Origin of the sequence: Duganella sp. 3397 (assembly GCF_031456625.1) — a bacterium.
Lineage (GTDB): Bacteria > Pseudomonadota > Gammaproteobacteria > Burkholderiales > Burkholderiaceae_D > Rugamonas > Rugamonas phyllosphaerae.
The window spans coordinates 229,800-345,142 of sequence record NZ_JAVDVB010000001.1; the positions used below are offsets into that span (position 1 = coordinate 229,800).

Consider the following 115,343-nt stretch of genomic DNA (forward strand, 5'->3'; position numbering starts at 1 on the left):
AGATCAAAACAAAAGCTACTCAATCTTTTTGAATGCGACGACTTTTCGTCACCTAGCCCAAGGAAAAATTCTTTAAAAGATTCTGATTTTTCAAAAAGCGACTCCGCTTTGATCTTCGAATTTTTTAACGACCCTCCAATACTTGCAGAATCTATGGAATGCGTATTTTTATTTATATTGAGTGGGATAGATTGACAAATATCTGCAGCTGGTATCCAGTTAAGCGCCAAATATGAAAATTGCCCGTACGGTATTGTTGTGGTGTTATCGCCATAGGGCGGTGATGTAAATAGCAGGTCGAATTTTTCTGGGACTTGATCCGAATTTAACGTAGTAACGTCTTGGAAATTTATGTCCAGGCTTCCAGAGTATTTACCCTGTGCATCAATGACGCCACTTTCCGAAAATAAGCGATTTTGCACTATCACTCTCGAAACGTTATCAGAAACAGTATTTTTAAATATTTCGATGGTGCTAGCCAGGTTAGAACTTTCTTCATCATTGGGCTTTATATGAAGCTTGTATGTAGATGTTCTTGAATTGCTGCACTGGCGAATGGTTTCAGCTAAACAAAGCCAATAGAACTGCCTCGTCCATAGATCCTCAACTTGTTTAATGGAACGGCAAATTCGAGACAGGCCAATTGACGTACTTTTAGAGAACCATTTTGCCATGCCGTCAAAGGACGCTTCGTAAGATCTGCCCGTATCAGCAGCTATTTGCGCCAATAGTGCGTCTGACCGCTGCTTCAAATCAAGAGTGGAAAATGGACCTGCTTTAACCTTGCAAGCCAGAATGGCCAAAGGATTAATGTCATAGCCGGCAAAGTCCAGCCCTTGTTCCATCACTTCGGTAAGCATTGTGCCGGCCCCCATGAACGGGTCCAAAACGCGGCGAACACCCGCGTGTTCTGCTCGGACAATTTCCAAAAGCTTTGATTGCATGGTTGGAATCATCATCGCTGGATAACGAATAAGGCCATGAAATCCTTGCCGCCTAGCGTCCTTTCGAAAGGACCAATAGTCACTTCGCCCCTCGGTGAGTTGCGTTATACGTTCTACCAAACGTTGGTCAGGTGACGTTTCCGCCCAGTTTGTTATCATTATCTGCAGTCACAATAAAATGGCAATATAGCTATGTCAGTATACGTATGAAATGAAAAAAGCGCCAGGCCTGCTTGCTCTGGATGTATATTATTTCTACTTAAAAATCAACCGTCTCGAGCTAAGTTGCCTCACTACTATCTGTGATCTCAAGTTCATCCATCCAAATTAATGACGAGGTCGGGATCAAACTGTGGATTTTCGGGATCTCCGTTGCGGTCCATATAGCCGCAGGGATTGCATACAACCCGACAACCATGGAGTTCGTAGTCTGACGATTCATGCATATGGCCGTGTACCCATAAGTTAGCTTTCGCCACCATATCATCAAGTCGTGATGCGTATGCAGCTGAAGTCTGTGCATCGCCAAATTTGTCGGCTACTGAGAGCATGGATGGCGCCATGTGGGTGATCACCACAGTCGCACCGTCGAACGGTTCGTCTAGCTTCTTTCTCAGCCACGACTTTTGGATCGAATGGAACTGAGCTGTATCCGCTGCCCGCAATTTTCGGTAGCCCTTTTTTGCAAGCCGAATCCGTTTGTAGTCAGTCATCACCGCCTCCGCCTCACGAATCGATGCTTGGCGCTCGTCATCTCCAAAAAGTCGAAAATCAGTCCACATGGTCGCGCCGAGGAAGCGAACGCGGCCAATGAATTGCTCGCCGCAGTTCAAGAAATGCACATTCCCGGCGGCTTCACACGCTTCTTGAATTTTCTCTTGCACGTCATCAAGATGGTGCCCGTAACCTTCATGATTCCCGTGTACATACATTACTGGCAAGCCCGGGAAGGTGCGCACAGCCCAGTCAACGGCTTTGTCACCGGTGTTAATATCACCTGCTAAGATAACCACGTCAGGGTGGCTCACACCAGGGTCAATTTGTGGCGCGTGCTCACGCCACAGTTCGTGATGCAGGTCGGATAGGACGAGGATGCGCATAATGAAACGTCGGCCATAACGTCTGGATTTGGGTACGTCTATCGTACCCGGAGTAGTGAAAGAGTCCAAACTACGAAGTGCATCTCAGTTGACGATTCTTGCATGGTTTCGCCTCGCTACGTGTCTTAGCAGCATTTAATGCATCCTTACGGTTTCGCATTTGCTCATTTTTCAGCCATCCCTTCAGGCAAATGTCACTCGCAAAATTTCCTTCAGGCAAGTAAAATCAAGTGCTTGTTAATCACTGAGAGGATGGAGATGCGAAGGAGAATCTATGGCGTTACCGAACAGTATTGGGCTGGCAAGGATCCGGAATTCAAGTTTTACTGGGGACTTACGCGGCAAGCGCTCGCTTGGTGCCTAGGCATATTCGTCATCACAAAAACTGGCAATATCTGGGCAGATGCGCTGGTCACACTACTAGCGGGCGGCATACCGCTGCTTATCACCGCTGGACAGCGCGATTTAAGCAAATACTCACGTCCGCTGCGGCGTCGTATCACCAAGTACAGCGTCGGGATTACATTGACTGCAGTAACGGCCCTGGGAATGGGTGTATACGTAGCACTAATGTACGGGCTATTTTCCGGTGTCGTGGCCACCCTGCCGCCCCTCGCCCTCAGCGCAGCCGCACCGTCATTTCAAGCCCTTGCAAATATTCCAACGTCACCTGAAGTGGCCTTTTTTCAAAAGGCGCACATCATAATGATTTGCGCGGTAGTTATCGGATCGCTTGCGGCAGCAAGTTTTAATGCCTTCCGAGGAATGCGGCTCGAAGAACTCATCCACTGGCTACCAAAGCGCGGACTCATCAAATACCTTGTCCGCAAAGAGCTCATTGCTACAGACATTACGACCTTCGTCGGCTTCGAGCTCAGCATTATCATGGCAAGCGTCATGTTTAGCTCGGGTGTCGTCATGCTCTTCCAGATTGCGGCTATGAGCCCTGCCGCTAGCTAACGACCTCCGGAGAGGCGGCATCGAGCGTAAGTTCCATATCCAGCGCGATGTCACCAGCGCCGTTTCGATGCCAGTTGCATACTGCTAATAGCAAGCGCGTCACGAGTTTAGAAGCGCGTTGATCCGCGCAAGCCAGAGTTCACAAGTCCCGTGATCGAAGGCTCGAAATTTGTAAAGCGGCTGGTGTACATTTCTTGTTTTGAAGACGATGACGTTTTGTGTTTTCTCGATTTGCCCATTGGCGGTCGTTTTGTTAACCCACTGATGTTCGCAACCAAGAATATCCTTCATATCGTACACTTCATACGACATCGCTTGCAAATCCATAAACGCAATTTTCTTGCCGACAGAATCAACAGCGAACAGCTGCCGAAATTCCATATCTACTCTAAATCCGTTGGCTTGCAAGTGCTTCTTGGCATCAGCAAAACTGCCTTTAGAACTGAGATGTCGACGAATGCCTTTGACGACCGCGATCACTACAAAGCCTCCGCAACCGATCAACAGCGCTTCTGACGAATCGCCAGTGATTTGCCAAGCCAGCAAGCCTGGCACTACAACGAAGACCGCCATGTCGAATAGGCCTAGAGTCTTCGAAAGCGGCCTCGTTGGGTACTGGCTCTTTTTTGGCGACATTCATTCTTCCTTCAATCAATCAGTGGCGGGGGCTCTGCTTGGAAGCAGGAATGGGTAGGCCTCTAGCATCCGGACTGGCTCCCATACCGGTGTTCGGGAGAGCATTTGCGAGTATCTGGTTCATCGTTGAATTTAGTTCCTCATTCAAAGCCCGCTGCTCGGCATCTGAAATTTCTACCCTGTGCGCGGCGAGTGCCTTCAGTCGATAAACATTTCTGTTTGCAGCCAGGGTCTGACGAAGTAGAACAATGTCAGTTTTTGCCAGCATGTTCGAATCCTCGACGCTGTCTATCCAGCCTTCTAGGCGCAATATCAAGCGATCCTGGATATCTAAAACGGCATGGGCTGGCCTGCTATGGCTATGTGCGAGCGTAGCTTTCAGATCGCTTTGCAGCTTAATGAACCGTTGAGAGAAAGCTGGCCTGGCAAGACCGAACAAATGAAAATTTTGCGAATTGATACTCATAGTGCGTGCAACTATAGAGCGTCGCCACATAAAGGTCAAATCCCTATTCTCGTAGCGTTCCTTCCCTGACTGACGCTATGGACTACGATCCGCTAAAATTGTTTGGACAACATCTCGTGGAGCTGCGAAAGGCACACGGCTGGTCTCAAGAACGCCTTGCCTTGGAAAGTGGCCTGGCTCGTTCATATGTGGGTGGGATAGAGCGTGGGCAGCGTAATATAGCGCTTGTGAACATTTGCACTTTGGCCGAGACCTTAGGGGTCGAGCCATCTGAAATGTTGAATTTCTTACGTACGTAGGGTAGCGCGATTGCTAACAACGGTGAGTTCGCGACCATTGGGTATTAGCATGACCGCCGCCTAATTGCATAGAAGACAATCGTGCCTTCGGGCACTGCGTCGCCCCTCAAACCCAGTATCAAAATAGGATTGGCAATGGATGACAACAATCTGGAGTCGTCTGAATTCATGCAGCGTTTGATGGAATTTCAGGTTCCTGTTTGCGTGAAAAACGCTGGAACGTACGAACAAAAAGGCACAGCGACACTTTTGCGCATTCTAGATGATTATTTTATCGTCACGGCGGCACACGTAACCCATTTACGACATCAATCAGCGGATAGATCGATTTATCTCTATAACCATCACTTGTATGAATTTATTCAAGTAACCGAAGATATTTTTGGCCATGACGACGCAACTGATGTTGCAAATGAATTCGATATTTCGATTATAAAAATAAATAAAGAAAATTATAAAGAAATTCCAGATGAGTCGTTCTTGCCTTTTCACATGTTTTTGCTTCCTAATACTTTATTAGAAAATCATGCTTATATTGCCTCTGGCTACCCCTCATCAAAAAATAGATCGTTTCCAAAATATAAGCATCGAGCTACTAGTTGTGTCCTGATTACAAAAGAAGCTTGCGGTGATGGACAACCTTTGGGTGAACTTATAAACCTCCACCTATCTTATGATGCAGCGGACGCTCCAGATCCATTCGGTATGAGTGGGGGAGCGATTTGGACGATCACCACAAATCTCGAAGTTAATCCCGCTCTTTCTGGAATATTGGTTTCTTATAATGAAAAAGAAAATCGCCTAACTGCTGTTAAAATAGATTATGTTATCGCTTTAATACAAGCATTTTTCCCAGGAACATTAGTAGATCATATTGACCTGCCTTTTTTCATTGTATTAAATGAACACGGAGGGAGCATTCATTTTCCCACGATTCCTGTGGTTGCCTAACGATGACCATGTGAAAATATTCGATGGTTCCAGAAAACTGCAACTTATCCCAGTACTTCTCGTAATAGGCTGGTGCAATTGCCGATCGTGAGTTTTTCCTCATTCGGCAAGTGAAGGTAATGTGACCCGGCCTTATGCAAGGTATCCCAAACTTCATCAAGATTTTTAGCGTTGGCTGGATACATCTTGATATAAAGAGGTGAGGCCTCGATAAACACTACGCTCAAGTGCACCTTACCGCGCCGCACTCCAAAGGCCGATGCCCGGCGAAGTCGCAGGATTTCCCCTTCCTCCGCGACAAAAAGTCGTATGTCAATTTCACCTTCCTCATCTGATAGCGCGGTAATCGGCACAGTCCATCCATCTTCATCGCTCTCGGTAAGAAGATCGATATCGAGCCCCTTAAGCGTCGATAGTGCCTCGACGGCCTCGCGCATAAATTGCGGGATACCGCCACGCTTATCTGGATCAGTATTGAGCAATATATCCAGACTCACGGGGCGAATTCGTTGCTCAGAACCTGACTCGCCGATAGCGGCTGACTCGACCGCCTGGCTGGTACCGCCACCGGCTCGTCCAGCTTCATCGCCGCTGGCCAGTATTTTGTCTTTCCAGACTGGCTTTTTCTGCAAATCTGGAAAGCGCGGCTCTAGATGAATCTGCATCGCCTTCGGCGACAGCCCGTTTGACGCGTCCCGCTCCACTATTGACTGATCAGACGCATCGTTGGCCGAGCTGCGGATGGCACCTTGGCTTTGGCGAGGGGGCGCAACGCCATTCGCGCGAGCAAAACCATTTTGCACTTTGTAGCGCAACGACCGGAAGGGGAATGGGTGAGAACAGGAACGAAGGCTATAGACGAGAAACGTCGCTTCCGCCTGATCACCAAAGCTCAACCATTTTCCGGCGGCCGCCAGGGTGGTCTTGCCTTCGAATGGAAAGAAGCCCTGTGGATAGATAGTCTGCCGGGCAACCGACGCCTTCAATGCTGACGTACCGACATGCATCGCAGCCCGCCATGCGACAGGGTCCAAATGCATCCTCCCAATATCTGCTGCGGAAGCACCCGATATTTTTTCGGCTAAACCGAGGAAGAGGCGCTTCGTACTTGAGTCGAACTGGGAATCGCCATATAGCGCTTTACGCTGCAATGGAGGTAGAAACAGCTTGGTGACCAACCCACTTGACGACCCAAAATAGAATCGGATCAGCTCGATGCATGGAATAATAAGCTGGCGGCCGTCTGGCAGCTCCACCATCACGCAATAGGAATGCGTGCAGTTCAAATGCCATGGGTGTTCCGACAGCGGCAACAGGAAGCCTTTGTCGTCCAAGTTCAACCCGGCCTTAACCAGATGAACGGTGTTGTCGTCAATCTGCAGGTCGACGAAGCGTTCGAGTTGGTAATCGGGACTCGCTTCTAATTTGCCGTCGCGCCAGATGTCGCCGATGCGTAGCAGCGGCAGGGTACCGGCCGAGACCCGTACCTTCCGTTGGAAGCGGGCCGGCGTTGTCGAATCAGGAGAGAGTAGGACGGAAGGATCCTGACGAAATTGGCGTCGAGGACCTTGGACAGATGAATAAGTAACGAGGGCTGCGTCCGGCGAAATAGACGGTTCGGGAAAGCCAGATCGCCGAACCAATCTATTCGCCAGGAATTTTCGCCCTTGGCCAGAGCGGAGATAGAAGGCAACTATTTGTTTATGAATGACTTTTTATGATTCAATACCGCTTAACCACCATAAATTGTCTCATTAACTTCTGAAATTGTCTCACCAACTTCTGCATTGTCTCACCAACTACTGATTACTCACAGCCGCCAGCACGTTATGCGCCTGCTCATCCGCGTGGTACGAGCTGCGCACCATGGCGCCCACGGCGGCGTGGCCGAAGCCCATTTTGTAGGCTTCCTGTTCGAACATCTTGAACACGTCCGGGTGCACGTAGCGGCGTACCGGCAGGTGGCTGTTCGATGGCGCCAGGTACTGGCCGATGGTCAGCATGTCGATGTCGTGCTCGCGCATGTCGCGCATCACTTGCAGGATTTCTTCGTCGGTCTCGCCCAGGCCCACCATCAGGCCGGACTTGGTCTTGACGTTCGGGTACAGGGCCTTGAAGTCCTTGAGCAGCTTGAGCGAGTGCATGTAGTCGGCGCCGGGACGCGCTTCCTTGTACAGGCGCGGCACGGTTTCCATGTTGTGGTTCATCACGTCGGGCAGGCCGTCGGCGAAAATCGCCAGCGCCTTGTCGAGGCGGCCGCGGAAGTCCGGCACCAGCACTTCGATTTGCGTCAGTGGCGACAAATCCTTGGTCTTGGTGATGCACTCGACGAAGTGGCCGGCGCCGCCGTCACGCAAGTCGTCGCGGTCGACCGAGGTGATCACCACGTAGTTCAGGCGCAGCTTGGCGATGGTGTTGGCCAGGTTCATCGGCTCGTTGACGTCAAGCGGATCGGGACGGCCGTGGCCCACGTCGCAGAACGGGCAGCGGCGGGTGCACTTGTCGCCCATGATCATGAAGGTGGCCGTGCCCTTGCCGAAGCATTCGCCGATGTTGGGGCAGCTCGCTTCTTCGCAGACGGTGACCAGCTTGTTCTCGCGCAGGATGTCCTTGATCTCGTAGAAGCGGCTCGATGCCGAGGCGCCCTTGACGCGGATCCACTCCGGCTTTTTCAGCCGTTCCACCTGCTCGACCGGCACGATCTTGATCGGGATGCGCGACGTCTTGCTGGCGCCTTTTTGCTTTTCGCTCGGGTTGTAAGCGGGAGTGCTGGAGGTGGTCTCAGTGGTCATTTGGCTGCATGCCCTCGCGGGCTGGATTGGTTATTCAGGTTGTACGGCTGGTTGCAGAACGGGCGCTTCGACTTCGATAGACAGCACCCGTACCAGTTCCTCGGCCAGTTGCTGCTGCACGTCGGCCAGTTGCGCCTGGGCGCCGACGGTGCGCATGTCGACGGTTTCGAGGCCGGCATAGCCGCATGGATTGATCCAGGAAAACGGCGCCAGGTCCATCGCCACGTTCAGTGACAGCCCGTGGTACGTGCAGCCGTTGCCGCGCACTTTCAAGCCCAGCGCGGCAATCTTGGCGCCGCGCCTGGGCCCGTCCGCCATGTAAATGCCGGGCGCGCCGTCAATACGCTCACCGACGAGATTATACGCCCCTAACACATTGATGATCGCCTGCTCGATTTTATGCACGAACTGGCGCGCATACAGCTTGCCGCCGGGCTTGTTGCGGCGCAGGTCCATCAGCAGGTAAATCACTACCTGGCCGGGGCCGTGGTAGGTCACTTCGCCGCCACGGTCGGTCTGCACCACGGGGATGGCGGCAGCGCCGGCCAGCAGGTGGCCACGGTCGGCGGCCAGGCCCAGGGTGAACACCGGTGCGTGTTCGACGATCCACAACTGGTCGCGCGTATCGGGCGTGCGGGCGTCGGTAAACGCGCGCATGGCGGCAAACGTGGTGTCGTAATCGGCAACGCCGAGGTGGCGGATCTCGGGAGTGGTGGGGGACGTCATGCCGCCATTATAAATCAGCCGGCGCGGCGGCATCCGGCCACGGCCGGGCCAGCACTCGGCCAACTTCGCTCATTGGTTAGTTTTATTCACATGGTAAACATTGCCGTATCGCCTGTAGGTGCGGTATATTCCGCTTTTCTTGCCAGTTTTATTCACAAAGTTATCCACAGACCCAGATGAGCGCCAGCCGCCGTTTGCCGAATTTTTCCGCCCTGCGCGCCTTCGAGGCGGCGGCCCGCCACGAGAATTTCTCGCGCGCGGCGGACGAGTTGCGTCTGACGCACGGGGCGATCAGCCACCAGGTACGGGCGCTGGAGGAAGACCTGGGCCGGCCACTGTTCGTGCGCCATGGAAGACAAGTGAAAATAACTCACGAGGCGCTGCAGTTCGCCCAGGTCCTGGGCAAGACCTTTGATGCCATCGGCGCCGCTGCCGACGCCCTGCGCCCTGCCGCTGGCGCCGTCGCCCCGTTGACCCTGGCTGCGCCAGCCTGGTTTGCCGCGCGCTGGCTGACGCCGCGGCTGGGCGGCTTTATCGAACTGCATCCCGAGATCGACCTGGTATTGCACACCAGGACTCCATTGGCGGACCTGGCGCGCGCCGGGGTGGATGCCGCCATCGTGTTCGACCTGGGCCGGCATCCGGGCATGGTGGTGGAACGCCTGATGGACGAGGTACGCTATCGCGTAGTGAGCGCACACTGTGCCGATAACGCTTTAGCGTCGGTGTCGGAAGCGTTGCAGGGAGGAGAGTTGCTGCGCGCCGTGCTGGCAGGCGAAGGCGAAGCGCTGATGCACCACGTGGTGGCGGCGCCGGAGCTTGCCGCTGGCCGGCTGGCCCGGCAGCCCGGTGCGGCACAAGCCTGTGCGGAGGCGTATTACCTGGTGTCGCCGCCGGGCGTGGCCGAGCGGCCGCAGGTGGCGGCGTTGCGGCGCTGGTTGCACGACGAGGTCGCCGCCTTCCAGCGCCAGCTGCTTACATGACGATCTTGACCATCGGGTGCGCCGACAGCTCGGAATAGAGCGCATCAAGCTGTTCGCGGCTGGTGGCGCGCACGGTCACGGTCAGGCCGGTGAAGTTGCCCTTGGACGAAGGACGCACTTCCATTTTGCCTTCGTGGAAATCCTGGTCGTGCTTTTGCACCACCAGCACGATGGTCGGCGCGAAGTCGATATGAGTCGGCCCCATCACCTTGATCGGAAAATCGCTCGGGTACTCGATGAGGGACTCGGTCGGTGGGATCGCTTGCATAATCATTCCAATCTATTAAGAAAAACCGGCGGACATCGACGTGACGCCGCCAGCCTGCATTGTAGCCAAAGTTGCCGGCTGCGAGGCCAGTGACCCATGTGGGGCCGCCGCGCGCAAAAAAAAGCCAGCCTTGTAGGCTGGCAAAAACTATTTTCCCGGGAATACTGAAAATAGTTGGGGCAAAGGGATGAGGCGATGCGCACTGCGAACCTGGCAACGGAGTTCGTTGTCATCGCAAGCTGCAATGACACGAATGTAATGAGTCCTGCGGCCGAACGCCACAGTCGTGCGACGAAATGCACTGTGAGCGGATTGAAACGCTGTTATGCGGATTAAGCGCCAACTACCGTTGATCCTGGCCCGGGCGTTCACGGTGTTCGCGCGGCTGTCGTTGCTCGGACCGTTGTTGCGGCTGCGCCTGCGGTGGCGCAGGGGGTGGCACGGCTTGGCGTGGCGGCTGGGCAGGCTGCGCCTGGGGCTGAGGCCGCTCTTGCGGCTGCTGACGCTCGGTATTCCAACGCGGACGTTCTTGCTGCTGTGGTCGATCTTGCTGTTGCGGTCGCTCCTGCTGTGGCTGAAAGCGTGGGCGTTCCGGCTGCGGCTGTTGTTGAGGCTGTTGTTGAGGCTGCTGCTGTTGCGCCTGCGGTTGCTGCTGCGAGCGGCCGTCCTGCCAACGCTGGCGCCGCTGATCGTCATCGCGCTGGCGCCGGTCATTGTCATCGCGCTGGCGGCGTTCGTTGTCGTCGCGCTGACGACGATCATTGTCGTCGCGCTGGAAGCGGTCGCGGGTATTGCCGATTTGCAACACCGGCGCCGGCATCAGGGCGCCATTGCCGGGACGGCCGCTGCCATTGGGGCGGGTATGGATTTCAATGCCCACGTCGCGCGGGTTGATGGTTTGCGCCGGCGCATCGGGGGCGCCGATCTGGTTCGGCGGCAGGGTACTGATCCGTTGCGGCTGGCCCTTGCCGGGCTGCCAGCCTTGCTGTTGCTGCGGCGGCTGCTGTTGCTGCGGCGGCTGCTGTTGCTGCGGCGGCTGCTGTGGCTGCTGGGGCTGCTGTGGCTGCTGCTGTTGCTGTGGCTGCTGCCCCAGCGCCGGATTGGTGGCAATCACGCGCCCCAGGCGGTGATCGTTGCGCGGCCCGTCATTGCGCGGGTTGTTATCGTAGCGTGGGTTGTCATTGCGAGGATTGTTATCGTTGCGCACCCAGCCGTTACGCGGGTCGTTATCGTTACGCACCCAGTCATTGCGCGGATTGCTGTCGTTGCGCGGCCCGTCGCCACGCGGGTTGTTGCCAATGCGGGGGTTGTTGTCGAAACGGTCCGGGCGGCCGTTGCCGTCGCGGTCCTGCCAGTTGCGGCTGGTTTCGATGCGGCCCGGGCCGGCGGGACGCGGCGGCGTGGCCGGCGTCACCAGGTTGGCCTGCTGTGGCCGCGGCACAAAATGGTCGCCGCGATTGACACGGATAATATTGCGTCCCTCGAACTGCGCGCGCGGCAGCACGGTCATGCCATTGCGATGGCTGTCCCAGCCGCCGTTGCGGCCATCGTCGTGACCGCCACGCGGCGTAAACGGCTTGCCCTTGTAGCTCCAGCTCAGGCGCTGCTCGTAGCCGGACGACACCCGGTAGCCCGGCACGAAGCGGTCGCGCGGCGTGAGCGGGTACCAGCCCAGGCCCGGTCCCTGGTTCGGATGGTTGACGCCGCCCACCCAGCCCACCAGCGCCGGCGCCCACACCGGGCGGCCGGACGGACGGCCCGGCGCCCAGTACCAGCGCTGGCGCACCGTCACCCAGCGGCCGTAGTGCGACGGCGCATAGCCCCAGGGTGCGTTATCGACCCAGGTCCACCCCCACGGCGCCAGCCAGGTCCAGCGTCCGTCGCGGTACGGCGCCCAGTCGGCGGCGACATTGCGCGGCGCCCACAAGGGACCGTATTCGACGTTTTCGGTCCAGCTGCCGTGGCGGTCAAGTTCTTCGTAGCCGGTCATGCCGGTGGAAACGTATTGAGTGGAGACCACGGCCTCGGCCTGGCGGTCGCGCTCGTCGGTCCAGACGTCGAAGCCATCGCGCCGCGCCACGGTCGTGCGCACGTCGGCGGCGGTGACATCCACCTGGCGGCCCGGGCTGACCGTCACCGAGGAACCGGCGCCATCGACGCGCGCAGTGCCGGCCAGCATGCTGATCTGGCTGGTGTCGGGCAGGCGCTCCACGTCCACCCGCAGCAGGCCCGGCTCGATCATGGTGATGCGCGCCTGCGGCGTGGTCAGTTCGAAGTCGCGCAGCAAGTCGGCATTGCGCACCCGGATGCTGACACTGCCGTAATTGAGGCGCAGGCGCAGCAGGTCGTCGTCGAGCTGGGTGATTTCGAGATCCGAGTCGGCGTCGAGCCGCACCGCCGTGGAGCCGAGACGAAACTCGGTACGGGCGCCGCTGGCGGTCACCAGGTGGCTGTTGGCGATGACTGGCCAGTTGAGGCTGGCGGCTACCGGTTCATCCTCGCCGCTCAGGGTGACCTGGCCCTGCACCGCCGAAATGCGTCCCACCGCCGCCGGCAGGTCGGATTGGGCCTGGGCCAGGGTGCTCCAGCCGGCCAGCACGGCCAGCACGACGGTGGGGATGAGGTTCATGGCGTCTCCGTTAGTATGGTGGATATAACGCGGCAACCGCCGGTTGGCCGACATCGGTTACAAATAATTTCAAGTTGCTGCAGCGCCGCGCTTCACAAAGAACAGCGCCGCGCCCACGCCCATCAGCAAGCCGCCAAACACGCGGTTCTGCTGCCTGACTGCGCGCGGGTCGCGGAAGAACCGCTGCATCGACGAAGCCAGGAAGGCGTAGCCATGCATCACCACCAGGTCGATCGCGCACATGGTAGCTGCCAGGATCAGCAATTGCGGGAGCAAGGGCGCGCCTTGCGTGATGAACTGGGGCAGGACCGCCACCATGAAGATGATGCCCTTGGGATTGGTGGCATTGGTCAGAAAGCCGGTCAGGAAGCGCTTGCGTGGCGACGGCACCACCACTTCGAGCTGCGCCTGCTGCGCGCCGATGGCCACCTTGGCGCGCCACTGCGACAGGCCCAGGTAGATCAGGTACAGGGCACCGACGGTCTTGACCACGTTGAACGCTACTTCGGACGCCATCAAGAGCGAACCGACGCCGGCGCCGGCGATGAAGAAAATCAGCAGCAGGCCGGTTTGCAGGCCCAGGATGGTGGTGCTGGCGCGGCGCAGCCCATACGACAGCCCGTGCGACATCGACAACACGGCGCCCGAGCCGGGCGAGACGGCAATAATGCAGGCGGCAACGAAAAATCCCAGCCAAACGGCAAAGCTCATGATGTGGTCCGATCCCTGATTGTCTCCGGCGCCAGCAAAATGCTGCGCGGTAACGCACATTGTAGCGGTGTCGCCATATCGTCGCCGGCTTGGCTTGGGTTAAACTTGCTGCTTCTATAATAAGGACTACCCATGACCACTTTCACCACCCGAGGGAGCCGCTAATGGCCGGTACCAGCCTGTTGGCCCTGCTCGACGATATCGCCACCATTCTCGACGACGTCACCGTGATGACCAAGGTCGCGGCCAAGAAAACCGCCGGCGTGCTCGGTGACGACCTGGCGCTCAATGCGCAGCAGGTGTCCGGCGTGCGCGCGGCCCGCGAACTTCCCGTGGTGTGGGCGGTGGCGGTCGGCTCGCTCAAGAACAAGGGAATCCTGGTGCCGGCGGCGCTGGCGATCAGCGCCTTTTTGCCGCAGGCGATCACGCCGCTGCTCATGATCGGCGGCCTGTACCTGTGCTTCGAGGGCTTCGAAAAAATCGCCCACAGCGTGCTGCACAAGGACGAAAAAGCCCAGCGCAAGCAGGAACTGGTGGCGGCCGTGGCCGATCCCGAGGCCGACCTGGTGGCGCTGGAAAAGGAAAAGATCAAGGGTGCCGTGCGCACCGACTTCATCCTGTCGGCCGAGATCATCGTCATCGCGCTCGGCAGCGTGGAAGGCAAGCCGTTCATGGAACAGGCACTGGTGGTGATCATGATCGCGCTGGTGATGACGGTGGGCGTGTACGGCCTGGTGGCCGGCATCGTCAAGATGGATGACGCCGGCCTGTACCTGAGCAAGCTGGGCAACGCCGTCGCGCGCGGATTTGGCCGCTTTCTGCTGGCTGCCGCGCCGGTGCTGATGAAATTCCTGTCGGTGGTCGGCACGGCCGCCATGTTCATGGTCGGCGGCGGCATCCTGGTGCACGGCATACCCGGCAGCCACGACGTGGTGCACCACGCGCAGGAAGTGATGGCCGACGTGCCCGCAGTCGGCCCGGTGCTGTCCTTCATCACGGAGTCCGTGATCGGCGCCGTGACCGGACTGGTGGCCGGTGCGCTGGCACTGGTGGTGGTGACCGTGGTGGGCAAGCTGTGGCACTCGACCAAAAAGCCCGCCTGACACGTTCAAAAAATCCGAATTCTGCCGGAACTTTCTGACCAGTAGCCACTCCAAGACCCACACCATCGGTTCGGGAGTGGCACATGGATGTTCGGCATTTACGGATGGCGCTGGACGCAGCGCGCATGACGATCTGGGATACGGCGATACACGACGGCACCGTCTATAACAGCACGGTCAGCTGGCAATGCAGTGGCCAGTGCCTGCTCGGTTTGCCTCCAGGCCGGCTGACGCAGCCATTCGTCGACTTCCTCAGCTACGTCCATCCCGATGACCGTGATGCCCTGGCCACCATCATGCAGGAAGCCGTGGATGCCGGCACCGGTTACGAAGTGGAATACCGCGTGGTCTGGGACGACGGCAGCCTGCACTGGCTGGCCGCCAAGGCCCACATGCAGTGCGACGCCCACGGCGCGCCCGTTGGCACCCTGGGCGTGGTGTGGGACATCACCGACCGCAAACTGGCCGAACAGGCCAGCGCGCGCGACCGCGAGATGGCAACAGTGACCTTGCGCGCCATCGGCGAGGGCGTGATTACCATCGACCCCCACGGCAAGACCGAATACCTGAACCGCACCGCCGAACAGCTGACCGGCTGGGGCAACGACGAGGCGCGCGGGCAGGACATCGCCATCACCCTGCACCTGACCAGCGAGGCCGGCGAACCCATCGCCGAACACGTGGCGCTCCGCTGCCTGCGCTTGCGCCAAACGGTGGCGCCGGCATCCGACAACCAGCTGGTCACGCGCGCAGGGCGCCGCATCGCGGTCGAGGAATCGGCGTCACCAATCTGGGCCGACAACGGCGCGCTGCTGGGCGTGGTGGTGGTGTTCCGCGACGTCAGCCACGAGCGCAAGCTCACGCGCCAGCTGTCGTGGAACGCCAGCCACGACACCCTCACCGGCCTGATCAACCGGCGCGAGTTCGAGGCGCGCATCGCCGAGGCGCTGCACAGCGCCAAGGAGGAAGGCCATGTGCACGCCATGCTGTACATGGACCTCGACCAGTTCAAGATCGTCAACGACACCTGCGGACACGCCGCCGGCGACCTGCTGCTGCAACTGCTGGCGCGCATGCTGCAAACGCAGATGCGCGACTCCGACGTGCTGGCGCGTCTCGGTGGCGACGAGCTCGGCGTACTGCTGCCGCGCTGCGCCATCGACCAGGCGCGCCTGATCGCCGAGGGCCTGCGCCAGTCGATCCGCAATTTCCGTTTCGTCTGGCAGGACCGCAGCTTCGAGCTCGGCGTATCGATCGGGATGGTCGAGGTCACGCGCCACAGCAAGTCGATGACGGAATTGCTGATGGCGGCCGACCAGGCCTGCTACCTGGCCAAGGAGCGCGGTCGCAACCGCGTGCACGTGTACCGCGAATCGGACCAGCGGCTGGCGCGCCGGCTCGGTGAGATGCAGTGGGTGTCACGCCTGAACGAGGCGTTCGAGCAGCAGTACTTCCGCCTGTACACGCAGCCGATCGTGGGGCTGGGCGAGCATGGCGCCAACCACCTGGAAGTGCTGATCCGCATCCAGCCGGCCAAGGGCGACCTGATCCTGCCCGGCGCCTTTATTCCGGCCGCCGAGCGCTACGACCTGATGAACGCCATCGACCGCTGGGTGATCCGCGCCGTGTGCCGCCATGCCGGTGAAAGCGCTTCTGCACCGGTCGAATACTCGATCAACCTGTCCGGCACCTCGCTGGCCGACGAGGGCTTGCACGACTACATCGTCGCGCAGTTCCGTGAATTTAACGTGGCGCCGCAGCACATCTGCTTCGAGATTACCGAAACGGCCGTGATCGCCAACCTGATCAAGGCGCAGGAATTCATGGGCAAGCTCAAGGCGCTCGGTTGCCGCTTTTCGCTCGACGACTTCGGCAGCGGGCTGTCGTCGTTCGCGTACCTGAAAGCGCTGCCGGTCGATTTCCTCAAGATCGACGGCGTGTTCATCCGTGACATTGCCACCAATTCCATCAACCGCGCCATGGTCAAGGCGATCAACGAGGTGGGCCACGTGATGGGCCTGCGCACCGTGGCCGAATACGTGGAAGATGACGCCACCCTGGACGTGGTGCGCGACCTGGGCGTGGACTACGCGCAAGGCTACGCGGTAGGCCCGTTGCGGCCCCTCGCCCCTTGATACAACATCGACAACCCTTCCTCGGCAAATTTTGATCTACATCAATAAAATTGGTTGACGGACTCCGTACACTGGCTGCATCTATTGCGATAAAGCAACAACAGCCGGAGAGTGTGATGCGCAACAACCAACCCGTCAGCAACCGCGAAGTGGACGTCCTGGACGACCAGGCCATCGTGTCCAAGACCGATCTGCATGGCAATATCGTCTACGTGAACCCGTATTTCACCGAAATCAGCGGCTACACCGAGGACGAGTTGATCGGCGCGCCGCAGAATATCCTGCGCCATCCCGACATGCCGGCCGAGGCGTTCGCCGACCTGTGGGCCTCGATCAAGGGCGGCACGCCCTGGACCGGCATCGTCAAGAACCGCTGCAAGAACGGCGACCACTACTGGGTGCGCGCCAACATCACGCCGATCCGCGAACATGGCAAGACCATCGGCTACATGTCGGTGCGTGTCAAAGCCGAGCGCCACCAGGTGGCCGAAGCCGAGGAAGCCTACCAGGCCATCCGCACCGGCGACGGCCACGGCATCCGCATCAAGAACGGTCAGCTGATCCGCCCCGGCCTGTTGCACCTGCTGGCGCGCCTGTCCCACGTCTCGCTGGGCATGCGCATCTGGCTCGCCACCAGCGTGGTCAATGTACTGCAACTGGGCGTGTGCGTGGCCGCGCTGATGGGCGACGAGGGCCACCGCTACGCCATCTTCGGCGCCACCTTCCTGGGCCTCTTGATCAACGTCTTCCTGTGGTACACCTTGCGGGCCTCGGTGCTGCTGCCGCTGCGGCAGGCGCTCGACGGCGCGCGCTCGATCGCCGCCGGCGACCTCACCGCGTCGTTCGAAACCCATGCCACCGACGAAGTAGGCCAGTTGCTGCGCGCGCTGCAGCAGATGAACAGCAACCTGATCGCCACCATCCGCGACGTGCGCGTCAACGTGGAGACCATGGCCGTGGCCACGCGCCAGATCGCCGCCGGCAACGCCGACCTGTCGGGCCGCACCGAGGCGCAGGCGGCCAGCCTGGAAGAGACCGCATCGTCGGTCGAACAATTCTCGGCCACCGTCAAGCAGAATGCCGACAACTCGGCGCAGGCCAACGAGCTGGCCGTGAGCGCCTCGCACGTGGCCGTGCAGGGTGGCGAGATCGTCGCCGACGTGATTGCCACCATGGATGAAATCAACACCTCGTCGCGCAAGATCGTCGACATCATCGGCCTGATCGAAGGCATCGCCTTCCAGACCAATATCCTGGCGCTGAACGCCGCCGTGGAAGCGGCCCGCGCCGGTGAACAGGGCCGCGGTTTTGCGGTGGTTGCCAGCGAAGTGCGCAACCTGGCCCAGCGCAGCGCCACCGCCGCCAAAGACATCAAGAACCTGATCGACGTCTCGGTCGGCAAGGTCAGCGCCGGCATGGTGCAGGTGGACCGCGCCGGCGCCACCATGAAGCAGGTGGTCACATCGGTACAGCAGGTGACCGCCATCATGCGCGAAATCTCGGTGGCCTCGCACGAGCAGAGCATCGGCGTGGACCAGGTCAATTCGGCCATCGCCCACATGGACCAGGTCACGCAGCAGAACGCCGCGCTGGTCGAGGAAGCGGCAGCGGCCACCGCCAGCCTGGCCGTGGAAGCGGGCGGCCTGACGCAGGCGGTGAGCCTGTTCAAGTTCGGCCGGGCGCCATCGCGGGCCAAGGGCGCCAATACAGTTCGTGCCGCCACCAGGGCTGAACCCCGCCGCCTGGCCGCCTGAGAGCGCAAGAGTCTGAAAGTCATATCATGCCTACCTCCAGCACCCCCGCGTCGGCCATCGACGCGGTCGAATTCGACGCCGCCATCATCGGCAAATTGAGCCAGTCCGGTCCGCGCTACACCTCGTACCCGACCGCTGACCGCTTCGTGCCCGATTTCGGCTACGGCCAGTTTTTGGAGGCGGTGGCGGGCCTGCGCCTGCGCCGCAGCCAGCGCCCGCTGTCGCTGTACATCCACGTGCCGTTCTGCGACACCATCTGCTACTACTGCGGCTGCAACAAGATCGTCACCAAGGACCACGGCAAGGCCGCCACCTACCTCGGCTACCTGAAGCAGGAACTCGACATGCAGGGCCGGCTGTTTGCCGGCATCGGCCAGGTCGAGCAGCTGCACTTCGGCGGCGGCACGCCCACCTACCTGAGCGACAGGCAAATGGGCGACCTGATGACTTACCTGCACGAGAATTTCGACTTCGCGCCGGACGCGCAGGGCGAATACTCGATCGAGATCGACCCGCGCACGGTCACGCCCGAACGCATCTTCTCGCTGCGCGCACAGGGTTTCAACCGGGTGAGCCTGGGTGTACAGGATTTCGATCCCGACGTGCAAAAGGCCGTCAACCGCATCCAGCCGGAGGCAGAAACCCGCGCCGTGATGGCGGCCGCGCGCGACGCTGGCTTTCGCTCGATCAGCATCGACCTGATTTACGGCCTGCCCAAGCAGACCATGGACACCATGGAGCGCACGCTCGACAAGGTCATCGACGCCAGCCCCGACCGCATTGCGCTGTACAACTACGCCCACCTGCCGCACCTGTTCAAGCCGCAGCGGCGCATCCTTGATGCCGACCTGCCCACCGCCGCCGTCAAGCTCGACTTGCTGGCGCTGTGCATCCGCCGCCTGTGCGCGGCGGGCTACGTGTACATCGGCATGGACCACTTCGCCAAGCCCGGCGACGAGCTGGCCGTGGCCCAGCGCCAGGGTCGCCTGCAGCGCAATTTCCAGGGCTACTCCACGCGCGCCGAAGCGGACCTGATCTCGTGCGGCGTCTCGGCCATCAGCGCCATCGGCGCCACCTACAGCCAGAACGAAAAGACGCTCGAGGCCTACTACGAAAAGCTCGATGCCGGCGTGCTGCCGATCACCCGCGGCATCAAGCTCGACAACGACGACCTGCTGCGCCGCATCGTGATCCAGAAGCTGATGTGCAACTTCGAACTGTCGCTGGCCTCGCTCGAGCAATCGTTCCCGATCACCTTCAGGAACTACTTCGCAGCGGAGCTGGAACAGTTGAAGGCATTTGCGCAGGATGGCCTGCTCACGGTCGACAGCGAGTGGATCAGCATCACGCCCAAGGGCCGCCTCCTGATACGCAACATCTGCATGGTGTTCGACCGCTACCTGGCCACGGCCAGGCTCGACAGCGCGCAACCGCTGCGCTACTCGAAAACCATCTGACCGCCATGGCCGTCCAGCTGCTTCCGGTATTGTTGGTGGGCCTGGCGGGCAGCATCCATTGCGTGGGCATGTGTGGCGGGATTGTGGGTGCGCTGTCGGCCAGCGCCAGCAGCAAGCCGTCGTCATCGGCATCGCCGCGTGCAGCGATCCCGATAGCTGCTGCCGGCGGTGCTGCTGCCTCCGCCCACTCGTCCACGGCAGCGCTGACACGCGTGCTGGCCTACAACACCGGCCGCATCGCCAGCTACATGCTGGCCGGCGCCATGGCTGGCGGGCTGGCTGGCGGCGCGCAAAGCCTGGCTGGCCTGGCCGGCATGCAGCTGGGCTTTTACTGGTTGGCCAACCTGATGCTGGTCGCCCTCGGGCTGCACCTGATGAACGCCTGGCGCGGCCTGGCATGGCTCGAACAAGGTGGCCGAGTGCTGTGGCAGCGCTTGCAACGGGCCATCGCGCCGCTGATGAAAACCCTGTTGCCAATCGAAAAACCGCAACAGGCGCTGGCACTCGGTGCGCTGTGGGGCTGGCTGCCGTGCGGCATGGTCTATAGCGTGCTGCTCACCGCCATGCTCAGCGGCGACGCCTTCGACGGCGCCATCGTGATGCTGGCGTTTGGCCTCGGTACGTTGCCGATGCTGGTCGGCCTCGGCCTGGTGGGCATGCGCGTGCAGCGGGCCATGCGCCGCCCGCTGGTGCGCATCGCCTGCGGCGTGGCGGTACTCGGTTTTGGCTTGCTGGGACTGCTGCGAGCCGGCAGCGGTGACGGCATTGTGCCGGAATGGATCTCTATCTTATGCCTGACACCCCATTGAAATCACGCGCCGCCGACGCAGCGGCCGGCTGTTACCACTGCGGTGAACCGGTGCCGGCCAGCGCCAGCTGGCCGGTGGACATCGACGGCGTTATCCACAGCATGTGCTGCCCCGGCTGCGCGGCGGTGGCGCAAACCATCGTCGATCTCGGGCAGGCATCGTACTACCGTGACCGCTCCGCGTTTGCCGCCAGCGCCAATAAAGCCGACAACGCCAATAACGCCGATCACGCCAGCCTGGCGCCGCCCGCGCTGCAACTCTACGACAACGCCGACCCGCGCTTCGCGCGTGACGAGTACACGCGTGAAGCGACGTTCGCGGTGGAAGGCATCCGCTGCGCGGCCTGCGTGTGGCTGATCGAACACCGGCTGGCGCGCCTGCCCGGCGTGGAAGCGGCCCAGCTCAACGTCGCCACCGAACGCCTTTACGTGCGCTGGCGCCAGGACAACTGCACACCCGGCGACATCCTGGCCGCGCTGCACGCGATCGGCTACGCCGCTTACCCGTACGACGCCGGCCGCCACCAGGTACAGCAGCGTCAGGCCGCACGCACGCTCGGTCGCCAGCTGTTCGTGGCCGGCCTGGCGATGATGCAGGTGATGATGTACGTGGCGCCGGCTTACATGTCCAACGGCGACGGCACGCTCGATCCGGCCATGGCCTCCTTGATGCAGTGGGCCAGCCTGCTGCTCACGATTCCGGCAGTGACCTACTCGGCGCTGCCGTTCTGGCGCGGCGCGCTGGCCAGCCTGCGCGCGCGCACCCTCGGGATGGACGTGCCGGTGGCGCTGGGCATCGGCGCCGCGTTTGGCGCCAGCGTCGTCGCCACCGTGCGCGGCACCGGCGCGGTATGGTTCGATTCGGTCACCATGTTCATCTTCCTGCTGCTGTGCAGCCGCTGGTACGAGCTGCGCGCGCGCCGCCGCGCCGGCGCAGCACTGGAACGGCTGCACCACGCGCTGCCGGCAGCGGCCACCTTGCTGGCGCACTATCCCGACAGCCGCGGCGCCACGCTGGTGCGCGCAGCCACCCTGCAAATCGATGACGTCATCATGATCAAGCCCGGCGAGGCGGTGGCGGCCGACTGCGTGGTGGTCGATGGCAGCACGTCGCTCGACCTGTCGCTGTTGTCCGGCGAGAGCGTCCCGGTGCCAAAGGAACTCGGCGAAGCCCTGCCCGGCGGCGCGATCAATGCCGGCGCCGTGGTGCTGGCGCGGGTAACACGGCGCGCCCAGGACAGCACCATGTCGAACCTGGTCAAGCTGATCGACCGCGCGGGACAGGGCAAGCCGCGCATCGCGCTGTGGGCCGACCGCGTGGCGGCATGGTTCGTGGCGGGGCTGCTGCTGTTTGCGCTGTGCGCGTTCGGCTGGTGGGCCTGGCACGACGGCAACCTGCTGCGCGCCTGGCCGATCGCCATTGCCGTGCTGGTGGTGTCTTGTCCCTGCGCGCTGTCGCTGGCCACGCCCACCGCGCTGGCAGCCGCCACCGACCGCCTGCTGCGCGGCGGCGTGCTGGTGACCGGCGCGCAAACGCTGGAAACGCTGCACCGCGCCACCCACGTCGTCTTCGACAAGACCGGCACCCTCACCCACGGCCGCCCGGTGCTGCAGGCGACGGTGCCGCTGGGCGCCATGCGCGCGAGCTTCTGCCTGCAGGTGGCCGCCGCGCTCGACGCCGGCAGCGCCCACCCGCTGGCGCGCGCCATCGTGGCCGCAGCCGTGGAGGCCGGCGGCGGCCGGCGCGAGGACTGGCCCCCGGACGCAATCCGCGAAGTGCCCGGTTGCGGCATCGAGGCGGTGCTGCACAACCGCCGGTACCGGCTCGGTAGCGCTGCATTCGTGGCAGGGATCGCGGGGATGGCGCTACTGCCGCCAAGCGCCGGCACTGCAGGCGCCGCAGCAATCACGCAGAGTACCGGACTCGCTCCTGCCCACGAGGTGGCGGACGGCGCCACGCCAGTGTATCTGGGCGCCGAAGGCCAGTGGCTCGCCTGCCTGCAACTGCACGACGGCCTGCGCGAGGATGCTCAAGCGACCGTGGACTACTTCCGCCGCGCCGGCAAGACGGTGGTGCTGCTCAGCGGCGACCATGACGTGCTGGCGCGCCGCGTCGGTGACCAGCTGGGCATCGGCATCACCGTGGGCGGCTACCTGCCCGAGGAAAAGCTGGCCTTCGTCAAACAATTGCAGATGAAGGGTGCGGTGGTCGCCATGGTGGGTGACGGCATCAACGACGCTGCCGTGTTGAGCGCGGCCGATGTCTCGTTCGCGATGGGTGAAGGCGCAGCGCTGGCGCAAGCCCATGCCGACGCGGTGCTGCTGTGTGGCCGGCTGGGCGCGGTGGTCGACAGCGCCCGGGTAGCCGCGCGCACCATGGGCGTGATCCGCCAGAACCTGGCCTGGGCCAGCGTGTACAACGTGGTGGCCATTCCAGCGGCGGCGCTGGGGCTGCTCAATCCGTGGCTGGCGGGCGTGGGCATGGCGGCCAGTTCGGCCGTGGTGGTGGCCAACGCACTGCGGCTGCGCCGCGTGGGCAGGGAGACCTGATGGAAGCGCTGCTGCTGCTCATTCCCCTGAGCGTGCTGCTGGTGTTCGTGGCGCTGTGGGTGTTCTTTCGCGCGTCCGACGACGGCCAGTTCGACGACCTCGTGGGGCCAGGCCTGCGCGTGCTGCAGGACGACGACCGGCCGCAGCACGCCAACAATGAAGATCAGAGCTCGGTGCGTAATTCGAACAGTTCCGGGAACAGCACCACGTCGAGCATCTTGCGCAAGTAATTGACGCCGTCGGTGCCGCCGGTGCCCATCTTGAAACCGATCACGCGCTGCACGGTGGTCACATGGCGGAAGCGCCACAGCCGGAAGGCGGTCTCCAGGTCCACCAGCTTTTCGGCCAGTTCGTACAGCGGCCAATACTCGCCGGTGTTCTGGTACACGGTGGTCCACGCGGCCTTGACCGAGTCGTCGGATTTCACCGGCTGGTCCCAAGGACCGGCCAGGCGCTGCGCGTCCACCGCCAGGCCGCTGCCCGCCATCACCATGATGGCCTGGTCGTAGATCGACGGCGCGTCCAGGGCACGCTTGAGTATCGCGTACGCCTCCGGCTTGTGCTGGTGCACTTGCAAGTGGGTGGCGTTCTTGTTCCCGAGCAGGAATTCGATTTCGCGGTACTGGTGCGACTGGAAGCCGGACGAGGCGCCCAGGTACGGGCGGATCGCCGTGTACTCGGGCGGCGTCATGGTCGAGAGCACATCCCAGGCGTGCACCAGCTGGTTCATGATGGCGGCCACGCGCGCCAGCATTTTCATCGCCGCCGGCAGCTGGCCGGCCGCGATGTTGTCGCGCGCGCCGTGCAGCTCGTGCAACATGAGCTTCATCCACAGCTCGCTGGTCTGGTGCTGGATGATGAACAGCAGCTCGTTGTGCTCGGGCGAGAGCGGGTGCTGGGCCGACAGGATGGTGTCGAGCGACAGGTAGTCGCCGTAGCTCATGTCCTTGGAAAAATCGAGCTGGGCGCCGTGGTAGTCGGCTGCGGGGGCACTGACACCATCGTGAGATACCGGGCATTTCATGATCGTCTCCGTGGGCTCAGGTCACTGCATCGCGCTTGGCATCGACCTGGTAGTCGCTGCGGTCGAGGATATCCTTCAAGACCATCACCGCGCGCCATACGTCCTGGTAGCTGGTGTACAGCGGCGTGAAACCGAAGCGCATCACCTGCGGCTCGCGGTAGTCGCCGATCACGCCGCGCGCGATCAGCGCCTGCATCACCGCGTAGCCGTGCGGGTGCATCACGCTCACCTGGCTGCCACGCTCGGCGTGCGCGCGCGGCGTGATCAGTTCGAGCGGGTGGCCGGCGCAGTGTTCTTCGAGCAGCGCGATGAACAGGTCAGACAGCGCCAGCGACTTGGCGCGCAATGCCGCCATCGCTACCTGGCCGAAGATCTCCAGGCCGCATTCCACCAGGGCCAGCGACACCACCGGCTGGGTGCCGCACAGCGCGCGGCCGATGCCGGCCACCGGCGCATAGGCCGGCTGCATGGCGAACGGCTGGCGATGGGTCCACCAGCCGGTGAGCGGCTGGGCAAACTGCGCATGGTGACGCTGCGGCACCCAGATGAAGGCCGGCGAACCGGGCCCGCCATTGAGGTACTTGTAGGTGCAGCCGACCGCGAAGTCGGCGTTGGCGGCGTTCAGCGCCACCGGCACTGCGCCGGCCGAATGGGCCAGGTCCCAGATCGCCAGCGCGCCGGCGGCGTGGATCTGCGCCGTGGTGGCGGTCATGTCGAACATGCGGCCGGTGCGGTAATTGACGTGGGTGAGCATGACCACCGCCACTTGCTGTCCGGCCTCGCCCGACAATGCGGCCGGCAGGTCGGACCAGGACTCCAGCAGTTTCAACTCGTAGCCGCGCTCGAGCCAGCCCAGCAGGCCTTCGGCCATGTAGATATCGCTGGGGAAGTTGTCGCGCTCGGTGATGATCACGCGCCGGCCGGCGCGCCCGGGATGGTCCGCCTGCATCTTGATGGCGGCGGCAAGCGCCTTGAACAGGTTGACCGACGTGGTATCGGTGACCACCACCTCGTCTGCAGCGGCGCCGACGATGGGCGCGAGCAAGTTGCCCAGGCGGCGCGGCAGGTCGTACCAGCCGGCCGTGTTCCAGCTGCGGATCAGGTCGTCGCCCCACTCGGCGGCGATCACCTGCTGCGCGCGCTGCAAGGAAGCCTTCGGACGCGCCCCCAGCGAATTGCCGTCGAGGTAAATCACGCCGTCGGGCAGCGCAAACTGGGCGCGTTGGTCGGCCAGCGGGTCGGCGGCGTCAAGCGCCAGGCAATCTTGTTCGGTGGTCATAGGAGTCCCGCAGGATGAGGTGGATGCGACATTTTAGAACAACGATGACGATTTTTTCGCGCAAAGAACCGCACTGAAAGCGCTGTTATTGATCTATTATTCGAAAATCACCATCAAAAACCGCAAAATATTTCAATGAACCTCGACCTGGTCGATCTTGCCATCCTGCGCGCCCTGCAACAGGATGGCCGCATCAGCAATACCCGGCTGGCCGAAACGGTGTTCCTGTCGCCGTCGGCCTGCCTGCGCCGCGTGGGCCTGCTGGAACAGGCCGGCATCATCCTCGGCTACACCGCCCGACTCAACGCCGAACTGCTGGGGCTGGACGTGGAAGCGTTCGTGATGGTCACCATGCGCCGTGATACCGACCAGTGGCACGAACAGTTCGTCGCTGCGCTGCCGCAGTGGGAAGAAGTGGTGGGCTCGTTCGTGGTCACCGGCGAGGCCAACTACATGCTGCGGGTGCGGGCGCGCAACCTCAAACACTATTCCGACTTCGTGATGGACAAGCTGTACAAGGTGCCGGGCGTGCTCGACATCCGCTCGCACATGGTGCTGCGCAACCTGGGCGAGTCGCCGGTACTGGGCGCCGGGTTGCTTCAGCAACACACTGTATGATCGCCGTACCAGCTTCGATCCCTGCCCTGCTCCCGCCAACCCAAGGAAAGCCGCACCTCCATGAACCATGACAACACGCTCAAGCGCGGCTTGAGCAACCGCCACATCCAGCTGATCGCCCTCGGCGGCGCGGTCGGTACCGGCCTGTTCCTGGGCGTGGCCCAGACCATCAAGCTGGCCGGCCCCTCGGTGATCCTCGGTTATGCGATCGCCGGCATCATGGCCTTCTTCATCATGCGCCAGCTGAGCGAGATGGTGGTGGACCAGCCGGTGGCCGGCTCCTTCAGCCACTTCGCCAATCGCTACTGGGGACCGTTTGCCGGTTTTGCGTCGGGCTGGAATTACTGGATCCTGTACGTGCTGGTCAGCATGGCCGAACTCACTGCGGTGGGCATGTACGTGCAGTTCTGGTGGCCGTCGGTGCCGCTGTGGGCGTCGGCACTCGGGTTCTTCCTGTTGATAAATGCGGTCAACCTGCTGCACGTCAAGCTGTTCGGCGAAATGGAGTTCTGGTTTGCCATCATCAAGGTGGCGGCGATTGTCGGCATGATCGTGTTCGGCGGCTATTTGCTCGTCAGCGGCACCGGCGGCCCGCAGGCCAGCATCACCAACCTGTGGGCGCTGGGCGGCTTCTTTCCGCACGGCGTGGGCGGCATGATCATGGCGATGGCCATCATCATGTTCTCGTTCGGCGGGCTCGAACTGGTGGGCATCACGGCGGCCGAAGCGGAGTCGCCGGAAAAAACCATCCCCAAGGCCACCAACCAGGTCGTGTACCGCATCCTGATCTTTTACGTGGGCGCGCTGGCGGTGCTGCTGTCGCTGTACCCGTGGAGCCAGGTGCAGCAAGGCGGCAGCCCGTTCGTGCTGATCTTCCAGGCGCTCGACAACGGCTGGGTGGCCTCGGCGCTGAACGTGGTGGTGCTCACAGCCGCGTTGTCGGTGTACAACAGCTGCGTGTACAGCAACAGCCGCATGCTGCTGGGCCTGGCGCTGCAGGGCCACGCACCGAAAACCCTGGCGCACGTGAACAATCGCGGCATCCCGGTGCACGCGCTGGGCGTGTCGGCAGCTGCCACTGCCCTGTGCGTGGTGGTCAACTACGTCATGCCGGGCAAGGCGTTTGGCATGTTGATGATGCTGGTGGTGGCAGCGCTGATGATCAACTGGGCGATGATCAGCATCACCCACCTGAAGTTCAGCCAGAGCAAGGCGCAGGCAGGCGAGACCACGCGCTTCCGCAGCTGGGGCCAGCCATGGACCAACTACCTGTGCCTGGCCTTCATGGCCGCCATCGTGGTCATCATGTACCTCACCCCCGACACCCGCATCGCGGTCTACATGATGCCGGCGTGGATCACAGTCCTCGCCATCTGCTACCACCTTCGGGGTCACCTTCGGGGTCAGTGCCGACATTCAGACACGAACTCAGCCGGATAGCGCTGAGGCCGTGTCCAAATGTCGGCACTGACCCTGAAGTGCATACGGGAAATTTTGATTCACATCAAGGATTTTTGAGTTCTGCACGCTTACCCTTCGGTCAATAGATTTGACGCAAACCGGGGAGAGCGTGTGTGGAACCAGCATTGAATTACAACTACAAGGTGGTCAAGCAATTCGCGGTCGCCACCGTCATCTGGGGCATCGTCGGCATGCTGGTGGGGGTGATCATCGCCGCCCAGCTGGCATGGCCGGCGCTGAATCTCGACATTCCATGGCTGACCTACGGCCGCCTGCGGCCCTTGCACACCAACGCGGTGATTTTTGCGTTCGGTATCTGCGGCCTGTTTGCCACGTCGTACTACGTGGTGCAGCGCACCTGCCAGGTGCGGCTGTTTTCCGATAAATTGGCGGCGTTTACGTTCTGGGGCTGGCAGGCAGTGATCGTGCTGGCAGTGGTCACGCTGCCGATGGGTTACACGCGCGGCAAGGAATACGCCGAGCTCGAATGGCCGATCACGATCCTGATCGCGCTGGTGTGGATCGCCTACGCGGTGGTGTTCTTCGGCACCCTCATCATCCGCAAGGTCAAGCACATCTACGTGGCCAACTGGTTCTTCGGCGCCTACATCCTGGCCGTGACCATCCTGCACGTGGTGCAGGGCGCCAGCATGCCTGCCAGCCTGACCAAGTCGTACTCGGCCTACACCGGCGTGCAGGACGCCATGATCCAGTGGTGGTATGGCCATAACGCGGTCGGCTTCATCCTCACCGCCGGCTACCTGGGCATGGTGTATTACTTCATCCCCAAGCAGGCCGAGCGTCCGGTGTACTCGTACCGGCTGTCGATCGTCCACTTCTGGGCGCTGATCTTCACCTACATGTGGGCCGGTCCCCACCACCTGCATTACACGGCCCTGCCCGACTGGACCCAGTCGGTGGGCATGGTGTTCTCGCTGGTGCTGCTGGCGCCCTCGTGGGGCGGCATGATCAACGGCATGATGACGTTATCGGGCGCCTGGCACAAGCTGCGCACCGACCCGATCCTCAAATTCATGATCGTCTCGCTGTCGTTCTACGGCATCGCCACCTTCGAGGGCCCGATGATGTCGATCAAGACCATCAACGCCCTCTCCCACTACACCGACTGGACCGTGGCGCACGTGCACGGCGGCGCGCTCGGCTGGGTCGGCTTCATCACCATGGGCTCGATCTACTACCTGATTCCGCGCCTGGTCGGCGAGCAAAAAATGTACAGCGTCAAGCTGATCGACCTGCACTTCTGGGTGGCCACCATCGGCGTGGTGCTGTACATCGCCGCGATGTGGATTGCCGGCGTGATGCAGGGCCTGATGTGGCGTGCGGTGAACCCCGACGGCACCCTCACCTACACCTTTGTCGAAGGCGTGAAAGCGACCTATCCGTACTACGCGGTGCGGGTGCTGGGCGGCTTCATGTACTTCAGCGGCATGTGCGTAATGGGCTACAACACCTGGATGACGTTACGCCATCGCGCCACCGTCACCGCCCCCATCCCTGCCCTGGCTGCAGCCCACTGACCCCGGAGTACCCATGAAATTCTCGCATGAATGGATCGAAAAAAATCCCTGGCTGCTGATCGCCCTGGTCACGCTGGTGATCAGCATCGGCGGCGCCGTGGAAATCGTGCCGCTGTTCTTCCAGAAGTCCACCACCGAGCCGGTGGCCGGCCTCAAGCCGTACAGCCCGCTGCGCCTGACCGGGCGCGACATCTACGTGCGCGAAGGCTGCTACAACTGCCACTCGCAGATGGTGCGGCCGCTGCGCGCCGAGACCGAGCGCTACGGCCATTACTCGGTCGCTGGCGAATTCGTCTATGACCGGCCGTTCCAGTGGGGCTCCAAGCGCACCGGGCCCGACCTGGCGCGCGTGGGCGGCCGCTACAGCGACGAGTGGCACCGCACCCACCTGGCCAATCCGCGCGACGTGGTGCCGGAATCGAATATGCCCAACTACCCGTGGCTGGCCAAGACCAAATTGGTGCCGCAGGACGTGGTGCCCAAGCTCCGCGCACTGCAACGGCTGGGCGATCCGTACACCGACGCCGACATCGCCGCCGCGCCGGAACAGCTCAAGGACAAGACCGAGGAAGACGCCCTGATCGCCTATCTGCAAGGCCTGGGCACATTAATCAAAGCAAGGAACTGACATGGCTATCGAGAACCTGTTTGACCAGGCCAGCAGCGTGATGACGGTGGTGTCGTTTGTCACCTTCATCGGCATCGTGTGGTGGGCCTATTTCCACCACAAGGAAACCGATTTTACCCAGGCAGCACAAGCGCCCTTCATGGACGATGAACTGCGCGACGAGGAGAGTGACCATGGCTGACTTTACCAGCGGCTTCTGGGATTACTACATCGCCGCCCTCACCCTGCTCGGCATTGTCGGTTGCGGTATCCTGCTGTGGGCGCAATCGAAGGCGCGGGTAGGCAAGCGCAGCGACGTCAATGTCGATACCACCGGCCACGTCTGGGACCAGGATTTGACCGAACTGAACACGCCGATGCCGCGCTGGTGGATGTGGCTGTTTTACATCACCATCGTCTTCGCGCTGGTGTACCTGGTGCTGTACCCGGGCCTGGGCAGCTACGCCGGCAAGCTGGGCTGGAGCTCCACCGGCAACTACAAGACCGAACTGAAACAGGCGGAGAAAGAATACGGTCCGCTGTTCGCCCAGTACCAGCAGCAGGATCTCAAGGCAGTGGCGGCCGATCCGAAAGCGCGCGCCATCGGTGAACGGCTGTTCCTCACGTACTGCGCCCAGTGCCACGGCTCCGATGCACGCGGCAACAAGGGCTTTCCCAACCTGGCCGACAAGGACTGGCTGTTCGGCGGCACGCCCGAGATCATCAAGCAGACCATCCTGCATGGCCGCGTGGGCGCCATGCCGCCGATGGGCGCAGCGGTGGGCAGCGAAAAAGATATCGAGAACGTCGCCCACTACGTGCTGAGCCTGTCCGGCTCGACGGCCGATCCGATCAAGGCGGTGTTCGGCAAAGGCAAATTCGGCGCCTGCATGGCCTGCCACGGCGCCGACGCCAAGGGCAACCAGGCCTTGGGCGCGCCGAACCTGACCGATAAAATCTGGCTGTTCGGCGGCAGCGCCGACACCATCATGGAGACCATCCGCCACGGCCGCAACGCCACCATGCCGGCGTTCGGCGACTTCCTCGGCGACGCCAAGGTGCACGTGCTGGCCGCGTACATCTGGAGCTTGTCCAATGATGTCAGTCAGCCCTTGCCTGCACCTGCCGCGCCAGCGGAACCGGCAAAATGAGTGCGCCCGAGACCCAGGTCGTCAAGATGTATGCGGCGCGCGAGGAAATCTACCCGCGCGAAACGTCGGGCCGCTACGCCCGCCTGCGCTGGCTGTTCGCCTGGCTGACGCAGTTGGCGTTCTACGGCACGCCGTGGCTGCAATGGAACGACCGCCAGGCGCTGCTGTTCGACCTGACCACGCGCAAGTTCTACATCTTCGGCATGGTCTTGTGGCCCCAGGATTTCATTTATCTGGCGGTGCTGCTGATCATCAGCGCCTACTTGCTGTTCCTGGCCACGGCCGTGGCCGGACGCGTGTGGTGCGGCTTCACCTGTCCGCAAACGGTGTATACCGAAATTTTTCTCTGGATCGAGCGCAAGATCGAGGGCAAGCGCAGCGCGCGCATGTTGCTCGACCGCCAGCCGTGGTCAGCCAACAAGCTCGGTAGAAAGACCGCCAAGCACCTGGCCTGGGGCGCGGTCGCCCTGTGGACCGGTTTTACCTTTGTCGGCTACTTCACGCCAATCCGCGATCTGATGGTCGAGGTGCAAACCTTCGACTTCGGACCGTGGGAATGGTTCTGGGTGCTGTTCTATGCGTTTGCCACCTACGGCAACGCCGGCTGGATGCGCGAACAGGTGTGCAAGTACATGTGCCCGTACGCCCGCTTCCAGAGCTCGATGTTCGACCGCGACACCCTGGTCATCACCTACGATGCCAAGCGCGGCGAGCCACGCGGCCCGCGCCACAAGCAGGCAGCCAATACCGGCGGCGCCTGCATCGACTGTTCGCTGTGCGTGCAGGTGTGCCCCACCGGCATCGACATCCGCAACGGCCTGCAATACGAGTGCATCGGCTGCGCCGCCTGCGTGGATGCGTGCAACGGCGTGATGGACAAGATCGATGCACCGCACGGCCTGATCCGCTACGCCACCGAACGCGCACTGGACGAACACCTGACGCCCACCGAGATCCGCCGCCGCACCTGGCGCCCCCGGGTGCGCATCTACACCGCCGTCCTGCTGCTGATCGTGACCGGCGCCAGTACCGCCCTGTACCTGCGCGTGCCCCTCAAGATGGACGTGATCCGCGACCGCGGCGCCATGGGCCGCGAAGTGGAAGACGGCATGATCGAAAACGTCTACCGGCTGCAGATCATGAATACCACCGAACGCGCCCATACGTACCGCATCAGCGTCGCCGGCATCGAGTCGCTGGCCCTGGTCACGCCAGATACGGTGCGGCTCGATGCGACCGAAACGCGCGGCGTGCCGATTCGCCTGCGCACCGCGCACGGCGCCGCCCAGCCGGGCTCGAACAGGATCGAAGTGGCGCTCACGGCTGTCGATGACCCGGCGCTGCACGTCAACGAAACTGCGGTCTTCATCGTCCCCCGCTAGGAGTATTCATATGCACCATCTACACAGCACCGTCACCCCGTGGTACCAGCAACGCTGGCCGTGGTTGCTGATGCTGGGCCCGGCCATCGTGGTGGCCGGCAGCGCGTTTACCGCTTACCTGGCGTTCTCCACGCCCGACCCGGTGGTGGTCGGCGACTATTACAAGCAGGGCAAGGCCATCAACCAGGACCTGACGCGCGACCGCGTGGCCAGCGCCATGGGCCTGTCGATGACGCTGACCTACGACGCCAGCCGCAGCGTGCTGTCGGGGCAAGTACAACGCTTGCACGGCGGCGGCATGACCGAGCCCATGCGGCTAAGACTTTCACACGCAACCTTGCCCGACAAGGACATCGAAGCGACGCTGCAACCCGATACGGCGGGCCGCTTCGAGGCGCCGCTGGCCATGCTCGAGCGCAGCCGCTGGGTGGTGCTGGTGGAAGGAGAAAAACGCGACTGGCGCCTGGCGGGCGCGTGGGTGTGGCCGAAGGAGCGTGGTGTAGCGCTGGTAGCCGATTAAGCAGCCGCTACCCCGCACAGCCAACCGGGGTCGGACCCCGTACGGGGTCCGACCCCATCGGTTCAGGGGGTGGGATCAACCGCAAGTCTGCGTACCGGCCGTAATCGCCTTGAGCGTGTGCGGCTCGAGCAGTTCGATCTCGCGGTTGCTCACCTTGACCAGCCCTTCCTTCTTGAACTTCGACAGCAGGCGGCTGATGCTCTCGATGGTCAGGCCCAGGTAGTTGCCGATTTCCTCGCGCGACATGCGCAGCTGGAAGGCGTTGGGCGAATAGCCGCGTGCTTCGTAGCGCGACGACAGGTTGACCAGGAAGGCGGCGAAGCGCTGCGTCGCCTGCATATTGCCCAATAAAAGCATCACGCTTTGTTCGCGCGTGATTTCCTGGCTCATCATGCGGTGGAAGTGGCGCAGCAGCGTGGGCATTTCGGCCAGCAGCTGCTGCAGGGTGGCGAACGGAATTTCGCACACTTCGCTGTCTTCCAGCGCCACCGCCGTGCAATGGTGCAGGTCGGTGCTGATGGCGTCCATGCCCAGCAGCTCGCCGGCCATCTGGAAGCCGGTGATCTGCTCGGCGCCTTCGCGGTTGACCTGGTAGGTCTTGAAGTGGCCGAGGCGGATCGCGTACAGGTTCTGGAACGGATCGCCTATGCGGAACAGAGTATTGCCGCGCGCGACCTTGCGGCGGCGGCCGATAATCTGGTCGAGCCGCTCCATGTCTTCGTTGCCCAGTCCCATGGGCAGGCACAGCTGGTGCATGCTGCACGTGGCGCAGCTGGCCTTGAGGATGTCGATTGTGGCGCCGGGCAGCACCAGCGACGGCAGGTCTTTGATCATGACCGACAGTGTAGACCATCTCCCATGCTTTTTGGTCGATGCCGCACCGGCGCCATCGGGTATTGCGGCGCATCCGCCACTTCCCCGCAGCTGGCCGATGCGCTAGACTCATCCTGGTTATTGCCGATTTCTTAACTTGAGCAGAGATAAAGACCATGAACCTCCGCCGTTGCGCCGTGTTGTACCTGGAACCCCGCGAAGAACTGGACATCGACTGGGCCGCGCTGTTTGCCGGTACCAGCACCCTGGCGGCCAGCACCCGCTGGCTGGCGCTGGCGCCGCACCTGGACCGCGAGATCGAGGTCGATGCGGCCGACCTGGCCGCGCTGGCCGCAGTCGGTTCATCGGTGTGGACCGCGCACGCGGACCTGGCGCAGCGCCATGGCGCGGCAGTGGTGGACCGGCTGCTCGCCCACGGCCTGCTGCTGGCCGAGGACGCGGCGCCCGATTCGGCGCCGGGCGCCCTGCGCGCACGCGACGACACCTTGCGCACGCTGCACTGGCGGCCGCTGGCGGCACTGGCGCATACCTTCTCGCGCTGGCACGACGTGCGCAGCGATACCGGCATGGAAGCGCCCAGTTTCGACGAGCTGCTCGAGCGCCACGGCAACCCGCCGCCGCCGGTGCAGCAGGTGGCAAGCATCGGCGCAGCGGTGGCGCTGCCGGCTCCCACCGGTTTCCTCGACGAGGTGCTGCTGCGCCGCTACACGGGCCGCAATTACGACACCAGCGCCAGCCTGCCGCTGGCGGTGGCGGCGCGCCTGTTGCAGCGCACGTTCGGCGCCCAGGAAGTGCGCCACATCGGCCCGCACGCCAACGTGCTGAAAAAGACCAGTCCGTCGGGCGGCGGCCTGCATCCGGTCGAAGCGTTCGTGCTGGTACAGCGGGTGGACGGCCTGGCGCCGGGCTTGTACCACTACCATCCGGTCGACAATACGCTGCAGCCGCTGCGCGCCACCACGCCGGACCAGGCGGCGGCGCTGGCGCTGCAAATGGTGGCGGACCAGTACTGGCTGGCCGGCGCGGCCATGCAGGTGGTGATGGTGGGCCGGGTGGAGCGCTCGTTCTGGAAGTACCGCAATCACCAGAAGGCGTACCGCGCCATGTCGCTCGACGCCGGCCACCTGTCGCAGACGTTTTACCTGCTGGCGACCGAAGCGGGCTTGCCGGCGTTTATCACCGCCGCCATCAACGACATCGATATCGAAACCATGCTGGAGCTCGACCACCTGCGCCACGCGGTGATCGCCGTGTGCGGCTGCGGCGTGGCCGCGAGCGGTGAGCGCGAGATGGTGGAACTGCGCTATGGAGAGACCGGCCTCGGCCAGGTGGCAGAGTAGCCGGTCAGGGTTGGATCAGGAGGCCAGGCGCGCCACCGAGACACCGGACAACATGAACAGCACCATGCCGTTCTCGCCGATCTGCTTGCTTGCCAAGGCGGCATGGTCGGCGGCGGCCGCATCCTTGGACGGCAGGCGGCGCGCGGCCGGCACCTTGGCCGGATCGAGTTCGATCCCGAGCGTGCCCAACGCGCGGATGGGGTCGTTCTGCATGCGGTCGCGGAAACCATCGTCGGTGGCCAGTTTGGCGAGCATGGTGTTGAGTTGATCGAAATTCTGTTTAATCATTGTGTACTCCCTCAGGGTGGATAAAAACAATGTGCTGCCAGGCTATGCTACGCCCAGCTTGGCGAATTCACAACGTCTTTAACGATCGTCAGGGTCCCCCGCGCGGGCCGCATCGAGCACCGTCGCCAGTGCCGTGCCGAATGCTGCCAGCGCAGGGGCGGCCTGGTCCGGGTCGCTGCGCAGTTGCTGCTCGAGGACGTCGCTGCAGCGGTGCAGTTGGCCCATCGACAGGTTGCCCGCCGCGCCCTTGACCTTGTGCACCAGCAGCGCGGCCTGCTCGATATTGCCGGCGCCGATGGCGGTGGCCAGTTGCGCCTGCGTGACAGCGAATTCCTCGACGAATTTTTCCAGCAGCACCGTGAGCAGGCGGCGGTTGCCGCCGAGGCGCGCCAGCGCGGCGCCGGTATCGATGCCGGGCGCGGCGGCCTGGTCATCAGCTTCCGGCGCGGCCTGCGTCCAGGTGAGGGCGGGCGTGGCCGGCGCCGCCAGCGCCGGCGCGGCGCGGCCGACGATCCAGCCGGCCAGCACCTCGAACAGCCGCTCCGGCTCGATCGGCTTGGTGATGTAGTCGTTCATGCCCATGGCCAGGCTGTTTTCGCGGAAACCGGGCACCGCGTGCGCGGTCATGGCGATCACCGGCAGGTGCGCGGCCGAATGGCGCGCGCGGATCAGCGCGGTCGCTTCGTAGCCATCCATTTCCGGCATCTGGATATCCATCAGCACCGCATCGTAGCGGCAGGCCTCGACCATGCGCACCGCCTCCATGCCGGTGCCGGCCAGGTCCACCTGCACGCCGCCGCCGAGCAAGACCTCGCGCGCGACCTGCTGGTTGATCTGGTTGTCGTCCACCACCAGCACGCGGGCGCCGGCCAGGCGCTGCGCCGCCGCCGACAGCACGCGCGGCGGCAACGGCGCCACCGCCGGTTCGTCGGCGGCCAGGCCCAGCGCCTGGGCGATGGTCAGCAGCATGCGGGCGCGGCTGACCGGCTTGGTCAGGCAGTGGCGGATGCCCAACTGGCCGGCTGCGCGCATGGCCGCCTCGCGCCCGTATTCGGTCGCCATGACCACGATCGCCGGCGCGCCGCCGGTCGTGGTCATGGCCGCCTGGCGCAAGCGCCGCACCGTGTCGGCGCCGTCGGCGGCCGGCATGTCCCAGTCGAGCAGCACCACGTCCACCGGCGCCGGCGCCAGGTACGCATCCACCGCTGCCGCCGCCGCTTCGGCGGTCGCAGCGGTCAACACCGGCAGGCCGGCGTGCGCCAGCTGCTGCGCGCACATGGTGCGTACCGCAGCGCTGTCATCGACCACCAGCACCTGCTTGCCAGCGAGCGCCGCCAGTAATTCCATCGTCGCGTCGGGCGCCGGCAGCGGCGGCAGGGCGACACTGAAATGGAAGCGGCTGCCTTGCTCGGGCGTACTGTCGACGCCGATCACGCCGCCCATGGCGCGCACCAGCTGCTGCGAGATCGCCAGGCCCAGCCCGGTGCCGCCGTACAGGCGCGTGGTGCTGCTGTCGGCCTGGCTGAAGGCGTGGAACAGGCGCCGCTGCTGCTCGGCGCTGATGCCCACGCCGCTGTCGATCACGGCGAACCGCAAGCGGTCAGCGTCCGGATCCGGGCCCGGCCCGGTCTCGCGCGTGACATGCAGCACGATCTCGCCGCGCGCGGTGAACTTGAGGGCGTTGCCCACCAGGTTGATCAGCACCTGGCCCAGGCGCAGCGGATCGCCATTGAGGCGCGCCGGCACATCCGGGTCGGCCCAGGCCACCAGCTCCAGGCCTTTTTCCGCCGCCCGCCACGAGAACAGGTCGGCGACCTGGTCGAGCACGTCGGCCAGGTCGAACGGCACGCTTTCCAGCGCCAGCTTGCCGGACTCGATCTTGGAGAAATCGAGCACGTCGTCGATGATGCCCAGCAGGTTCTTGCCGGCGCGGTCGATCTTGTGGAAGTAGTCGCGCGGCTTGGCCGGCAGGTCCAGGTGCGCACCGAGGCCGGCAAAGCCGAGGATGGCGTTCATCGGCGTACGGATCTCGTGGCTGATGTTGGCCAGGAAGTCGCTCTTGGCGCGGGTGGAGGCTTCGGCGTCGGCGCGCGCCTGCTGGATGGCGCGGATCGCGTCGGCCTTCTGGAAGGCCGAGATGAACGGCTCCTTGAGCGCCTTGAACATCTCCAGGTCGCCCCCGGCAAACGGGCGCTGCTGCTCGAACACCAGGTAGCCCTGCACCTCTTCGCCGCTGCAGATGCGCACCGCCAGCACCGTGCCGGCGCCGCTCAAGTACATTTCGGGCATGACCAGCTCGGCGCCATCGACCAGCAGCGCCCGGGTTTCGGCCAGTGTCATGGCCGCGTACGGCGGCACCACGCTGGCCTGCCAGCTGGCGTGCACCCGCAACCGCCCGTCACCGGGTTCGCGGATCAGCGCGCAGGCGCCGCTGACCTGGCCGATCGCGCTCGATTCGAGCAGGATCGCCTGCAGCAGCGCGTCGAAGTCGAGCTGGTCGTTGATCGACTTGACGATGGCGTGCACCCGCGCCAGGTGGCGGGTACGGGCATACACCTCGTGCTGCAACTGGAACTTGGCGTGCTCGAGCTGGCGGATACGCCAGCGGTACAGGCCCCAGCCCAGCAGCAGGATGCCCAGCGCCGCGCCCGAGCGCGCCCACCAGGTCTGGTACCAGGCCGGCAGGAAGCGCAGCGCCATGGTCAGCTCGTGCGGACTCCACACGCCTTCGCGGTTGCTGCCGCGCATGTGCAGGCGATAGGTGCCGGGCGCCACGTTGGCGTAGGTGGCGATGCGGTGGCTGGCGTCGGCTTCCACCCAGTCCTTGTCGTAGCCCTCGAGGCGGAACGCGTAGCGGTTGCGCGCGCTGGCGGAATAGTCGAGCGAGGCCACTTCGATGTTGACGTTGCGGGTGCCGGCCGGGATCTCCAGGCCACGGCCGTCCGCCGCCAGCAGCGGCGCCGCCGCCACCTGGCGGGCGTCGAGCTGCACCTTGCTCACCACCAATTGCGGCTGGTATTTCCAGCGCTGCGCCGGCGTCTGCCGCACCACCACGTACCCCCCCGAGGTGCCGAACACCGGCTCGCCCTGGGCGGTGCTGGCACCGGCACCGCCGAAATAGGACTGGAACACCAGGCCGTCGGCACGACCGAACAGCTGCACGCGCAAGGTCTCGGTATCGATCACGGCAATACCGTTGCCACCCGATGCCCACATGCGGCCGCTGGCGTCGAGGCCCAGCGAACTGGCGATCTTGCCGAACACGCCGGCGCCGACGGCGAGCCGCAGAAAGCGCGGCTTGCCGCCGGCGGTCCGACCGTCGAGGATGGCGACGCCGCCGCTGTTGGTGGCCACCCACAGGCGGCCGCGCCGATCGAACGCCAGCGCGTTGATCAGGCCCTGTGGCAAACCGTCGCTGCGATCCGGCTCCGCCAGGATCTGCTCGGCGCGGCCGGTGGCCGGATCGAAGCGATTCAGGCCGTTGCGGGTGCCCACCCACAGCATGCCGTCGGGCGCTTCCAGCAGGGTGGTAACGCGGCTGTCGGAAAGGGCGCCGGCGGCAGCCGGCCCCTGGCGGTAAGCCCTGACCGTGGTGGCGCGTGGATCGTAGCGCAGCAGGCCGCCTGGCGTGCCCAGCCATAAATCGCCGTCGCGCTGGAGAATGCTGCCGATGCGCGGCAACGGCTCGTGGTGCGGCAACGGCACCCGCCGCACCCGGCTGCCCTGGCCGCTGGTATGGTACAGCCCGGCGAGGGTACCGATCCACGCCTCGTTCGGTTCGGCTTCGGTCAGGGCCAGGATCAGGCTGCCGGGCAGGGCGGTGTCGGGCCGCAGCGGATCGGGCCGCAGGCCGGCGCGGCGGGTGGCGTCCGGCGCGATCAGATCGATGCCCTGGTCGGCCAGCGCCACCCACAGGCGTCCGCTCTGGTCGGTCATGAAGGCCGAGGCTGAAATCTCGGGCAGACCGACGCCGTCAAAAATGGTGCTGAAGGTGCGGTTGCGCGGGTCGTGGGTATCGACGCCGCGTTCGTTGGCTACCCATACCAGGCCGCTGCGGTCGCGCCACAGCGCCGCCACCCGGTCGCTGGCCAGGCTGACCGCGACCGCCGGCCGGTGGGTGATGCGGCGCTGGATGCCGGCGGCATCGAATTCGATCACGCCGTCGCCGTAGGTGCCGGCCCACCACTGGCCGGGCACGGTTTCGGTCAGCGACAGCACCATGGCCTGGCGCCGGCCCTGGTCCGCCAGCGACAGCAGGCGCGCGCCGGCGGTGGCGGCGTCGGTTGCGGCGAAACCCACGCCGCTGCGCAGGGTGCCGAACACCACGCCGCCTTGCGGGTTCTGGCTCAGCGACAGCACCGCGTCGCCCACGCCGGCGATATCGTCAACTTTGTCGATGCGGTTGCCAGCCACGGCGCGCCGCGCCAGCCCGGCATCGGAGCCGATCCAGAGCACGCCGTCGCGGTCGAGCAACAGCGCGCGGATCTGGTTGGCGCGCTGGCCGCCGGGCGCGGTGTCCGGGCGCCGGTGGTGATGCACCTGGCCGGCCGCATCGACGTAATCGAGCCCGGCGGCCGTGCCCACCCACAGGCCGCCGTCCCGGTCGCTGGCGATCGCATACACGGCCGGACTGGACAGGACGCCCGCCGCCACCCGCACGAAACGCTCGTTCTGCCGGTCATACCGGGCCAGGCCGTCGATACTGGTGCCCACCCACAGGCGACCCTGGCGGTCGACGTGCAGGGTCTGGATGAAGTCGCCGGGCAGCGAATGGGGGTCGTTGGCGTCGAAATAGAAGTTGCGCATCTGGTAGCCGTCCCAGCGCCCGAGCCCGGCCTGCGAGCCGAACCACATGAAGCCGTCGCCGTCCTGGGCCACGCTCATCACGACCGGGCTGGGAAAATCGCGCTCGGCCGGGGACAGGTGCTCGAACACCACCGGCGCCAGCGTGGACCAGCGGTCAGTGCCGGGCGCCGCGCGCAGTGGCACACTGGCCAGCCCGGCAAGCAGGACGGCGGTCGCAGTAGTAAGGAGGACGGTCGGGTTCACCACGAATCAATGCCAAAAGTACCGTAAGTTCCCCAACGCCAACGTGCACAGGGTAATGCATCGTAAAGCAAAGGCTGCGCTTGCGCCATTGCTAACCATGGATTGCAAGTCACGAGCGATTCAATTGCACGTGATTCGCAATCCTGTTGCCATTCTTGAATTTTGATAGGAAAATTCCTATCACTATCGGTTTTCTACGATGCAGCCCCGCACAAGGACGACATGAAGCCACTCGGGATCAAGGCGAAGGTTGCGCTGGCAACCAGTATCACCTCGATCATGATGATCGCCCTGGTAACCGTGGTTCAGGTGCAACGGGTCAAACAGGATTTTTCCCGTGTGCTGTTTACCCAGCAAACCGCGCTGGTGGGCCGCACCGCCGAGGAGCTCGACGACAAGCTGACGGCGCTGCTCGAGATCGTCGCTTTTTCCGCGCGCAAGCAGCCGCCCGGCCTGGTCAACTCGGCCGAGCGGCTGCGCGCCTATTACCAGGACCGCGCCATCCTCTCGCTGTTCGACGACCTGATCGTCTACAGCGCCGACGGCAAGGCCATTGCCGACCTGCCGGTCGTGCCCGGCCGGGCGGGCATGGATGTCACCGACCGCGCCTATTTCAGGCAGGTGATGACCACCCGCAAGCCGATGATTACCGAGCCGGTGCTGGGCAAGTACCAGCGCGAACCGATCGTGCAGATGATCGCCCCCGTGCTCGACGAGCGCGGCGAGGTGGTGTGCATCCTGTCCGGCGTGCTGCGGTTGTACAAGAACAACTTCCTGGGCCGCCTGCGCCACGCCACCGTCGGCTCCAGCGGCTATTACTTCGCCCTGACGCGCGGCGCCAGGCCGGTGTACGTGCTGCACCCGGACCCCAACCGCCTGCTGCAGCCGCGCGGCGGCCAACTCAACGGTGCGACCACGCTGGCGCTGGCCGACGGCTTCGAGGGCACGGTCGACAGCGTCGATACCGAGGGCCGCGAAGTACTCAACAGCTACAAGATGCTCAAGTCGGTGGACTGGGTGCTGGGCACGTCGCTGCCGGCCGACGAAGCCTACGAGGCATTCGACGGCGTGCTGGCGCGGCTGCTGCTGTGGGGCGGCCTGGCCTCGCTGCTGACGGCGCTGCTGATCGGCAGCCTGGCGGCGCACCTGCTGGCGCCGCTGGTCAGGCTGCGCAACGCCATCGGCGCGCTGCGCGGCTCCACCGCCGGGTTTGCGCCGCTGCCGGTCCACGCCAACGACGAGGTGGGCCAGCTGACCACCGCTTTCAACAACCTGATGCGCGAGCGGCAGGCCGCCGACACCCGCCTGCAAAGCGTACTCGAGTACGCACCGAATGCCATCCTGGTAGTCGGCATGGACGGCCGCATCGAAACCGCCAACCGCGAGTGCGAGCGCTGCTTCGGCTATCCGCGCGACCAGTTGCTGGGCCGCGAGATCGAGATGCTGGTGCCGGCGCCGCTGCGCGAGCGCCATGCCGGCCACCGCGAGCATTTTTTTGCCGAGCGGCTCAGCGCCGAGCCGGTGCGCATGGGGCGCGGCGCCGTGCTGCACGGCCTGCGCAGCGACGGCACCGAATTCCCGATCGAGATCAACCTGAGCGCGGTGCGCACCGACCAGGGCACCAAGGTGCTGGCGGTGATCTCGGACGTGACCGAGCCGCACCGCCTGCGGGTGGAAGCGGCGGCGCGCACCGAAGAACTGGAGCGCGAGCGCGACCGCGCCGAGGCCGCCAACCGGGCCAAGAGCGAATTCGTCGCCAACATGAGCCACGAGATCCGCACGCCGATGAACGCGGTGCTGGGCATGGTGTATTTGCTCGGCAACACCACGCTGACGCCGCAGCAGCGCAAGTACCTGAACATGGTGCGGGTGTCGGGCCAGTCGCTGCTGGGCATCCTCAACGACGTGCTCGACTACTCCAAGATCGAGGCGCGCCACATGGCGCTGGCGCCGGTCGAGTTCAACCTCGACGACACCATGAATTCGCTGGCCACCACCATGACCATGAACGCCGGCGACAAGGAAATCGAACTGGCCATCGCGGTCGATCCGGCCGTGCCGAGGCACCTGCGCGGCGACGCCTTGCGGCTGCAGCAAATCCTGGTCAACCTGGCCGGCAACGCCATCAAGTTTACCGCCGCCGGCGAGGTGGTGGTGTCGATCACGCTGGCCGAGTCCACCTCGCCGGACGTGGTGCGGCTGCACTTCGAAGTGCGCGACACCGGCATGGGCATGACCGCCCAGCAGCTGGGCCAGCTGTTCCACGCTTTTTCGCAGGGCGACCAGAGCATCACCCGGCGCTTCGGCGGCACCGGCCTGGGCCTGGCAATCACGCGCCGGCTGATCGAGCTGATGGGCGGCGAGATCGCGGTCAGCAGCACCGAGGGCCACGGTTCGCGCTTCTGGTTCGAATTGCCGTTCGAGGTGCTGCCGGAGCGCGGCGAAGCGCGGCGCCGGCCGGCGATTGGCGAGCTGCGCCTGCTGGTGGCCGACGACAGCGACACCAGCCGCACCCTGATCGCCCGGATCATCCGCGCCTGGGGCTGGCAGGCCGACGAAGTGGCCTCCGGCACCGAGGCGCTGGCCATGTTCCGCGCCAGCCTGGACGCCGGGCAGCCGTACGACGTGGTGCTGGCCGACTGGCACATGCCGGGCATGGACGGGCTGGCCACGGCCAAGGGCATCCGCGCGGCCGCGCCCGAGGGCGGCCAGCCGGTGGTGGTGATGGTCAACGCCTTTGCCCGCGACCGCCTGGAAGAAATTTCCGCCGCGCCCGAGGTGGACGTGGTGCTGGTCAAACCGATCACCAGCTCCAACCTGTTCGACGCGCTGCACGAGGCGCTGGTGACCAACGGCGAGACCGGCTTGCAGGTGGCGGCCGACCAGGACATCGAGGGCACGCTGGCCGGTTGCCGGCTGCTGCTGGTGGAAGACAACGTGGCCAACCAGGTGGTGGCTTGCGGTATGCTCGAGCTGGCCGGCGCGCTGGTCGACGTGGTGGACAACGGCCAGCAGGCGGTCGACCGCATGAGCACGCGCCAGGGCGAGTACGACGCGGTGCTGATGGACATGCAGATGCCGGTCATGGACGGCTTTACGGCCACCCGCATCCTGCGCCAGGAACTCAAGCTGACCTTGCCCATCGTGGCGATGACGGCCGGCGTGCTCGAAGCCGAGCGCGAGCGCAGCGTGACGGTGGGTGTGACCGCGTTCATTCCGAAACCGATCGAGGTCGAGCAAATGCTGGCGGTGCTGTTGCAGCATCTGCCTAAAAAATCGGCAGCCGCGCCCGTGCCGGCTCAGGGTCCCGCCCAGGTGCCGGCGCTGGTGCCGGTGCTGGTGCCGGCACCAGCGCCCGCCACCGCGCGGCTGGTGGCCGCCCCAAAGGTAGTCACGACAGATACGGCCGCCAGCGAAGCCGATGTCTTCAACGTGGACAAGCTGATGCGGGTGATGGGCAAGGACGCCAAAGGCAGGGCGGTAATGCTCAAGATGGTGCGCGGCGCCATCGAAGGCGGCATGGGGCCGGCCGACGAGGCAGGCCAGGCGATCGCCGCCGGGCGCCTGCCCGATGCCGCCCGCCAGTTCCACACCCTGCGCGGCGCGGTAGGAGTACTGGGCGCGCGCCGCCTGATCCAGGCCACCAAGGACGCCGAGGACGCCATCGCCGGCGGCGACGCCGTGGCGATCGCCGCCGGCTACCAGGCCGTGCGCGCCGAACTGCAGGCGGCGCTGGACCAGGCCGGCGCCTGGCTCGCCCTGCAGCCGGAGTGACAGAGGGAAACTTCAACACATTTGCAGAAATACCACATGTAAACCGTACTGATAACAATTCGCATTTACGGATTGGGCGATCATCGTTACAATCTCACGGATTAGTCGAATAACAACCGGCAACGAGCCGTCCAACCTGTCCGAACGAGAGATACCGCAATGATCAAGAGCCGCAAGCACGCGCAGTCGCGTTTTAACCAACACATGAGCGCCGCGCTGGCCGCGATGCTGCTGCCGGTGGCCGCGCACGCCGCTGCCGCCGCCGACGAGCAGTCGCAAACCCCGCAAACCCTGTCCGAAGTCAAGGTACAGGGCGCCGCCGAAGAAACCTTCAAGGCCGACCGCGCGGTCTCGGCCAAGTACACCGAAAAACTGGTCGATACCGCCCAGACCATCACCGTGATCAAGAAGGAACTGATCGAGCAGCAAGGCGCGGTCTCGCTGACCGAAGCGCTGCGCAACACGCCCGGCGTGGGCGCGTTCTTCCTCGGTGAAAACGGCAACACCAACACCGGCGACGCCATCTTCATGCGCGGCTTCGACACTTCGGGCAGCATCTACGTCGATGGCGTGCGCGACGTCGGCTCGATCACCCGCGACATCTTCAACATCGAACAGATCGACGTGCTCAAGGGCCCGGCCGGCACCGACAACGGCCGCAGCGCCCCGACCGGTTCGATCAACCTGGTCAGCAAGCGCCCGCAACTGGAAGACGCCTACCTCGGCTCCGTTACCGTGGGCAGCGGCAAGCAAAAGCGTGCCACCGCCGATGTCAACCAGGTGATCAACGCCGACAGCGGCAGCGCCTTCCGCCTCAACGCCCTGGTGCAGGACAGCGGCAACCCGGCCCGCGACGTGGTCGAGAACAAGCGCTGGGCCGTGGCGCCGTCGCTGGCGTTCGGCCTGAACAGTCCTACCCGCTTCTACCTGAACTACCTGCACGTCAAGCAGGACAATATTCCCGATGGCGGCGTGCTGACCATCGGCCTGCCGGGCTACACCCCGCCCTACCTGGCGCCCGGCACCACGGCAACCACGATCGAAGCGGCCCGTCTTGACCGCATCCGCCTGACGCCGCTGGCCACTGCGCCGCGCGTCGATCCGAAGAACTTCTACGGCTCGGAAAAGGACCACGACAACGTCACCGCCGACCAGTTCACGGCGCGCCTGGAACACGACTTCGCCAACGGCGTCAAGCTGCAGAACACCACCCGTTACGGCAAGAACAAGCAGGACTACCTGCTGACCGCGTTCATGGCCACCTCCGCCAACCTGATCGTCACCGGCACGCCCGATACCTGGACCATGGTCCGCACCACCCTGACCTACAAGGACCAGATCAACAAGGTGCTGACCAACCAGACCACCCTCACCGGCGAATTCGATACCGGCGCGGTCAAGCACACGCTGGTGGCCGGCCTGGAATTCATCACCGAGAAGCAGACCAACTACACCATCGCCACCAACCCAGGCGCCACCATCACCCGCACCAGCATCTACAACCCGAACCCGGCCACGCCGCAAACCTTCACCTATGCCCGCACCGGCGCGCAAGCGGTGGGCAGCACCGACACCCAGGCCGTGTACCTGTTCGACACCGCCAAGTTCGGCGACTGGATCTTCAACGGCGGCGTCCGACTGGACCACTACAGCACCACCTATGACAGCGTCGCCATCCAGGCCGCAGTCACCGGCAACAATCCGCAGCTGATCCCGGTCGGCACCCGCATCGCCACCAATCTCAAGGTGGGCGACACGCTGGTCAACGGCAAGCTGTCGGCACTGTACAAGCTCACACCAGAGAGCAGCATCTACGCGCTGGCAGCGAGCTCGAAAGCGCCACCGGGCGGCACCAACTTCTCGCTGAGCGCGGCCGCCAACAGCGCCGCCAACCCGAACTATGATCCTCAGGAAACCACCAACTACGAGTTCGGCGGCAAGTGGGATCTGCTCAAGCAAAAACTGTCGCTGTCGGCGGCGGTGTACCGCACCACCGTGAAAAACGAAGTGGAGCAGGACGCCACCAGCGGCACCTACTTCCAGACCGGCGAGAAGCGCAACCAGGGCGTGGAACTGGGCGTGACCGGTGAGATCAGCCGTGGCTGGCTGGTGAGCGCAGGCTACACCCGCATGTCGGCCAAGGTCACCAACGGCCGCGCGGTGTCCGCCGACGGCGAAGTCTACCTGGCCTACACGCCGAAGCAGTCGTTCACTTCGTGGACCTCGTACACCCTGCCGTTCGGCCTGACCATCGGCGGCGGCGTGCGCTTCAACGACCAGCTGCGTCGCGGCACCGACGGCGCCGTCGGCACCCCGTCCCATATCGATTCGTACTGGGTGGCCGACGCCATGGCCAGCTACCCGCTCAGCAAGAACGTCGACCTGCGCCTGAACGTGTACAACATCGCCGACAAGGACTATGTTGCATCGATCAACAAGTCCGGTTACCGTTACACCCCGGGCCAGCCACTGTCGGGCAGTCTGACGGCCAATATCAAGTTCTAAGCATCATCGTCCAAGCATCGTCGATAGCTGCACCTGAGCCCCGCCGTCACCGGCGGGGCTTTTTTCATAGCAAGGAGTGATTCATGTTGTTGCATATCCCTGGCGTTTTGAACCGCGAACAGGTGGCGGCCCTGCGCGCCCGCCTCGACACCACCGACTGGGTCGATGGCCGCACCACGGTCGGCGCCCAGGGCGCCCAGGTCAAGCAGAACCGCCAGCTCGGCGAAACCTCGCCGCTGGCGCTCGAACTGGGCCAGGTGGTGCTGGCGGCGCTGGCCGCCAGCCCGGTGTTCTTCGCTGCCGCGCTGCCGCTGCGCACCATCGCGCCGCTGTTCAACAGCTATGCCGGTGGCGAGCACTACGGCGCCCACGTCGATGGCGCCATGCGCCGCATGCCAGCGACCGCTGCCGGTCCCGGTGCATGGGTGCGCACCGATGTCTCGAGCACGCTGTTTTTAAGCGATCCGGACGACTACGATGGCGGCGAGTTGATCGTTACCGACGTGTACGGCGAACACGAGGTCAAGCTGCCGGCCGGCGACCTGATCCTGTATCCATCGACCAGCATCCACCGGGTGGAGCCGGTCACGCGCGGCGCCCGCGTGTGCTCGTTCTTCTGGACCCAGAGCATGGTGCGCGACGATATGCGGCGCTCGATGTTGTTCGAGCTGGACCAGAACATCCAGAGCCTGCGCTCGCGCCTGGGCGACTGCCCGGAACTGGTGGGCCTGACCGGCCATTATCACAACCTGTTGCGCCAGTGGAGCGAAGCTTAACAGCCGGAAAATACAGCATCGGCCGACCGTTGTTTTACGGTCGCGTCAGCATTTTTTTGATGCAATAAAGACCATAAAAATAAAGAACGTTCATTACAATCGTCCCTACGGGCGGTTGGCATGCGATTGCATCGGCATCGGTGCACAGCCTCCCGCTTCAGGGAGGCAACCATGGCATGCAACCATCCGGCCGCACGACCGGCTTCACGCACTTCATCAACCCAATCCACCCAATCCACCCCGTTGAACCGGCTGCGTACCGTCCTGCGCCTGGTGCCCCTGGTCTGCGCGGCCTGGTGCGGCAATGCGCTGGCAGTCGACGTCCTGTTCCAGGGGCCGCCCGGCAGCAGCGGCGTCAACGGCGCCACGCCGGGCGCGCCCGGCACCGCCGGTGGCGCCGCGCCGCCCGCTTCCTACTTGTTGTTCGGCGCCGATCCGGTCAATCGCCTGGGGGTCGGTGGCGGCGCTGGCGGCAACGGTGGTAACGGCGCCAATGGCGCTACCGGCCAGACCGGTGGCGCGGCCGGGGCTGGCGGCGCCGGCGCCGCGTCTTCGGCCGAATTGTCGGTGGCGGCGCCTGCCACCGGCGCCAGCCTGGCAGTCACCGCCAACGGCGGCCTGGGCGGCAACGCCGGCCAGCCGGGTACCGGCGCCCAGACTGGCGCCGCTGCAGCGGGCGGCGTGGGCGGCACGGCGTTTGCCAACGGCGTACTCACCAGTTCCGGCAACGGCGCCGTACAGGGAACTGCGCAAGCCACCGGTGGCCAGGGTGGACGCTCCACCGGCGTGCTCAATAGCGCGGCCGGCGGCGATGCGCTCAGCAACCTCACTGCGGTGGCGCTGGGCAGCGGCGCGGTCGGCGTGCGCTCGCTTGCCACCGGCGGCCAGGGCGCCGCCACCACCGCCGACGGCGCGGCCGGCGGCGCCGGCGGCAATGCCTCGGCCAATGCCGGCATCGGCAATCCCTATGCCACGCTATCCTCGTACAACCAGGACGTGCACGCGACCGGCGGCGCCGGCGGCCACGCCAATTTCGACATCGACAACGCGCCCTTCGCCTACGGCGGCCGCGGTGGTGACGCCACCGCCAGCAGTGGCGGCACCTTCAACACCCGCACCGGCACCCTGACGCTGGTGCAAAGCGCCACCGGGGGCGCTGGCGGCGATACCGTGTTCGGCTTTGCCGGACGCGGCGGCAACGCCATGTCCACCGTCACCAGCGGCCTCGGCGGCGCACTCGGCGCCAGCGTCGACAGCATTGCCACCGGCGGCATCGGCGGCAGCGGCGCGGGCAACCCGTTCACCGACCCGCTGTCGGGCACGCCGGGCGCGGGCGGCAATGCCGCCAGCACCATCTCGCTCACCGGCGCCGCGCCGGCGGCCGGCAGCTGGAACGCCGTGATCGCCGCCAACAGCACCGCGCTGGCGGGCGTGCCCGGTACCGGCGCCTTCTCCGGCGGGGGCGGCACCGCCGACGCCACCGTGACGGTGGCCGGCTACGGCCGCGTGACCGGCAACGCGCTCGCCACCGGCGGCTACGGCGGCGACCAGGGCGGCGCCGCCAACGCGCGCGCCACGGTCACTTCCAACTACAGCGCGGTCGCTGCCGCCACCGCCAACGGGGGCGGTGCCTTCTTCAACCCTGGCGCGCCGGCAACCGCGCGCGCCGACGCCACATCGGCCTGGCACGCCAGCGCGGATGCAGTCGCCATGTCCGGCAGCGGCCGCTTTGGCAATACCGAACCGGCATCGGCCATCGCCCAGGCCTCGGTCAACCGCGCAGCCAGCCGGCCACCACTGCCGCCTGCCTCGCTGCTGGCGCCGGAGGCGCGCGCGCACGCGCTGGCCAGTTTCCGCGGCGGCGACGTGCTGGCGCGCAGCAGCTACAGCGACGCCAGCCTGGGCGCCGTGGTGGTGGCCACCGCCAGCTCGGCACAGCCCGCCGAGTTCTACCAGCCCGAGGCTTACAGCGCTGCCAACGTGGGCGGCAACGCCTACGGCCCGTGGACGCCCGATGCCGCCACCGGCATGGTCGCCTCGTACGCCAGCGCGCTGCCCGATCCGGCCTCGCTGGCGCCGCTGATGGCGGCCTCGCCCAGCATTGCGGCGGCGTTCGACGGTGCACAGGTGCTGGGCGCAGGCACCATGGGGGCGATGTTCTTCCCGTTTACCGCCACGGCGCAATACAGCGTACCGTTTGCCGCCGGCAGCCATTTGCTGCTGGGCCTGGGGCTGCCGTATAACTCGGACTTCGACACCGCCAACTTTGAGTTTTCGGTCAGCAATGGCGCGACCGAACTGTACGCGGGCAGCTTCAACAACCCGGACCAGGCCGCACTGTTCTTCTCCGATAACGTGCTCGACCTGGGTGTATTCAACACCAGCACGCTCGATTTGCTGGTGCGCTTCTCGTTCAACGGTGGCATCTATGGCTTCAGCTATGTGCTGGGCGCTGGCAATGCGCTCACGCCGGTGCCGGAACCGGGTTCCTGGCTGATGCTGGTGCTGGGACTGGCGCTACTGGCCTGGCGCGGCGGCGCATTGCGACGGCTACCCGCGCGCGTTTGATCTGGCGCAAACGCCGGGCAGCGGGGTAGCCTGCAACACCCTGCTTGAAAATGCTTGCCACAAATCACGGCCCCATGACATGATCAATGTCAGACTTTTGCTTCCGGCTTCTCCGGAATGGGGCTGCAATGGATCGTGTGGTTGGCTTGTCCGCGCAACACCAGCGGCGCGCCCCGGCGCCGCGCCACACAACGCCCCCGATTACCGCTTGCATGCCGCTAGCTGTGCGCTGCAATAGCTGTACCAGCGGTCATTTCCTCTTCTTTTCCCCCTGCATGTCGTCGCCCTCAGGTTGGCAGGCATGCGCATATCCGTTTCAGGAGCGACTATGTTTGCAAACATGAAGGTAGCGGTACGTCTGGCGATCGGTTTCGGCGCGGTGGTCGTGTTGCTGCTGGTGCTGTCGGCGGTGAGCCTGACGCGCATGGCGGCCATGGACCATGACATGGACTTGCTGATGGAAGACCGCTATCCGAAGGTGATGATGGCCAACGAGGCCGCCACCCGCACCATCGACAACGGCCGCCAGGTACGCAGCATGATGCTGGCCACCAGCGACGCCGAGCGCGACAAGTACAAGGCAGTGGCCGAGGCCAACCGGGTCAAGGTGGCGGAAGCGTTGTCCAAACTCGACAAGCTGATCAACAGTGACAAGGGCCGTGCGCTGTACCAGGACATCGTGGAAAAGAGCAATGTGCTCAACCCGGCCTACAACCAGCTGTACGCGCTGATCAAGGAAGATCCCAAGCGCGCGCTCGATTACATGAAGGAAGAATTCCTGGTCGCCAATACTGCCTACCTGGGCGCGCTCGACAACCTGGTCAAACATCAGACTGCGGTGATGGACCAGGAGCGCGAGAACGCCAGCGACCACTTCGCCAGCACGCGCATGCTGGTGATCGCATTGTCGGTGGGCGCGGTATTGATCGCGGTGGCGCTGGCATGGGCCATCACGGCCAGCCTGGTGCGCAGCCTCGGCGGTGAGCCGGCCTATGCGGCGCAGGTATTGCAGCGCATTTCCGATGGCGACCTGTCGAGCGAGGTCGTCACCCGGCCCGGCGACAAGGGCAGCCTGCTGTTGACGGTCAAGCAGATGGTGGCCAAGCTCAAGCAGGTGATCGACGGCCAGCGCACCGTGGTGGAAGCGGCCAATCGTGGCAACTTTGGCGCCCGCGTCGAGCTGGCCGGTTTGCAGGGCTTCCAGCGTGACATGGGCGAAGGCTTGAACCAGCTGGCCACCACCACCGGCGCCAGTATCGACGACGTGGTGCGGGTGATGGGCGCCATGTCCGACGGCGACCTCACGCAAACCATCGACAAGCCGTACGAAGGCGCGTTCGGCGAACTGAAAAAATACGCCAACACCACCGTGGCCAAGCTGGCGCAGGTGGTGTCGGAAGTAAACGCCAACGCCGAAGGGCTGGCAGCCGCCTCGGAGCAAGTCAGTGCGACGGCCAACTCGCTGGCGCAGGCCGCCAGCGAACAGGCGGCGGGGGTGGAAGAGACCTCGGCCTCGGTGGAACAGATGACCGCGTCGGTGGCGCAAAATACCGACAACGCCAAGGTCACCGACGCCATGGCCAGCCGCGCAGCCGTTGAAGCGACCGAAGGGGGCGAGGCGGTGCGTTCGACGGTGTCGGCCATGAAGCAGATCGCCGCCAAGGTCCTGATCATCGACGACATCGCCTATCAGACCAATTTGCTGGCCTTGAACGCCGCCATCGAAGCGGCGCGCGCGGGCGAACACGGCAAGGGTTTTGCGGTGGTGGCGGCCGAGGTGCGCAAGCTGGCCGAGCGCAGCCAGGTCGCGGCCCAGGAAATCGGCGAAGTGGCCACCAGCAGCGTGGGCCTGGCCGAGCAGGCCGGCCAGATGCTGGGCGCGATGGTGCCCAATATCCGCAAGACGTCCGACCTGGTGCAGGAAATTACGTCGGCCTCCGAAGAGCAATCGGCCGGCCTGGCGCAAATCAATTCCGCCATCGCCCAGCTGAGCCAGACCACCCAGCAAAACGCCGCCGGCTCCGAACAACTGGCGTCCACCGCAGAACAGATGAGCAGCCAGGCCGAGGAGTTGCAGCAGGCGATGAGTTTCTTCCGAGTCGCCGGCAGCGTAAGAAGCCCCGGCGCCGCATCGGGCAATCACGGCGCCAGTCGACACCAGGCACGCCCGGCTGCGGCCGCACGCAACATCGCAGCGCCACGCCAGCAGGAGTTCGCCTCGACCGGGCCGGATGAATCGAAGTTCGTGCGGTACTAATTCAGCCCCCCACCTACCCGGATGGTTACACTTTAATAGCATAGACGTAGTCACAATTCCTGATTATAATTGCGAGTGATTATCATTTAGATTGCTCACCATTCAGGAGTTGTGATGTTCCACCGCGCAGGCAAACCATTTTCATCCATGCCAGCCATGCGCCCCGTGCGCCTGGCGGCCCGACTGGCACTGCTCTGCGCGAGCGCGGCCATCACGTTCCCGCTCGCCCACGCTGCCGATGCTGCCGACGCTGCCGATGCCGTGGCGCCAGCGCGTGCCGACAGCGACCGCGACGCGCTGCTGCCCACCGTGACCGTCACCGGTACCAGCGACCGTGTCACCACCGAGAACTCCGGCTCGTTCGGCAGCCGCAAGACGTCGATCGTCAAGGGCCTGGAATCGGTGCGCGAGATTCCGCAGCCGGTCACCGTGCTCACGCGCCAGTTCATCGAAGACCGCGCGCTGCTCAACCTGACCGACCTGATGCTGGCCACGCCCGGCATCGCGGTCGATTACACCGACAGCGAACGCATCACCTATCACTCGCGCGGCTACCAGATCGACGCCATGCAGATCGACGGCCTGACCATCACCCAGGGCGGCTCGGCCTTTGCCCAGCCCGATGCGGCCGTGCTCGACCGCGTGGAAGTGCTGCGCGGCGCGTCGGGCATGTTGCGCGGCTCGGGCAATCCGTCGGCCACCGTCAACCTGGTGCGCAAGCGCCCCACGCGCGACTTCCAGGCGTCCGCCACGGCAGTGCTGGGTTCGTGGGACCGGCGCCGCGTCGAAGGCGATATCGCGGGCGCCCTCAACGATGCCGGCACCGTGCGCGCGCGCCTGGTAGCGGTCAGGGAGAAGAAGGACTCGTTCCAGAAGGCGATGCAGGAAGACCGCCAGGTGCTGTACGGCGTGGTGGAAGCGGACCTGTCGTCCGACACCCTGCTCACGGCCAGCCTGCAGCGCACCGAGCTCGATGCCACCGGCGCGTGGGGCGGCATGCCGGCCAAGCTGGACGGCTCGTCGATGAACCTGCCGCGCGACACCTTTCTCGGCGCCTCGTGGAACCGCTGGAACCGCGCCAACGAGCAGGCATTCGTGGAACTCGAGCACCGCTTCGACAATGGCTGGAGCGCCAAGGCCAGCGCCGGCTACCTGCACCTGAAAATGGATCCGAACGGCTTCAAGCAGTCGTACATCGCCCGTCCCACCGGCAGCAAGGACGATTACCTGTTCGGCGTGACCACGTCGCAATACACGGGCGACGACAGCCAGCAGGACAATTACTCGCTCAGCGCCAACGGCCCGTTCACGCTGCTGGGCCGCCAGCACAAGCTGGTGGTGGGCGCGGAAACGCTGCGCACGCGCACGGTCGCCACGGCCGGGCTGGGCAACCAGTTCCCGCTCAATAACATCGACATCCGCAACTGGGATCCGTACAGCACCTACCCGGAAAACGACCTGGTCACGGTCAACACCTTGCAGCCGACCTTTGTCCAGCAGCAGGGCGTGTACGCCACCACCAGCCTGTCGCTGATGGACTCGCTCACGGCGCTGGCCGGCGCGCGCCTGAGCTGGTACGAGTACCGCGCCCCGGCGGCACCTGCCACCAGCTACAAGGTGGAGCGCCAGACCACGCCGTTCGTGGGCCTGGTGTACGACATCACGAAAAAGCTCAACGCCTACGTCAGTTACACCGAAATCTTCACGCCGCAGAACGTCAAGGACGTCAACAACAATATGCTCAAGCCGATCACCGGCGAAGACTACGAGGCGGGCCTGAAAGGCGAATTCTTCGGCGGCAAGCTCAACGCATCGGCTGGCATCTTCCGCATCAACAACGTCGGTCGCGCCGTGGAAGACTCGGCCGGACCGGCCACCTGCGCGCCGTCGAACCCGACGGGCCGCTGCCGTATTGCCGGCGGCAAGACCGAGAGCCAAGGCTGGGAAGCGGAGCTGTCGGGCGAGCTGATGCCCGGCTGGAGCATCCAGGGAGGCTACACCAACACCCGCACCAAGTACGTGGTCGATACCGCCGCCAACACCAACCAGCCGCTGCGCGCGATCGATCCGCGCCACCAGTTGCGCTTCTTCAGCAACTACCGCCTGGCTGGCCTGCTCAAGGGCTGGACCGTGGGCGGCGGCGCCAACATCCAGAGCGACGCCACCGTCACCGGCAGCGGTCTGTCCGCGCGCCAGGGTGGCTACTCGGTGCTCAACGCCATGGCCGGCTATCGCTTCAACGACCGCTACTCGGTGCAAATCAACGTCAACAATCTCGCCGACAAGACTTACTACAAGCGCTTTGCGCCGTCCGGCCTGGCCTATTACTACGGCGATCCGCGCAACGTGGTGGTGACCTTGCGCGCGGCGTTGTAAGCGCTGGCCTGGAACGCAGCGCCTGCCTGGCGCTGACGGCTGGCCGGGTTGCTCTATAATCGGGCCATGTTTTACTCCCTCGCCCGCCGCCGTCTGACGCTCTGGATCGCCATGCTGGCCATCCTGTTCAGTGCGCTCGCGCCGGCGGTATCGCCGGCACTGGCCGTCAACCGGGCCAGCGCCGGCTGGGCAGAAATCTGTACCGCTGCCGGCAGCAAGCTGGTCCAGCTCAGTGTCGAACAGCCCGGCGGCCAGCCGCAGCCGGCCTCCGATCCGCTTTCTCACCACCTGAAAAACTGCCCGTACTGCGCCGCCCACGCCGGCGGTCCGGCGCTGGCGCCACCGCCGGCCATCGTGTTTGCCGTGCTCGGTGGCCACGACGTCTTCCCGCTGCTGTTCTACACCGCCCCGAGTGTGCAGTTCGCGTGGTCATCGGCCGCCCCGCGCGGTCCACCCGCCCTCGTGTAGTGCTTCTTCGCGCATCCCGCCTGGCCGGGATGCTATGCCAGACTACACAGGAACAATCATGCACAAGGTAATTATGAAGCACGCGCTCGTCTGCGCGGCGCTGGGTTCGGCCGTCGCCACGGTACAGGCGCAGGAAGAGTCGACGCTCATGCTCGGCAAGATGGAACGAGTGGAAATCAGCGCCCAGCGCACCGGGCCGCTGTCGGCGCGCAACGTCCTCAGTTCGGTCGATGTGCTGGGACCGCAGCTGTTGCAAGACCAGCAGGTGCAGCACGCATGGGAATTGTTTGCGCGCGCACCGGGCGTGATGCTCACCCAATTTCGGCAAGGTAACGAATCGGGCAAGCTGTCGTTTCGCGGCTTTAACGGCGAGGGCGAGGTCAACGCGGTCAAGCTACTGATCGATGGCATTCCGGCCAACGACAACGCCGGCGGCATGCCGTTCCTCGACATGCTGTTCCCGCTCGAGATCACCGGCATCGAGATCGTGCGCGGCACCAACGACCCGCGCTACGGGTTGCACAATATCGCCGGCAACGCCAACGTCACCACGCGCAGCGGCGGCAACGAGGGGCGGGCGCGGATCAGCTATGGCAGCTTCGGCACGCGCGAGGTGCAGGTGGCGCAAGGCATCGAGCACGGCAACTGGTCGCAGAACTATTTTTTGGGCTATGCCGACTCGAACGGCTACCGCGATAATTCTGCGTTCAAAAAATACACGGTCAGCGGCAAGTGGTTCTACACCAGCGACGACGGCCGCACCCGCAGCGGCCTGTCGGTCCGCCACACCGAAGGCGACGGCGACGAGGCCGGCTACCTGGAGGCGCGCGATGCGCGCAGCCATCCGACCAGCGCCTACGACTACGCCAGGTCGACCGGTGGCAACCGCGCCATGACCCAGGCCAGCGTGCAACTCGACCACAAGGTCGATGGCGCCTGGTCGCTGGCGACCAGGGCCTATGTCAACACGGTGCGCGACCTGCGCTGGCTGCGCTACGCGGTGACGGCATCGCAGCAGGAGCGCATGATCGACGAGCGCCACGTGGGCCTGATCGCCAGCGCCACGTACCGGCCATCGGCGCTGCTGGCGCTGGAAACGGGCGTGAGCGCCGAGCACCAGAACGATCGCAGTCCGCGCTACAACACGGTGGACCAGGTGCGGGTGGCCACCACGCGCGACCAGCGCTTCCGCTTCGACACCTATGGCGCCTACGTGCAGGCCGTGTGGCAGCCACTGGCCGGCCTGAAGGTGATACCGGGTTACCGGGTCGATCAAGTGGATGGGTCGTTCAACGATCCGTCGAAGGGCGTGCGCTACGCCATCGAGGATTACGGCCTGATTCGCCAGCCCAAGCTCAGCGCCGTGTACGCGCTGGGCGAGGGCGCCAGCGTGTACGGCAACTGGGGCCGCACCTTCCAGGTGGGGGCAGGCGCGGCGGCCTATCGCAGCACGGCCGCTTCGCTGCGGCCATCGATCAACGAGGGTTGGGAGGGCGGGGTGAAGTTCGCCGCCAGCGAATGGCTCGATGGCCGGGTGGCGCTGTGGCGGCAGGATGCATCGGACGAGGTCAAGCGCCGGCTCAATGATCCGGCGGGCGGCTCCGACAACCTGGGCCGCACCCGGCGCCAGGGCGCCGACCTGCAACTGAACGCCCGCACCAGGGCCAGCGGCAACGCCTGGCTCAGCTACTCGCTGCAACGCTCGCGCATCATCGAACCCGACCCGGCGGCGCCAGCGACGCTGGGCAAGCAGATCGACCACGTGCCGCGCACCTTGTACTCGGCTGGTTACGACTGGCAGGTGGCTGCCGCGCTCAAGATGTCGGCATGGGCAAGCGGGCAGGGCGGCTACTTCCTCACCACGGCCAACACCGGCAACACCTGGGGCGCCTATACGCTGCTCAACCTGGGCGCGTCGTACCGCGTCTCGCCACAAGTGACAATTGACGTGCAAGTAAAAAACCTGGCCAACCGGTACTACGAATATGTCTGGCAAAACGACCAGACCCGCCATGCTCCGGGCGACGGCCGCGCCATCTATTTAGCGGCCGCTTTCACCTTGTAAAACCGTCAAAAATATCGCTGAAAATAAATGTTTTATATCGTTTATATAAAATAAATAGTTTATTTCGTATAAACAGTATGTATAAATATTTACGAGGCGTTTTTATGGCCGTTTTTGTTGTCAATTCATGTGGTGATTTTTCCGATCGCGGTGGTGAATTTATCGAGTTCTGCGGTGGTGGTGAACAGAGCTGGCGTCACGCGCAGGCAGGCGCCGCCTGCCGGTCCCTTGCGGGGCACCGTGAAGATGCCGTACTGGTCGATCAGGATCTTTTGCAGGGCGACGTTGTCTGTAAAACTTGTCTTGCCGGCCAGGCGCAGCGAGGTGACGGCGCCGCTCATGTCATCGGGGGCCAGGATCTGCACCTTGCTGTTGCCGCGCAGTTGCGCCACCCAGTGGTCGCGCAGGTGGCGCAGGCGGGCGCCCTTGTTGCGGGTGCCCATGGCGTCGTGCTGGCGCAGCGCATCGGGGATGGTCATCAGCGCGGCGGCGTTGACGGTGCCGGCCAGTACCCGCGCGCGGATGTCGGTGGGAGCGTAGTCGGCGTTGCCCAGGTGGACGCCGATCGCACTCATTCTCTCCTTGCGGATGTAAATGAAGCCCAGGCCCAGCGGCGCGCCGATCCATTTATGCAGGTTGCCGCCGACGAAGTCCGCCTGCAGGTCGGGCAGCTGGTAGTCGAGCTGCCCCCATGACTGCGCCACGTCCACGATCACATCGACGCCGCGCGCCTTGACCATCTTCACCAGTTCCGCCATCGGGTACACCAGGCCGGTGCGGTGGCTGATGTGGGTCAGCAGCAGCAACCGCGTGCGCGGGTGGGCCTTGAGCGCCTGCTCGTACGCGTCCAGCACGCCTTGGCGCGTGGCGGGCTCGGGGGTGGTCACCATGGCCACCGTGGCGCCACGGCGCGCGGCCAGATCGTTCATGGCGTACTGCATCGAATCGTAGTCGAGGTCGCCATACATGATGGTGTCGCCGGCCTTGAGCAGCTGGTAGTTGCTGATCAGGTTTTGCAGCGATTCGGTGGCGCCGCGCGTGAGCGCCACCTCGTCGGTGGGCACGCCCAGGTGCTGCGCCAGCGTGGCGCGGATGGCCTCGATACCCTGGCGGTCGAACTCGCGCCGCAGGAAGTACGAGTTGTCGCGGTTCAAATGGTCGATATGGCGCTTGAAGTCGTCCGCCACCGCGCGCGTCATGATGCCGTAGTAGGCGTTTTCCAGGTTGATGAAGTCGCCACTGACGTCGTAGTGCGACCGGATCTCGCGCCAGTACGCTTCGTCGCGCACCACTTGCGCGACCGGGCCGGCTGGCGCCTTGATGAACGGCGTCTGCGCCTGCGCGTGCAGCGCCGGCATTGCGCCAACGGTGCCGGCGGCAATCACGGAACCCTGGAGAAAGGTGCGGCGGCTGATGGTCATGGCGGTCCTTTAGGTGATGGATGATGGGTGATGAGCGAGGGACGATCAGCGCATTGTAGGCAAACGCGACCGCCGTGCTTGCTGCCCGACTTCGCAAGCTATAAACTGGGCTTATACCCTTAAGCTACCGTCGACCATGCTGCTCCGTGAAATCGAGATCTTCCGCGCCGTGATGACGGCCGGCTCCGCCAGCAAGGCGGCGCGCCTGCTCAACCTGACGCAGCCGGCCGTGAGCCTGTCGCTACGCAAGCTGGAAACCCATGCCGGTCTGGCGCTGTTCGAACGCGTACGGGGCAAGCTGGTGCCCACCCAGGAGGCGCATGCGCTGCTGGCCGAGGTGCATCGCTGTTTCGTGGGTTTGGATGCCATCGAACACCGGCTGCGCAGCCTGCGCCAGTTCGGTGTCAACCGCATCCGCATCGCCAGCCTGCCGGGCATGGGCGTGGGTTTCCTGCCGCGGGTGCTCAGCGAACTGCAACTAAGCGAGCGCAAGGTGACGGTGTCGTTGCAGATCATGTCGTCGCGCGACGTGCGCGCGCGCCTGCTGGCGGGTGAGGCCGATATCGGCCTGATGGCCGACGAGGTCAGTGCCGACGGCCTGGAGCACTCGGTGTTCGCCCGCTACAACGGCGTAGTGGCGCTGCCGTTGAAACACCCGCTAGCGCGCAAGAAGGTGATCCGCCCGGCCGACCTGGCGCGCTACCCGTTCTTGGCGCTCAATCCCGAGGACGGCGCCAGCGTGCGGCTCGACGCCATCTTTCGCGCCCACGGCGTCGTACCCGAAACGGTGGTCGAAACACCGTATACGATCAGCTTATGCGAGCTGGTACGCCACAACGTCGGCATTGCCATCGTCAACCCGGTCACCGCGCTCGATTACGCAGGCCGCGACATCGTGCTGCGGCGTTTTTCGGAAACCCTCGCATACGGCTGCCAGCTGGTCATGCCGGCCGGGCGGCCACTGACACCGTTCGCCCAGCAACTGCTGGCCACCATGCGCGCGCGGCTGGCGGCCGACCTGGCCGGGCTCGATGCGTCGCTGGACGGCTGAGCCTGGCTGCTGATGTAGTAAGAACTGTGTTTTAGGCAGCATTGCCCATGATCTGCCGGCCCGCATCGATGCCCCAGCTCACCAGCTGGCGGCCATGGCGCAGTTGGTCCGGCTCCCAGCGCGCCAGCGCGCCGTCGATGTCGGCGCCGCCGTGGGCGAGGGCCAGCGCCAGCGCGTGGGCATTGGCGGCAGCCTTGGCGGCGCCGCCGGCCGTGTGGGGGCGCGGGATGAAGGCGGCGTCGCCGATCAGCACCGTACGGCCGAACACCATGCGCGGGGTTTCCAGGTCGACAATGGTTTGCAGGAACGGCTGCGCGGTCGCCTCCACCAGCTGCCGCAAAGGCGGCGCCAGCATGGCGCGCGCGTCCGCCAGCAGGCCGTCGTGGTCCACCTGCTTGACCGCTCCCGGATGCAGCGAGTAGCGGCGGCGCCGGCCGCTGGTGTCGGTCATCAGGGCGTCGAGCGCAGCGCCGGCGGCGACGTTGCGGTACCACACCCAGTTCCAGCGCCGCGCGCCCTTGGCGACCGACTCGTCCTGGCCCGGCACCATGTACTCGAGCAGCTGGTGGCCCTGGCCCTGCTGGAACGTAAACACCTGTTCCAGCAGGCGGAACGCGGCGCCGTCGAGGGCGTGCTCGGGCACCAGGCCGCGCCACGCCACGTAGCCGGCATACGCGGGCACCGACTGCGGCAACAGTTGCGCCCGCACCGCCGAGGCAGGGCCGTCGGCGCCGACGAGCAGGTCGCCGGTGGCCAGGTGGCCGCTGGTGAAGTGGGCGGTGACCTGGCCGTCATGCTGCTCGAAGCGGTCGAGCTGCTGGCCCGCTTCGATGATGCCATCGGGCAGGGCCCGGCGCAGCAGCGCATACAGCTTGTTCCACGACGACTGCACCTGCGGCATATGGGCGCGCTGCAGCACGTCGCCGCTGGCGGTAAGGAAAATGCGGTCGCCCGACCGCACGCCGATGCTGGCGTCATGCTGCACACCGGCATAGTCGAAGGCGGCCGTCACGTCGGGCTGCAGGACGATGCCTCCCCCGCGCCCGCTCAAGGCGTGCGGCGAGCGCTCGAACACCTGCACCTGCCAGCCGGCGGCGCGCAGGCAGGTGGCGGCCAACAGGCCGGCCAGCGAGCCGCCGATGATCAGGGCGCGGCGGGGGGCGTTGTTGTCGGTCATGGCGGGGTCCTGACAGCGAGGTAAGAGATGATGCAATTTTGCGCCTGTTGCGGGCACCCGTAACGTCCCGGATGGGAGGGAAAACCACACATCAAAAATTCACGTGCCAATTTATATAAGTGCTTATATAATTGGCGTTATCGATGGTCAACCTAACCCCGGAGTCGCAATGGATATCGCCCACTACCCGCCCGCCACCACAGGCCTCACCCGTTTTACTGTCGTCCGCATCGTGCTTGCGCTGCTGGCGGTCTGCCTGCCGGTGGCGCTGGTGCTGATCGCCTCGAACCAGATTGCCGACAAGGCGCTGCGTGCGTACTGGCCGCCGCTGCTGGCCACCGCGCTCGGTGTCGCGGGCTACCTGTACTGCGTGCGCAAGCTGGAACAACGCGTGGCCTCGGAACTGGGCGGAGTGGCGTTCCGGCGCGAACTGGCCATGGGACTGGGCCTCGGTACCCTGCTGTTCCTGGCGGTGATGGCGCTGGCCGCCACCGGCGGCAGCCAGTGGCTGGGCTTCGGCGGCTGGGGCACGCTGCCCAAGTCGCTCACCGAGATGCTGTTCGTGGCGGTGATCGAGGAGATCGTGTTTCGCGGCGTACTGCTGCGCATCACCGAGCGCGCGGTGGGCAGCTGGGCGGCGCTGATCGTCTCGGCGCTGCTGTTCGGGCTGGCGCATGTGCCCAATGACGGTGTCACCGCGCTGGCCGTGATCAACACCGTGGTGGCCGGCCTGCTGTTTGGCGCTGCCTACCTGGCCACGCGCCGCCTGTGGCTCACCATCGGCATCCACTTTGCCTGGAACTTCGTCTCCAGCGGCGTGTTTTCGGTGCCCACGTCGGGCAATCCGGGGCACGGCCTGCTACAGTTGCAGTTCACCGGGCCGAAATGGCTCACCGGCGGCGCTTACGGCCTCGAGGCCTCGGCCGCCACCCTGGTCGTGCTGGCCGTTGCCACCGCGTGGCTGTTGCGCCAGGCCCGGCGCGCCCACCATCTTGCCCCGCGACGGGGCGGAAAGAACACCACATTGTGAAGCAGGGACTGGGAACACAATTGCGCCACCTGATCGAACTGCTCGACGGCGCGGTCGAGCAGTCTTACCTCGACGCGGGCCTGACCTACCGGCCGCGCTACACGCCGGTGATGAAAGCGCTGCTGCAACGCGAACCACTGACCATCGGCGAGATCGCCATCCAGGCCGGCATCACCCAGCCGGCCGCCACTCAGACCGTGGCGCTGATGGTCAAGGAAGGCTTGCTGACGGCTGCCGCCGGCAAGCTCGATGGCCGCCAGAAAGTGATCAAGCTCAGCAAGAATGGGCGCGCCCTGCTCGGGCAGATCCAGCAGTGCTGGCAGGCCACGGCGGCAGCGGCGGACAACCTCGACGCGCAATTGCCTTACCCGCTGTCCACCGCCCTCGCACAGGCCATCGCCGCACTGGAGCAGCAGCCGTTCGGCGCCCGCATCCGCGCCGCACGGGCTGCGCAGGCGGATAAATAGTCGAATAGTCGAATGCAGCAGCACGTCTCGCGTACACTCCCTGGCAACGCCGCCCGCTGCGGCTTGCCATGGGAGTCCACAGTGCCACCACCGATCACCAGCGTCGCTGCCGACGACACCGCGTTCTGGGACGCTATCCGCGCACAGTACGCGCCCTCGCCCGATTTCATCAACCTGGAAAACGGCTACTTCGGCATGCCCGCCAACCCGGTCCGCGCCGCCTTGCGCCGCTACCAGGACGAGGTCGATGCCGAGAACAGTTATTTCCTGCGCCAGCGCTGGCCGCAACGCCTGGCACAGGTACGCCAGGCGCTGGCAGCCTTCACCGGCGTCGATGCGGCGGAGCTGCTGATCACGCGCAGCGCCGTGGAGTCGCTCAACATCGTCTTGCAGGGCTACCCGTTCGCGCCCGGCGACGCGATCGTGTACGCCCACCACGACTACGACAGCGCGCTCGATATCGTCGCCGCCCTGGCGGCGCGGCGCGGCGTGGTGCCGCTGGTGGTCGACGCTCCGCGCGATCCCGTCAGCGACGCCGAGATCGTGGCGGCCTACGCGGCTGCCATCACGGCGCGCACGCGGGTGCTGCTGCTGACCCACATCGTGCACCGCACCGGCCAGATCATGCCGGTGGCGGCGATTGCGGCGATGGCGCGCGCACGCGGCATCGACGTGATCATCGACGCCGCCCATTCGCTGGCGCAGCTCGACTACCGGGTGCCGCAGCTGGGCGCGCAATTCGTCGTGTTCAACCTGCACAAGTGGGTGGGGGCGCCGCTGGGCACGGGACTGCTGTACGTCGCGCGCGAGCGCATCGCCGACCTCGCGCCGTTCTATGCGGACAGTACCCACGCCGCCGCCGATATCGACAAGCTCGGTCACTTCGGCGCGGTGCCGCCGGCGCCGATCATGGCGATCGAGGATGCGCTGGCCTTCCACGCCCGGATCGGCACGGCCAACAAGGAGGCGCGCCTGCGCTGGCTGGCGCGGCGCTGGATGGACGCGGTGCGCCACGTACCCGGCGTGCGCCTGTACACGCCCACCGATCCGGCGCGCCACTGTGCTCTCGGCGCGTTCGGCATCGAGGGGATGGCAGCGGCGGATGTGGCGCAGCGATTGATGGAAGAGCACCGGATATTTACCGTGGTGCGCCAGCTGGGGACGGAATCGATCGTGCGGGTGACGCCGCACCTGTACACGCGCGTGGAAGATGTCGATGCGCTGGCGGCGGCGATTGTCAGGCTGGCTGCGGCGCGGACATGACGCTCTGCCCGCTGTCGGCGCTGGCGTTGGCGCCGGCGAGCAGCATGGCCCGGAAATCTCCCACCAGCGGGCGCAGGTTGATGCGGTGCCAGGCCGCCCACAATGGCGTGCGGTAGCTGAACCACGGCAGCTCGCGCAGCACCACGCCCGGCGGCGCCTGGTGCCGCAAGCCCTGCTGCACCATGGCGATGCCCAGTCCCGCCCCCACCAGTCCCAGCGCCGTCAGCGGCTCGGTCGCCTCCATCCGTACGCGTGGAGTAAAACCAGCCCGCGCGCACTCGGCGATGAAGTTGTCGTGCTGGCGTGCGGTGTCCTTGTGGCGCACCAGGATCCAGTCTTGCGCCGCCAGGTCGGCTGGCGCCAGTGCCGGCAGCGCGGCCAGCGGGTGGCCGTCGGGCAGCGCCAGCAGCATCGGATCGCGACGTACCAGCGCACTATCGAGGTCGGCATCATCGGGCGCCGGCGGCTCGCATAACAGGGCAATATCGAGACTGCGCTGGCGCAGGCCCTCGATCTGCTCGGCCGAGTGCATGTTGTACAACGCCACGTGCACCTGCGGGCGTTCGCCGCGCAGCGTGCGCAGGCCGTCGGGCAGCACGCCGGCGTGCATGGCGTTGTCGATGTAGCCGATGCACAGCCCGCCCTCGTCGCCCCGGCCCAGGCGGCGCGCCATCGCTTCCAGGCGCGTGGCGTGGACCAGGAAGGCGCGCGTTTCGGTAAGAAACGTGCGGCCGTCGCGGGTAAGGCGAATGCGCTGTTGGCTGCGCTCGAACAGGGTCAGGCCGAGCTTTTCCTCGAGCTGGGCGATCTGCCGGCTCAGCGGCGATTGCGAAATGTGCAGGCGCTCGGCAGCGCGCCCCACGTGTTCTTCCTCGGCCACGGCGACGAAGTATTGCAGCTGGCGGATATCGAGCATGTCAGACCTGAAGGGACTTAAGATGTGCAAATTATGTCTTGGACGGTCTGTAAAAGTCAAACTACACTGGTCTCATTGATTCATCCACCAAGGAGAACCCCATGAGCATCCGTCAACACCTGCAAGGCAAACTCGGCTTCGGCACCGCTCCGCTGGGCAATATGTACCGCGACATTCCCCCGGCCGAGGCGATCGCCACCGTCGATGCGGCCTGGGACCAGGGCATCCGTTTTTTTGACACCGCGCCGCTGTACGGCGCCGGCCTGGCCGAGATCCGCCTGGGCGAAGCGCTGGCCCGCCGCCCGCGGGACGAATACGTGTTGAGCACCAAGGTCGGCCGCGTCATCCTCGACGAACTGGAAGACCCGGCAGCGCGCGACATGGGAGAAAAGGGGGGCTTGTTCGAATTCGGCCTGAAAAACAAGATCGTCAACGACTACAGCGCCGACGCCACGCTGCGCTCAATCGAGGCGAGCCTGCTGCGCCTCAAGACCGACCGCCTCGACATCGTCTGGGTGCACGACGTGGCGCAGGATTTCTTTGGCGACGAATGGCTGGCGCAATACGAAATCGCCCGCACCGGCGCCTTCCGCGTGCTGGACCGCCTGCGCAACGAAGGCGTGATCAAGGGCTGGGGGCTGGGCGTGAACCGCGTGGAGCCGCTCGAACTCACGCTCGACCTCGACGAACCGAAGCCGGACGCCTTCCTGCTGGCCGGCCGCTACACGCTGCTCGATCACGACCGCGCGCTGCAACGCCTGATGCCGGCCGCCGCCGCGCAACAGGTGGACATCGTGGTCGGCGGTCCGTACAGCTCGGGCATCCTGGCCGGCGGCACGCATTTCGAATACGCCAAGGCGCCGCCTGCCATCGTCGAGAAAGTGGCGCGCCTGACTGCGCTTGCCACTGAGCACGGCATCGGCATCAAGGCCGCCGCCTTGCAGTTCTCACTGGCCCACCCGGCGGTGGCCAGCGTAATCCCCGGCGCCAGCCGTCCCGAGCGGCTGCTGGAAGACCAGGCGGCGCTGCGCCAGGTGGTGCCGGCGGCGTTCTGGCAGGCTTTGCGGGAGCAGGGGCTGGTGTCGCCACACGCACCGCTGCCGGGCCAGTAAGTATCAATTGCGGCGCACCGTGCGAAAGCCGATGTGCGCCGCTGCCAGGTCGCGCTCCTGCGACTCGCGGGCCGAGGCGCGGTAACGCACGCAGTAATCGGGCGCGCACAGGAAGGAGCCGCCCTTGATCACCATCGCGGCGTTGGCGGGGCTGACGGGGTTGGCAGGGCGGCCGGCCGCCACGGCGGTGTCGCCATTGGCGTGCGGCTGACGGGGACCGGTATAGGGGTCCCGGGTCCACTCCCAGACATTGCCGATCATGTCGTGCAGGCCGAAGCCGTTGGGCGCGTAGCAGCCCACCGGGGCGACGCCGGCATGGCCGTCTGCGGCCACGTCGAGTTGCGGGAACGCGCCTTGCCAGTAGTTGGCGGCAGGCTTGCCTGCGGCGTCGGCGGGCGCCGTGTCGAGCTGCGCATCGCTGCGGCCGGCCTTGCCGGCGTACTCCCATTCGGCCTCGGTGGGCAGGTCGCGGCCCAGCCAGCGGGCGTAGGCCAGCGCGTCGGCCTGCGTGACCAGGGTGACCGGCAGATGGAAGCCGCTGGCGTTGACGTTTGCCGACGCGGCCGGTGCCGCCGATGCCGCCGATGCCATAGCAGATGCTGGCGCTGGCGATGACATTGAGGCAGAAGCTGGCGCTGATGTTGACGCCGATGCGCCAGCTTGCACCGTGCGCCATTGCGCGCCTTTTTCCAGCGTCCACCACGCGTACGGGCGTTGTTGCAACTCTTCTGCCGTGGGGACGTGGAACACCACGCCGGCGCCCTGGCGCTCCGCTTGCGTCACATAGCCGGTAGCGGCCACAAAGGCGGCGAACTGCGCTTGCGTCACTTCCGTGCGGTCGATCCAGAAGCCCGCAACGCGGGTGGCGCCGGCTTGCGCAGGCCGCTCGTCCGGGTAACCGTGCTCGCTGCCGAAGATAAAACTGCCGCCGTCCACGCGCACCATGCCGGCGTGCGGATCGCTGCCCCAGCCGGCGGGCAGACCGCTGTAGGCAGCGCACGCTGGTTCGCTGCCGAGCCTGCTCGTCGATGCCGCGGCCAGCGCGTGGCCGGCGCCGATGGCGTCACCTTGACTGGTGCCGGCACCATCAGCGGTGCTATTGCCGATACTGTTGCCGTTGCCCGTGCTGGCGCTGGCATGCCAGTCCCGCGCCAGCAGCACCGCCACGATCGCCAGCACCAGCAACACCAGGCGCCAGCCCCGCACGCGCAACGCCACGCCCATCAGTAATAACCCTGCGGCTTCAATGGTTCCACGCCGCCCACGCGCTGCATGAATTGCTGCCATTCCCCGACCATGGTGTTGGTCAGCGCCTGGTTTTGCGCGGCGACGTCGGTGGTCTCACCGCGATCGCGGGTCAGGTCGTACAGTTGCCAGCGGCCGTCGAGCGGACCCACCGGTGGTTCGTTCCACAGCGCCTTCCACTTGCCGTCGGCGCTGATCAGGTAGGCGCGGCCGTACGACTCGTGCCCCAGCGGCCCGGTGCGCACGCTGGCGGCGCCGCCTTCGAGCAGCGGCAGCAGCGACTTGCCGGTGACCGGATAGACATTGCGGCCGTTGTACACCACCTTGCCGCGGTTGCGATCGACGCCGGCCGCATCGACCGCCGGTGGCGCGGCCTGGGTAGGCGGCGTCACGCCGGCCAGCGCCAGGAAAGTGGCGGTGTTGTCGGTAACGTGGGTGAGCGCATTGAGGTTGGGCAGCCGCGCGCTCTGGCCCGGCAGGCGCACGATCAGCGGCGTGGCCACGCTGCCCTCGCCGGCATAGCCCTTGGTCAGGCGAAACGGCGTGGCGCTCACCTCGGCCCAGCGCAGGCCGTATTGCAGCCGGCGGGCGGCCTGGGCGCCGTTGTCGGTGCCCAGCGTGGCGTACACCGGTTCGGTGGCGTTGGCTTCGTCGGTGAGGCGGGGATCGGCGCCGCTGTCGATCGGCCAGCCCTCGGCGCCGTTATCGGACTGAAACATGATGTAGGTGTTGTCGTATTCGCCGATGTCCTTCAAATGCTGGATCAGCAGGCCGATGTTGTGGTCGAGGTTATCGACCATGCCGGCGTAGATTTCCATGTAGCGCGCCTGCGCCTTCTTTTCCAGCGCGGTGAGGCTGGTCCACTTCTTGTTGACCTTGCCGGGGCCGTAATCGGTATAGCCCTGCGCCATGCCGTTGTTGGCGTTGATGTACTTTGCAGTGGCCGTATTGAAGCCGGCCGTGGCCGGGCTGCGCGCGGTGGTGTCCGGCGCGCCCGCGTACGGGGTGAAGTCGGCGGGGATGATACCGAGCTGTTTCTGGCGGGCGATGCGCGCGTCGCGCACGGCCTCGTAGCCGGCATCGTACTTGCCCTTGTACTTCGACAGCCACGGCTCCGATACTTGCAGCGGCCAGTGCGGCGACGTGTAGGCGGCATAAGCGAAGAACGGCTTGCCGTCGGCCTTGTTGCGGTCGATGTAGGAGATCAGGCGTTTGGTATAAAAGTCGGTCGAATAGAACGGCTCACCGCCCACGCCGCCGGGCTGGCCCGGTTGGCCCGGCTGGACGAACTTGCCGTCTTCGGTGTAGTTGGTCGAGCCTTCGCGCTCGTGCGCATAGTGGTTGGCGGCGGCGCCCGCCAGCAGCGCGTAGCTGTGCTCGAAGCCCCACTGGTCGGGCGTCTTGCCGGCGGTGGTGACGGCGCCGCCGGCAATGGCGGAACCCAAGTGCCATTTGCCGGCCATATACGTGTGGTAGCCGGCGTCGCGCAGCAGCTGCACGAACGATAGCGAGCTCTCGTTGAGGAAGCCCTCGTAGCCGGGCAGGCCGCGCCGCTCGTCGTTGGGTGCGCCCATGTGGCCTTCGCCCACCAGGTGGTGGTCGGTGCCGGACACCAGCATCGCACGCGTGATGGCGCAGACGGTGCCGGTGTGATGGTTGGTGAGCAGGCGGCCTTGTTTGACCAGCGCGTCCAGGTTGGGCGTGTCGATCTCGCCGCCGAAGGCGCCGATGTCCGAATAGCCGAGGTCGTCGGCCATGATGTACAGGATGTTGGGTTTTTTGCCAGCCGCGCTTGGGGCTGCGGAGGACAAGGGTTCCTTGGCCGATTCGGCGCAGCCAGCGAGCATCACGGCGCTGGTGACGGAGACAGCGATCAGGGTTCGTTGCGCGGTGCGCAGCAGGCGGGCAGGGCGAGACATGGTATTCCTTGCGGACACGAGATCCGCAAAGAATAAATGTTATCGGCACGGCCAGGAACGAAGCATTTCGCGTTAGGTCATGCGATTTTTGAAACGACGATCAGTCCTTCAGATCGGCCGGCACCTTGCCGCCGTTTTCGGCCAGCTTGTTCATCACCTGGCGGTGCAGCCAGATGTTCATGGCGGCCGAGTCGCCGGTGTCGCCGCTGTAATGCAGCTCCTGCGCCAGGTCCTTGCGCGCCTGCAGGCTGCTGTCGAGGTCCAGCAGCTTCAGCAGGTCGACGATCGAGGTACGCCAGTTGAGCGGCTGCCCGGCTTGCTGCGCCTTGCCGTTGAGGATGGACGCCACGTCCACCTCGGACAGGTGCACGCTAGCGGGCGCTGCGGTGGTGTCTGCCGCAGGCACGTTCGATGCTGCAGGTGCGGCCGGCACTGCGGCCGGGTTGGCGGGCGCCGGCACCGTGGTGCCTTGCGGCGCCTGGGCGATGGCCGGGTGCGAGGCCGGGAAGATTTTGTGGAAGATGTTGCTCAGCATGCCCATGTGGGATCTCCTGTGGGGTGGGTCAAAAGATTGAGCATACGGGTTTGGGGCGGGGGGTCTGTGCGCGAGCTAACGGCGTCGGCACCGCGCTGCCGCGCTACGGCTATACTCGCACCCCATGAAAAAAACTTATAACGAGACCCCCACCCGCATCCTGCGCCGCCAGCAGCTCTCGCTGGTGCTGCTGGTCGTCTGCGGCGTGATCAACTACCTCGACCGCGCCACGCTGGCGGTCGCCAACGAATACATCCGCGCCGACCTGGGCCTGTCGCTGGGGCAGATGGGGCTGCTGCTGTCGGCGTTCTCGTGGAGCTACGCGCTGTGCCAGTTGCCGGTGGGCGCGCTGGTGGACAAGGTCGGGCCGCGCTGGCTGCTCGGCGGCGGCCTGGTGGTGTGGTCGCTGGCGCAGGCGGCCGGTGGATTTGCGGCCACGTTCGGCTACTTCGTGCTGGCGCGCATTGCGCTCGGCATTGGCGAGGCGCCGCAGTTTCCGGCAGCGGCGCGCGTGGTGAGCAACTGGTTCCCGGCGCGCGCGCGTGGCACGCCCACCGGCATCTACAACTCGGCCTCGCCGCTGGGCGTGGCGCTGGCGCCGCTGGTGCTCGCGCCATTGATCATTGCCACCAGCTGGCACTGGGCCTTCTTCATCACCGGCGCCATGGGCCTGGTGGCGGCCGTGGTGTGGGTGGCGCTGTACCGCGACCCGGTGCGCGCGGACATGACGGCCGAGGAAAAGGACTATCTCGAAGTGGAGGAGGTAAGCACTGCGGCGCCCAAGGCCGGCTTTGCCTCGTGGCTGGCGCTGTTCCGCTACCGCGTGACCTGGGGCATGATGCTCGGCTTCTTCGGCTCGGTGTACCTGAACTGGGTCTACCTGAGCTGGCTGCCCGGCTACCTGCGCACCGAGCGCCACATGGACCTGGCCTATGCGGGACTGGCAGCGTCGGTACCGTTCATGTGCGGCTTTGCCGGCGCACTGATCGCCGGCTGGGCGTCGGACCGGGTGGCGCGCGCGGCAGCGTCGCCGGTCACGGTCCGGCGCAACGCGGTGGTGGTGGCCACCCTGGGCATGGTGGTGTTTACCATTCCGGCGGCGCTGGTGGACAGCAATGTCGTCGCGGTGGCGTGCATCTCGATCGTGATTTTCCTGGCCAACGCCTCGTCGGCGTGCGCGTGGTCGCTGGCCACCGTGGCGGCGCCACCCAGCCGGGTGGCCTCGCTCGGTGCGCTGCAAAATTTCGGTGGGTTCCTCGGTGGTGCGCTGGCGCCTATCCTCACCGGCTACATCGCGCAAACCTGGTCGTTCGTGCCGGCGCTGCTTGCGGGGGCGGGGATTGCGTTCATGGGGGCGATGTCGTATTTGTTTTTGGTGACCAAGCCGATTCCGGAGTAATTACCCACGTCGGCCGGCAGCGGCTTCAGTTTTCACCCACCGACCGCAGCGTATGCACGGGTTGGCGCATGCGACTGGACCTCGGTGCGGCGACCGCTTACTGTGTGGGGACGCATGCGGTATGCGCGCAGACTCACCGGCGAGAGTTATTTCAGGCGTGTAAGCGTCGGCTTCGATTTGAAGGCGGTGAAATTCGGTCGAATGTTCGTCACTATTCCGTTCGTGGAGTCATAGTCGTACGGGATGTGAACGTCAATGCCCTCCCACCGGAAGTCCTTTGGGTTACGCGTGACGATGGGAATTTTGTAGGCGGCGGCGGTGGCTCCTATGATCGCGTCGGGCAAGTTGACTTTCGGGCCTGTGACCAGACTGCTACCGCGAATCTCGATGGCGTGCTCCATCACCATCTGGTCGATCTGGATGACCTGGAATTCTGCCAGCACCACGTCAAGAATCGGCGCCTCGTGCGGACGCAACTTCTGACCAGCGCGCAGCTCCATGTAGGTGATGGCGCTAATAGCGGGAAAATCGTAACTGGAAAGCTCAATGGTTGCCTGTTTGCAGCCACCGAGCATGTCGATAAAGATATTGGTATCGAAGAGGATCAATGCCATTCAGACCTCAGTTGTTCCTGGGCCTCAACACCATCTTTCGGTATATCGGTACGGTCTTTCCACAGCCCTTCAGCAGCCCGCAAGGCAAGAAAACGCCTTTCGCGGGCTGCAACCAAGGGGTCAGGAGAATTCAGCGTCGGCGCCGGTGCGATGGGTTCACAGTCGTCAGCGCCCACTTCTTTCATTAACGTGCTCATTGCACACCTCCTTACTCGATGCGGTCAATACGACCAGTTTAGCTTATTCGCTTCAGACTGTCGCGACATCGACAGACGTCAGACGCTGCGAACTGTGAAAGTTCAGACAGTGTAACCATCTGCACCACCGAGGTCTCGACCAGGCGACGAACTGTCGTCATCGGGTCATGGAATGCGACCAGGATGCCGCCAACGCGGCCCCACCCGCGAAGGGCGCCGTAGCTCGAGCCCAGTCTGCTCATGTACACTCGGCAAGTCCGCGTCGTGCCTGGCGCTCCCGTCGATCAGAATGGAATGTTATGAGACTGTCTTTTCCGTGCGCACTTGCCGTCGCCGCGCTGACCATCGGCTGCACCGCCATGGCCCGCGCCGCCCCGTCCGGACCGGAAGGCGCCGCGTCCATGGCCCCGGTTGCCGCTGCGTGCGAGACGGGCATTTTCCGGAAGGACGGCGCCAGCTTCATCGCCATCACCAGGAGCAACAAAGGATACGACTACAGCTTCAGCGACGGCACCGTCGGCAATGCCAACGATGCCAGTGCTGTGGTCGCATGCGGCGCGGGCGCGGTGCGGGTTCGGGGGCAGGAGAACTGGGCCAAGGTTGCCGTCGCCGAAACCAATACGGTGTTCGTATCGGATGGCGTGATGCTGGCTGGACGTTTGATGGCGCCGCCGGGTGCGGACGCGCACACACCCCTGGTCGTGATTGCACACGGTTCCGAAGAGGGCGGCTGGATAGACCGGGCGCGCGACCCGTATCAGATGGTGGGCCGGGGCATTGCTGTTTTCGTCTATGACAAGCGCGGCACCGGATTGTCCAAGGGCGCGTACACGCAGAATTTACCGCAATTGGGCAACGACCTGGTGGCGGCAGCGCAGGAAGCCAAGCGGCTGGCGCGAGACCAGTACGGCGGCTACGGCCGCTTCGGCCTGTTCGGCCTGAGCCAGGGAGGTTGGGTGGCGCCGCTGGCGGCGGTACGCGCCAAGGCAGAGTTCATCGGCATCGGCTATGGCCTGGCGGTCGATATCGCCGAGCAGGATGCCGCCCAGGTCAGCCTCGAGCTGCGCGAGCGCGGCTTGGGTGAGGACGTGGTCGCCAAGGGACGCATGCTGAGCGACACGACTGCCAGGCTGGTGAAATCGGGCTACAAGGATGGCCTCGATGAACTTGCGGCAGCGCAAGCCCGGTTCGGCAAGGAGCCCTGGTTTGCGCGCATCAAGGGCGGCTACACGGGCGTGGTGCTGGGGATGTCAGTCGACGATCTGCGCAACCGGGGGATACCGCACCTCGACAAACTGGGCGTGGACTGGTCGCTCGCACCGGTGCGGATCCTGGCCGGGATCGATGTTCCGCAACTGTGGGCGTTTGCCGGCGAAGACCGGCAGGCGCCGATTGCGCTGACCCTCGAGCGCCTGTCCGCATTGCGCAAACAGGGCAAAGACATCTCCATCTATATCTTCCCCGATACCGAACATGGCATGTGGAATTACGTCCAGGCGGCGGACCTGTCGCGCAAGCACACGCGCATCGCCGCCGGGTTCTACGATCTCATGGCCGATTGGGCGCGTGGTGGTGTCGAGGGGCGCTATGGCAAGGCCGAGCGCCGGTGAGTGGGGTAGCGCTTGCCGGGCATCAGGCTCGGATCGTGCTACTGCACGAATAACCGCCCGAGTACCCCGCCCGCTTACTCCACCGTCACCGACTTCGCCAGATTCCTCGGCTTGTCCACATCCGTCCCTCTTGCCAGCGCCGTGTGATACGCCAGCAGCTGCAGCGACACCACGTGCAGAATCGGCGACAGCAAACCGTAGTGCTCGGGCAAGCGGATCACGTGGACGCCTTCGCCCGGCGTGATGCGTGAATCGACGTCGGCGAACACGTACAGCTGGCCGCCACGGGCGCGCACTTCCTGCATATTCGATTTGAGTTTTTCGATCAGGGCATCGTTTGGCGCCACGGTGACCACCGGCATTTCCTCGGTCACCAGCGCCAGCGGGCCGTGTTTCAATTCACCGGCCGGATACGCTTCGGCGTGGATGTACGAAATCTCTTTCAGTTTCAACGCCCCTTCGAGCGCGATCGGGTAGTGCATGCCACGGCCCAGGAACAGGGCGTTTTCCTTGCGGGCGAAGTCTTCGGCCCAGGCCATGATCAAGGGTTCCAGCGCCAGCACCGAGGCGATTGCTACCGGCAGGTGGCGCATGGCTTTCAAGTGCTGCGCTTCCTGTTCGTCGGAGAGGCGGCCATTGACTTGCGCCAATGTGAGCGTAAGCAGGAACAGGCCGGCCAGCTGGGTGGTAAAGGCCTTGGTGGACGCCACGCCCACTTCCACGCCGGCGCGCGTGATGTAGGCCAGTTTGCATTCGCGCACCATGGCGCTGGTGGCCACGTTGCAAATGGTGAGCGTGTGTTCCATGCCCAGGCTGCGCGCGTGCTTGAGCGCGGCCAGGGTGTCGGCAGTTTCGCCGCTTTGCGAGATGGTCACCACCAGCGTGTTCGGGTGCGGCACGCTGTCGCGGTAGCGGTATTCGCTGGCGATTTCGACGTTGACCGGGATTTTGGCGACCGATTCGATCCAGTACTTGGCGGTCAGACCCGAGTAGTAGCTGGTGCCGCAGGCCAGGATCAGCACGCGGTCGATCTGCTTGAAGACGGCGTGGGCGCCGTCGCCGAACAGCTCGGGCATTACGGCCATCACGCCTTCCAGGGTGTCGCCGATCACGCGCGGCTGCTCGAAGATTTCCTTCTGCATGTAGTGGCGATACGGTCCCAGGTCGGCCGCGCCGGTGTGGGCGTGCACGGTCTTGACGTCGCGCTGGACCGGCTTGCCGTTGACGTCGACGATCCAGGTGCGGCCCAGTTGCAGGTCGACCACATCGCCCTCTTCGAGGTAGATGATCTGGTCGGTGGTGCCAGCCAGCGCCATGGCGTCGGACGCGACAAAATTCTCGCCCTGGCCCAGGCCCACGATCAGCGGCGAGCCCTGGCGCGCGGCCACCACGCGGTGCGGTTCTTCGCGAGCGAACACGGCAATGGCGTAGGCGCCGGTCAGGCGCTTGACGGCTTGTTGCACGGTTTCGAACAGGTCGCCGTTATAAAGGTGATCGACCAGGTGGGCGATCACTTCGGTATCGGTCTGGCTCTGGAACACGTAGCCGAGCGCGGTCAGTTCGGCGCGCAGCTCGTCGTGGTTTTCGATGATGCCGTTGTGGACCAGCGCAATGCGCGCGACGTCGGCCGATGGCGAAAAGTGCGGGTGGGCATTATGCGTGGCCGGTGCACCGTGGGTGGCCCAGCGCGTGTGGGCGATGCCGGTGAAGCCGTGCAGGTGGGTGTGCTCGATCTGCTGTTCCAGGTCGGCCACGCGCGACGTGCTGCGCGAGCGCTGCAACTGGCCATCGACGTGCAGCGCCACGCCGCAGGAATCGTAGCCACGGTATTCGAGGCGCTTCAATCCTTCGATCAGGATCGGGGTGATGTTACGTTGCGCTACCGCGCCGACGATGCCGCACATGGGGAACCTCTTCAATTAGGTGAGGGAATCATCCTAGAGGAGACTGGATGAAATATGCTTTCTCATTATGAGCTCAAACGAAATATTATTTCACGACCGTGATACCATGAAATATTATTTCATTTTATCGCCGTTAATTTTATGGATGACATCGATCGTCGCATTCTCACTGCCCTGCAACTTGATGCTGCACAGACCAATAGCGAGCTGGCGCAAGCGGTGCACGTGTCGCCGCCCACCTGTTTGCGGCGGGTCAAGCACCTGACCGACACCGGTGTCATCACGCGCCGGGTGGCGCTGGTCGATCCGGCCAAGATCGGCCCCAGCCTGACGGTGATCGTGGAAATCTCGCTAGACGTGCAGGCGGCCGAGCGCATGGCCGAGTTCGAAACCCTGGTGGCGACCGAGCCGGCGGTGCTGCAATGCTACCGGGTGGCACCGGGGCCCGATTTCGTGCTGATCGTGCAGGTGACCGACATGCCGGCCTACCACGCGCTGGCGCACCGCCTGTTTGCTGCGCACGCCAATGTGCGCAACGTGAAGGCGTATTTCTCGACGTTTCGCAGCAAGTTCGAGACCCGGGTGGCGGTGTAATCCACAGTTTTTGCACCGCTTATACAGAGGTTTTCCCCGGCTTTTCCAGCGGTTTTGCACCGGCTTATCCATGCGGTTATCCCCGTGGTTCTCACCAGCTTGTTGACAGGCTTGCCCACAGGGATATCCACAGGCTGATTAAAACCTTGCGGACAGCGCAAGCCGCACATTGCGCGGTTCGCCCCAGAACACGCTGTCGTAAAAGCCCACGTTGCGGTAGTACTTGCGGTCGGCAAGATTCGAGATGTTCAGTTGCACGCCCAGCTGGCGGTTGATCTCGTAAGACGCCATGGCATTCACCAGCGCGTAGCCGCCCTGGCTGATGCGCGCGTTGCGGTCGCCGGTGACCGGCTGGCCGTACCAGGTCACGCCGTAGGTGGCGCTTTGCGCAGTCACGCCACCGCCCACTTTCAAGCCCGGTAACACATCGTCGAGGCGATAGGCAGTGGACAGGCGCAGCAGGTGGCGCGGCTGGTTGGGCTCGGCGCGCGCGCCATCGACATCTTTGACACGCAGCAAGGTGTAGCCGGCGCTGACGTTCCACGACTTGCTCACCTGGCCCGCCACCTCGAATTCGATGCCGCGGGCGGTGATGCCGTCGCCATTGGCAGTGTAGGCGCTGTTGCCGTTGGGGAGCTTGAAGCCGGCGGGAACGGTCGTATCGAGCACCGCCAGGTTCTTCTTGAGCGTGCGGAACACGGCAGCCGAGGCATTGAGCCGCTGGTCGAAAAATTCACCTTTGATGCCAAGCTCGGCATTGGTGCCGGTCTCGGGATCGAGCAACTGGTTATTGCGGTCCCGGGCCGACTGCGGGCTGAACAGCGAGGTGTAGCTGGCATAGGCCGACAGTGCGTCGCTCAGGTCCAGCACCGCGCCCACGTAGGGCGTGAATTCTTTCTTGGTCTTGCGCAGGTTGTCGTAGCCGATCAGCCGGCCTGAAGTGTCCCATGCCCCTTCCTCGGTGCGATAGTTGCTCAGGCGACCGCCGAGTACCACGGTGAACGGATCGGCCAGGCTGAAGCGTCCCGCCAGGTAGGCGCCGCCCTGGCGTACCTCGGTTTCGGTGTGCGAGCCATCGGGCGTAAAGGTGGGCATGGGGATATTGCCGGTCCAGCTGCGGTAGTCGGGAATCTGCGGCGGGTACGCGATGGTCGGCGCGCCCCCCTGGCTGTGGCTCACCGAGCGTGAGCCATTCCAGCCGGCGATCAGCACGTGGCGCCGGCCCAGCAGGCTGAACGGACCGGTGGCGTACAGGTCGAGGTTGTCGTCGATATTCTTGCCTTCACCCCACACCCCGGTCCACAGGCGCATGCCGGTGCCGGTGGCGGGATCGGGATAGCCGGCGCCGCCGTAGGCGACGGTGGTGTGGTTGCGGCTGTCGGTGCGGGTATAGCCGAGGTGTACCTTCCAGCCGTTGCCGAAGCGGTGCTCGAGCGACGTGAACGCGCTTTGCTCGCGGTTGCGCCAGGTGCTCCACGGCGTGGACAGCGAAAAATTGCGCGGCAGGTTGGCCAGGCTGCCATCGGCGTTCCAGTAGGGCACCGCGCCCCACGTGGCGCCGGTGGGATTGTTGTGCTGGAAGGTGACGCCGGCGGTCAGCAGGGTGGCGGGGCCCAGGTCCGCTTCGACGATGGCCATGCCGACAGTTTTGCGCTCGTGGTACATATCGTAATACGAGTCGCGGTCCTGGTAGGCCATGGCGGTACGGCCGCGCACGCTGCCGTCGGCGTTCAATGGTGCGCTCACGTCGATTTCGGCCCGGCGGTCGTCCCAGCGGCCCAGCACCGCCCTGGCGCTGGCTTTCAAGGTGCGGCCCGGACGCTTGCGCACCAGGTTGATGGTGGCCGACGGGTCGCCGGTGCCACCCATCAGGCCGCTGGCGCCGCGCACCACCTCGATGCGGTCGTAGAGGATGGTGTCCTGCAGCGGCGCATTGCCGCCCATGGCCATGCCGTCGACCTGGATGTTGGTGATGGAAAAGCCGCGTGCATAAAAGCTGGTACGTTCGCTGTCCATCTGGCCGACCGTGATGCCCGGGGTCTGGGTCAGCACTTCGTCGAGGCGCACCGCGCCCAGGTCGTCGATCATGGCGCGCGTGACCACGCTGACCGACTGCGGCGTGTCGCGGATCGACATGTCCATGCGGGTGGCCGTGCGCATGGCGCCGGTCGTGTACGCATCGGAGCCATCGGTGACACTGCCGAGCGTGTCGCTCTTGACCGTCACCTGGCCCAGTTGCGCGGGCTGGTCGGCTGGGCCGGACTGGGCCGACGCTGCTTGCGCGACAGCAGCCGTGGCCATGATTACCGCCACGTGGATGGCGGTAGGGCGTAACGATAGGTACATAAGCTTCCTTGCGGTGGGGCACAAGCGTGCCCGGGCCTGGCTCGGATGTGAGCCTGGGCAATGGTTTTCAAAGGACTAGCTGGCGGCTTCGCGCGGAGGGAAGGGGCTTGCTGCGCAGCCGGCAAGGACGCCGGCGAAATGGAACAATACTTCGATGCGAATGATTCTCATTCTATCATCATAGCACTATAGTGAAAACAACAATCTGGCAGTTTTCCACCGCTTGTGCACGTGCTGTACCGGACTTCTCCACAAAGTTGCCCACAGGCCGCTACACGGTATACAATCAGGAAAGCGCGTTATTCATGGTTATCCCATGCTTATTCAATGGTTGTTCCGCAGTTTGCGCACAGGGTTATCCACAAATACCGGAAGTCACTCAAAACCTCAAAAGGTAATCGGCTCGATCTCTGTGGTTTTTCGATCGTACGCAGATATCCACCAGCTATGCACTGCTTGCGCACCAGCTGTTCACAGGGTTATCCACAATAGAGGGGAGGCGCGCCCGGGACCCGGCGCGCGTAGCGATCACTTCTTGATTTTTACCGGACGGGTCCAGTTTTCGATGGTCACCTGGCGCGCGCGCGAGACGGTCAGCTTGCCGGCCGGCGCGTCCTTGGTCAGCGTGGTGCCGGCGCCGATGGTGGCGCCCTGGCCCACGGTGACCGGCGCCACCAGCTGGCTGTCGCTGCCGACAAAGGCGTCGTCTTCGATCACGGTGCGGAACTTGTTGGCGCCGTCGTAGTTGCAGGTGATGACGCCGGCCCCGATGTTGACGCGCGAGCCGATGGTGGCGTCGCCGATATAGGCCAGGTGGTTGGCCTTGCTGTGCGCAGCCACCTGGCCGTTCTTGATTTCAACAAAGTTGCCGACGTGGACGTCTTCAGCGAGCACGGTACCGGGGCGCAGGCGTGCGTACGGGCCGATGATCGACACTTCGCCTACCACCGCTTCCTCGATATGGCAGAACGGCTTGATCCTGGCGCCGGCCAGGATGCGACTGTTGACGATCACGTTGTGGGCGCCGATGTGGACGCCGTCGGCGATTTCCACCTTGCCTTCGAACACGCAGCCGACGTCGATGGTCACATCGCGTCCGCAAACCAGTTCGCCACGCACGTCAATGCGCTGCGGGTCCATCACGGTGACGCCCTGCTCGAGCAGTCGGTTGGCGATATTGCGCTGGTGGATGCGTTCCAGTTCGGCCAGTTGCACCTTGCTGTTGACGCCCGCCACTTCCCACTGCGCCGCCGGCTGCGCCGACACCACCGGCACGCCATCGGCCACGGCCATGGCGACGATGTCGGTCAGGTAGTACTCGCCCTGGGCGTTGTCATTCTTCAGTTGTCCCAGCCACTTTTTCAGGTGCACCGTGGGCACCACCAGGATGCCGCTGTTAATCTCCTTGATCGCGAGTTCGGCCTCGTTGGCATCTTTTTGCTCGACGATGCGCACAATCTGGCCATGGTCACGGACGATGCGGCCGAGGCCGGTCGGGTCGTCCTGCACCACGGTCAGAATGCCCAGCTTGTCGTTGCCGGCCGCATCGATCAGCGCCTGCAGCGAGGCGGTGGTGGTCAACGGCACGTCGCCGTACAGGATCACGGTAGGGGTATTGTCGTCGAGCTCGGGCAGCGCTTGCATGACGGCGTGGCCGGTGCCCAGCTGCTGTTCCTGCTGCGCGGTGGAGACTGGGTGCGGCTGCTTTGCCAGCAGCTCCAGCACGGCTGCGCCGCCATGTCCATAAATCACGCATACTCTGGACGAAGCACCTGCGGTAGCCAGGCTGCGCGCCGTGTCGAGCACATGGGCGAGCAGCGGCTTTCCAGCCAGTGGATGCAACACTTTCGGCAAGGCCGACTGCATGCGCTTGCCCATACCGGCAGCCAAAATCACGACATTCATAAGTATCACTTAGAGAGAGTAAGTTAATGCAAAAGTCTAACATGCCCTCCAGCGCCAGCCAGACGCTGCGCCGCCTTTTCCTGATCACTGTCATCGGCCTGCTGGCCGCGTGCAGCTCGCTGCGCCTGGCTTACAACAACGGCGATACCTTGCTGTACTGGTGGCTCGACGGCTATGTCGATCTCAATTCCGACCAGAAGGACTGGGTCAAGAAAGATATCGACAAACTGTTCCAGTGGCACCGCAAGACCCAGCTCGAGGATTACATCCAGATCCTGCAAACGGGCCAGCGCCAGCTGGCGGGCAATCCCACCTCGGCCGACCTGCTCGGTGATTTTGATGAAATCAAGAAACGCACCCAGCGCCTGCTGCTGCAAGCCAAGCCCGAGCTGGCCGACCTGGCGCGCTCGCTGCAACCGGAACAGATCGACAAACTGGAAAAGAAATTCGCCTCCAACCTCGACGACTTCCGCAAGAAGAACATGAAGGGCGACCGCGAAGACCAGCAAAAATTCCGCTACAAGAAATCGATGGAACAGTTCGAGCTGTGGTTCGGCCGCTTTAGCACCGAGCAGGAAGTGCAGCTGCGCAAGGCATCGGATGCCCGCCCGCTCGACAACACGATCTGGCTCAACGAACGCCAGCGCCGCCAGAACGCCATCCTGACACTGGTGCGCAAGGTGCAAAAGGACAAGCTGAGCAAGGAAGCCACCATGGCCCTGATCGATACCCTGGTCAAGGACAGCTTCAACCGCCTCGACAATTCCGAGCACAAGGCGTTCTTTGACGCCTCCGAAAAAGGCACGGCCGAGCTGATCCTCACTGCGATCCGCATTGCCACGCCGCAGCAAAAAGCCCACGCGCAGCAGCGCATGCAGGGCTGGATCGGCGACTTCCAGAGCCTGGCCAAATAAGCGCCATGTTATGATGTGGCCTGTTGAATCAATGACTTAGAACAGCGCCACATGCCAAAAAAGCCCGTCAAATCTGCCGCCAAGCCGGCCAAAGTCCCGGTCCACGGTCCCCAGCACAGCAACCAGGTGCGCATCATCGGCGGCCAGTGGAAACGCACACCGCTGCCGGTACTCGCCGCCCAGGGCCTGCGGCCCACGCCCGATCGTGTACGCGAGACGGTCTTCAACTGGATCAACCACCAGCGCGACGCCAACTGGGCCGATGCCCAGGTACTCGACCTGTACGCCGGCAGCGGCGCGCTTGGTTTTGAAGCGGCCAGCCGTGGCGCGCAGTCGGTCACCATGGTGGACATGGCCACGCCAGTGGTGCGCCAGCTTGAAGACATCAAGGCCAAACTGAAGGCAGATAACGTCCAGATCCTGCGCGGCGATGCGCTGGTGGTGGCGCAATCGGCCGCCGCGCGCGGCCAGAAATACGATTTGATCTTCCTCGACCCGCCCTACCAGCAGGAATTCCTCGAGCGTAATTTGCCGCTGTGCGTGCGCCTGCTCAAGGAAGGCGGCCTGGTGTACGCAGAATCGGGCGCGGCGCTGGCCTGGCCCGACGGCGACATCCCGGACTGGATGGCCGGCTGGGAAGTGATCCGCGCCGACAAGGCGGGGATGGTGTTTTACCACCTGCTGCAGGCGACAGTGACTGCTAAAATTTAAGGCACTCGCGCTTTTCGGGCATAATGCACGTTCTATAATGGTGCAGTGCAGGGAGACACAATGGTAGTAGCTGTTTATCCGGGAACGTTCGATCCGCTGACCCGTGGTCACGAAGACCTGGTGCGCCGCGCTTCGGGCCTGTTCGACACGCTGGTCGTTGGCGTGGCCGACAGCAAGAACAAGAAACCGTTCTTTTCACTGGACGAACGCCTGGCCATTGCCAACGAAGTGCTCGGGCATTACCCGAACGTCAAGGTCGAGAGTTTTTCCGGCTTGTTGAAAGATTTTGTGCGCACGCACGATGCTCGCGTGATCGTGCGCGGCCTGCGCGCCGTGTCCGACTTCGAATACGAGTTCCAGATGGCGGGCATGAACCGCTACCTGCTGCCCGACGTCGAAACCCTGTTCCTGACGCCGTCCGACCAGTACCAGTTTATCTCCGGAACCATCGTGCGCGAGATCGCGGTGCTCGGTGGCGACGTCTCCAAGTTCGTGTTCCCCTCGGTTGACCGCTGGCTGCAGAAGAAAATCGCCGCCACCAAGATCGATTAAGAAAGAAGACCTGTCATGGCCTTAATGATTACCGACGACTGTATCAATTGCGACGTGTGCGAGCCCGAGTGCCCGAACGACGCAATCTACATGGGTCCGGAAATTTACGAAATCAATCCCGACAAGTGCACCGAATGCGTGGGGCACTTCAACGAGCCACAGTGCCAGCAGGTATGCCCGGTCAGCTGCATCCCGTTCAACCCCGAGTGGCGCGAGACGGAAGAGCAGTTGCGGGCAAAATTTGAGGGTTTGCAGGCGGCAAAGGCTTAAAGTTCAAGCCCGGCCCGCTTGGGCGCGAAGTACAGTCTGACCGCCAGCGCAGCAGCGCGCGCGCATCCCACCAGCAGCGGCTTGAACAGCAGCGCCAGCGCCGCAGTCACACCGATCCCCAGCGCCAGCAAGAGCGTGGCAACCAGCGAGAAACCGTGAATGAGGTCGATCAGAGTGGACATGATGGGGCGGGACATTTAGAATCAATGCCAATATAGTGCAGCGCAACATATGGCGCCAATTTAGTTCTCCGATAACAATTATGCGATTGGTGAATGGATTGGCGTATGATGGCTGCACGCCGTTCCCCTTTGTCGTTCCACCTCCCGACCCCGAGCCAACATGAGCTTTCTGACGCTGGACTTGAATTTGTTACGCGTCTTCGACGCCGTGATGACAGAACAAAATCTGACACGCGCGGCCGGCCACCTGGCCATGACCCAACCTGCGGTATCGAACGCCATCAAGCGCCTGCGCGAGAGCCTCGGCGACGAACTGCTGATTCGCACCGCCTACGGCGTAAAACCCACGCCGCGCGCCGAAGCGTTGTGGCCGTCCGTGCGTAGCGCCCTGGCCAGCCTGGAAGCGGCCGTGGCGCCCGAAACCTTCGACGTCTCGGCCGCCCACGCCACGTTCCGGCTGGCCATGGCCGATGCCACCGCCGCGATGTGGCTGCCGTCCCTGATGCGCTCGATCGAACGTGAAGCGCCCGGTGTCAACGTGCGCATGATGCCGCTGACCACGCGCGAACCACGGCCGATGCTGCTGCGTGGCGATATCGACCTGGCGGTGGGTTTTTTCCCGGGCGTGGCGGCGCAACTGTCGTACGAAACCGGCTCGCCGATCCGCCACGAGCGCCTGTACTCGGGCCAGTACGTGTGCGTGATGCGGCGCGAGCATCCGCTGGCCAAGGTCGAGCTCAACCTCGACAACTACTGCAAGGCCAACCATTTGCTGGTGAGTTTTTCGGGTCGCGCCCACGGCCTGGTCGATGAAGCGCTGGCGCAGTTGCAGCGCGAGCGCCGCATTTTGCTCACCGTCAACCAGTTCTTCACGGCCGGCCGCGTGGTGGCCAACTCGGACCTGATTACGGTATTGCCGCGCCACCTGATCGCGTCCACCGGCATGACCGATGCGCTGATCTGGAAAGAATTGCCGTTCCAGCTGCCGGCGGTCCACCTCGACATGCTGTGGCACGAACGCGATGCCCGCAGCCCGGCGCACAAGTGGCTGAGGTTGCACCTGGAGGGGATGAACCAGGGCGCGGCCAGGGCGGCGACTGCGGCCAAGAAGGATGCGGCTTGAGGACGCCATTCCACGAAGCAGACGTTCCATGGATCCCCGCGTGCGCGAGGATGACGTAGCATCCGCCTGCGACCGAAAAGTCGAAGTGGCTGAGGTTGCACCTGGAGGGGATGAACCAGGGCGCGGCCAGGGCGGCGACTGCGGCCAAGAAAGATGCGGCTTGAGGTCGCCATTCCACGAAGCAGACGTTCCATGGATCCCCGCGTGCGCGAGGATGACGTAGCATCCGCCTGCGACCGAAAAGTCGTCTTCCCCGCGAACGCGGGGATCCATGGACAATACGCCTAGCGCCAGCTCAGGCAGTACTCGACCGGTACCCGATCCTGAACCCACCCCAATGCTTGCCGTCCACATAAATCGGCGCCGACAAGTCATGCATCACTTCCCCCGTATCGCGCTTGTACGTCTGTAACAGGAACGGCCTGGTGTTCGCGCCGCAGCGCTTGCCGGTGCGGTCGCTGAAGATGCGCTTGGTGCGATTGTTGATGATGTCGACGTCGTAGTTCCCCGTCAGCGGCTGCGAGAATTTCTTGTTATGGGTCGGAAAATAACCATTGTTGTCCACCGCGCCAGCATAGGCCAGCTGCGGCATGGCAGCCAGCAAGCCTTCCTGCAACCCCGGCAACACGCGGTCGGTAAAATCGTCGAAGCGGGTCTTGTGCTTCGGTGGATCGGTGTTCGGAATGGCCGTGTAGGTGCGGTCGAACAGCGCCTCCCTGGTGATCTTGCCCGCCTTGATGGCCGCCTCGAAAATCTTTCCCACTTCGTGCGCGGCGGTTTGCGCGGCGGTGCGGATGGCGTCGTGCGAGGTTTCGATCGATGATTCGCCCAGTGCGCCGTTGATCAGCTCGGCCCGTTCGGCCAGGGCCATGGCCGAGCTGGCCGCGCGCGGCAACTCCTTCTCGGTCGATAGCAAACTGTCGCGGATACTGGCAATGGCAGCGGCGATATCGTCGGCAATGGTAACGTGCTCGCGCGACGCCCGGGCGATTTCGCCGATTTCCGCCTCCGACACGCCGGATGAACGCTCGATATTACCCAGCAGCCCATGCACGGTTTCCACGTTGCCGGCGGCCTCGCTGACCTTGGTGGCAAGCGCGTTCATGCCGGTGGCGGCGCGCTCGGCTTGCTGGTTGATCTCGCGCACCATGGTGCTGATCTCGTCGGTGGCTTCCTTGGTGCGCAGCGCCAGCTGGCGCACCTCGCTGGCGACCACGGCAAAGCCGCGCCCCTGTTCGCCGGCGCGCGCAGCCTCGATGGCGGCGTTCAGCGCCAGCAGGTTGGTGCGGGCGGAGATTTCACTGATCGCTTCGGTAAAACCGTAGATTTTGCGGGAATTGGTTTGCAGCTCGATCATCACGGCCGACGCCGCCTGCGCGTCGTGGCGCGCGGTGCGGATCCGTTGCAGGCCGGTGTCGGCCTCGGCGCGGCCGGTGACGGTTTCGCCGCGCACCTGGGTGGCGATTTTTGCGGCCCGTTCGGCATTGGCGGCAATGCGCTCGGTGGTGGCGGCGTTTTGCGCCGAGCTGTGGGCGATGCCGCCGGCGGTGCCGACGTCGAGCTCGATCTTCTTTTTCACCGAATCGACGAAGTACGAGGTTTCCGCCGCGCCAATCATGATGGCGTCGATTTCCTCGCCCACGGTGTGGGCGAACTGGCGCACGCCGCCGTCATCGCTGTGCTGGCGCGCGGCCAACCAGGCAATCGCGGCGCCGGCCAATGCGGCCGGGGCGGCCGTATAGACCAGCGCGGCACTGTCGCCGGCAACCATGTTGAACACGTACGCCAGGGCGGTACCGCCCACGGTCGCACCCAGTAACCACAATCCACGCTGCACCAACTTGTGTTGCAAATGACTCATGTCGTCCCCCGCTCGGTTCTGGCCACCGGGTGCGCTGCCAACGCTGAACGCTGGCGGCGTCCGGATTTATTTATTGGTAGTACTATTTTATGGGTAACTTGGTGGTATTCTTGACTTCTTCCATGACCGCATAGGTGTGGGTTTCGCGCACGCCTTTTTGCAGCAGGGTTTTTCCGAGGAACTCGCGGTACGCTGCCATGTCCTTGACGCGGGCTTTGACCAGGTAGTCGAAGCCGCCGGCAACCATGTGGCACTCGAGCACTTCGGGAATCACCTGCACGCTGTGCTTGAAGGCGTCGAACACTTCGGGCGTGGTGCGGTCGAGCACCACTTCGATGAAGACGAGCAGGGATACGTCGAGCAACTGCGGATTGAGTTGCGCGGTGTAGCCCATGATGTAGCCCGACTCGTGCAACTTGCGCACGCGCTCGAGGCAAGCGGCCGGCGACAGGTTCACCCGGGCAGCCAGCTCCACATTGCTGATGCGGCCATCGCTCTGCAACTCCATCAAGATTTTCTTGCTGATCTTGTCTAACATTTCAGGGGACTCCCAAATAAATATTATTTGGTTAAATTGTCGCACTAAAAACAATCTATTGCTAGTCCCCTGTAATACCAGAATTAATCCGAAAGAATACACTTTACAATCGAATCATCAGCAGTTCACCGATTCGATACCCAGAATCAACCATCTTCACGCCCTCAAGCTACCCGCTTGCAGGGCGTGTTTTTGTAAGTGGACTGCGTTCATTCATACTTGAAAGTATTTTCATGCACGCAGCAGAACCGACCGTTTTCACCCCTTTCGCAGCGCTCCAGGCGGAGATTCTGCGCGACCCGATTCCCCTGCGCGCCGCAGTGACGGCAGCCTACCGGCGCGATGAAATCACTGCCGTGCAGTGGCTGCTCGGCCAGGTCGCCAACCACGACGGCGCCAGCGTAGAACAAGCGCGCCAGCTGGCCCATAAACTGGTCAGCGCGGTGCGCCAGCAGCGCACCCGCGCGTCCGGCGTCGATGCCCTGATGCACGAGTTTTCGCTGTCGTCGGAAGAGGGGGTGGCGCTGATGTGCCTGGCTGAAGCGCTGTTGCGTATTCCCGACAATGCCACCGCCGACCGCCTGATTGCCGACAAAATCAGCAAGGGCGACTGGCGCAAGCATCTCGGCGAGTCGCCGTCGCTGTTCGTCAACGCGGCCACCTGGGGTTTGCTCATCACCGGCAAGCTGGTCTCGACCAACAGCGAAACCGGCCTCGGCTCGGCCCTGACCAAGCTGATCTCGAAAGGCGGCGAACCGTTGATCCGTAAAGGCGTCGATCTGGCCATGCGCATGCTGGGCAACCAGTTTGTTACCGGTCAGACCATCGGCGAGGCGATCAAGAATGGCCAGCCCAACGAGGCGCGCGGCTACCGCTATTCGTACGACATGCTGGGCGAGGCGGCGCTGACCGAGCAGGACGCCAAGAATTACTACGCCTCGTACGAGACCGCCATCCACGCGATCGGCAAGGCCTCGAACGGGCGCGGCATCCGCAACGGCCCCGGCATTTCGGTCAAACTGTCGGCGCTGCACCCGCGCTACAGCCGCGCCCAGCGCGACCGCGTGCTGGCCGAACTGCTGCCGCGCGTGCGCGCACTGGTGCTGCTGGCCAAGCAATACGACATCGGCCTCAATATCGATGCGGAAGAGGCCGATCGCCTGGAACTGTCGCTGGACCTGATGGAAGCGCTGGCCCACGATCCGGCGCTGGCCGGCTTCGAGGGCATCGGCTTCGTGGTGCAGGCGTATCAAAAACGCTGCCCGTTCGTGATCGACTACCTGGTGGACCTGGCCCACCGCAGCGGCCGCAAATTCATGGTGCGGCTGGTCAAAGGGGCGTACTGGGATGCGGAAATCAAGCGCGCCCAGGTCGATGGCATGCCCGGCTACCCGGTCTATACGCGCAAGGTGTACACCGACGTGTCGTACCTGGCATGCGCCCAGCGCCTGCTGGCCGCCACCGACGTGATCTACCCGCAGTTTGCCACCCACAACGCGCAAACACTGTCCACCATCTATACCTGGGCCAAGCGCGACGGCGTGACCGACTACGAATTCCAGTGCCTGCACGGCATGGGCGAGTCGCTGTACGACCAGGTGGTCGGCAAGGACAATCTCGACAAGCCGTGCCGCATCTACGCGCCGGTGGGCACCCACGAAACCCTGCTCGCTTACCTGGTGCGGCGCCTGCTGGAAAACGGCGCCAACTCGTCGTTCGTCAGCCAGATCGTCGATGAGGCGATTCCCGTCGAGGCCCTGATCAAGGATCCGGTCGCCCAGGCGCGCGAACAGGGTGGCTTGCCGCACCCGGCAATTGCTTTGCCGCTGGCCATGTTCGGCGCCGAGCGTCAAAACTCCGCCGGTTTCGACCTGGCCAACGAAGATGTGCTGCGCGAGATCGCCGCCGCGCTCGCAACCCCGCGCAGCTGGCACGCGATGCCGCTCTTGGCCGGTGGCGTCTCTGCCGGCCAGCCGATTCAGAACATCACCAACCCGGCCCAGCGCACGGATGTGGTGGGCCAGCTGGTGGAAGCGACCGCTGCCGACGTGGAATCGGCGCTGATCGGCGCCAGCCATTTCGCCATGGACTGGCAAACCACCGAGCCGGCCATGCGCGCGGCTGCGCTCAATCGCGCCGCCGAGCTATTCGAAGCGAACGCCATGGAACTGATGACCCTGGCCATCCGCGAAGCCGGCAAGTCCTTGCCGAACGCGATAGCCGAACTGCGCGAAGCGGTCGACTTCCTGCGTTACTACGCGGCTGAAGTGGCTGGCGCCACCAATTTGCTGGCGCTGGGCCCGGTCACCTGCATCAGCCCGTGGAACTTTCCGCTGGCGATTTTCACCGGCCAGGTCGCCGCCTCGCTGGCCGCCGGCAACGTGGTGCTGGCCAAGCCAGCAGAGCAGACCCCGCTGATTGCGTTCCGCGCGGTGGAGTTGCTGCACGAAGCGGGCATCCCGCGCGCCGCGCTGCAATTTTTGCCGGGCCGCGGCGAAGTGGTGGGCGCGGCATTGACTGCCGACGCGCGCGTAAAAGGTGTGATCTTTACCGGCTCGACCGAGGTGGCGCAGTTGATCAACCGCACGCTGGCCAAGCGCGCCGCTGCTGAACACTGCGACATTCCGCTGATCGCCGAGACCGGCGGCCAGAATGCCATGATCGTCGATTCGTCGGCCTTGCCCGAGCAAGTGGTGCAGGATGCGATTTCGTCGGCATTCGACAGCGCTGGCCAGCGCTGCTCGGCGCTGCGGGTGCTCTTCCTGCAGGAAGATATTGCCGAGAAAACCATCCACATGCTCAAGGGCGCGATGCAGGAGCTCAAGGTCGGCAGCCCGGACCGCCTGGTCACCGATATCGGACCGGTGATCGACGCCGAGGCGCAAGCGAACCTGCTGGCGCACATCAACAAACTGAAAAGCACGGCGGTCAACTACTTCTCGCTCGACTTGCCGTCGCACGTGATCACGGCAGGCACCTTCGTGCCGCCGACGGTGCTGGAAATCCGCTCGCTGGCCGAACTCACGCACGAAGTGTTCGGCCCGGTCTTGCACGTGATCCGCTACCGCCGCGCCGACCTGCCGAAACTCGTCGAGCAAATCAACGCGTCCGGCTTCGGTCTGACCCTGGGCGTGCATTCGCGCATCGATGAAACCATCGATTTCATCACGGCCAACGCCCATGTCGGCAATATTTATGTCAATCGCAACATCGTCGGCGCCGTGGTCGGAGTGCAGCCGTTCGGCGGCGAAGGCAAATCGGGCACCGGTCCCAAGGCTGGCGGCCCGCTGTACCTGAAACGCCTGCAGCGCAACGCGGTGGCGACCACCACCCACCAGCGCCAGCCAACGCCAGCGCTCGATGCCTTGACCGCCTGGGCCAACCTGCACGGCCAGCAGCGCCTGGCGGCACTTATCGAGCAATACAGCCGCACCAGCCTGCTGGGCACCCTGAGCACGCTGCCCGGTCCTACCGGCGAGCGCAATACCCTGGCGCTGCTGCCGCGCGGGTCAGTGCTGTGCGCAGCCAGTACCCAGCCGGCGCTGCTCAATCAACTGGCAGCGGTGCTGGCCACCGGTAACACGGCGCTGGTGATGCCTGAGGCGGCAAGCCTGTTGCCAACCGACCTGCCGGCGGCAGTGAAAGACCGCATAGTCCGCGCCGGCGACAGCGTCGACGGTCCATTCCAGGTGGCCCTCGTGGAATCGCAGCTGGCGGCGAGCCTGCATATGCGTTTGGCGGCCCGGGAAGGGGCCCTGGCGAGCCTGATCGATACCACTGCCGAGGATGGTATCCCCCTGTGGCGTTTGCTCGCTGAGCGGGCCCTGTGCGTCAATACCACGGCGGCAGGTGGCAATGCCAGCCTGATGACGCTGTCGGTGTAGTCCGGAACCTGTTGTAGACCCTTGGGGCCGGCGTTTGCCGGCCTTTTTTTTGCTTGCATAACCTGGATACCGGCCTGCACGGGTATGACGGTTTGCCTGCAACTTCCGTCCAATCAATTTTTACAGAAGTTCTCGATCACTTCGTGGGCATAGCGCGACGCCACCGTTTGAATGAAATGCAGGAAATCGACGGCCGCCTCGTCGTTGGCATTGTCGGAAATGGTGCGGATCACGGCGAACGGGATGCCCAGCTCGAAACACACTTGCGCCACTGCAGCGCCTTCCATCTCCACTGCCAGCAAGTCGGGCAGGGCGGTTTTCAGCGCGGTGATCTGTTGCAGGCGACCGATGAACTGGTCGCCGCTGGCAATCAGGCCACGATGCACGCGCGTGGTTTTGGCAGCCGCTGCCGCCAAACGCTCGGTCAGGGCCACGTCGGTGGCAAAGCGCGTCAGGCCCGTCAATGGCACCTCGAAACGGGGAAACAGCGGCGACGCATCCATGTCGTGCTGAACCAGGCTGTCAGCCACCACGATATCGCCCACATTCACCTGCGCATCGCCGCTGCCGGCAACGCCGGTGAAGACGATGTGGGTAACTCCAAACTTTTCCACAAGGATCGCCGCTGTCATGGCAGCGGCAACCTTGCCAATTCGCGACAGGACGCACACAGCGTCGATTTCCCACAGTGTCCCTGCCGTGTACTCACGCATGCCGTGAACGCGCGTGACGGGGCTCTCAAGGGCTTCCAGCAGCCCCTGCTGTTCTTCGGCCAGCGCACTAATGATGCCAAGACGCATGTTTTTTCCCTGTTTTTGGAGGTGTACAGGCGTGTTGCCTGTGGATTGCCACGCCCTTGTCCACAGCGCAGCGTTCAAAACGGTCGATTTTAAGGCGTTTTTTACGTGCAGAACGGACTTCAGACCATGAGCAGGCGCGTGGTTTACCCGGTTTGGGGTGGTTTTTGCGGTTTTTTGGCGTTGCCGTGGCTTTTGCTGTTTACGTTGTTTACAAAGAATTTATATAAAATAATAGTAGTAGTAAACGCGTTCAAAGCTGTGGATAAGTTCTGTATACGTTTACGAATCAGCTGTTTACAACTTTTACAAGCAGGCGCATAAGCGCTGTACCAGTTGCAGGACAATTTCTGCATAAAATGGCGGTGGTGGATCGAATCGGTGCTTACTCACATCGATCCTTGTGGATATCCAGAACGTTATCCACAGAAGCGTAGTACTGGTAGCGGTTTTTACCGTTTTCCTTGGCCCCGTACATGGCCTGGTCGGCGTTTTTCATGAGTGTTTCGATATCTTTGCCGTCTTGCGGGTACAAGGCGATGCCGATGCTGCTGGAAATGTTGGCAATCTGCTGGCCGTCACCGTCCAGGTCGAACGGCGTTCTCATCTGTTTGAGGATTTCTTTTGCCGTGCGGGTCACGTCCGGCGGATTGCGCAGCTCGCCTAGCAGGGCGATGAACTCGTCGCCGCCAAGCCTGGCCACCACGTCGGTGCCGCGCATCGATGCGGTCAGCCGTTCTGCCACTTGTTTGAGCAGCAGGTCGCCCTTGTCGTGGCCCATGGTGTCGTTGACCTCCTTGAAGTGGTCGAGATCGACGAACAATATCGCCATCGGCAGCCTGGCGCGGTCCGATTTTTTCATTTCCTGGCGCAAGCGCTCGTGGAACATGCGCCGGTTGGGCAGCCCGGTCAGGGTATCGAAGTTGGCCTGGCGCCAGATCCGTTCTTCCGATGCCTTTTTTTCGGTCACATCGCTGAGCAGCACAACGTAACGGAACGGGTGGCCGAAGTCGTCGTGGACGGTGTCGAACCGGATTTTTGCCAGGTACTCGGTGCCGTCCTGGTGCCGGTGCCACACTTCACCGTCCCACTGGCCCGTGTCGCGAATGGTTTTTGCCATCTTCGCAAAAAATTCGACCCCTTCGCGACCGGCGGTCAACTCATAGCTGCGGCGGCCGATCACTTGCTGCTCGGTATAGCCGCTCAGTATAGAAAACGCCGGATTGACGGTGAGGATGCGGCCACCGGCGTCGGTCACCATCATCGCTTCGCCGAGATTGTGGAACAGCAGCGCCGACAATTTCATCGATTCTTCGTTGGCGCGCAGCTTTTGCTCCATCTCGCGGCTCTCGACCAGCAGTGCGCGGATGCGCAACTCGCGTGCTTCCTGGCGTGCATGGGTGCGCAGCGAGAATATTCCACCGGCCGTCATCAGGAACAACAGGCAAACCAGGCCGGCGCCGGCCACCAGGTAGCTGCGGTCGCGCTGGCGTACCGCATCGGCGTCGCTGCTTCCGACCAGCATTATCAGCGGCAACTGCTCGAACACGCGGTAACTGTAAATACGGTGCAAGCCGTCAACGATGCCGACGGCTTTATAGGTACCTGAATTGCCGTTGCGCAGTTGCCGGAACAGTTCGCCGCCAGACAGGTCGCGTCCGAACGATTGCTCGAACAGCGGCGAGCGGGCAATCACCCGGCCGTCGCGGTAGAGCAGGGTGATCGACATATCGGCGGTAAATCGCGAATTGTCGAACAGTGCCACATAACGCCGCACGTCGAGCGGCGCCAGCAGTACCCCGATGAATTCGCCCTTGGCATTTTCCGCGCGGCGGCTGACAAAAAACAGCTTGGCGCCCGTGTATTTGCCGATCACCGGCGCACCGATGAACGGGCGGTTGCCGTAGCGGTTGTCGAGATGGGCCTTGAAGTAGTCGCGCTCGGCATAGTTGTGGCCCTCGATGTCGATATCGAGCGAGGTGGCAATCACGTTGCCCTTGGTATCGAGGAAAGAAAGCCAGTAATCGGCGTTGAAATTGGCTGCGCGAGCGGACAACAACTCGGAAACGGCAGCGCCATTTTGCGCGTTGGGCAGCACCTTGATGGCATTGGCAAAACCGATCATGGCCAGGTCCACCGATTGCAGCGCGTGCAACACATACGCTTCCATCGCTTTCGCGTAGTGATCGGTCTGGCTTCGCATGGCCTGCTCACGTTCGACATAGGACGTGCGAACCTGGGCGATGACCACCGTGATAGCGAGCGCAGCCGTTAAACACAGGCCAGTGAGCAAGCGACGGCGAAAGCGCAGGTAAGCAGGCGAGCGCGGTTGGGCAGGCAAGGATGACAATCGGTCTCCAAGGCGGTGGATGGCCAGCCGAGTATAACGCTGGCGCTGCTGTGGTTTACTCTAAAGATGTATATAAAGAATAGTAGTAGTTGTTTACGTGGACACTTTTCTGTGGATAAGTCCTTATTCTGGATTAAAATCAGGCGTTTACGCGCTGTAGAACCGGGCGCGTAAACTGTGTATGCGGACAGGCACTGTTTTTGGATAAAAAATGGCGTCCCCAGAAAATTTTTGTTTACACACAATTCACACCTGTGGATATCCATAAGGTTATCCACAGCGCAAAACACCCTCCAGTCATTCTCTTTTTTCCATACCGATTCGCGTGGAAAAACAGCCGTGCTCATCAAGAAACCCAATCAGCATAAGGGTGTCTGACTAGATCCAGATCAAACAATCCTCGTATTTATACCGTATTGTTGACCATTTTGTTACTGTGTATGATCTGAAAAAAAGGCAGTACCTTGCATAAAAATACAAGGAGACAGGATGTCAGGCTTTATTCTAGAAACACAGAATTTGACCAAGGAATTTCGCGGCTTCAAAGCCGTTTGCGACGTCAATCTTCGCGTACAGCGTGGCCACATCCACGCTCTCATCGGCCCCAACGGCGCCGGCAAAACCACCTGTTTTAATCTGCTCACCAAGTTTTTGGTCCCCACGTCCGGCCGCATCCTGTTCAACGACAAGGACATCACGGCGGCCAAGCCGGCGCACATTGCGCGCATGGGCGTGATCCGTTCGTTCCAGATTTCCGCCGTGTTTCCGCACCTGACGGTGCTGCAAAACGTGCGCATCGGCTTGCAGCGCCAGCTCGGCACCAGCTTCCATTTCTGGCAGAGCGAACGCAAGCTCGACGCCCTCAACGACCGTGCCATGGCGCTGCTGGCCGAGGTGGACCTGGCCAGTTTCGCCGACACCATTACGGTCGACATGCCTTACGGCCGCAAGCGCGCGCTGGAAATTGCCACCACCCTGGCCATGGAACCGGCGCTGATGCTGCTCGACGAACCCACCCAGGGCATGGGCCACGAAGACGTGCACCGGGTTACCGAGCTGATCAAAAAAGTCTCCACCGGGCGCACCATCCTGATGGTCGAACACAATATGAAAGTGGTGGCCGGCATCTGCGACCGCATCTCGGTGCTGCAGCGTGGCTGCATGCTGGCCGAAGGCACGTACGCCGACGTGTCGCGCAACCCGCAGGTAATGGAAGCGTATATGGGCACCGAGGCTGGCGCCGAAGGGGCCCATGCGCAGGAACTCGAAGGAGCGCACTGATGACAGCCGCGCTCGACATCAGCAACCTGCAAACCTGGTACGGCGAATCGCACATCCTGCACAACGTCAATCTGCGCGTACAGCCGGGCGAGGTGGTCACCTTGCTCGGCCGTAACGGCGCCGGCCGCACCACCACTCTGCGCGCCATCATGGGCCTGACCGGCGCGCGCAAGGGTTCGATCAAGGTCAATGGATCGGAGGCGATCGGCCTGCCCACCCACCAGATCGCCCACCTGGGCATCGGCTATTGCCCCGAGGAGCGCGGCATTTTCGCGTCGCTCTCCACCGAGGAAAACCTGCTGTTGCCGCCGCAACTCGCTGGCGGCAAGCAGGGCATGTCGGTGGCCGATATCTACGCCATGTTTCCCAACCTCGAAGAACGCAAGCATAGCCAGGGCACCCGGCTCTCGGGTGGCGAGCAGCAAATGCTGGCCGTGGCGCGCATCCTGCGCACCGGCGCCCGGCTGCTGCTGCTCGATGAAATCTCGGAAGGGCTGGCGCCCGTGATCGTGCAAGGCCTGGCGCGCATGATCAAGACCCTCAAGGCCAACGGTTACACCATCGTCATGGTGGAACAGAATTTCCGGTTTGCCGCGCCCCTGGCGGACCGGTTCTATGTGATGGAACACGGTCAGATCGTCGAGACCTTTGTTGCATCCGAACTCAGCGCCAAGATGCCAGTGTTGACGGAGCTTCTCGGCGTGTAGCGCATTTTTGTTCGAACTACCTCGGGAGACACCATGAAACGCAAAGCAATGATTGGCGCCTGTGCGCTATGCCTGTCCTATGGCGCGCAGGCGCAAATTTCAGGCGACACCATCAAGATCGGCATGATCACCGACATGTCCGGCCTCTACACCGACATCGACGGCGCCGGCGGCGCCGAAGCGATCAAGATGGCGATCGCCGATGCTGGCGCGGTCGTCGCCGGCAAGAAGGTCGAATTCATTTCGGCCGACCACCAGAACAAGGCTGACATTGCCGCCTCCAAGGCGCGCGAATGGTTCGACCAGCAGGGCGTGGACATGCTCATCGGCGGCACCAATTCCGGCGCCAGCCTGGCCATGGCCAAGGTGGCGGCGGAAAAGAAAAAAGTGTTTATTTCGATCGGCGCCGGCTCGGCCCGGCTCACCAACGAAGAGTGTACGCCGTACACCGTGCACTACGCCTACGACACCATTGCCCTGGCGCGCGGCACGGGTGGCGCCATCGTCAAGCAGGGCGGCAAGAACTGGTACTTCCTGACCGCCGATTACGCCTTCGGCCAGTCGCTGGAAAAAGACACGGCCGACGTGGTGAAATCGGCTGGCGGCAAGGTGATGGGCGCCGTTAAACACCCGCTGTCGGCGTCGGACTTTTCGTCGTTCCTGCTGCAGGCGCAAGCGTCGGGGGCGCAAATCCTGGGACTGGCCAACGCTGGCGGCGACGCCATCAACGCCATCAAGGCTGCCAACGAGTTCGGCATTACCAAGAAAATGAAGCTGGCCGGCCTGCTGATCTTCATCAACGACGTCCATTCGCTCGGGCTCAACCTCACCCAGGGCATGTACCTGACCGACGGCTGGTACTGGGACCAGAACGACGATACCCGGGCCTGGTCCAAGAAATATTTTGCCAAGATGAAGAAATCACCGTCGATGCTGCAGGCGGCCGATTATTCTGCTGCCGCCCAGTACCTGAAAGCGGTCAAGGCCACCGGTACCGACGATGCCGACAAGGTCATGGCCTGGCTCAAGGCCAACAAGGTCAACGACATGTTCGCCAAGAACGGCGTCATCCGTCCGGACGGGCGCATGGTCCACGATATGTATTTGATGGAAGTAAAAAAACCGTCTGAATCGAAATATCCGTGGGACTACTACAAGGTGGTGGCCACCATTCCTGGCGACCAGGCCTACGCCACCAAGGCGGAAACCAAGTGCAGTCTGTGGAAATGATGTAACGAGTACTGCCGGGGCAGGCCGCCAGGTCCCCCGGTTTTTTTACCCTCCCTCCCGACCCCCGCCTGGTGCGATACCCATGCAGCAGGCGATTTTAAGTTAGTGATCTCATGGAAATATTCGGCTACCCCTTGACCGTCTGGTTGAGCCAGCTAATGCTGGGACTCGTCAACGGTTCGTTCTACGCGATGCTGTCGCTGGGCCTGGCGGTGATCTTCGGCCTGCTCAACGTGATCAATTTTTCCCATGGCGCCCTGTACATGATGGGCGCCTTCGTGGCCTGGATGGGGATGACCTATTTTGGCCTCAGCTACTGGTGGATGTTGTTGCTGGCGCCCCTGGTGGTGGGCGCGTTCGGCGTGATCGTGGAAAAAACCATGCTGCGCTGGCTCTACAAGCTCGACCACCTGTACGGCCTGCTGCTCACCTTTGGCATCACCTTGCTGGTCGAAGGCCTGTTCCGTTCGTTCTACGGCGTCTCGGGCCAGCCGTTCCAGACGCCCGATGCGCTCGCTGGCGCCAGCGACCTCGGCTTCATGGTCATGCCGCACTACCGCGCCTGGGTGGTGGTCGCCTCCGTGGTGGTGTGCCTGGCCACCTGGTACGTGATCGAAAAGACCAAGCTCGGTTCGTACCTGCGCGCCGGCACTGAAAACCCCAAGCTGGTCGAAGCGTTCGGTGTCAATGTGCCGCTGATGGTCACGCTCACCTACGGCTTCGGTGTCGCTTTGGCGGGCTTTGCCGGGGTGCTGGCGGCGCCGATCATCCAGGTCCAGCCCCTGATGGGTCAGAACCTGATTATCGTCGTGTTCGCCGTTGTGGTGATCGGTGGCATGGGCTCGATCATGGGTTCGATTTTGACCGGCCTTGGGCTCGGCGTGATCGAGGGCCTGACCAAGGTGCTGTACCCGGAGTTTTCCTCGACGGTTGTGTTCCTGGTGATGATCGTGGTGCTGCTGCTGCGTCCCGCCGGCTTGTTTGGCAAAGAAAAATAAGAGGTCCTTCATGAACAAGAAACTCGGATATTCCCTGGCCTTAGCCGTCGCGCTGGCGGCGCCGTTTATCGGCTACCCGGTATTCCTGGCCAAGCTGCTGTGCTTTGCGCTGTTTGCCTGCGCCTTCAACCTGCTGATCGGCTTTACCGGCTTGCTGTCGTTCGGCCACGCGGCGTTCTTTGGCGGCGCCGGCTATGTGGTGGGCAACGCTCTTAAGGTGTGGGGCTGGCCGGTCGAGCTGAGCCTGGCGATGGGCCTGCTCACCGGCGCCGGCCTGGGCCTGGTGATGGGCGGCCTGGCAATTCGGCGCCAGGGCATTTACTTTTCCATGATCACGCTGGCGCTGGCGCAGATGGTGTTCTTTGTCGCCTTGCGCGCCGGCGGCTTTACCGGCGGCGAGGATGGCTTGCAGGGCGTTCCACGTGGCAGCTTGCTCGGCATGATCGATCTCGGCAGCGATCTCACGCTGTACTTCTTCGTGCTGGCGCTGGCGGTCGGCGCGTTTGCCCTGATCGTGCGCACGGTGCACTCGCCGTTCGGCCAGGTGCTGATGGCGATCAAGGAAAACGAGCCGCGCGCGGTCTCGCTCGGCTACGACGTGGACAAGTACAAGTTGCTGGCCTTTGTGCTGTCGGCCGCGCTGGCCGGCCTGGCCGGTGGCCTCAAGGTGCTGGTGCAGGGTTTCGAAACCCTGACCGACGTCCACTGGACCATGTCTGGCCTGGTAGTGCTGATGACCCTGGTGGGCGGCATGGGCACCCTGGCCGGCCCCATCCTTGGCGCGCTGATCATCATCATGCTCGAGAACAAGCTGGGCGACTGGGGCATCTACCTGTCGTCGGTCAGTGGCATCGAATGGTTCACCACGATCGGCGAGGCAGTGAACATGGTGGTGGGGCTGATCTTCATCATTTGCGTGCTGGCGTTCCGGCGCGGCATCATCGGCGAGTTCCTTGCCTGGACCCGAAAGAAGCCGGTCATCAAGACGACATGATCGTCATTTGACTGAAACATGATGCAGCACATACGCCGGGCGATCTGCCCGGCGTTTTCTATTCGGGCGGGTTAAGTTCTGGCAGCAGGGGCTGGAGAGAGCCTTTCCGTCCGTTATTGACTAACCTGGAGGATGAACATGAAAACCACGACACTTGTGACGGCCGTCTCCGCAGCCGTCGCCACCATGGCCCTGGCTGGCTGCGGCTCGCACGGTCACCACGATCACGGTGAACCGAATGAAGCGCCGCGCTACCTGCGCGATATCACCGTCGCCACCTACGATGGCGTCGCCGACGACTTGCTCACCGGCGGCCTGGGCACCTCGGGCTTGAGCGCCGCCGCGCCGGCGCCCGGTTACGCCGACCCGCTCAGTCCCACCCCGGCCGAGCTGCGCCGCAACGCCATCTATTTCAATTACCGGGCGATTGCCGACGTCAATCCCACCGCCGGCTACGGCCGCCTGTATGGCCCCAATGTGGATATCAACGGCGTACCGACCGCGGGCGAGGGCAAGATTGCCGGTACCGAGTATATCGCCTATGCCGACGACGGCAGCGGCAAGCAGAACGTCACGGTGATGGTGCAGATACCGGACAGTTTTGATGTCACCAATCCTTGCATCATCACCGGCGCCTCAAGCGGCTCGCGCGGCGTGTACGGCGCCATCGCCACCTCGGGCGAGTGGGGCTTGAAGCACAAATGCGCGGTGGCCTATACCGACAAGGGCACCGGTACCGGCCTGTACACGTTCGAGGACGACAGCGTGAACCTGCGCAATGGCGTGCGTGCGCCGCGCGCCACGGCCGGCATCAACGCCAATTTCTCGCCGTCCATCTCGGACGCCGAACGCGCCGCGTTTGCTGCCGCCTACCCGGGCCGCATCGCCTCCAAGCACGCGCACTCGCAACAGAATCCTGAAAAGGACTGGGGCATGCACGTGTTGCAATCGGTGGAGTTCGCGTTTTATGCGCTCAACGAAAAGTACGGCGAAGTGAGCAAGGATGGCAAGGGCCGCCGCGTGCGCTTCACGCCGCGCAACACCATCACCATCGGCTCGAGCATTTCCAACGGCGCCGCGGCGGCGCTGCTGGCGGCCGAGCAGGATCGCAAGGGCCTGATCACCGGCCTGGCGGTGAGTGAGCCGCAGATCCAGCCCAAGGACGCCACCAGCTATTCGGTACGGCAGAACGGCGCGCCGGTGACAGGGCAGGGCAAGCTGCTGATCGACTATTCCACTTATGCCGCGTTATACCAGCCGTGCATCGCCGCCACCGCAGCCACGGCCGCGCGCTGCACGGCGCTGGCCGCCAAGGGCTTGCTGGCCGGCGCCGACCTGGCGGCGCAGCAGCTCGATGCACGGGCGCGGCTGCGTGCCTATGGCTGGCTGCCGGAGTCCGATCCTTTGCAGGCGACGTACTCGCCGACCAATGTGCTGGTCGCTGTCACCTACAGCTTTGCCTACGGCCGCTTCGCCCCCACCGACAAGGTGTGCGGCTTTACCTTCGCCCCGGTCGATGCGGCGGGCTTGCCTGCCGTCTTCACGCCGGCGCAAAAGGCGGCCAGCTTCGCCACCCAGAACGGCATCATCGGCACGCCGATCTACGAGGACTCGGCCGGTGGCGCGCGGTCGTATGCGCTCGGTGTCTCGCCCAGCACCAACCTGGCCGATCAGTCGCTCGACGGTTTCCTGTGCCTGCGCGCGCTGGCCACCGGCATCGACCCGGTCAATGGCAATGCGTTGACCGGCGCCTTGGCCGAGCAGAGCCGACGGGTACGCCAGGGCGCAGCCGAGGTGGTTGCAAATGGCAAGTTGAACGGCAAGCCGGCAATCATCGTTCACGGCCGCAGCGACACCCTGATGGTGGTGAATTTTACGTCGCGCGCTTACCTGGGGTTGAACGCCGCAGCGGAAGGTTCGTCGAGCAAGCTGCGCTACATCGAAGTTACCAACGGCAACCATTTCGATGTGCTCACCACGCCGCTGCCGCAATACGTGATCCCGCTCAACGTGTACCTGTTCCGCGCGCTCGACGCGATGATGGCGCACTTGCGCAGCAATGCGCAGCTGCCGCCGTCGCAGGTGGTACGCACCACGACGCGGCCTGACAACACCGTGCCGCTGACGGAGGCGAACTTGCCGCCGTTCGTGGGTGCACCGGCGCCGGCCAACGCGATCACGGTGAGCGCTGCGACGGTGGATGTGCCGCAGTAAATCGGACGAGGCGGCAGCGATTCCTGCTGCCGCTTTTTACCTCATTGGCGTAGTCATCTATGCCGAATCGGCATCGCCTGCAAGTAGCGCAGGCGGCCGATTGTGATAGCGCTGGCGCTGCCTGCCTGTTGCGTCTTTGCTTCCCTCACCGGGGCCATGCCATCTCGGCATCAAGCTTGGGACCGGTTGTTCCGTACAATACAGCCTTGATCAATGGACAGACGGCGGCAGTAGTGGATTACTTGATTTTGGGTGTGGCCGCATTTGGCGCAGGACTGGTCGATGCGGTGGTGGGCGGGGGCGGGCTGATCCAGATGCCGGCGATTTTCTCGGTGTTCCCCAACACCGCGCCGGCCACCTTGATCGGCACCAATAAGCTGGCGTCGATCTTCGGCACCAGCGTGGCGGCAGTCAGTTACGCGCGGCGGGTTGCGGTAGCGTGGACCGTGGCTGCGCCGGCAGCGTTTGCGGCACTGATCTTCTCCTTCCTTGGCGCCTATACGGTAACCAAGGTATCGCCAGACTTTCTGCGCACTGCCTTGCCGGTGGTACTGCTGCTGGTGGCGATCTATACCTTTGCCAAGAAAGACCTGGGCTCGGTACACGCGCCGCTCCACACGGGCCGCAAGGAGCAAACGCTGGCGCTGATCATCGGTTCAGCCATCGGCTTTTATGATGGCTTCTTCGGCCCGGGCACCGGCAGCTTTTTGGTGTTCCTGTTTGTGCGTGTCTTCGGCTTTGACTTCCTCAGCGCGTCCGCCGTCAGCAAGATTGTCAACGTCGCCTGTAACTTTGCCGCCCTGGTGTGGTTTGGTTACAGCGGGCACTTGCTGTGGCAACTTGGCTTGATGATGGCGGTGTGCCAGATCGCCGGTTCGGTGATTGGCACCGGCTTGGCGATGAAACACGGCAGTGGCTTTGTGCGCAAATTGTTCCTGATCGTGGTGTCGGTGTTGATCGCCAAGACCGGTTACGACGCCTACCTCAGATGGTAAACATGACGTGATGTTTCACGTGGAACCAAAACCGTAGTAAAAAAGAAGGGCGCTGATCGACAGACCAGCGCTCTTTTTCATTGTTTCACGTGGAACAAAAGCAGAATATTTTTGCCTAAAAAAGTCGCAGCTGCAAAAAGACTCTATAATTTGACCTTACTCCCTCCGCTTTAAAAAATTCCATCATGTTATTTCCAACTTCATTCGACGTCATCGTTGTCGGCGGTGGTCACGCCGGCACCGAGGCCGCACTTGCTTCCGCCCGCATGGGGCAGAAGACTTTGCTCTTGACGCACAACATCGAGACACTGGGCCAGATGTCCTGCAACCCCTCTATCGGCGGTATCGGCAAAGGCCACCTGGTCAAGGAAGTCGATGCCATGGGCGGCGTCATGGCGATCGCTACCGACGAGTCGGGCATCCAGTTCCGCATTTTGAATTCCTCGAAAGGCCCGGCAGTACGCGCCACGCGCGCCCAGGCCGACCGCATCTTGTACAAGGCAGCGATCCGTTCTCGCCTGGAAAACCAGCCCAACCTGTGGCTGTTCCAACAGGCTGTCGATGATTTGATGGTGGAGGGCGACCGCGTGGTTGGCGCCGTCACCCAGATCGGCCTGAAGTTCTTGGCGCCTGCCGTGGTGCTCACCGCTGGTACTTTCCTCGACGGGAAGATCCACGTCGGCCTGCAAAATTACTCCGCTGGCCGCGCTGGCGACCCACCGGCGACCTCGCTGTCGGCCCGTCTGAAGGAACTGAAACTGCCGCAAGGCCGCCTGAAAACCGGCACGCCGCCACGCCTCGACGGCCGGTCGATCGACTTCGCGCAGATGGCCGAACAGCCGGGCGACCTCGATCCGGTGCCGGTGTTCTCCGTCATGGGCAACGCCGCCATGCACCCGCAGCAGTTGCCATGCTGGGTCACCCACACCAATAACCAAACGCACGACATCATCCGTGCCGGCCTCGATCGCAGTCCCATGTACACGGGCGTGATCGAAGGCGTGGGCCCGCGTTATTGCCCGTCGATCGAAGACAAGATTCACCGCTTCGCCTCGAAAGAATCGCACCAGATTTTCCTGGAACCGGAAGGCCTGACCACCCACGAATTCTATCCAAACGGCATCTCCACCAGCCTGCCGTTCGACGTGCAAATTGCCCTGGTGCGCTCGATGAGGGGACTGGAAAACGCCCACATCCTGCGTCCGGGCTACGCCATCGAATACGATTATTTCGACCCGCGCGGCCTGAAAGCGTCGCTGGAAACCAAGGCCGTCGCTGGCCTGTATTTCGCTGGCCAGATCAATGGCACTACCGGGTACGAAGAGGCCGCAGCCCAAGGCATGCTGGCCGGTATTAATGCCGCGCTGCAAACCAAGGGCCGTGAAGCGTGGACCCCGGCGCGTTCGGAAGCGTACCTGGGCGTGATGGTCGATGACCTGGTCACGCAAGGCGTGATGGAGCCGTACCGCATGTTTACCAGCCGCGCCGAGTACCGTTTGAGCCTGCGCGAAGATAACGCGGACATGCGCCTGACCGAAATCGGCCGCAAACTGGGCTGTGTTGGCGACGCGCAATGGGAGTCGTTCGACCGCAAACGCGAGGCTGTCGCTCTTGAACTCGAGCGCCTGCGTTCCACGTGGATCAATCCCCGCATCGTCGAAGCTGCCGAATCGGAGCGAGTGATTGGCCAGGCCATCGAGCGCGAATACTCGCTGGCCGACCTGCTGCGCCGTCCCGGCGTGGGCTACGACAAGCTGATGACACTGGCTGGCATTGATGGTCGTGACCTCGCTGGTCCGGGCGTCACCGACGACGCGGTGCGCGAACAGATCGAAATTCAGCTCAAATATTCGGGCTATATCGACCGCCAGACCAAGGAAGTCGAGCGCCACGAGCACTACGAAAACCTCAAATTGCCCGAGAGTTTCAACTACCTGGACATCACCGCGCTGTCGGTGGAAGTGCGCCAGAAGCTCCATGCCCAGCGTCCGGAAACCCTGGGCCAGGCCTCGCGCATCTCCGGTGTAACCCCGGCCGCGATCTCGCTGCTGCTGGTACACCTGAAAAAAGTAGGCTTCGGCGGCTTCCTCAACAAGGAGATGAAAGACGAGGTGGTGCAATGAAGGTGTTCGATCGCGCTGTCGTCGCTGACGTTTTACGCACCGGAATCGCCGGACTCGCGCTCGATTTGAGCGAAGTGCAGGTCGAAAAACTGCTCGACTACCTGGCTCTGCTCAACAAGTGGAACTCGGTGTACAACCTGACGTCGGTGCGCGATCCGCTGCAGATGGTCACGCTGCATTTGCTCGATTCCCTGGCAGCCGTTTCGGCGTTCGCAGGCGCCAAAAACGTGCTGGACGTAGGCGCGGGCGGTGGTTTGCCAGGCATGGTGCTGGCCATTAGCCGGCCCAACATGAAAGTGTCGATGATCGATACTGTGCACAAGAAAACCGCCTTCCTGAACCAGGTCAAAGCGGAGCTGGAACTGACCAACGTGACGGTGTACACCAAGCGCGTGGAGCAGCTGGAAGTGAAAACCAAGTTCGACGTGATTACCTCGCGCGCTTTTGCCGACCTGTCGGACTTTGTCAACTGGTCGGGGCATCTGCTGGAAGAGGGCGGCCAGTTCATCGCCTTGAAAGGCACGGCGCCAGCGGAAGAACGCGAACGACTGCCAGAGCCGTGGAAGGTGCAGAAACTGGAGCCTTTGCAGGTGCCGGGGCTGGAGGCGGAGCGTCATCTGGTGTTCATCAGATCAGAGCAAACCGAAACGGTATAAATCATTTAAACGAAATAAATGATTTATACGAAATAAACAGTATAAATCGTTTAAACGGTATAAATAATTAAAGAGAAAAGACGATAACAAATACATGGCGAAAATTTTCTGCGTAGCGAATCAGAAGGGCGGGGTGGGCAAGACCACCACCACCGTCAACCTGGCGGCCGGCCTGGCAAAGCTGAACCAGCGCGTGCTGCTGGTGGACCTGGACCCGCAGGGCAACGCCACCATGGGCGCAGGCATCAACAAGGCCGGCCTGGCCGCCTCCACCTACGAGGTGATGCTGGGCGAATCCGACGTGGCCACCGCGCGCCTGCGTTCGGAGGCAGGCAGGTTCGACGTGCTGCCATCGAACCGCGAACTCGCTGGCGCCGAGGTGGAGATGGTGGCGCTCGATAACCGCGAGCGGCGCCTCAAGTTGGCCTTGGCGGCAGTGGATCAGGACTACGATTTTATTTTGATCGACTGCCCGCCCGCACTGTCGATGTTGACCCTGAACGGCCTGTGCGCCGCCCACGGCGTGATCATCCCGATGCAGTGCGAGTACTACGCACTGGAAGGCTTGTCCGACCTGGTCAACACCATCAAGAAGGTGCACGCCAACCTGAACCAGGACTTGAAAATCATCGGCTTGCTGCGCGTGATGTTCGATCCGCGCATGACGCTGTCGCAGCAGGTGTCCGCCCAGCTCGAACAGCACTTCGGCGACAAGGTCTTCAAAACCATCATCCCGCGCAACGTGCGTCTGGCCGAAGCGCCGTCGTATGGCATGCCCGGCGTCGCGTTCGATCCATCGTCCAAGGGTGCGCAGGCGTATATCGCCTTTGGCGCCGAGATGGTCGAACGCATCAAGAAAATGTAACGCATTCTTCATACATATATATGGCAACCAAAAAACTCAAAGGCCTGGGGCGCGGCCTCGACGCGCTGCTCGGCGGCGACGACAAGGCGCCTGACGCCAACACGCCGTCCGAATTGCCGGTCACGCAAATGCAGGCCGGCAAATACCAGCCGCGCACGCGCATGGACGAGGGCGGCCTGCAGGAACTGGCCGCGTCGATCAAAACCCAGGGCATCATGCAACCGATCCTGGTGCGCCCGGTCGGCAGCGACCCGCTGACCGGCGCGGTCACCTACGAGATCATCGCCGGCGAACGGCGTTTCCGCGCGGCGCAACTGGCCGGGCTGGAAGTGTTGCCGGTGCTGGTGCGCAACGTCGACGACCAGGCCGCCGCCGCCATGGCGCTGATCGAGAACATGCAGCGCGAGGATCTCAATCCGCTGGAGGAAGCGCAAGGCATCCACCGCCTGATTACCGATTTCAGCTTTACCCACGAGCAGGCAGCGAACGCCGTCGGTCGGTCGCGCAGCGCCGTGTCCAATTTATTGCGCCTGATGAATCTGGCCAGCAGCGTGCAAACCATGCTGATGGCCGGCGATATCGACATGGGCCACGCGCGCGCGCTGCTGGCGGTCGATGCCGCCACGCAAATCAACCTGGCCAACACGGTCGTTGCCAAACGGCTATCGGTACGCGAAACCGAAAAGCTGGTGACGCGCACGCTGGAAGAACAGCAGGCGGCGCCGAGCGAAGCGCGCCAGAAGGAAAAATCCGGAGATATCACCAGGCTGGAAGAAGAACTATCGGACAAGCTGGCCACGCCGGTGGTGTTCAAGATGGGCAGCAAGGGGCGCGGCCAGATGATCATCGACTTTGCCGACCTCGACATTCTCGATGGTGTTTTGGCAAGACTGCGGGCGTAATTCACGGTATTGCCAGAAATTCGTCATCCTCGCGAAAGCGGGGATCCATGCTGAGCATCAACTCAGATAGTCTATGGAACCCCGCCTGCGCGGGGATGACGGATCTTGGCGGCAGTGTTGATTTTTGGGAATCAATTGCCCATTTTCCCCTTTTACCCCATCTGGCGCCAAAGTGGTGCAACGCGTTTGGAAATGTTTATAAAAGCGTCTCATTCACGCACTAAATGCTCTGGTGCGGTGCACCATGTTTGACGTGATACATGAAAGACACATATAATCACGCGTCTTTGAGTTTATCGGTGTTTTTTTGGAGCTCGCAGTGCGTAAAACGACGAGTGTTTCCAGGCCGATGTTTAAAGTCGTCGCCCTCCAGTTGGCCATCGCAACTGGGTTCGCCTTGCTCGCCTGGAACCTCGGTGGAGTACTCAAAGCATGGTCGGCCGCCTATGGCGGAGCAATCGCAGTCATCGGGAGCCTGGTGTACGCGATGATCGTCATGGGCGCAACGAATGATCCAAAAAAGACTTTCCGGACGCATTTTCGCGCGGAAATGGTCAAGTTTTCCGTCACTGCAGCGCTGTTTATTGTCGCGCTGGTGCTATTTTCATCGGCCGCTTGGTTATGGCTGATCTTGGGATTCGCGGTAGCAACCATGGCGTATTGGTTTGCACTGCTTGCAGTTTAATTAACAAAATCTGACGACATTATGACCACTGAACACGGGGGGCACTCAGCCCCGGCTAACGCCACAGAATACATCAAGCACCACTTGCAACATCTGCAAACCAGCGATGGCATGTTTAACCTGGACACGTTCTGGGTTTCGGCCATCCTGGGAGCGATTTTCCTCGGTGTCTTCTACATGGCTTCGCGCCGCGCCACCGCTGGTGTGCCGGGCAAGCTGCAAAACTTCGTCGAACTGGTCATGGAACTGGTCAACGACACTGTTAATAGCGCGTTCCACGCCAAAAGCGCGGTGATCGCACCATTGGCCATTACCATCTTCGTGTGGGTATGGCTGATGAACGCCATGGACTTCCTGCCGGTGGACCTGCTGCCGAAGGCACTGGAGTTCTTCGGCGTGTACAACCTGCGTGTGGTACCAACCGCCGATGCCAACCTGACCTTCGCGCTGTCGCTGTCGGTCCTGCTGTGCATCTTCGGTTTCTCGATCAAAGCCAAGGGCCTCGGCGGTTACGCCAAGGAACTGTTCACGGCGCCATTCCATGCAACCGGCTTTGCCGCCATTTTGCTGGCACCTGTCAACTTCCTGCTGCAAATGGTTGAACTGTTCGCCAAGCCAGTTTCGCTGGCCCTGCGACTGTTCGGCAATATGTATGCCGGTGAACTGATCTTCATCTTGATCGCGTTGTTGCCTTGGTGGGCGCAGTGGCTGTTGGGTGGTCCATGGGCAATCTTCCACATCTTGATTGTAACTTTGCAAGCTTTTGTGTTTATGGCGTTGACGGTTGTGTATCTGGCCCTTGCGGTTGAGAAGCACTAATCACCAACTTGATTCGTTTTATTTTTTAGTATCTTTCGTTTTTTAAATTAGGAGAAATATATGCAAGCTCTGATCGCACAAGTACAAGGCATGACCGTTCTGGCAGTCGCTATCATCATTGGCCTGGCCGCTATCGGCACCGCACTGGGCTTCGCCATTCTGGGCGGCAAATTCCTGGAAGCGTCGGCACGTCAACCAGAACTGATGCCACAACTGCAAACCAAGCTGTTCGTTATCGCTGGTCTGCTGGATGCGATCTCGATGATCGGCGTTGGTGTTGCTCTGCTGTTCACGTTCAACAACCCATTCCTGACCGCTGTTATCGCCGCCGCTGGCCAGTAATACTGCTCCAACCGGGGAAACTAATTAGGAGCAAGGTATGAACGTTAATATGTCGCTCATCGGCCAGATGATCACCTTCGCGGTGCTCGTATGGTTCTCGATGAAATTCGTATTCCCGGCGCTGAACACCGCGCTGGACGAGCGTGCCAAGCGTATCGCCGATGGTCTGGCAGCAGCCGACCAAGGCAAGGCTTCGATGGCAGTCGCTGAAAAGCGCGCTGCCGAAGCCCTGACCTCCGCCCGTGACGAAGCTGCCCAGCGCGTCGCGGACGCAGAAAAGCGTGCGCAACTGGTCGCAGAAGAAATCAAGACCAACGCCAAAGCTGAAGCCGACCGCATCATTGCGCAGGCCAAGGCAGAAGCCGATCAGCAAGTTACCCAAGCCCGCGAAGCACTGCGCGCCCAGGTAGCCGACCTGGCGGTCAAAGGCGCCGAGCAGATCCTGAAGCGCGAAGTCAACGCGTCGGCCCACGCCGACCTGCTGGCCCGCCTCGCGACTGAGCTGTAATCATGGCTGAACTCGCAACCGTCGCCCGTCCTTACGCGGAAGCCCTCTTCCGCGTAGCCCAAGCCGGCAACCTCGCGCAGTGGTCCGATCTGGTGTCCGAAATGGCCCAGATCGGCAGCAATGCCGATGTGCAGGACTATGCCCGCAATCCGAAAGTGTCGGAGAGCGAACTCGCCGCCACCATCGCGTCGCTGGTGAAATCGCCGATGACCGCAGAAGCGAACAACTTCCTCGGCATGGTGGTCGCCAATGGCCGCATCGAATTGCTGCCGGAAATCGGCGCCCAGTTCCAACTGCTCAAAAATGGTGCAGAAGGTGCTGCGGATGCTGACATCACGAGCGCGTTCGATCTGAGCGCCGCCCAGCTGTCCGATCTGGTCGCCACGCTGGAAAAGAAATTCAGCCGCAAGCTTAACCCGACTGTCACGGTCGACCCATCGTTGATCGGTGGTGTGCGCGTGGTAGTGGGCGACGAAGTGCTCGACACTTCGGTCCGCGCCAAGCTGCAACAGATGCACGTCGCGCTGGTTCAGTAAGAACCCGCTGGCTACGGCAGACCAAACATACCCTCGCGCAAGCGGAGAGAACTAAATTAGGAGTTAGCATGCAACTCAACCCATCTGAAATCAGCGAGCTGATCAAGAGCCGGATTCAAGGCATTGACAGCGGCGCTGAAGTGCGCAATCAAGGCACGGTGATTTCCGTAGCCGACGGTATCTGCCGCATCCACGGTCTGTCGGACGTAATGCAAGGCGAGATGCTGGAATTCCCGGGCAATACCTTCGGCCTGGCCATGAACCTGGAGCGCGACTCCGTCGGTTCCGTGATCCTGGGTGCTTACGAGCACATCTCGGAAGGCGACACGGTCAAGTGCACCGGCCGCATCCTGGAAGTACCAGTCGGTCCTGAACTGCGTGGCCGCGTGGTCAACGCCCTGGGCCAGCCGATCGACGGCAAAGGTCCTGTCGATGCGAAGATGACCTCGCCAATCGAAAAGATCGCACCGGGCGTTATCGCCCGCGAGTCCGTTTCGCAGCCGATGCAAACCGGCCTGAAATCGATCGACGCGATGGTACCAATTGGCCGTGGCCAGCGCGAGCTGATCATTGGCGACCGTCAAACCGGTAAGTCCGCCGTTGCGGTTGATGCGATCATCAACCAAAAAGGTCAGGGCATGACCTGTATCTACGTGGCGATCGGTCAAAAAGCGTCGACCATCAAGAATATCGTGCGTTCGCTGGAACAGCACGGCGCCATGGAATACACGATCGTCGTCGCGGCCACCGCGTCGGAATCGGCTGCCATGCAGTACATCTCGGCATACTCGGGTTGCACCATGGGCGAATACTTCCGCGACCGCGGTGAAGACGCCCTGATCGTGTACGATGACCTGTCGAAGCAAGCAGTTGCCTACCGCCAGATTTCGCTGTTGCTGCGCCGCCCACCAGGCCGCGAAGCGTACCCAGGCGACGTGTTCTACCTGCACTCGCGCCTGCTGGAACGCGCAGCCCGCGTGAACGCCGACTACGTGTCCGCTTTCACCAACGGCGCCGTGACTGGCAAGACCGGTTCGCTGACCGCACTGCCGATCATCGAAACCCAAGCTGGCGACGTTTCGGCCTTCGTGCCAACCAACGTGATTTCGATTACCGACGGTCAGATCTTCCTGGAAACTTCGCTGTTCAACTCCGGTATCCGTCCTGCGATTAACGCCGGTATTTCGGTGTCGCGCGTTGGTGGTGCTGCCCAGACCAAGGTCATCAAAAACCTGTCCGGCGGTATCCGTACCGACTTGGCCCAGTACCGTGAACTGGCTGCGTTCGCGCAGTTCGCGTCCGACCTGGACGAATCGACCCGCAAGCAGCTGGACCGTGGTGCCCGCGTCACCGAGCTGCTCAAGCAAGCTCAGTACTCGCCACTGTCGATCTCGCTGATGGCTGCCTCGCTGTTCGCTGTGAACAAGGGCTACCTGGACGACGTCGAAGTGAAGAAAGTACTGCCATTCGAAGCCGGCCTGCACGCTTACCTGAAGACCAAGCAAGCTGACCTGCTGTCGAAGATTGAATCGTCGAAGCAACTGGACAAAGACGGCGAAGCAACGCTGGCTGCCGCCATTGCCGACTTCAAGAAATCCGGCGCATTTTAAGGTGCTTGACGGCGCCGGGCTTGCCCCGGCGCCGTCCTCAGCGCAGAAGGAGTAAGGACTCATGGCAGTAGGCAAAGAGATACGTGGCAAGATCAAGAGCGTAGAAAATACGAAGAAGATCACGAAGGCGATGGAAATGGTTGCCGCATCGAAAATGCGCAAAGCGCAGGACCGTATGCGCGCCGCCCGTCCCTACAGTGAAAAGATTCGCAATATCGCCGCCAATCTGGCCGCCGCCAATCCGGAATACACGCACCCGTTCCTGGCTGAAGAGCAAAAGGAATCGGCCAAGAAAGTTGGCTTCATCATCGTTACCACCGACAAAGGTCTGTGCGGCGGTATGAACACCAACATCTTGCGCATGGTGACGCAGAAATCCCGCGAGCTGGAAACAGCTGGCAACAAGATTGCGGCAGTTGCCATCGGTAACAAAGGTTTGGGGTTTTTGAATCGCGTAGGCGTTCCTGTGGTCGCGCAAGTGACCCAGATCGGCGACACGCCGCACCTGGAAAAATTGATCGGACCTGTCAAGGTCATGCTCGAGAAATTCCAGAACGGTGAAGTCGACGCCGTGTACATCTGCTACACCAAGTTTATCAACACCATGAAGCAAGAGCCGGTCGTGCAGCAGTTGCTGCCACTGCCAGCTGCCACGAAACAGGCGGACGCAGGTAATCACAACTGGGATTACATCTACGAACCTGACGCGGCTGCGGTGATTGACGAACTGCTCGAGCGCTATGTAGAAGCGCTGGTGTACCAGTCGGTCGCGGAAAATCTGGCGTCCGAGCAATCGGCGCGCATGGTCGCGATGAAGGCCGCCAGCGACAACGCTGGTAGCGTCATCGGTGAACTGAAGCTGATCTATAACAAGACGCGTCAGGCTGCGATTACCAAAGAACTCTCCGAAATCGTCGCCGGTGCGGCAGCGGTTTAAACGAATTTAACTATATTTGAAGGAACGAACATGGCTGATGGCAAAATCGTTCAGTGTATCGGCGCTGTGGTGGACGTTGAGTTTCCACGCAATGCGATGCCCAAGGTATTCGATGCCTTGAAAATGGAAGGCTCCGAGCTGACCCTGGAAGTACAACAGCAGCTGGGCGACGGCGTCGTCCGTACCATTGCTCTGGGTACCTCCGACGGCCTGCGTCGCGGCATGATGATCCAGAACACCGGCAAACCAATCATGGTGCCAGTCGGTAAAGCAACCCTGGGTCGCATCATGGACGTGCTGGGCAACCCGATCGACGAATGCGGCCCGGTCGCTCACGACCAGATCGCTTCGATCCACCGCGCTCCTCCTGCCTACGACGAACTGTCGCCATCGCAGGATCTGCTGGAAACCGGCATCAAGGTGATCGACCTGGTGTGCCCGTTCGCCAAAGGCGGTAAAGTCGGTCTGTTCGGCGGTGCAGGTGTGGGCAAGACCGTGAACATGATGGAACTGATCAACAACATCGCCAAAGCGCACTCGGGTCTGTCCGTGTTCGCCGGTGTGGGTGAGCGTACCCGTGAAGGTAACGACTTCTACCACGAGATGGCCGACGCCAAAGTGGTCGATCTGGAAAATCCGGAGAACTCCAAGGTAGCGATGGTGTACGGTCAGATGAACGAACCACCAGGCAACCGTCTGCGCGTGGCGCTGACCGGTCTGACCATGGCCGAAGCGTTCCGTGACGAAGGCAAAGATGTTCTGTTCTTCGTGGACAACATCTACCGCTTCACCCTGGCCGGTACCGAAGTGTCGGCACTGCTGGGCCGTATGCCATCGGCAGTCGGCTATCAGCCTACTCTGGCCGAAGAGATGGGCCGCCTGCAAGAGCGCATCACCTCGACCAAGACCGGTTCGATCACCTCGATCCAGGCCGTGTACGTACCTGCCGATGACTTGACCGACCCGTCGCCAGCGACCACCTTCGGTCACCTCGATTCGACCGTCGTGCTGTCGCGTGACATCGCCTCGCTGGGTATCTACCCTGCAGTCGATCCACTGGACTCGACCTCGCGCCAGCTGGACCCGCTGGTTGTTGGCCAGGACCACTACGACACCGCGCGCGCTGTTCAGGGCACCCTGCAGCGCTACAAGGAACTGCGTGACATTATCGCGATTCTGGGCATGGACGAACTGGCACCGGAAGACAAGCTGCTGGTATCGCGCGCTCGCAAGATGCAGCGTTTCCTGTCGCAGCCGTTCCACGTTGCTGAAGTATTCACCGGCGCGCCTGGTAAATACGTTTCGCTGAAAGACACGATCAAGGGCTTCAAAATGATCGCGTCGGGCGAGCTCGACCACCTGCCGGAACAAGCGTTCTACATGGTAGGCACGATCGAAGAAGCTATCGAAAAAGCCAAGAAACTCAACTAATTGTTGAAAGAAACTCATGGCAAACACTATTCACGTTGACGTCGTTTCCGCCGAGGAGTTGATCTACTCGGGCGAAGCGGAATTCGTCGCGTTGCCGGGCGAACAGGGCGAGCTGGGTATCTACCCGAAGCACACGCCCCTGATCACCCGCATCCGCCCGGGCGCGGTGCGCATCAAGGTTCCTGGCCAAGTCGAAGAAGAGTTCGTCTTCGTGGCCGGCGGCCTGCTGGAAGTGCAGCCGAACGCCGTGACGGTGCTGGCCGATACCGCGATCCGCGGCGCCGACCTGGACGAAGCCAAAGCGGCAGCGGCCAAGAAGCGCGCCGAAGAAGCGCTGGCCAACAACAGCGCCGGCATCGACTACGCGAAAGCGCAAGCCGAACTGGCAGCAGCGATCGGCCAACTGGCCGCCATCGCCAAGCTGCGCGCCAAGCACTAAGCAACGCAACAGTAGTAAAGCAAAAGGCAGCTTCGGCTGCCTTTTTTTACGTGCCAGCATCGTGGCGACAACCATCACAGCTTGCGCTACACTTCCTGCATTGATCAAACTTTGAGCAGGTGGCTCATCATGACAATCGCAGAGCACAAGCCTTCGCCGCCCGAACCGGCCAAGGACCAGCCCCAATACCCCAATACCCCGATACGCCCGAAGGGCGCCGTGCGCGCCGCGCCGCTGCGCTGGCGAAAGCGGCGGGGATGTGGAAAGATCGCACCGATATTCCGAAAGATGGTCTGGAATATCAGCGTATGATGCGCGAAGAATGGCGCTAGTCCTCTTCGACAGCAACATTGTTATCGATTACCTTAACGGAATCGCTGAGGCGCACGACGAGCTGACTTATTGGGATGAGCCCGCTATAAGCGTCATCTCCTGGATGGAAGTTCGCGCCAATATCAAGCCGGACGAGGAAGATAAATTCGAGCTGCTGTTCAGTGAGGGCGGCTTCGAGATCATCCGTATCGATGACGCCATCATGACTGCCGCCGCCAGAATCCGCACCGAGGATTTGCGGAAAGGGCCAAAGATTGCCCTGATGGACGCCATCATCAAAGCCACTGCGCAAGTTCAAAAACTCCTCGTCATTACCCGCAATACCAAGGACTTCAAGGGTGCTGACGTTCGGGTGCCATACGAAATTGCAACGATAACCCTGACGCGTATCGTCAATGCCCTTGCACCGGCAGGGCCAGCTTCACCAGGCTCCAAACGGCGCTGAACTCACCTGAGAACCACTCAGGGCTTGCAGCTATTGCGGTAATGCGCCGGCGGCTTGCCCACCAGTTCCTCGAAATCCGACGTGAAATGGGCCTGGTCGTAGTAGCCAAGGTCCTGCGCCAAGGTGGCCAGATCGATGTCGTCGCCGTTGGCCAGCTGATCGGCGGCGTCGAGCAGGCGGTTGCGGCGGATGACCCACTTGGGCGTGGCGCCCACGACGTCGCGAAACAGCGCTTGCAAGGCGCGCACGCTGGTGTCCAGGCGCTCGGCCAGTTGCGCAACCTGGGTTATTTCGGGATGCTGCCTGATCAGTTCCATGGTCTTTGCAACCCGTTCAATGCGAGGGTCCAGCTGCGCCGGCAGCGCACGGCGGAAAATCGCGCTGGCGGCTGCGACCATGGCTGTGTCATCGCCGGCGTCGGCGGCGTCGAGCACACTGCACTCATCTTCCTCGTCATCACCGCCGAATACCGCCGAGACAGGCAATTGCTGGTTGGTGATGGTTTGCACTGCGCCCTTCAAAAAGCCGCGAAACGCACCTGGGCGAAAACGTGCGCCCAGCACGGCGCCCTTGCCGGTCAAGGTGTATTCAAAAGATCCGGTCATCACGCCGAACGTCGCGCTGCGACCGCGGTCAAACACCACCTGGATGCACGGTGAGGGCAGGGTGCGTTGTACGTGCACCACCTCGGGCGGCAAATCCCATGCGACCATCCAGTACCACTCGATGTACGGCGCCAGGTCGGGCGGGGCGGCGTAGCGCTCGAGGCGGAACCGCTGGCCTACGGCAGCCGGGTTGACCACGCCCTTGTAGCGGTCTTGCAGTGTCAGTGGCGTCATCGTCATCGTCATCGTTCGAGTCAGGTCTGCGCGTTTTTCCAAGACTGCCATCATAGCAGCCGTTATCGTCAGGTTTTCACCAGGAGATCATCATGGACCAACTGATTTTTCACCATTGCCCCAACACGCGTTCGACCGGCGTGCTGGCACTGCTCGAGGAGCTGCAAGCGCCGTACGAACTGCACCTCATGAACATGAAGCGCGGCGAAAACCGCGAGCCGGCCTACCTGGCGATCAACCCGATGGGCAAGGTGCCCGCCGTCGAGCACAACGGCGCGCTGGTGACCGAGCAGGTGGCGATCTATCTCTACCTGGCCGACCTGTTCCCGGCCGCCGGGCTGGCGCCGCCGATCGGTGATCCGCTGCGCGGCCCTTACCTGCGCTGGATGGCGTTCTACGGCAGCTGTTTCGAGCC

96 protein-coding genes (2 of these 96 cut by a window edge) are annotated in these 115,343 nt (G+C 63.2%); 64 read left to right on the forward strand and 32 right to left on the reverse strand.

What is annotated here, in order from left to right; translation table 11 throughout:
- Nucleotides 1-944 carry the 5' portion of a hypothetical protein gene (locus tag J2X54_RS01000; RefSeq protein WP_310176765.1) on the reverse strand. 247 nt of this gene lie to the left of the window's left edge, so only the first 944 of its 1,191 coding nucleotides appear in the window; it begins with the start codon at nt 942-944; its stop codon lies beyond the left edge, outside the window.
- 314 nt (nt 945-1,258) lie between these two features.
- A complete protein-coding gene (locus J2X54_RS01005; RefSeq protein ID WP_310176767.1) occupies nt 1,259-2,044 on the reverse strand; it encodes a metallophosphoesterase in 786 nt (261 codons plus the stop codon).
- A 138-nt stretch (nt 2,045-2,182) separates the two neighbouring features.
- On the opposite strand from J2X54_RS01005, the gene J2X54_RS01010 reads away from it, so the two are divergent.
- A complete protein-coding gene (locus tag J2X54_RS01010; RefSeq protein WP_310176769.1) occupies nt 2,183-3,004 on the forward strand; it encodes a hypothetical protein in 822 nt (273 codons plus the stop codon).
- A 99-nt stretch (nt 3,005-3,103) separates the two neighbouring features.
- Here J2X54_RS01010 and J2X54_RS01015 read toward each other — a convergent pair whose 3' ends face one another.
- Both J2X54_RS01015 and J2X54_RS01020 read right to left on the reverse strand, forming a co-directional pair.
- Complete coding sequence (locus J2X54_RS01015) at nt 3,104-3,640, reverse strand: hypothetical protein (RefSeq protein ID WP_310176772.1); 537 nt, start codon at nt 3,638-3,640, stop codon at nt 3,104-3,106.
- A gap of 19 nt (nt 3,641-3,659) precedes the next feature.
- Nucleotides 3,660-4,106: a hypothetical protein gene (locus J2X54_RS01020; RefSeq protein WP_310176774.1), complete on the reverse strand. Its 447-nt coding sequence runs from the start codon at nt 4,104-4,106 to the stop codon at nt 3,660-3,662.
- 77 nt (nt 4,107-4,183) lie between these two features.
- Here J2X54_RS01020 and J2X54_RS01025 point away from each other — a divergent pair, with 77 nt between their 5' ends.
- Nucleotides 4,184-4,405 (forward strand): helix-turn-helix transcriptional regulator, encoded by a 222-nt coding sequence (locus tag J2X54_RS01025; RefSeq protein ID WP_310176776.1) that lies wholly within the window; start codon nt 4,184-4,186, stop codon nt 4,403-4,405.
- Between the two features lie 135 nt (nt 4,406-4,540).
- On the forward strand, nt 4,541-5,356 hold the full coding sequence (locus J2X54_RS01030) for a hypothetical protein (RefSeq protein ID WP_310176779.1): 816 nt from the start codon (nt 4,541-4,543) through the stop codon (nt 5,354-5,356).
- Between the two features lie 44 nt (nt 5,357-5,400).
- Here the strand turns inward: J2X54_RS01030 and J2X54_RS01035 are convergent, their stop codons facing one another.
- The 3 genes from J2X54_RS01035 to lipB form a co-directional block, all read right to left on the reverse strand.
- Nucleotides 5,401-6,999: a hypothetical protein gene (locus tag J2X54_RS01035; protein ID WP_310176782.1), complete on the reverse strand. Its 1,599-nt coding sequence runs from the start codon at nt 6,997-6,999 to the stop codon at nt 5,401-5,403.
- A 156-nt stretch (nt 7,000-7,155) separates the two neighbouring features.
- Nucleotides 7,156-8,148: a lipoyl synthase gene (lipA, locus tag J2X54_RS01040; RefSeq protein WP_310176785.1), complete on the reverse strand. Its 993-nt coding sequence runs from the start codon at nt 8,146-8,148 to the stop codon at nt 7,156-7,158.
- A 30-nt stretch (nt 8,149-8,178) separates the two neighbouring features.
- Nucleotides 8,179-8,874, reverse strand: coding sequence for a lipoyl(octanoyl) transferase LipB (gene lipB, locus J2X54_RS01045; RefSeq protein ID WP_310176788.1), 696 nt, complete (start codon nt 8,872-8,874; stop codon nt 8,179-8,181).
- Nucleotides 8,875-9,050: 176 nt separating this feature from the next.
- On the opposite strand from lipB, the gene J2X54_RS01050 reads away from it, so the two are divergent.
- Complete coding sequence (locus J2X54_RS01050) at nt 9,051-9,857, forward strand: LysR substrate-binding domain-containing protein (protein WP_310176791.1); 807 nt, start codon at nt 9,051-9,053, stop codon at nt 9,855-9,857.
- Here the strand turns inward: J2X54_RS01050 and J2X54_RS01055 are convergent.
- The 3 genes from J2X54_RS01055 to J2X54_RS01065 all read right to left on the reverse strand — a co-directional run bounded on the left by J2X54_RS01055 (nt 9,850) and on the right by J2X54_RS01065 (nt 13,465).
- Nucleotides 9,850-10,125, reverse strand: coding sequence for a DUF493 family protein (locus tag J2X54_RS01055; protein ID WP_019924194.1), 276 nt, complete (start codon nt 10,123-10,125; stop codon nt 9,850-9,852). The two genes, J2X54_RS01050 and J2X54_RS01055, sit on opposite strands and share 8 nt — an antisense overlap.
- Before the next feature lie 343 nt (nt 10,126-10,468).
- Nucleotides 10,469-12,754 carry a DUF6600 domain-containing protein gene (locus tag J2X54_RS01060; RefSeq protein WP_310176795.1) on the reverse strand — a complete coding sequence of 762 codons (2,286 nt, stop codon included), beginning with the start codon at nt 12,752-12,754 and terminating at the stop codon, nt 10,469-10,471.
- 69 nt (nt 12,755-12,823) lie between these two features.
- Complete coding sequence (locus J2X54_RS01065) at nt 12,824-13,465, reverse strand: LysE family transporter (RefSeq protein ID WP_070247653.1); 642 nt, start codon at nt 13,463-13,465, stop codon at nt 12,824-12,826.
- Nucleotides 13,466-13,629: 164 nt separating this feature from the next.
- On the opposite strand from J2X54_RS01065, the gene J2X54_RS01070 reads away from it, so the two are divergent.
- The 7 genes from J2X54_RS01070 (at nt 13,630) to ccoS (ending at nt 23,502) form a co-directional block, all read left to right on the forward strand.
- Nucleotides 13,630-14,568 (forward strand): DUF808 domain-containing protein, encoded by a 939-nt coding sequence (locus J2X54_RS01070; protein ID WP_310176797.1) that lies wholly within the window; start codon nt 13,630-13,632, stop codon nt 14,566-14,568.
- Nucleotides 14,569-14,651: 83 nt separating this feature from the next.
- The gene (locus J2X54_RS01075) at nt 14,652-16,703 is read left to right on the forward strand and encodes an EAL domain-containing protein (protein ID WP_310176799.1); all 2,052 of its coding nucleotides are present in this window, start codon (nt 14,652-14,654) and stop codon (nt 16,701-16,703) included.
- 116 nt (nt 16,704-16,819) lie between these two features.
- Nucleotides 16,820-18,457, forward strand: a complete 1,638-nt coding sequence (locus J2X54_RS01080; RefSeq protein WP_310176801.1) for a methyl-accepting chemotaxis protein — start codon at nt 16,820-16,822, stop codon at nt 18,455-18,457.
- A 26-nt stretch (nt 18,458-18,483) separates the two neighbouring features.
- Nucleotides 18,484-19,914, forward strand: a complete 1,431-nt coding sequence (gene hemN / locus J2X54_RS01085; RefSeq protein WP_310176803.1) for an oxygen-independent coproporphyrinogen III oxidase — start codon at nt 18,484-18,486, stop codon at nt 19,912-19,914.
- Nucleotides 19,915-19,919: 5 nt separating this feature from the next.
- Nucleotides 19,920-20,723, forward strand: a complete 804-nt coding sequence (locus J2X54_RS01090) for a sulfite exporter TauE/SafE family protein (RefSeq protein ID WP_310176806.1) — start codon at nt 19,920-19,922, stop codon at nt 20,721-20,723.
- Nucleotides 20,705-23,272, forward strand: a complete 2,568-nt coding sequence (locus J2X54_RS01095; RefSeq protein ID WP_310176812.1) for a heavy metal translocating P-type ATPase — start codon at nt 20,705-20,707, stop codon at nt 23,270-23,272. Before J2X54_RS01090 ends, J2X54_RS01095 begins: the two co-directional genes overlap by 19 nt.
- Nucleotides 23,272-23,502 (forward strand): cbb3-type cytochrome oxidase assembly protein CcoS, encoded by a 231-nt coding sequence (gene ccoS, locus J2X54_RS01100; protein WP_070250271.1) that lies wholly within the window; start codon nt 23,272-23,274, stop codon nt 23,500-23,502. The genes J2X54_RS01095 and ccoS overlap by 1 nt, the downstream gene beginning before the upstream one ends.
- Here ccoS and kynA read toward each other — a convergent pair.
- Nucleotides 23,436-24,296 (reverse strand): tryptophan 2,3-dioxygenase, encoded by an 861-nt coding sequence (gene kynA, locus J2X54_RS01105; RefSeq protein ID WP_070250269.1) that lies wholly within the window; start codon nt 24,294-24,296, stop codon nt 23,436-23,438. The genes ccoS and kynA overlap by 67 nt on opposite strands.
- Nucleotides 24,297-24,312: 16 nt before the next feature.
- Nucleotides 24,313-25,575: a kynureninase gene (gene kynU, locus J2X54_RS01110; protein WP_310176818.1), complete on the reverse strand. Its 1,263-nt coding sequence runs from the start codon at nt 25,573-25,575 to the stop codon at nt 24,313-24,315.
- A gap of 135 nt (nt 25,576-25,710) precedes the next feature.
- On the opposite strand from kynU, the gene J2X54_RS01115 reads away from it, so the two are divergent.
- From J2X54_RS01115 to J2X54_RS01150, 8 genes are all read left to right on the forward strand, one after another.
- A complete protein-coding gene (locus J2X54_RS01115) occupies nt 25,711-26,193 on the forward strand; it encodes an Lrp/AsnC family transcriptional regulator (RefSeq protein ID WP_070250266.1) in 483 nt (160 codons plus the stop codon).
- A gap of 60 nt (nt 26,194-26,253) precedes the next feature.
- On the forward strand, nt 26,254-27,633 hold the full coding sequence (locus J2X54_RS01120) for an amino acid permease (protein ID WP_310176821.1): 1,380 nt from the start codon (nt 26,254-26,256) through the stop codon (nt 27,631-27,633).
- 134 nt (nt 27,634-27,767) lie between these two features.
- Nucleotides 27,768-29,192: a cytochrome-c oxidase, cbb3-type subunit I gene (gene ccoN, locus J2X54_RS01125; protein ID WP_310176824.1), complete on the forward strand. Its 1,425-nt coding sequence runs from the start codon at nt 27,768-27,770 to the stop codon at nt 29,190-29,192.
- 13 nt (nt 29,193-29,205) lie between these two features.
- Nucleotides 29,206-29,820, forward strand: coding sequence for a cytochrome-c oxidase, cbb3-type subunit II (ccoO, locus tag J2X54_RS01130; RefSeq protein WP_070250260.1), 615 nt, complete (start codon nt 29,206-29,208; stop codon nt 29,818-29,820).
- Between the two features lies 1 nt (nt 29,821).
- Nucleotides 29,822-30,001 carry a cbb3-type cytochrome c oxidase subunit 3 gene (locus J2X54_RS01135; protein WP_310176828.1) on the forward strand — a complete coding sequence of 60 codons (180 nt, stop codon included), beginning with the start codon at nt 29,822-29,824 and terminating at the stop codon, nt 29,999-30,001.
- Nucleotides 29,994-30,950: a cytochrome-c oxidase, cbb3-type subunit III gene (gene ccoP, locus J2X54_RS01140; RefSeq protein WP_310176830.1), complete on the forward strand. Its 957-nt coding sequence runs from the start codon at nt 29,994-29,996 to the stop codon at nt 30,948-30,950. The genes J2X54_RS01135 and ccoP overlap by 8 nt, the downstream gene beginning before the upstream one ends.
- Nucleotides 30,947-32,332, forward strand: a complete 1,386-nt coding sequence (gene ccoG, locus J2X54_RS01145) for a cytochrome c oxidase accessory protein CcoG (protein WP_310176833.1) — start codon at nt 30,947-30,949, stop codon at nt 32,330-32,332. The genes ccoP and ccoG overlap by 4 nt, the downstream gene beginning before the upstream one ends.
- Nucleotides 32,333-32,342: 10 nt before the next feature.
- On the forward strand, nt 32,343-32,852 hold the full coding sequence (locus J2X54_RS01150; protein ID WP_310176836.1) for a FixH family protein: 510 nt from the start codon (nt 32,343-32,345) through the stop codon (nt 32,850-32,852).
- 75 nt (nt 32,853-32,927) lie between these two features.
- Here the strand turns inward: J2X54_RS01150 and fnr are convergent, their stop codons facing one another.
- Nucleotides 32,928-33,686: a fumarate/nitrate reduction transcriptional regulator Fnr gene (fnr, locus tag J2X54_RS01155; RefSeq protein ID WP_070250250.1), complete on the reverse strand. Its 759-nt coding sequence runs from the start codon at nt 33,684-33,686 to the stop codon at nt 32,928-32,930.
- A 155-nt stretch (nt 33,687-33,841) separates the two neighbouring features.
- Between fnr and J2X54_RS01160 the strand changes: the two genes are divergently transcribed.
- On the forward strand, nt 33,842-35,026 hold the full coding sequence (locus tag J2X54_RS01160; protein ID WP_070250248.1) for a putative peptide maturation dehydrogenase: 1,185 nt from the start codon (nt 33,842-33,844) through the stop codon (nt 35,024-35,026).
- 15 nt (nt 35,027-35,041) lie between these two features.
- Here the strand turns inward: J2X54_RS01160 and J2X54_RS01165 are convergent, their stop codons facing one another.
- Entirely contained in the window at nt 35,042-35,314 is a 273-nt protein-coding gene (locus J2X54_RS01165) for an NHLP-related RiPP peptide (protein ID WP_310176842.1), read from the reverse strand.
- Nucleotides 35,315-35,392: 78 nt separating this feature from the next.
- Nucleotides 35,393-40,363, reverse strand: coding sequence for a response regulator (locus J2X54_RS01170; RefSeq protein ID WP_310176845.1), 4,971 nt, complete (start codon nt 40,361-40,363; stop codon nt 35,393-35,395).
- 222 nt (nt 40,364-40,585) lie between these two features.
- On the opposite strand from J2X54_RS01170, the gene J2X54_RS01175 reads away from it, so the two are divergent.
- The 8 genes from J2X54_RS01175 (at nt 40,586) to J2X54_RS01210 (ending at nt 57,152) form a co-directional block, all read left to right on the forward strand.
- On the forward strand, nt 40,586-44,137 hold the full coding sequence (locus J2X54_RS01175; protein WP_310176847.1) for a response regulator: 3,552 nt from the start codon (nt 40,586-40,588) through the stop codon (nt 44,135-44,137).
- A gap of 159 nt (nt 44,138-44,296) precedes the next feature.
- Nucleotides 44,297-46,642, forward strand: a complete 2,346-nt coding sequence (locus tag J2X54_RS01180; protein ID WP_310176849.1) for a catecholate siderophore receptor Fiu — start codon at nt 44,297-44,299, stop codon at nt 46,640-46,642.
- Between the two features lie 83 nt (nt 46,643-46,725).
- On the forward strand, nt 46,726-47,418 hold the full coding sequence (locus J2X54_RS01185; RefSeq protein WP_310176851.1) for a Fe2+-dependent dioxygenase: 693 nt from the start codon (nt 46,726-46,728) through the stop codon (nt 47,416-47,418).
- Nucleotides 47,419-47,589: 171 nt separating this feature from the next.
- Complete coding sequence (locus J2X54_RS01190; protein WP_310176853.1) at nt 47,590-49,986, forward strand: PEP-CTERM sorting domain-containing protein; 2,397 nt, start codon at nt 47,590-47,592, stop codon at nt 49,984-49,986.
- 328 nt (nt 49,987-50,314) lie between these two features.
- Entirely contained in the window at nt 50,315-52,243 is a 1,929-nt protein-coding gene (locus J2X54_RS01195) for a methyl-accepting chemotaxis protein (protein WP_310176855.1), read from the forward strand.
- A gap of 114 nt (nt 52,244-52,357) precedes the next feature.
- Nucleotides 52,358-54,619 (forward strand): TonB-dependent siderophore receptor, encoded by a 2,262-nt coding sequence (locus J2X54_RS01200; protein ID WP_310176857.1) that lies wholly within the window; start codon nt 52,358-52,360, stop codon nt 54,617-54,619.
- Nucleotides 54,620-54,685: 66 nt separating this feature from the next.
- Nucleotides 54,686-55,087, forward strand: coding sequence for a DUF2946 domain-containing protein (locus J2X54_RS01205; protein ID WP_310176859.1), 402 nt, complete (start codon nt 54,686-54,688; stop codon nt 55,085-55,087).
- A 58-nt stretch (nt 55,088-55,145) separates the two neighbouring features.
- On the forward strand, nt 55,146-57,152 hold the full coding sequence (locus tag J2X54_RS01210) for a TonB-dependent receptor domain-containing protein (protein WP_310176862.1): 2,007 nt from the start codon (nt 55,146-55,148) through the stop codon (nt 57,150-57,152).
- 125 nt (nt 57,153-57,277) lie between these two features.
- On the opposite strand, the gene J2X54_RS01215 is transcribed toward J2X54_RS01210, so the two are convergent.
- Nucleotides 57,278-58,573: an aminotransferase class V-fold PLP-dependent enzyme gene (locus tag J2X54_RS01215; protein ID WP_310176865.1), complete on the reverse strand. Its 1,296-nt coding sequence runs from the start codon at nt 58,571-58,573 to the stop codon at nt 57,278-57,280.
- Between the two features lie 136 nt (nt 58,574-58,709).
- Between J2X54_RS01215 and J2X54_RS01220 the strand changes: the two genes are divergently transcribed.
- Complete coding sequence (locus tag J2X54_RS01220) at nt 58,710-59,624, forward strand: LysR substrate-binding domain-containing protein (protein ID WP_310176868.1); 915 nt, start codon at nt 58,710-58,712, stop codon at nt 59,622-59,624.
- Between the two features lie 31 nt (nt 59,625-59,655).
- On the opposite strand, the gene J2X54_RS01225 is transcribed toward J2X54_RS01220, so the two are convergent.
- Entirely contained in the window at nt 59,656-60,801 is a 1,146-nt protein-coding gene (locus tag J2X54_RS01225; RefSeq protein ID WP_310176870.1) for an FAD binding domain-containing protein, read from the reverse strand.
- A 169-nt stretch (nt 60,802-60,970) separates the two neighbouring features.
- Here J2X54_RS01225 and J2X54_RS01230 point away from each other — a divergent pair, with 169 nt between their 5' ends.
- The 3 genes from J2X54_RS01230 to J2X54_RS01240 all read left to right on the forward strand — a co-directional run bounded on the left by J2X54_RS01230 (nt 60,971) and on the right by J2X54_RS01240 (nt 63,561).
- Complete coding sequence (locus J2X54_RS01230) at nt 60,971-61,831, forward strand: CPBP family intramembrane glutamic endopeptidase (protein ID WP_310176872.1); 861 nt, start codon at nt 60,971-60,973, stop codon at nt 61,829-61,831.
- 20 nt (nt 61,832-61,851) lie between these two features.
- On the forward strand, nt 61,852-62,298 hold the full coding sequence (locus tag J2X54_RS01235) for a MarR family transcriptional regulator (protein WP_310176873.1): 447 nt from the start codon (nt 61,852-61,854) through the stop codon (nt 62,296-62,298).
- Between the two features lie 81 nt (nt 62,299-62,379).
- On the forward strand, nt 62,380-63,561 hold the full coding sequence (locus J2X54_RS01240) for an aminotransferase class V-fold PLP-dependent enzyme (RefSeq protein WP_310176875.1): 1,182 nt from the start codon (nt 62,380-62,382) through the stop codon (nt 63,559-63,561).
- Here the strand turns inward: J2X54_RS01240 and J2X54_RS01245 are convergent.
- Complete coding sequence (locus tag J2X54_RS01245; RefSeq protein WP_310176877.1) at nt 63,536-64,477, reverse strand: LysR substrate-binding domain-containing protein; 942 nt, start codon at nt 64,475-64,477, stop codon at nt 63,536-63,538. The two genes, J2X54_RS01240 and J2X54_RS01245, sit on opposite strands and share 26 nt — an antisense overlap.
- Before the next feature lie 101 nt (nt 64,478-64,578).
- Here J2X54_RS01245 and J2X54_RS01250 point away from each other — a divergent pair, with 101 nt between their 5' ends.
- The gene (locus tag J2X54_RS01250) at nt 64,579-65,589 is read left to right on the forward strand and encodes an aldo/keto reductase (protein ID WP_310176879.1); all 1,011 of its coding nucleotides are present in this window, start codon (nt 64,579-64,581) and stop codon (nt 65,587-65,589) included.
- 3 nt (nt 65,590-65,592) lie between these two features.
- Here the strand turns inward: J2X54_RS01250 and J2X54_RS01255 are convergent, their stop codons facing one another.
- The 3 genes from J2X54_RS01255 to J2X54_RS01265 form a co-directional block, all read right to left on the reverse strand.
- Entirely contained in the window at nt 65,593-66,813 is a 1,221-nt protein-coding gene (locus J2X54_RS01255; RefSeq protein ID WP_310176881.1) for an SUMF1/EgtB/PvdO family nonheme iron enzyme, read from the reverse strand.
- The gene (locus tag J2X54_RS01260; protein ID WP_310176883.1) at nt 66,813-68,753 is read right to left on the reverse strand and encodes an arylsulfatase; all 1,941 of its coding nucleotides are present in this window, start codon (nt 68,751-68,753) and stop codon (nt 66,813-66,815) included. Before J2X54_RS01260 ends, J2X54_RS01255 begins: the two co-directional genes overlap by 1 nt.
- Before the next feature lie 100 nt (nt 68,754-68,853).
- Nucleotides 68,854-69,294 carry a DUF3597 domain-containing protein gene (locus J2X54_RS01265; protein ID WP_310176885.1) on the reverse strand — a complete coding sequence of 147 codons (441 nt, stop codon included), beginning with the start codon at nt 69,292-69,294 and terminating at the stop codon, nt 68,854-68,856.
- A 118-nt stretch (nt 69,295-69,412) separates the two neighbouring features.
- On the opposite strand from J2X54_RS01265, the gene J2X54_RS01270 reads away from it, so the two are divergent.
- Nucleotides 69,413-70,687 (forward strand): MFS transporter, encoded by a 1,275-nt coding sequence (locus J2X54_RS01270; RefSeq protein ID WP_310176888.1) that lies wholly within the window; start codon nt 69,413-69,415, stop codon nt 70,685-70,687.
- Between the two features lie 146 nt (nt 70,688-70,833).
- Here the strand turns inward: J2X54_RS01270 and J2X54_RS01275 are convergent, their stop codons facing one another.
- Together J2X54_RS01275 and J2X54_RS01280 are read right to left on the reverse strand one after the other, a co-directional pair.
- On the reverse strand, nt 70,834-71,301 hold the full coding sequence (locus J2X54_RS01275) for a PIN domain-containing protein (RefSeq protein ID WP_310176890.1): 468 nt from the start codon (nt 71,299-71,301) through the stop codon (nt 70,834-70,836).
- Nucleotides 71,292-71,498 (reverse strand): hypothetical protein, encoded by a 207-nt coding sequence (locus J2X54_RS01280; RefSeq protein WP_141749589.1) that lies wholly within the window; start codon nt 71,496-71,498, stop codon nt 71,292-71,294. The genes J2X54_RS01275 and J2X54_RS01280 overlap by 10 nt, the downstream gene beginning before the upstream one ends.
- Nucleotides 71,499-71,797: 299 nt before the next feature.
- Here J2X54_RS01280 and J2X54_RS01285 point away from each other — a divergent pair, with 299 nt between their 5' ends.
- The gene (locus J2X54_RS01285; protein ID WP_310176893.1) at nt 71,798-73,108 is read left to right on the forward strand and encodes a serine aminopeptidase domain-containing protein; all 1,311 of its coding nucleotides are present in this window, start codon (nt 71,798-71,800) and stop codon (nt 73,106-73,108) included.
- A 74-nt stretch (nt 73,109-73,182) separates the two neighbouring features.
- Here the strand turns inward: J2X54_RS01285 and glmS are convergent, their stop codons facing one another.
- The gene (gene glmS / locus J2X54_RS01290) at nt 73,183-75,012 is read right to left on the reverse strand and encodes a glutamine--fructose-6-phosphate transaminase (isomerizing) (RefSeq protein WP_019924073.1); all 1,830 of its coding nucleotides are present in this window, start codon (nt 75,010-75,012) and stop codon (nt 73,183-73,185) included.
- A 141-nt stretch (nt 75,013-75,153) separates the two neighbouring features.
- Between glmS and J2X54_RS01295 the strand changes: the two genes are divergently transcribed.
- Nucleotides 75,154-75,606, forward strand: coding sequence for an Lrp/AsnC family transcriptional regulator (locus J2X54_RS01295; RefSeq protein ID WP_310176896.1), 453 nt, complete (start codon nt 75,154-75,156; stop codon nt 75,604-75,606).
- 138 nt (nt 75,607-75,744) lie between these two features.
- On the opposite strand, the gene J2X54_RS01300 is transcribed toward J2X54_RS01295, so the two are convergent.
- Together J2X54_RS01300 and glmU are read right to left on the reverse strand one after the other, a co-directional pair.
- Nucleotides 75,745-77,952 (reverse strand): TonB-dependent siderophore receptor, encoded by a 2,208-nt coding sequence (locus J2X54_RS01300; protein WP_310176899.1) that lies wholly within the window; start codon nt 77,950-77,952, stop codon nt 75,745-75,747.
- Nucleotides 77,953-78,480: 528 nt separating this feature from the next.
- Nucleotides 78,481-79,857: a bifunctional UDP-N-acetylglucosamine diphosphorylase/glucosamine-1-phosphate N-acetyltransferase GlmU gene (gene glmU, locus J2X54_RS01305; RefSeq protein WP_310176901.1), complete on the reverse strand. Its 1,377-nt coding sequence runs from the start codon at nt 79,855-79,857 to the stop codon at nt 78,481-78,483.
- 26 nt (nt 79,858-79,883) lie between these two features.
- On the opposite strand from glmU, the gene J2X54_RS01310 reads away from it, so the two are divergent.
- From J2X54_RS01310 to J2X54_RS01325, 4 genes are read left to right on the forward strand one after another with little or no spacing between them, the layout of a single operon-like run.
- The gene (locus J2X54_RS01310) at nt 79,884-80,771 is read left to right on the forward strand and encodes a DUF6279 family lipoprotein (RefSeq protein ID WP_404990871.1); all 888 of its coding nucleotides are present in this window, start codon (nt 79,884-79,886) and stop codon (nt 80,769-80,771) included.
- A 51-nt stretch (nt 80,772-80,822) separates the two neighbouring features.
- Entirely contained in the window at nt 80,823-81,482 is a 660-nt protein-coding gene (gene rsmD, locus J2X54_RS01315; protein WP_310176903.1) for a 16S rRNA (guanine(966)-N(2))-methyltransferase RsmD, read from the forward strand.
- Nucleotides 81,483-81,542: 60 nt separating this feature from the next.
- Entirely contained in the window at nt 81,543-82,034 is a 492-nt protein-coding gene (gene coaD / locus J2X54_RS01320; protein WP_070249653.1) for a pantetheine-phosphate adenylyltransferase, read from the forward strand.
- Between the two features lie 15 nt (nt 82,035-82,049).
- On the forward strand, nt 82,050-82,304 hold the full coding sequence (locus tag J2X54_RS01325; RefSeq protein WP_310176909.1) for a YfhL family 4Fe-4S dicluster ferredoxin: 255 nt from the start codon (nt 82,050-82,052) through the stop codon (nt 82,302-82,304).
- On the opposite strand, the gene J2X54_RS01330 is transcribed toward J2X54_RS01325, so the two are convergent.
- Entirely contained in the window at nt 82,301-82,486 is a 186-nt protein-coding gene (locus J2X54_RS01330) for a hypothetical protein (RefSeq protein WP_070249655.1), read from the reverse strand. The genes J2X54_RS01325 and J2X54_RS01330 overlap by 4 nt on opposite strands.
- Before the next feature lie 160 nt (nt 82,487-82,646).
- On the opposite strand from J2X54_RS01330, the gene J2X54_RS01335 reads away from it, so the two are divergent.
- Entirely contained in the window at nt 82,647-83,609 is a 963-nt protein-coding gene (locus J2X54_RS01335) for a LysR family transcriptional regulator (RefSeq protein WP_019924063.1), read from the forward strand.
- A gap of 295 nt (nt 83,610-83,904) precedes the next feature.
- Here J2X54_RS01335 and J2X54_RS01340 read toward each other — a convergent pair whose 3' ends face one another.
- Nucleotides 83,905-85,470: a methyl-accepting chemotaxis protein gene (locus J2X54_RS01340; RefSeq protein ID WP_310176914.1), complete on the reverse strand. Its 1,566-nt coding sequence runs from the start codon at nt 85,468-85,470 to the stop codon at nt 83,905-83,907.
- An 82-nt stretch (nt 85,471-85,552) separates the two neighbouring features.
- Entirely contained in the window at nt 85,553-86,008 is a 456-nt protein-coding gene (locus J2X54_RS01345) for an Lrp/AsnC ligand binding domain-containing protein (RefSeq protein WP_008443393.1), read from the reverse strand.
- Between the two features lie 233 nt (nt 86,009-86,241).
- On the opposite strand from J2X54_RS01345, the gene putA reads away from it, so the two are divergent.
- On the forward strand, nt 86,242-89,892 hold the full coding sequence (putA, locus tag J2X54_RS01350) for a trifunctional transcriptional regulator/proline dehydrogenase/L-glutamate gamma-semialdehyde dehydrogenase (RefSeq protein ID WP_310176917.1): 3,651 nt from the start codon (nt 86,242-86,244) through the stop codon (nt 89,890-89,892).
- A gap of 113 nt (nt 89,893-90,005) precedes the next feature.
- Here the strand turns inward: putA and J2X54_RS01355 are convergent, their stop codons facing one another.
- On the reverse strand, nt 90,006-90,692 hold the full coding sequence (locus J2X54_RS01355; protein WP_070249658.1) for a 5'-methylthioadenosine/adenosylhomocysteine nucleosidase: 687 nt from the start codon (nt 90,690-90,692) through the stop codon (nt 90,006-90,008).
- 382 nt (nt 90,693-91,074) lie between these two features.
- Nucleotides 91,075-93,039, reverse strand: coding sequence for a diguanylate cyclase domain-containing protein (locus J2X54_RS01360; RefSeq protein WP_310176921.1), 1,965 nt, complete (start codon nt 93,037-93,039; stop codon nt 91,075-91,077).
- Nucleotides 93,040-93,528: 489 nt separating this feature from the next.
- On the opposite strand from J2X54_RS01360, the gene J2X54_RS01365 reads away from it, so the two are divergent.
- The 21 genes from J2X54_RS01365 to J2X54_RS01465 all read left to right on the forward strand — a co-directional run bounded on the left by J2X54_RS01365 (nt 93,529) and on the right by J2X54_RS01465 (nt 114,089).
- Nucleotides 93,529-94,320 (forward strand): ABC transporter ATP-binding protein, encoded by a 792-nt coding sequence (locus J2X54_RS01365; protein WP_310176925.1) that lies wholly within the window; start codon nt 93,529-93,531, stop codon nt 94,318-94,320.
- A complete protein-coding gene (locus tag J2X54_RS01370; protein ID WP_070249661.1) occupies nt 94,320-95,027 on the forward strand; it encodes an ABC transporter ATP-binding protein in 708 nt (235 codons plus the stop codon). Before J2X54_RS01365 ends, J2X54_RS01370 begins: the two co-directional genes overlap by 1 nt.
- 33 nt (nt 95,028-95,060) lie before the next feature.
- Entirely contained in the window at nt 95,061-96,257 is a 1,197-nt protein-coding gene (locus tag J2X54_RS01375) for an ABC transporter substrate-binding protein (protein WP_070249662.1), read from the forward strand.
- A gap of 113 nt (nt 96,258-96,370) precedes the next feature.
- A complete protein-coding gene (locus tag J2X54_RS01380; protein WP_310176931.1) occupies nt 96,371-97,255 on the forward strand; it encodes a branched-chain amino acid ABC transporter permease in 885 nt (294 codons plus the stop codon).
- A 10-nt stretch (nt 97,256-97,265) separates the two neighbouring features.
- The gene (locus tag J2X54_RS01385) at nt 97,266-98,249 is read left to right on the forward strand and encodes a branched-chain amino acid ABC transporter permease (RefSeq protein WP_310176933.1); all 984 of its coding nucleotides are present in this window, start codon (nt 97,266-97,268) and stop codon (nt 98,247-98,249) included.
- A gap of 138 nt (nt 98,250-98,387) precedes the next feature.
- Nucleotides 98,388-100,463 (forward strand): 3-hydroxybutyrate oligomer hydrolase family protein, encoded by a 2,076-nt coding sequence (locus tag J2X54_RS01390; protein ID WP_310176934.1) that lies wholly within the window; start codon nt 98,388-98,390, stop codon nt 100,461-100,463.
- Nucleotides 100,464-100,696: 233 nt separating this feature from the next.
- Nucleotides 100,697-101,458 carry a TSUP family transporter gene (locus tag J2X54_RS01395; RefSeq protein ID WP_056142647.1) on the forward strand — a complete coding sequence of 254 codons (762 nt, stop codon included), beginning with the start codon at nt 100,697-100,699 and terminating at the stop codon, nt 101,456-101,458.
- 185 nt (nt 101,459-101,643) lie between these two features.
- Entirely contained in the window at nt 101,644-103,581 is a 1,938-nt protein-coding gene (mnmG, locus tag J2X54_RS01400; protein WP_310176936.1) for a tRNA uridine-5-carboxymethylaminomethyl(34) synthesis enzyme MnmG, read from the forward strand.
- Nucleotides 103,578-104,237 (forward strand): 16S rRNA (guanine(527)-N(7))-methyltransferase RsmG, encoded by a 660-nt coding sequence (gene rsmG, locus J2X54_RS01405; protein ID WP_310176938.1) that lies wholly within the window; start codon nt 103,578-103,580, stop codon nt 104,235-104,237. Before mnmG ends, rsmG begins: the two co-directional genes overlap by 4 nt.
- A gap of 94 nt (nt 104,238-104,331) precedes the next feature.
- The gene (locus J2X54_RS01410; protein WP_310176941.1) at nt 104,332-105,102 is read left to right on the forward strand and encodes a ParA family protein; all 771 of its coding nucleotides are present in this window, start codon (nt 104,332-104,334) and stop codon (nt 105,100-105,102) included.
- 20 nt (nt 105,103-105,122) lie between these two features.
- A complete protein-coding gene (locus J2X54_RS01415) occupies nt 105,123-106,004 on the forward strand; it encodes a ParB/RepB/Spo0J family partition protein (protein WP_310176944.1) in 882 nt (293 codons plus the stop codon).
- Between the two features lie 319 nt (nt 106,005-106,323).
- Nucleotides 106,324-106,689 carry an ATP synthase subunit I gene (locus tag J2X54_RS01420; RefSeq protein ID WP_229255411.1) on the forward strand — a complete coding sequence of 122 codons (366 nt, stop codon included), beginning with the start codon at nt 106,324-106,326 and terminating at the stop codon, nt 106,687-106,689.
- 21 nt (nt 106,690-106,710) lie between these two features.
- The gene (atpB, locus tag J2X54_RS01425) at nt 106,711-107,508 is read left to right on the forward strand and encodes a F0F1 ATP synthase subunit A (RefSeq protein WP_026637683.1); all 798 of its coding nucleotides are present in this window, start codon (nt 106,711-106,713) and stop codon (nt 107,506-107,508) included.
- 72 nt (nt 107,509-107,580) lie between these two features.
- Complete coding sequence (atpE, locus tag J2X54_RS01430) at nt 107,581-107,850, forward strand: F0F1 ATP synthase subunit C (protein ID WP_371851800.1); 270 nt, start codon at nt 107,581-107,583, stop codon at nt 107,848-107,850.
- Nucleotides 107,851-107,887: 37 nt separating this feature from the next.
- Nucleotides 107,888-108,358 carry a F0F1 ATP synthase subunit B gene (locus J2X54_RS01435; RefSeq protein WP_026637682.1) on the forward strand — a complete coding sequence of 157 codons (471 nt, stop codon included), beginning with the start codon at nt 107,888-107,890 and terminating at the stop codon, nt 108,356-108,358.
- A gap of 2 nt (nt 108,359-108,360) precedes the next feature.
- Nucleotides 108,361-108,894 carry a F0F1 ATP synthase subunit delta gene (locus J2X54_RS01440; protein WP_070249670.1) on the forward strand — a complete coding sequence of 178 codons (534 nt, stop codon included), beginning with the start codon at nt 108,361-108,363 and terminating at the stop codon, nt 108,892-108,894.
- Nucleotides 108,895-108,962: 68 nt separating this feature from the next.
- Nucleotides 108,963-110,504, forward strand: coding sequence for a F0F1 ATP synthase subunit alpha (gene atpA / locus J2X54_RS01445; protein WP_070249671.1), 1,542 nt, complete (start codon nt 108,963-108,965; stop codon nt 110,502-110,504).
- 61 nt (nt 110,505-110,565) lie between these two features.
- Nucleotides 110,566-111,441 (forward strand): F0F1 ATP synthase subunit gamma, encoded by an 876-nt coding sequence (atpG, locus tag J2X54_RS01450; RefSeq protein WP_070249672.1) that lies wholly within the window; start codon nt 110,566-110,568, stop codon nt 111,439-111,441.
- A gap of 30 nt (nt 111,442-111,471) precedes the next feature.
- Nucleotides 111,472-112,872: a F0F1 ATP synthase subunit beta gene (gene atpD / locus J2X54_RS01455; protein WP_070249673.1), complete on the forward strand. Its 1,401-nt coding sequence runs from the start codon at nt 111,472-111,474 to the stop codon at nt 112,870-112,872.
- Between the two features lie 16 nt (nt 112,873-112,888).
- Complete coding sequence (locus J2X54_RS01460; protein ID WP_070249674.1) at nt 112,889-113,311, forward strand: F0F1 ATP synthase subunit epsilon; 423 nt, start codon at nt 112,889-112,891, stop codon at nt 113,309-113,311.
- A gap of 322 nt (nt 113,312-113,633) precedes the next feature.
- Nucleotides 113,634-114,089 (forward strand): type II toxin-antitoxin system VapC family toxin, encoded by a 456-nt coding sequence (locus J2X54_RS01465; RefSeq protein WP_310176961.1) that lies wholly within the window; start codon nt 113,634-113,636, stop codon nt 114,087-114,089.
- A 17-nt stretch (nt 114,090-114,106) separates the two neighbouring features.
- Here the strand turns inward: J2X54_RS01465 and J2X54_RS01470 are convergent, their stop codons facing one another.
- Nucleotides 114,107-114,928, reverse strand: coding sequence for a helix-turn-helix domain-containing protein (locus J2X54_RS01470; protein ID WP_310176962.1), 822 nt, complete (start codon nt 114,926-114,928; stop codon nt 114,107-114,109).
- Nucleotides 114,929-115,020: 92 nt separating this feature from the next.
- On the opposite strand from J2X54_RS01470, the gene J2X54_RS01475 reads away from it, so the two are divergent.
- Nucleotides 115,021-115,343 carry the 5' portion of a glutathione S-transferase gene (locus tag J2X54_RS01475; RefSeq protein ID WP_310176964.1) on the forward strand. 298 nt of this gene lie beyond the right edge of the window, so only the first 323 of its 621 coding nucleotides appear in the window; its start codon is at nt 115,021-115,023; its stop codon lies beyond the right edge, outside the window.

What these genes read in the sequence shown, in the direction of transcription:
- J2X54_RS01030 (WP_310176779.1), top strand. Translation starts at nt 4,541, where the DNA reads ATGGATGACAACAATCTGGAGTCGTCTGAATTCATGCAGCGTTTGATG.
- J2X54_RS01330 (WP_070249655.1), bottom strand. Translation starts at nt 82,486, where the DNA reads ATGTCCACTCTGATCGACCTCATTCACGGTTTCTCGCTGGTTGCCACG.
- ccoP (WP_310176830.1), top strand. Translation starts at nt 29,994, where the DNA reads ATGGCTGACTTTACCAGCGGCTTCTGGGATTACTACATCGCCGCCCTC.
- J2X54_RS01070 (WP_310176797.1), top strand. Translation starts at nt 13,630, where the DNA reads ATGGCCGGTACCAGCCTGTTGGCCCTGCTCGACGATATCGCCACCATT.
- J2X54_RS01205 (WP_310176859.1), top strand. Translation starts at nt 54,686, where the DNA reads ATGTTTTACTCCCTCGCCCGCCGCCGTCTGACGCTCTGGATCGCCATG.
- J2X54_RS01340 (WP_310176914.1), bottom strand. Translation starts at nt 85,470, where the DNA reads ATGAGTCATTTGCAACACAAGTTGGTGCAGCGTGGATTGTGGTTACTG.
- J2X54_RS01255 (WP_310176881.1), bottom strand. Translation starts at nt 66,813, where the DNA reads ATGGGCGTGGCGTTGCGCGTGCGGGGCTGGCGCCTGGTGTTGCTGGTG.
- glmU (WP_310176901.1), bottom strand. Translation starts at nt 79,857, where the DNA reads ATGAATGTCGTGATTTTGGCTGCCGGTATGGGCAAGCGCATGCAGTCG.
- J2X54_RS01275 (WP_310176890.1), bottom strand. Translation starts at nt 71,301, where the DNA reads ATGGCATTGATCCTCTTCGATACCAATATCTTTATCGACATGCTCGGT.
- J2X54_RS01310 (WP_404990871.1), top strand. Translation starts at nt 79,884, where the DNA reads ATGCAAAAGTCTAACATGCCCTCCAGCGCCAGCCAGACGCTGCGCCGC.
- J2X54_RS01280 (WP_141749589.1), bottom strand. Translation starts at nt 71,498, where the DNA reads ATGAGCACGTTAATGAAAGAAGTGGGCGCTGACGACTGTGAACCCATC.
- J2X54_RS01325 (WP_310176909.1), top strand. Translation starts at nt 82,050, where the DNA reads ATGGCCTTAATGATTACCGACGACTGTATCAATTGCGACGTGTGCGAG.
- rsmD (WP_310176903.1), top strand. Translation starts at nt 80,823, where the DNA reads ATGCCAAAAAAGCCCGTCAAATCTGCCGCCAAGCCGGCCAAAGTCCCG.
- kynU (WP_310176818.1), bottom strand. Translation starts at nt 25,575, where the DNA reads ATGACCACCGAACAAGATTGCCTGGCGCTTGACGCCGCCGACCCGCTG.
- J2X54_RS01345 (WP_008443393.1), bottom strand. Translation starts at nt 86,008, where the DNA reads ATGTTAGACAAGATCAGCAAGAAAATCTTGATGGAGTTGCAGAGCGAT.
- J2X54_RS01470 (WP_310176962.1), bottom strand. Translation starts at nt 114,928, where the DNA reads ATGACGCCACTGACACTGCAAGACCGCTACAAGGGCGTGGTCAACCCG.
- J2X54_RS01090 (WP_310176806.1), top strand. Translation starts at nt 19,920, where the DNA reads ATGGCCGTCCAGCTGCTTCCGGTATTGTTGGTGGGCCTGGCGGGCAGC.
- J2X54_RS01185 (WP_310176851.1), top strand. Translation starts at nt 46,726, where the DNA reads ATGTTGTTGCATATCCCTGGCGTTTTGAACCGCGAACAGGTGGCGGCC.
- J2X54_RS01390 (WP_310176934.1), top strand. Translation starts at nt 98,388, where the DNA reads ATGAAAACCACGACACTTGTGACGGCCGTCTCCGCAGCCGTCGCCACC.
- lipA (WP_310176785.1), bottom strand. Translation starts at nt 8,148, where the DNA reads ATGACCACTGAGACCACCTCCAGCACTCCCGCTTACAACCCGAGCGAA.
- J2X54_RS01270 (WP_310176888.1), top strand. Translation starts at nt 69,413, where the DNA reads ATGAAAAAAACTTATAACGAGACCCCCACCCGCATCCTGCGCCGCCAG.
- J2X54_RS01265 (WP_310176885.1), bottom strand. Translation starts at nt 69,294, where the DNA reads ATGGGCATGCTGAGCAACATCTTCCACAAAATCTTCCCGGCCTCGCAC.
- J2X54_RS01295 (WP_310176896.1), top strand. Translation starts at nt 75,154, where the DNA reads ATGGATGACATCGATCGTCGCATTCTCACTGCCCTGCAACTTGATGCT.
- J2X54_RS01415 (WP_310176944.1), top strand. Translation starts at nt 105,123, where the DNA reads ATGGCAACCAAAAAACTCAAAGGCCTGGGGCGCGGCCTCGACGCGCTG.
- glmS (WP_019924073.1), bottom strand. Translation starts at nt 75,012, where the DNA reads ATGTGCGGCATCGTCGGCGCGGTAGCGCAACGTAACATCACCCCGATC.
- J2X54_RS01135 (WP_310176828.1), top strand. Translation starts at nt 29,822, where the DNA reads ATGGCTATCGAGAACCTGTTTGACCAGGCCAGCAGCGTGATGACGGTG.
- J2X54_RS01150 (WP_310176836.1), top strand. Translation starts at nt 32,343, where the DNA reads ATGCACCATCTACACAGCACCGTCACCCCGTGGTACCAGCAACGCTGG.
- J2X54_RS01250 (WP_310176879.1), top strand. Translation starts at nt 64,579, where the DNA reads ATGAGCATCCGTCAACACCTGCAAGGCAAACTCGGCTTCGGCACCGCT.
- mnmG (WP_310176936.1), top strand. Translation starts at nt 101,644, where the DNA reads ATGTTATTTCCAACTTCATTCGACGTCATCGTTGTCGGCGGTGGTCAC.
- J2X54_RS01245 (WP_310176877.1), bottom strand. Translation starts at nt 64,477, where the DNA reads ATGCTCGATATCCGCCAGCTGCAATACTTCGTCGCCGTGGCCGAGGAA.
- J2X54_RS01050 (WP_310176791.1), top strand. Translation starts at nt 9,051, where the DNA reads ATGAGCGCCAGCCGCCGTTTGCCGAATTTTTCCGCCCTGCGCGCCTTC.
- atpD (WP_070249673.1), top strand. Translation starts at nt 111,472, where the DNA reads ATGGCTGATGGCAAAATCGTTCAGTGTATCGGCGCTGTGGTGGACGTT.
- J2X54_RS01215 (WP_310176865.1), bottom strand. Translation starts at nt 58,573, where the DNA reads ATGACCATCAGCCGCCGCACCTTTCTCCAGGGTTCCGTGATTGCCGCC.
- J2X54_RS01370 (WP_070249661.1), top strand. Translation starts at nt 94,320, where the DNA reads ATGACAGCCGCGCTCGACATCAGCAACCTGCAAACCTGGTACGGCGAA.
- atpA (WP_070249671.1), top strand. Translation starts at nt 108,963, where the DNA reads ATGCAACTCAACCCATCTGAAATCAGCGAGCTGATCAAGAGCCGGATT.
- J2X54_RS01365 (WP_310176925.1), top strand. Translation starts at nt 93,529, where the DNA reads ATGTCAGGCTTTATTCTAGAAACACAGAATTTGACCAAGGAATTTCGC.
- J2X54_RS01440 (WP_070249670.1), top strand. Translation starts at nt 108,361, where the DNA reads ATGGCTGAACTCGCAACCGTCGCCCGTCCTTACGCGGAAGCCCTCTTC.
- J2X54_RS01190 (WP_310176853.1), top strand. Translation starts at nt 47,590, where the DNA reads ATGGCATGCAACCATCCGGCCGCACGACCGGCTTCACGCACTTCATCA.
- J2X54_RS01230 (WP_310176872.1), top strand. Translation starts at nt 60,971, where the DNA reads ATGGATATCGCCCACTACCCGCCCGCCACCACAGGCCTCACCCGTTTT.
- kynA (WP_070250269.1), bottom strand. Translation starts at nt 24,296, where the DNA reads ATGAAATGCCCGGTATCTCACGATGGTGTCAGTGCCCCCGCAGCCGAC.
- rsmG (WP_310176938.1), top strand. Translation starts at nt 103,578, where the DNA reads ATGAAGGTGTTCGATCGCGCTGTCGTCGCTGACGTTTTACGCACCGGA.
- J2X54_RS01115 (WP_070250266.1), top strand. Translation starts at nt 25,711, where the DNA reads ATGAACCTCGACCTGGTCGATCTTGCCATCCTGCGCGCCCTGCAACAG.
- J2X54_RS01075 (WP_310176799.1), top strand. Translation starts at nt 14,652, where the DNA reads ATGGATGTTCGGCATTTACGGATGGCGCTGGACGCAGCGCGCATGACG.
- J2X54_RS01080 (WP_310176801.1), top strand. Translation starts at nt 16,820, where the DNA reads ATGCGCAACAACCAACCCGTCAGCAACCGCGAAGTGGACGTCCTGGAC.
- J2X54_RS01120 (WP_310176821.1), top strand. Translation starts at nt 26,254, where the DNA reads ATGAACCATGACAACACGCTCAAGCGCGGCTTGAGCAACCGCCACATC.
- lipB (WP_310176788.1), bottom strand. Translation starts at nt 8,874, where the DNA reads ATGACGTCCCCCACCACTCCCGAGATCCGCCACCTCGGCGTTGCCGAT.
- ccoO (WP_070250260.1), top strand. Translation starts at nt 29,206, where the DNA reads ATGAAATTCTCGCATGAATGGATCGAAAAAAATCCCTGGCTGCTGATC.
- J2X54_RS01355 (WP_070249658.1), bottom strand. Translation starts at nt 90,692, where the DNA reads ATGCGTCTTGGCATCATTAGTGCGCTGGCCGAAGAACAGCAGGGGCTG.
- J2X54_RS01095 (WP_310176812.1), top strand. Translation starts at nt 20,705, where the DNA reads ATGCCTGACACCCCATTGAAATCACGCGCCGCCGACGCAGCGGCCGGC.
- J2X54_RS01225 (WP_310176870.1), bottom strand. Translation starts at nt 60,801, where the DNA reads ATGACCGACAACAACGCCCCCCGCCGCGCCCTGATCATCGGCGGCTCG.
- J2X54_RS01160 (WP_070250248.1), top strand. Translation starts at nt 33,842, where the DNA reads ATGAACCTCCGCCGTTGCGCCGTGTTGTACCTGGAACCCCGCGAAGAA.
- J2X54_RS01175 (WP_310176847.1), top strand. Translation starts at nt 40,586, where the DNA reads ATGAAGCCACTCGGGATCAAGGCGAAGGTTGCGCTGGCAACCAGTATC.
- J2X54_RS01260 (WP_310176883.1), bottom strand. Translation starts at nt 68,753, where the DNA reads ATGTCTCGCCCTGCCCGCCTGCTGCGCACCGCGCAACGAACCCTGATC.
- coaD (WP_070249653.1), top strand. Translation starts at nt 81,543, where the DNA reads ATGGTAGTAGCTGTTTATCCGGGAACGTTCGATCCGCTGACCCGTGGT.
- J2X54_RS01055 (WP_019924194.1), bottom strand. Translation starts at nt 10,125, where the DNA reads ATGCAAGCGATCCCACCGACCGAGTCCCTCATCGAGTACCCGAGCGAT.
- J2X54_RS01180 (WP_310176849.1), top strand. Translation starts at nt 44,297, where the DNA reads ATGATCAAGAGCCGCAAGCACGCGCAGTCGCGTTTTAACCAACACATG.
- J2X54_RS01460 (WP_070249674.1), top strand. Translation starts at nt 112,889, where the DNA reads ATGGCAAACACTATTCACGTTGACGTCGTTTCCGCCGAGGAGTTGATC.
- J2X54_RS01020 (WP_310176774.1), bottom strand. Translation starts at nt 4,106, where the DNA reads ATGAGTATCAATTCGCAAAATTTTCATTTGTTCGGTCTTGCCAGGCCA.
- ccoS (WP_070250271.1), top strand. Translation starts at nt 23,272, where the DNA reads ATGGAAGCGCTGCTGCTGCTCATTCCCCTGAGCGTGCTGCTGGTGTTC.
- J2X54_RS01335 (WP_019924063.1), top strand. Translation starts at nt 82,647, where the DNA reads ATGAGCTTTCTGACGCTGGACTTGAATTTGTTACGCGTCTTCGACGCC.
- J2X54_RS01300 (WP_310176899.1), bottom strand. Translation starts at nt 77,952, where the DNA reads ATGTACCTATCGTTACGCCCTACCGCCATCCACGTGGCGGTAATCATG.
- J2X54_RS01005 (WP_310176767.1), bottom strand. Translation starts at nt 2,044, where the DNA reads ATGCGCATCCTCGTCCTATCCGACCTGCATCACGAACTGTGGCGTGAG.
- J2X54_RS01065 (WP_070247653.1), bottom strand. Translation starts at nt 13,465, where the DNA reads ATGAGCTTTGCCGTTTGGCTGGGATTTTTCGTTGCCGCCTGCATTATT.
- fnr (WP_070250250.1), bottom strand. Translation starts at nt 33,686, where the DNA reads ATGATCAAAGACCTGCCGTCGCTGGTGCTGCCCGGCGCCACAATCGAC.
- J2X54_RS01385 (WP_310176933.1), top strand. Translation starts at nt 97,266, where the DNA reads ATGAACAAGAAACTCGGATATTCCCTGGCCTTAGCCGTCGCGCTGGCG.
- J2X54_RS01435 (WP_026637682.1), top strand. Translation starts at nt 107,888, where the DNA reads ATGAACGTTAATATGTCGCTCATCGGCCAGATGATCACCTTCGCGGTG.
- J2X54_RS01195 (WP_310176855.1), top strand. Translation starts at nt 50,315, where the DNA reads ATGTTTGCAAACATGAAGGTAGCGGTACGTCTGGCGATCGGTTTCGGC.
- atpB (WP_026637683.1), top strand. Translation starts at nt 106,711, where the DNA reads ATGACCACTGAACACGGGGGGCACTCAGCCCCGGCTAACGCCACAGAA.
- J2X54_RS01200 (WP_310176857.1), top strand. Translation starts at nt 52,358, where the DNA reads ATGTTCCACCGCGCAGGCAAACCATTTTCATCCATGCCAGCCATGCGC.
- J2X54_RS01465 (WP_310176961.1), top strand. Translation starts at nt 113,634, where the DNA reads ATGGCGCTAGTCCTCTTCGACAGCAACATTGTTATCGATTACCTTAAC.
- ccoG (WP_310176833.1), top strand. Translation starts at nt 30,947, where the DNA reads ATGAGTGCGCCCGAGACCCAGGTCGTCAAGATGTATGCGGCGCGCGAG.
- J2X54_RS01015 (WP_310176772.1), bottom strand. Translation starts at nt 3,640, where the DNA reads ATGTCGCCAAAAAAGAGCCAGTACCCAACGAGGCCGCTTTCGAAGACT.
- J2X54_RS01375 (WP_070249662.1), top strand. Translation starts at nt 95,061, where the DNA reads ATGAAACGCAAAGCAATGATTGGCGCCTGTGCGCTATGCCTGTCCTAT.
- J2X54_RS01410 (WP_310176941.1), top strand. Translation starts at nt 104,332, where the DNA reads ATGGCGAAAATTTTCTGCGTAGCGAATCAGAAGGGCGGGGTGGGCAAG.
- J2X54_RS01285 (WP_310176893.1), top strand. Translation starts at nt 71,798, where the DNA reads ATGAGACTGTCTTTTCCGTGCGCACTTGCCGTCGCCGCGCTGACCATC.
- putA (WP_310176917.1), top strand. Translation starts at nt 86,242, where the DNA reads ATGCACGCAGCAGAACCGACCGTTTTCACCCCTTTCGCAGCGCTCCAG.
- hemN (WP_310176803.1), top strand. Translation starts at nt 18,484, where the DNA reads ATGCCTACCTCCAGCACCCCCGCGTCGGCCATCGACGCGGTCGAATTC.
- J2X54_RS01165 (WP_310176842.1), bottom strand. Translation starts at nt 35,314, where the DNA reads ATGATTAAACAGAATTTCGATCAACTCAACACCATGCTCGCCAAACTG.
- J2X54_RS01210 (WP_310176862.1), top strand. Translation starts at nt 55,146, where the DNA reads ATGCACAAGGTAATTATGAAGCACGCGCTCGTCTGCGCGGCGCTGGGT.
- J2X54_RS01220 (WP_310176868.1), top strand. Translation starts at nt 58,710, where the DNA reads ATGCTGCTCCGTGAAATCGAGATCTTCCGCGCCGTGATGACGGCCGGC.
- atpG (WP_070249672.1), top strand. Translation starts at nt 110,566, where the DNA reads ATGGCAGTAGGCAAAGAGATACGTGGCAAGATCAAGAGCGTAGAAAAT.
- J2X54_RS01025 (WP_310176776.1), top strand. Translation starts at nt 4,184, where the DNA reads ATGGACTACGATCCGCTAAAATTGTTTGGACAACATCTCGTGGAGCTG.
- J2X54_RS01380 (WP_310176931.1), top strand. Translation starts at nt 96,371, where the DNA reads ATGGAAATATTCGGCTACCCCTTGACCGTCTGGTTGAGCCAGCTAATG.
- J2X54_RS01060 (WP_310176795.1), bottom strand. Translation starts at nt 12,754, where the DNA reads ATGAACCTCATCCCCACCGTCGTGCTGGCCGTGCTGGCCGGCTGGAGC.
- J2X54_RS01010 (WP_310176769.1), top strand. Translation starts at nt 2,183, where the DNA reads ATGCATCCTTACGGTTTCGCATTTGCTCATTTTTCAGCCATCCCTTCA.